84 protein-coding genes are annotated in these 89,738 nt (G+C 71.5%); 29 read left to right on the top strand and 55 right to left on the bottom strand.

What is annotated here, in order from left to right; all coding sequences use genetic code 11:
* Window positions 1–131 precede the first annotated feature (131 nt).
* On the bottom strand, window positions 132–983 hold the full coding sequence (locus ACHUEU_RS13360; RefSeq protein ID WP_394216622.1) for a hypothetical protein: 852 nt from the start codon (window positions 981–983) through the stop codon (window positions 132–134).
* 68 nt (window positions 984–1,051) lie between these two features.
* Between ACHUEU_RS13360 and ACHUEU_RS13355 the strand changes: the two genes are divergently transcribed.
* Window positions 1,052–1,729, top strand: a complete 678-nt coding sequence (locus ACHUEU_RS13355; protein WP_394216621.1) for a TetR/AcrR family transcriptional regulator — start codon at window positions 1,052–1,054, stop codon at window positions 1,727–1,729.
* A gap of 6 nt (window positions 1,730–1,735) precedes the next feature.
* Here ACHUEU_RS13355 and ACHUEU_RS13350 read toward each other — a convergent pair whose 3' ends face one another.
* Window positions 1,736–3,094 carry a M20/M25/M40 family metallo-hydrolase gene (locus ACHUEU_RS13350; protein ID WP_394216620.1) on the bottom strand — a complete coding sequence of 453 codons (1,359 nt, stop codon included), beginning with the start codon at window positions 3,092–3,094 and terminating at the stop codon, window positions 1,736–1,738.
* A gap of 112 nt (window positions 3,095–3,206) precedes the next feature.
* On the opposite strand from ACHUEU_RS13350, the gene ACHUEU_RS13345 reads away from it, so the two are divergent.
* Window positions 3,207–4,028, top strand: a complete 822-nt coding sequence (locus ACHUEU_RS13345) for a hypothetical protein (protein ID WP_394216619.1) — start codon at window positions 3,207–3,209, stop codon at window positions 4,026–4,028.
* 57 nt (window positions 4,029–4,085) lie between these two features.
* Here the strand turns inward: ACHUEU_RS13345 and ACHUEU_RS13340 are convergent, their stop codons facing one another.
* Together ACHUEU_RS13340 and ACHUEU_RS13335 are read right to left on the bottom strand one after the other, a co-directional pair.
* The gene (locus ACHUEU_RS13340) at window positions 4,086–4,553 is read right to left on the bottom strand and encodes a SufE family protein (RefSeq protein ID WP_394216618.1); all 468 of its coding nucleotides are present in this window, start codon (window positions 4,551–4,553) and stop codon (window positions 4,086–4,088) included.
* Entirely contained in the window at window positions 4,550–5,464 is a 915-nt protein-coding gene (locus ACHUEU_RS13335; RefSeq protein ID WP_394216617.1) for a sulfurtransferase, read from the bottom strand. The genes ACHUEU_RS13340 and ACHUEU_RS13335 overlap by 4 nt, the downstream gene beginning before the upstream one ends.
* Window positions 5,465–5,674: 210 nt before the next feature.
* Here ACHUEU_RS13335 and ACHUEU_RS13330 point away from each other — a divergent pair, with 210 nt between their 5' ends.
* Entirely contained in the window at window positions 5,675–6,097 is a 423-nt protein-coding gene (locus ACHUEU_RS13330; RefSeq protein WP_394216616.1) for a VOC family protein, read from the top strand.
* Between the two features lie 10 nt (window positions 6,098–6,107).
* Here the strand turns inward: ACHUEU_RS13330 and ACHUEU_RS13325 are convergent, their stop codons facing one another.
* The 3 genes from ACHUEU_RS13325 to rlmC all read right to left on the bottom strand — a co-directional run bounded on the left by ACHUEU_RS13325 (window position 6,108) and on the right by rlmC (window position 9,017).
* Entirely contained in the window at window positions 6,108–7,097 is a 990-nt protein-coding gene (locus tag ACHUEU_RS13325) for an asparaginase (RefSeq protein ID WP_394216615.1), read from the bottom strand.
* Entirely contained in the window at window positions 7,094–7,774 is a 681-nt protein-coding gene (locus ACHUEU_RS13320) for an SRPBCC domain-containing protein (protein ID WP_394216614.1), read from the bottom strand. The genes ACHUEU_RS13325 and ACHUEU_RS13320 overlap by 4 nt, the downstream gene beginning before the upstream one ends.
* 70 nt (window positions 7,775–7,844) lie before the next feature.
* Window positions 7,845–9,017, bottom strand: coding sequence for a 23S rRNA (uracil(747)-C(5))-methyltransferase RlmC (gene rlmC / locus ACHUEU_RS13315; protein ID WP_394216613.1), 1,173 nt, complete (start codon window positions 9,015–9,017; stop codon window positions 7,845–7,847).
* Between the two features lie 205 nt (window positions 9,018–9,222).
* On the opposite strand from rlmC, the gene ACHUEU_RS13310 reads away from it, so the two are divergent.
* Window positions 9,223–10,221 carry a hypothetical protein gene (locus ACHUEU_RS13310; RefSeq protein ID WP_394216612.1) on the top strand — a complete coding sequence of 333 codons (999 nt, stop codon included), beginning with the start codon at window positions 9,223–9,225 and terminating at the stop codon, window positions 10,219–10,221.
* 25 nt (window positions 10,222–10,246) lie between these two features.
* Here the strand turns inward: ACHUEU_RS13310 and ACHUEU_RS13305 are convergent, their stop codons facing one another.
* The 3 genes from ACHUEU_RS13305 to ACHUEU_RS13295 form a co-directional block, all read right to left on the bottom strand.
* The gene (locus tag ACHUEU_RS13305) at window positions 10,247–10,714 is read right to left on the bottom strand and encodes a DUF3817 domain-containing protein (protein WP_394216611.1); all 468 of its coding nucleotides are present in this window, start codon (window positions 10,712–10,714) and stop codon (window positions 10,247–10,249) included.
* Window positions 10,715–10,766: 52 nt separating this feature from the next.
* Window positions 10,767–13,400, bottom strand: coding sequence for an ATP-dependent helicase HrpB (gene hrpB / locus ACHUEU_RS13300; RefSeq protein ID WP_394216610.1), 2,634 nt, complete (start codon window positions 13,398–13,400; stop codon window positions 10,767–10,769).
* 71 nt (window positions 13,401–13,471) lie between these two features.
* Complete coding sequence (locus tag ACHUEU_RS13295; protein ID WP_394216609.1) at window positions 13,472–13,993, bottom strand: hypothetical protein; 522 nt, start codon at window positions 13,991–13,993, stop codon at window positions 13,472–13,474.
* 115 nt (window positions 13,994–14,108) lie between these two features.
* Between ACHUEU_RS13295 and ACHUEU_RS13290 the strand changes: the two genes are divergently transcribed.
* Window positions 14,109–14,930, top strand: a complete 822-nt coding sequence (locus tag ACHUEU_RS13290; RefSeq protein ID WP_394216608.1) for a hypothetical protein — start codon at window positions 14,109–14,111, stop codon at window positions 14,928–14,930.
* A 285-nt stretch (window positions 14,931–15,215) separates the two neighbouring features.
* Here the strand turns inward: ACHUEU_RS13290 and ACHUEU_RS13285 are convergent, their stop codons facing one another.
* A complete protein-coding gene (locus ACHUEU_RS13285; RefSeq protein WP_394216607.1) occupies window positions 15,216–15,881 on the bottom strand; it encodes a hypothetical protein in 666 nt (221 codons plus the stop codon).
* Between the two features lie 245 nt (window positions 15,882–16,126).
* On the opposite strand from ACHUEU_RS13285, the gene ACHUEU_RS13280 reads away from it, so the two are divergent.
* Window positions 16,127–17,920: a BCCT family transporter gene (locus ACHUEU_RS13280; protein WP_394216606.1), complete on the top strand. Its 1,794-nt coding sequence runs from the start codon at window positions 16,127–16,129 to the stop codon at window positions 17,918–17,920.
* Window positions 17,921–18,018: 98 nt separating this feature from the next.
* Here the strand turns inward: ACHUEU_RS13280 and ACHUEU_RS13275 are convergent, their stop codons facing one another.
* Window positions 18,019–19,035: a bile acid:sodium symporter family protein gene (locus ACHUEU_RS13275; protein WP_394216605.1), complete on the bottom strand. Its 1,017-nt coding sequence runs from the start codon at window positions 19,033–19,035 to the stop codon at window positions 18,019–18,021.
* 84 nt (window positions 19,036–19,119) lie between these two features.
* On the bottom strand, window positions 19,120–20,622 hold the full coding sequence (locus ACHUEU_RS13270) for a glutamate--cysteine ligase (RefSeq protein WP_394216604.1): 1,503 nt from the start codon (window positions 20,620–20,622) through the stop codon (window positions 19,120–19,122).
* 205 nt (window positions 20,623–20,827) lie between these two features.
* On the opposite strand from ACHUEU_RS13270, the gene ACHUEU_RS13265 reads away from it, so the two are divergent.
* From ACHUEU_RS13265 to ACHUEU_RS13255, 3 genes are all read left to right on the top strand, one after another.
* Window positions 20,828–22,036 (top strand): NAD(P)/FAD-dependent oxidoreductase, encoded by a 1,209-nt coding sequence (locus tag ACHUEU_RS13265; protein WP_394216603.1) that lies wholly within the window; start codon window positions 20,828–20,830, stop codon window positions 22,034–22,036.
* A 74-nt stretch (window positions 22,037–22,110) separates the two neighbouring features.
* Window positions 22,111–22,905 (top strand): hypothetical protein, encoded by a 795-nt coding sequence (locus tag ACHUEU_RS13260; protein WP_394216602.1) that lies wholly within the window; start codon window positions 22,111–22,113, stop codon window positions 22,903–22,905.
* Between the two features lie 222 nt (window positions 22,906–23,127).
* The gene (locus ACHUEU_RS13255; protein ID WP_394216601.1) at window positions 23,128–24,024 is read left to right on the top strand and encodes an aminotransferase class IV; all 897 of its coding nucleotides are present in this window, start codon (window positions 23,128–23,130) and stop codon (window positions 24,022–24,024) included.
* Window positions 24,025–24,042: 18 nt separating this feature from the next.
* Here the strand turns inward: ACHUEU_RS13255 and ACHUEU_RS13250 are convergent, their stop codons facing one another.
* Window positions 24,043–24,195 (bottom strand): hypothetical protein, encoded by a 153-nt coding sequence (locus ACHUEU_RS13250; RefSeq protein ID WP_394216600.1) that lies wholly within the window; start codon window positions 24,193–24,195, stop codon window positions 24,043–24,045.
* A gap of 337 nt (window positions 24,196–24,532) precedes the next feature.
* Here ACHUEU_RS13250 and ACHUEU_RS13245 point away from each other — a divergent pair, with 337 nt between their 5' ends.
* The 4 genes from ACHUEU_RS13245 (at window position 24,533) to ACHUEU_RS13230 (ending at window position 27,188) form a co-directional block, all read left to right on the top strand.
* Window positions 24,533–25,138 (top strand): PTS sugar transporter subunit IIA, encoded by a 606-nt coding sequence (locus tag ACHUEU_RS13245; RefSeq protein ID WP_394216599.1) that lies wholly within the window; start codon window positions 24,533–24,535, stop codon window positions 25,136–25,138.
* Entirely contained in the window at window positions 25,135–25,602 is a 468-nt protein-coding gene (locus ACHUEU_RS13240; RefSeq protein WP_394216598.1) for an NUDIX domain-containing protein, read from the top strand. The genes ACHUEU_RS13245 and ACHUEU_RS13240 overlap by 4 nt, the downstream gene beginning before the upstream one ends.
* Window positions 25,603–25,706: 104 nt before the next feature.
* Window positions 25,707–26,555, top strand: a complete 849-nt coding sequence (locus ACHUEU_RS13235) for an aldo/keto reductase (RefSeq protein WP_394216597.1) — start codon at window positions 25,707–25,709, stop codon at window positions 26,553–26,555.
* 147 nt (window positions 26,556–26,702) lie between these two features.
* Window positions 26,703–27,188 carry a PTS sugar transporter subunit IIA gene (locus tag ACHUEU_RS13230; RefSeq protein ID WP_394216596.1) on the top strand — a complete coding sequence of 162 codons (486 nt, stop codon included), beginning with the start codon at window positions 26,703–26,705 and terminating at the stop codon, window positions 27,186–27,188.
* A 154-nt stretch (window positions 27,189–27,342) separates the two neighbouring features.
* On the opposite strand, the gene ACHUEU_RS13225 is transcribed toward ACHUEU_RS13230, so the two are convergent.
* From ACHUEU_RS13225 to ACHUEU_RS13155, 15 genes are all read right to left on the bottom strand, one after another.
* Complete coding sequence (locus ACHUEU_RS13225; RefSeq protein ID WP_394216595.1) at window positions 27,343–28,479, bottom strand: Gfo/Idh/MocA family protein; 1,137 nt, start codon at window positions 28,477–28,479, stop codon at window positions 27,343–27,345.
* 69 nt (window positions 28,480–28,548) lie between these two features.
* On the bottom strand, window positions 28,549–29,283 hold the full coding sequence (locus ACHUEU_RS13220) for a sugar phosphate isomerase/epimerase family protein (RefSeq protein WP_394216594.1): 735 nt from the start codon (window positions 29,281–29,283) through the stop codon (window positions 28,549–28,551).
* A gap of 38 nt (window positions 29,284–29,321) precedes the next feature.
* Window positions 29,322–30,161, bottom strand: coding sequence for a carbohydrate ABC transporter permease (locus ACHUEU_RS13215; protein WP_394216593.1), 840 nt, complete (start codon window positions 30,159–30,161; stop codon window positions 29,322–29,324).
* Complete coding sequence (locus ACHUEU_RS13210) at window positions 30,154–31,128, bottom strand: carbohydrate ABC transporter permease (protein ID WP_394216592.1); 975 nt, start codon at window positions 31,126–31,128, stop codon at window positions 30,154–30,156. The genes ACHUEU_RS13215 and ACHUEU_RS13210 overlap by 8 nt, the downstream gene beginning before the upstream one ends.
* An 86-nt stretch (window positions 31,129–31,214) precedes the next feature.
* Window positions 31,215–32,525 (bottom strand): ABC transporter substrate-binding protein, encoded by a 1,311-nt coding sequence (locus tag ACHUEU_RS13205; RefSeq protein ID WP_394216591.1) that lies wholly within the window; start codon window positions 32,523–32,525, stop codon window positions 31,215–31,217.
* Between the two features lie 206 nt (window positions 32,526–32,731).
* Entirely contained in the window at window positions 32,732–33,760 is a 1,029-nt protein-coding gene (locus ACHUEU_RS13200) for a LacI family DNA-binding transcriptional regulator (protein WP_394216590.1), read from the bottom strand.
* Window positions 33,761–33,913: 153 nt separating this feature from the next.
* Entirely contained in the window at window positions 33,914–34,381 is a 468-nt protein-coding gene (locus ACHUEU_RS13195) for an SRPBCC family protein (protein WP_394216589.1), read from the bottom strand.
* A gap of 104 nt (window positions 34,382–34,485) precedes the next feature.
* Complete coding sequence (locus tag ACHUEU_RS13190) at window positions 34,486–35,625, bottom strand: ABC transporter ATP-binding protein (RefSeq protein WP_394216588.1); 1,140 nt, start codon at window positions 35,623–35,625, stop codon at window positions 34,486–34,488.
* 38 nt (window positions 35,626–35,663) lie between these two features.
* Complete coding sequence (locus tag ACHUEU_RS13185; protein ID WP_394216587.1) at window positions 35,664–36,968, bottom strand: ABC transporter substrate-binding protein; 1,305 nt, start codon at window positions 36,966–36,968, stop codon at window positions 35,664–35,666.
* A 115-nt stretch (window positions 36,969–37,083) separates the two neighbouring features.
* Entirely contained in the window at window positions 37,084–38,028 is a 945-nt protein-coding gene (locus tag ACHUEU_RS13180) for a carbohydrate ABC transporter permease (RefSeq protein ID WP_394216586.1), read from the bottom strand.
* Between the two features lie 25 nt (window positions 38,029–38,053).
* Entirely contained in the window at window positions 38,054–38,992 is a 939-nt protein-coding gene (locus tag ACHUEU_RS13175; protein WP_394216585.1) for a carbohydrate ABC transporter permease, read from the bottom strand.
* Between the two features lie 313 nt (window positions 38,993–39,305).
* On the bottom strand, window positions 39,306–41,174 hold the full coding sequence (locus tag ACHUEU_RS13170) for a glycoside hydrolase family 15 protein (protein WP_394216584.1): 1,869 nt from the start codon (window positions 41,172–41,174) through the stop codon (window positions 39,306–39,308).
* A gap of 110 nt (window positions 41,175–41,284) precedes the next feature.
* A complete protein-coding gene (locus ACHUEU_RS13165; protein ID WP_394216583.1) occupies window positions 41,285–42,811 on the bottom strand; it encodes a S10 family peptidase in 1,527 nt (508 codons plus the stop codon).
* A 155-nt stretch (window positions 42,812–42,966) separates the two neighbouring features.
* Complete coding sequence (locus ACHUEU_RS13160) at window positions 42,967–43,299, bottom strand: hypothetical protein (protein WP_394216582.1); 333 nt, start codon at window positions 43,297–43,299, stop codon at window positions 42,967–42,969.
* A gap of 10 nt (window positions 43,300–43,309) precedes the next feature.
* Window positions 43,310–45,007 carry a sodium:solute symporter family protein gene (locus tag ACHUEU_RS13155; protein WP_394216581.1) on the bottom strand — a complete coding sequence of 566 codons (1,698 nt, stop codon included), beginning with the start codon at window positions 45,005–45,007 and terminating at the stop codon, window positions 43,310–43,312.
* 364 nt (window positions 45,008–45,371) lie between these two features.
* Here ACHUEU_RS13155 and ACHUEU_RS13150 point away from each other — a divergent pair, with 364 nt between their 5' ends.
* The 5 genes from ACHUEU_RS13150 to ACHUEU_RS13130 all read left to right on the top strand — a co-directional run bounded on the left by ACHUEU_RS13150 (window position 45,372) and on the right by ACHUEU_RS13130 (window position 51,888).
* Window positions 45,372–46,706 (top strand): ABC transporter substrate-binding protein, encoded by a 1,335-nt coding sequence (locus ACHUEU_RS13150; RefSeq protein ID WP_394216580.1) that lies wholly within the window; start codon window positions 45,372–45,374, stop codon window positions 46,704–46,706.
* Window positions 46,703–47,587, top strand: a complete 885-nt coding sequence (locus tag ACHUEU_RS13145) for a carbohydrate ABC transporter permease (protein ID WP_394216579.1) — start codon at window positions 46,703–46,705, stop codon at window positions 47,585–47,587. Before ACHUEU_RS13150 ends, ACHUEU_RS13145 begins: the two co-directional genes overlap by 4 nt.
* Window positions 47,584–48,534 (top strand): carbohydrate ABC transporter permease, encoded by a 951-nt coding sequence (locus ACHUEU_RS13140; RefSeq protein WP_394216578.1) that lies wholly within the window; start codon window positions 47,584–47,586, stop codon window positions 48,532–48,534. Before ACHUEU_RS13145 ends, ACHUEU_RS13140 begins: the two co-directional genes overlap by 4 nt.
* Entirely contained in the window at window positions 48,531–49,886 is a 1,356-nt protein-coding gene (locus tag ACHUEU_RS13135; protein WP_394216577.1) for a serpin family protein, read from the top strand. The genes ACHUEU_RS13140 and ACHUEU_RS13135 overlap by 4 nt, the downstream gene beginning before the upstream one ends.
* A gap of 106 nt (window positions 49,887–49,992) precedes the next feature.
* Entirely contained in the window at window positions 49,993–51,888 is a 1,896-nt protein-coding gene (locus tag ACHUEU_RS13130; RefSeq protein WP_394216576.1) for a glycoside hydrolase family 35 protein, read from the top strand.
* Between the two features lie 81 nt (window positions 51,889–51,969).
* Here ACHUEU_RS13130 and ACHUEU_RS13125 read toward each other — a convergent pair whose 3' ends face one another.
* From ACHUEU_RS13125 to ACHUEU_RS13105, 5 genes are read right to left on the bottom strand one after another with little or no spacing between them, the layout of a single operon-like run.
* Window positions 51,970–53,631 (bottom strand): ABC transporter substrate-binding protein, encoded by a 1,662-nt coding sequence (locus ACHUEU_RS13125; RefSeq protein ID WP_394216575.1) that lies wholly within the window; start codon window positions 53,629–53,631, stop codon window positions 51,970–51,972.
* A gap of 1 nt (window position 53,632) precedes the next feature.
* Window positions 53,633–54,709, bottom strand: a complete 1,077-nt coding sequence (locus ACHUEU_RS13120; RefSeq protein WP_394216574.1) for an ABC transporter ATP-binding protein — start codon at window positions 54,707–54,709, stop codon at window positions 53,633–53,635.
* Complete coding sequence (locus ACHUEU_RS13115; protein ID WP_394216573.1) at window positions 54,706–55,767, bottom strand: ABC transporter ATP-binding protein; 1,062 nt, start codon at window positions 55,765–55,767, stop codon at window positions 54,706–54,708. The genes ACHUEU_RS13120 and ACHUEU_RS13115 overlap by 4 nt, the downstream gene beginning before the upstream one ends.
* Window positions 55,764–56,681: an ABC transporter permease gene (locus tag ACHUEU_RS13110; RefSeq protein WP_394216572.1), complete on the bottom strand. Its 918-nt coding sequence runs from the start codon at window positions 56,679–56,681 to the stop codon at window positions 55,764–55,766. The genes ACHUEU_RS13115 and ACHUEU_RS13110 overlap by 4 nt, the downstream gene beginning before the upstream one ends.
* A gap of 1 nt (window position 56,682) precedes the next feature.
* Window positions 56,683–57,759 carry an ABC transporter permease gene (locus ACHUEU_RS13105; protein ID WP_394216571.1) on the bottom strand — a complete coding sequence of 359 codons (1,077 nt, stop codon included), beginning with the start codon at window positions 57,757–57,759 and terminating at the stop codon, window positions 56,683–56,685.
* 301 nt (window positions 57,760–58,060) lie between these two features.
* On the opposite strand from ACHUEU_RS13105, the gene ACHUEU_RS13100 reads away from it, so the two are divergent.
* Together ACHUEU_RS13100 and ACHUEU_RS13095 are read left to right on the top strand one after the other, a co-directional pair.
* Window positions 58,061–59,233, top strand: coding sequence for a Gfo/Idh/MocA family protein (locus tag ACHUEU_RS13100; protein WP_394216570.1), 1,173 nt, complete (start codon window positions 58,061–58,063; stop codon window positions 59,231–59,233).
* Window positions 59,234–59,271: 38 nt separating this feature from the next.
* Window positions 59,272–60,783: an arylsulfatase gene (locus ACHUEU_RS13095; RefSeq protein ID WP_394216569.1), complete on the top strand. Its 1,512-nt coding sequence runs from the start codon at window positions 59,272–59,274 to the stop codon at window positions 60,781–60,783.
* A gap of 156 nt (window positions 60,784–60,939) precedes the next feature.
* Here ACHUEU_RS13095 and ACHUEU_RS13090 read toward each other — a convergent pair whose 3' ends face one another.
* From ACHUEU_RS13090 to ACHUEU_RS13070, 5 genes are all read right to left on the bottom strand, one after another.
* Window positions 60,940–61,212, bottom strand: a complete 273-nt coding sequence (locus tag ACHUEU_RS13090) for a type B 50S ribosomal protein L31 (RefSeq protein WP_394216568.1) — start codon at window positions 61,210–61,212, stop codon at window positions 60,940–60,942.
* 157 nt (window positions 61,213–61,369) lie between these two features.
* The gene (locus tag ACHUEU_RS13085) at window positions 61,370–62,920 is read right to left on the bottom strand and encodes an FAD-dependent monooxygenase (RefSeq protein ID WP_394216567.1); all 1,551 of its coding nucleotides are present in this window, start codon (window positions 62,918–62,920) and stop codon (window positions 61,370–61,372) included.
* A gap of 269 nt (window positions 62,921–63,189) precedes the next feature.
* Window positions 63,190–63,432, bottom strand: coding sequence for a hypothetical protein (locus ACHUEU_RS13080; protein WP_394216566.1), 243 nt, complete (start codon window positions 63,430–63,432; stop codon window positions 63,190–63,192).
* A gap of 477 nt (window positions 63,433–63,909) precedes the next feature.
* The gene (locus ACHUEU_RS13075) at window positions 63,910–64,731 is read right to left on the bottom strand and encodes a PrsW family intramembrane metalloprotease (RefSeq protein WP_394216565.1); all 822 of its coding nucleotides are present in this window, start codon (window positions 64,729–64,731) and stop codon (window positions 63,910–63,912) included.
* Between the two features lie 191 nt (window positions 64,732–64,922).
* Window positions 64,923–65,489 carry a helix-turn-helix domain-containing protein gene (locus ACHUEU_RS13070; RefSeq protein ID WP_394216564.1) on the bottom strand — a complete coding sequence of 189 codons (567 nt, stop codon included), beginning with the start codon at window positions 65,487–65,489 and terminating at the stop codon, window positions 64,923–64,925.
* 280 nt (window positions 65,490–65,769) lie between these two features.
* Between ACHUEU_RS13070 and ACHUEU_RS13065 the strand changes: the two genes are divergently transcribed.
* On the top strand, window positions 65,770–66,549 hold the full coding sequence (locus ACHUEU_RS13065) for an NAD-dependent epimerase/dehydratase family protein (RefSeq protein WP_394216563.1): 780 nt from the start codon (window positions 65,770–65,772) through the stop codon (window positions 66,547–66,549).
* A gap of 93 nt (window positions 66,550–66,642) precedes the next feature.
* Here ACHUEU_RS13065 and ACHUEU_RS13060 read toward each other — a convergent pair whose 3' ends face one another.
* From ACHUEU_RS13060 to sbnA, 3 genes are read right to left on the bottom strand one after another with little or no spacing between them, the layout of a single operon-like run.
* Window positions 66,643–68,106 (bottom strand): type III PLP-dependent enzyme domain-containing protein, encoded by a 1,464-nt coding sequence (locus ACHUEU_RS13060; protein WP_394216562.1) that lies wholly within the window; start codon window positions 68,104–68,106, stop codon window positions 66,643–66,645.
* Window positions 68,103–69,857 carry an FAD/NAD(P)-binding protein gene (locus ACHUEU_RS13055; protein WP_394216623.1) on the bottom strand — a complete coding sequence of 585 codons (1,755 nt, stop codon included), beginning with the start codon at window positions 69,855–69,857 and terminating at the stop codon, window positions 68,103–68,105. Before ACHUEU_RS13055 ends, ACHUEU_RS13060 begins: the two co-directional genes overlap by 4 nt.
* 28 nt (window positions 69,858–69,885) lie before the next feature.
* The gene (sbnA, locus tag ACHUEU_RS13050) at window positions 69,886–70,965 is read right to left on the bottom strand and encodes a 2,3-diaminopropionate biosynthesis protein SbnA (RefSeq protein WP_394216561.1); all 1,080 of its coding nucleotides are present in this window, start codon (window positions 70,963–70,965) and stop codon (window positions 69,886–69,888) included.
* A 223-nt stretch (window positions 70,966–71,188) separates the two neighbouring features.
* Here sbnA and ACHUEU_RS13045 point away from each other — a divergent pair, with 223 nt between their 5' ends.
* The 3 genes from ACHUEU_RS13045 to ACHUEU_RS13035 are packed head-to-tail and all read left to right on the top strand — an operon-like array spanning window position 71,189 to window position 72,949.
* Window positions 71,189–71,674 carry a pyridoxamine 5'-phosphate oxidase family protein gene (locus tag ACHUEU_RS13045; protein WP_394216560.1) on the top strand — a complete coding sequence of 162 codons (486 nt, stop codon included), beginning with the start codon at window positions 71,189–71,191 and terminating at the stop codon, window positions 71,672–71,674.
* A gap of 10 nt (window positions 71,675–71,684) precedes the next feature.
* Window positions 71,685–72,035 (top strand): biopolymer transporter Tol, encoded by a 351-nt coding sequence (locus ACHUEU_RS13040; protein WP_394216559.1) that lies wholly within the window; start codon window positions 71,685–71,687, stop codon window positions 72,033–72,035.
* 35 nt (window positions 72,036–72,070) lie between these two features.
* Window positions 72,071–72,949, top strand: coding sequence for a TolB family protein (locus tag ACHUEU_RS13035; protein WP_394216558.1), 879 nt, complete (start codon window positions 72,071–72,073; stop codon window positions 72,947–72,949).
* On the opposite strand, the gene ACHUEU_RS13030 is transcribed toward ACHUEU_RS13035, so the two are convergent.
* The 4 genes from ACHUEU_RS13030 to ACHUEU_RS13015 all read right to left on the bottom strand — a co-directional run bounded on the left by ACHUEU_RS13030 (window position 72,931) and on the right by ACHUEU_RS13015 (window position 76,521).
* Window positions 72,931–73,758, bottom strand: coding sequence for an ABC transporter ATP-binding protein (locus ACHUEU_RS13030; protein WP_394216557.1), 828 nt, complete (start codon window positions 73,756–73,758; stop codon window positions 72,931–72,933). The two genes, ACHUEU_RS13035 and ACHUEU_RS13030, sit on opposite strands and share 19 nt — an antisense overlap.
* Window positions 73,755–74,768, bottom strand: a complete 1,014-nt coding sequence (locus tag ACHUEU_RS13025; RefSeq protein WP_394216556.1) for an ABC transporter substrate-binding protein — start codon at window positions 74,766–74,768, stop codon at window positions 73,755–73,757. The genes ACHUEU_RS13030 and ACHUEU_RS13025 overlap by 4 nt, the downstream gene beginning before the upstream one ends.
* A 113-nt stretch (window positions 74,769–74,881) precedes the next feature.
* The gene (locus ACHUEU_RS13020; protein ID WP_394216555.1) at window positions 74,882–76,012 is read right to left on the bottom strand and encodes a FecCD family ABC transporter permease; all 1,131 of its coding nucleotides are present in this window, start codon (window positions 76,010–76,012) and stop codon (window positions 74,882–74,884) included.
* Window positions 76,013–76,098: 86 nt separating this feature from the next.
* Complete coding sequence (locus ACHUEU_RS13015; protein WP_394216554.1) at window positions 76,099–76,521, bottom strand: ArsR/SmtB family transcription factor; 423 nt, start codon at window positions 76,519–76,521, stop codon at window positions 76,099–76,101.
* 133 nt (window positions 76,522–76,654) lie between these two features.
* Between ACHUEU_RS13015 and ACHUEU_RS13010 the strand changes: the two genes are divergently transcribed.
* From ACHUEU_RS13010 to ACHUEU_RS13000, 3 genes are all read left to right on the top strand, one after another.
* Entirely contained in the window at window positions 76,655–78,019 is a 1,365-nt protein-coding gene (locus ACHUEU_RS13010) for a NupC/NupG family nucleoside CNT transporter (RefSeq protein WP_394216553.1), read from the top strand.
* Window positions 78,020–78,144: 125 nt separating this feature from the next.
* Window positions 78,145–78,936 (top strand): glycosyltransferase family 2 protein, encoded by a 792-nt coding sequence (locus ACHUEU_RS13005; RefSeq protein ID WP_394216552.1) that lies wholly within the window; start codon window positions 78,145–78,147, stop codon window positions 78,934–78,936.
* The gene (locus ACHUEU_RS13000) at window positions 78,933–79,481 is read left to right on the top strand and encodes a hypothetical protein (protein WP_394216551.1); all 549 of its coding nucleotides are present in this window, start codon (window positions 78,933–78,935) and stop codon (window positions 79,479–79,481) included. The genes ACHUEU_RS13005 and ACHUEU_RS13000 overlap by 4 nt, the downstream gene beginning before the upstream one ends.
* Before the next feature lie 22 nt (window positions 79,482–79,503).
* On the opposite strand, the gene ACHUEU_RS12995 is transcribed toward ACHUEU_RS13000, so the two are convergent.
* Genes ACHUEU_RS12995 through idi form a run of 9 tightly spaced genes read right to left on the bottom strand, consistent with a single transcriptional unit; the run spans window position 79,504 to window position 87,670 of the window.
* On the bottom strand, window positions 79,504–80,388 hold the full coding sequence (locus ACHUEU_RS12995; protein WP_394216550.1) for a prenyltransferase: 885 nt from the start codon (window positions 80,386–80,388) through the stop codon (window positions 79,504–79,506).
* Window positions 80,385–80,693, bottom strand: a complete 309-nt coding sequence (locus ACHUEU_RS12990) for a lycopene cyclase domain-containing protein (RefSeq protein WP_394216549.1) — start codon at window positions 80,691–80,693, stop codon at window positions 80,385–80,387. Before ACHUEU_RS12990 ends, ACHUEU_RS12995 begins: the two co-directional genes overlap by 4 nt.
* A complete protein-coding gene (locus ACHUEU_RS12985) occupies window positions 80,690–81,046 on the bottom strand; it encodes a lycopene cyclase domain-containing protein (RefSeq protein WP_394216548.1) in 357 nt (118 codons plus the stop codon). Before ACHUEU_RS12985 ends, ACHUEU_RS12990 begins: the two co-directional genes overlap by 4 nt.
* The gene (gene crtI, locus ACHUEU_RS12980) at window positions 81,043–82,710 is read right to left on the bottom strand and encodes a phytoene desaturase family protein (RefSeq protein WP_394216547.1); all 1,668 of its coding nucleotides are present in this window, start codon (window positions 82,708–82,710) and stop codon (window positions 81,043–81,045) included. The genes ACHUEU_RS12985 and crtI overlap by 4 nt, the downstream gene beginning before the upstream one ends.
* Complete coding sequence (locus tag ACHUEU_RS12975) at window positions 82,707–83,573, bottom strand: phytoene/squalene synthase family protein (protein WP_394216546.1); 867 nt, start codon at window positions 83,571–83,573, stop codon at window positions 82,707–82,709. Before ACHUEU_RS12975 ends, crtI begins: the two co-directional genes overlap by 4 nt.
* Window positions 83,570–84,376: a tryptophan-rich sensory protein gene (locus ACHUEU_RS12970; protein WP_394216545.1), complete on the bottom strand. Its 807-nt coding sequence runs from the start codon at window positions 84,374–84,376 to the stop codon at window positions 83,570–83,572. Before ACHUEU_RS12970 ends, ACHUEU_RS12975 begins: the two co-directional genes overlap by 4 nt.
* Window positions 84,373–85,965, bottom strand: a complete 1,593-nt coding sequence (locus tag ACHUEU_RS12965) for an SDR family oxidoreductase (protein WP_394216544.1) — start codon at window positions 85,963–85,965, stop codon at window positions 84,373–84,375. Before ACHUEU_RS12965 ends, ACHUEU_RS12970 begins: the two co-directional genes overlap by 4 nt.
* Window positions 85,962–87,101, bottom strand: coding sequence for a polyprenyl synthetase family protein (locus ACHUEU_RS12960; RefSeq protein ID WP_394216543.1), 1,140 nt, complete (start codon window positions 87,099–87,101; stop codon window positions 85,962–85,964). Before ACHUEU_RS12960 ends, ACHUEU_RS12965 begins: the two co-directional genes overlap by 4 nt.
* A complete protein-coding gene (gene idi, locus ACHUEU_RS12955) occupies window positions 87,098–87,670 on the bottom strand; it encodes an isopentenyl-diphosphate Delta-isomerase (protein ID WP_394216542.1) in 573 nt (190 codons plus the stop codon). Before idi ends, ACHUEU_RS12960 begins: the two co-directional genes overlap by 4 nt.
* Window positions 87,671–87,726: 56 nt before the next feature.
* On the opposite strand from idi, the gene ACHUEU_RS12950 reads away from it, so the two are divergent.
* Both ACHUEU_RS12950 and ACHUEU_RS12945 read left to right on the top strand, forming a co-directional pair.
* Window positions 87,727–88,257 (top strand): MarR family winged helix-turn-helix transcriptional regulator, encoded by a 531-nt coding sequence (locus tag ACHUEU_RS12950; RefSeq protein ID WP_394216541.1) that lies wholly within the window; start codon window positions 87,727–87,729, stop codon window positions 88,255–88,257.
* A 130-nt stretch (window positions 88,258–88,387) separates the two neighbouring features.
* On the top strand, window positions 88,388–89,515 hold the full coding sequence (locus ACHUEU_RS12945; protein ID WP_394216540.1) for a methyltransferase: 1,128 nt from the start codon (window positions 88,388–88,390) through the stop codon (window positions 89,513–89,515).
* The last annotated feature ends 223 nt before the right edge of the window (window positions 89,516–89,738 follow it).

Genomic DNA, 89,738 nt, shown 5'->3' with positions numbered 1-89,738 from the left:
GGGGCCGGGCCGTTCGCGGGCATTCTTAGCTGAGGCACGGCAAGGATTTCGCGGGCATCTTGACATGAGGCACTACGTCCGCTCACCGGCGACGGGCCCGGTGCCCGCCCACCGCCCCTGTCCGCGAGCCGTCAGCGGGAGCCGCCGACCACGCCGGGGGAGTCGTACCCGGACATCCCCGGCGCCGTGGCCCGGGCGCCGCGGGGCCCGACGGCCGCCCGGCCCGCCTCGGTCAGCTCGAACCAGGCGATCATGTCGGGACCCGGAGTGCGCCCACCGATCGCCGTCCAGGTGGTGCCGATGTGCTCGACGACCTCCGCCGGCGGCAGGTCCCAGGCCGTGAACCGCCCGGCGGTGACGAACCCGGCGCGGATCTCGCCGCGGGCGAGCAGCCGCGCCAGCAGCAGCGGTCCGCGTCGCTCGAACTCCGCGGCGTCGAGCGCTCCCGCATTCTCGAGCACGGTCACGACGTGCCCCGGATGCAGCCACTGTCGGCGCCCCAGCGCGAGCAGGCGCTCCTCGATGCCGCTGCGGGAGGAGGCGGCATGCTCGGTCAGCGCCTCGGGGGTCGCGTGCAGCGGTGGCCCGGGAGAGCGGTCGCTGATCTCCCCCGTCTCCTCGACCTGCAGCAGGGCGCGGCGTGGGCCCTCCAGCCGCCAGCGCGGGACGGTGGTGAGCCGGAGCGGTCCCTGTGCGCTGCGCAGGCTGACGGTGAGGAGTCCCGCGAGCATCTCGGCGCGGTGGATCGACGCGCCGACCACGCGCGGATCGCGCAGGCCGACGGCCCTCGCCCCGTCGTCCGCGATCGGCGGACCCTCCAGCTCCTGGATCCGGGAGCTCAGCACCCAGCCGCGCGCCGTCACGGTCCTGGTGCCGCGGGAGGCGACCCGGGTGTGGACGACGGTCTGCCCCCGCAGGGCATCGAGCAGCGGATGGCTCTGCGGCCGGCCACGGCCGGACGCCCCGGACAGGAAGGAGACCATGCCCCCATCGTGCCGCACCACGCGGTGGACGATGAGGCCCGCGGCGGCGGCGAGGCTAGAATGGGGAGATGCCCAGCACGAGTGAGCGCGCTCAGGATCCCCGACCTGCACGGACCAGGGCGGCGATCTTCGCTGCCGCCCGCGCTCTCACCGTCGCCGACGGCGAGGTGGCCGTCAACGCCCTGGCCCAGCGCGCCGGCGTGAGCCGTGCCGCGTTCTACAGCCATTTCTCGGGTCTCGATGACCTGATGGCGGCGATGCTGTCGCAGATGTTCGACAGCTCCCGGGAGCGCGGCCTCGCCTATGCGCAGGAGGGCCGGACCGTCCATGAAGCGGTGCGCTTCGGCTTCGGGATGCTGACGGCCTACGTCGAGCTCCATCACACCTTCCTGCGCGGCGCGCTGGACTGGAAGTTCTCCCATCGCACCTACACGATCCTGGTGGACACCATGACCGAGCTGCACGGGGAGGCGTTGCAGCGCCTCGGCGACGAGGTGCCCGTGCACCTGCGGACCGAGGACGCCTGCCGCACCATCGTCGGGGGCTGTCTCAGCCTGGTGGTGCACTGGCTGGTGGCGAGCGAACAGCGGGCGCGGGACGGCGACGCGCTGGACGCCACGGACCTGCTCGACTCGATCCTGACCACTGCTCCGGCCTGGTACACGGGACTGGAGCCCGGGGCGCCGACCGGTGCCGCGGGGCTGATGGAGATCTGCCGTCAGGTCAGGGCCGACGAGGAGAGCTGACCCGGCTCAGCAGTCGCCCACCAGGCGCAGCAGCACCCGGGCGCCGAAGCGCACGGCATCCACCGGCACCCGCTCGTCGACGCCGTGGAACAGCGGGGCGAAGTCGAGGTCGGCCGGCAGCTGCAGCGGTGCGAAGCCGTAGCCGGAGATGCCCAGTGCGCTCAGCGGCTTGTTGTCGGTCCCGGCGCTGAGGCAGTAGGGCAGCACCTTCGAGCCCGGATCCTCCGCCTGGACCGCCGAGGTCATCGCCTCGACCAGGGGCGACTCGCGCGGGGAGTCGACGGAGACGCCCACGTGATCGATGATCACCTCGACGTGCTCGCCGCTGAGCTCGTCCAGCAGCGCGAGCACCTCCTCCTGGTGGCCGGGGAGGAAGCGGCAGTCGAAGCCGGCCTCCGCGGTCTGCGGGATGACGTTGACCTTGTAGCCGCCGGAGAGCATGGTGAGATTCGCCGAATCGCGCAGCGTGCCGGAGACGAAGTGGCGCGCCCCGCCCGCGAGCGGCAGGAAGGACTCGATGTCCTGCTCGTCCCAGCCGGTGCCGGTGATCTCCGTGATCCCGTCGAACAGCGCGCGCACGCTGGCGATGAACTCGATCGGGAAGTCATGGGCATCGATCGCAGCGATCGCCCGGGCCAGGCGCACGATCGCGTTCTCGTCACTGGGCACCGAGCCGTGGCCGGCCCGGCCATGGGCGCGCAGCCGCCCCCAGGCCAGGCCCTTCTCGGCGGTCTGGACCAGGTAGGCGCGCACGTCCTCGCCGGTGTCCTTCTCCGGGAGGGTGATCGAATAGCCGCCCACCTCGCTGATCGCCTCGGTCATGCCCGCGAACACCTCGGGATGGTTCTCCACCAGCCACTGGGACCCCCAGACGCCGCCGTTCTCCTCATCGGCGAAGAAGACGAACATCAGGTCGCGCGGAGGGGCCTGGCCGGTGCGGGCGAGATGCCGGGCCACCGCCAGGAGCATCCCGACCATGTCCTTCATGTCCACGGCGCCGCGGCCGTGGATCATGCCGTCGATGATCTCGGCGCCGAAGGGATCGACCGACCAGTCCTCGGCGCGGGCGGGGACCACGTCCAGGTGGCCGTGGAGGATCAGGCCGCCGCGGGAGCGGTCCTCACCGGGGAGCGTCACCATCACGCTGGGACGGCCCGGATGCGACTCGATCACCGTCGGCTCGAGCCCCACCTCGCGCAGCAGTGCGACCACGTGCTCCGCCGCCTCCGTCTCGCCCCTGCCCCAGCTGGCGGGGTCGTTCCCGCCGAAGTTCGTGGTGTCGATGCGGATCAGCTCGCGGGTGAAGCGGACGGCCTCGTCCTGCAGCACGGCGAGCTCCTCGGCGGTGGGGGCGGCGATCGGCATGCCGGGGACCTCCTGATGGTTCGGGGGTCTCACCGTACTCGGCGCCGTGGCCACCCGCCGTCGGCGTCCGTACGATGGGGAGGATCAGCCCGCTCCCGCAGGAGGTGCACCCATGGTGCAGATCTTCACGCTCCGAGAGCGGCTCGCCGCGCTCCCGTCCACGGTGCGCCGGCGCGCCGAGACCTCGACCCTGCGCGCGTCGGTGATCGCCGATGCCCGGGCCGTGGCCCCCGAGATCCCGCGGGACGCGGACGCCGGTCACCTGGAGCGCGCCGCCCGCCGCCTGCTGCGGCGCGCCGCGCAGGACGAGTTCGCGCGCGAGGGCGTGGCCCGGGTGCCGCTGCCGCCCGAGGACACCGGCCGGGCCGAGCTGCGTCGCGCCGACGTCCCCGGTGAGGCGAGCTTCCATGCCTTCGTCGAGGACGTGCTCAGCGCGGTCGACATCGCCCCCAGCCCGCTCGAGCGCGACGACGCGGTGGCGCTGCGGGATGCGCGCGGCTCCTCCGACGCCTTCGGACTCTCGCCCGAGGTCGCCTCCGACCTCGCGTCCTATCTGCTGTGCAGGGCGTACGCGCTCGCCCAGGGGCGCGAGGAGCTCGAGAGCTACCTCGAGGGTCAGGCCGAGCGGATCCGGGAGGAGGTGCGGGCGGCGCTGGTGCGGCAGGTGCGGGTGCCGCTCGAGCTGAAGGTGGCCCGGGAGCGGCACGATCAGGTCGTGCAGGGGGCGGCCGACGAGGGCGTCGCCGCGCCCACCGGCGGCTCCGGGGGCGCGCACGCCACCGCCGAGGAGCGCGCCGATCTCGGGCGCCGGGCCCGGTCGGCCTTCGCCTTCGCGCAGTCCGAGGCCGGCCGTGCCGCCTTCGGCGCGCTGCGCAGCGGGGCGGAGAGGGCGTACGAGCGGTACGGCAGCACCCGCACCCCGCCGCGGACCTGAGTAGGGCGCCGGGGCAGCGCGGCGGAGCCCCCTCAGTGCCCGGGCGTCACCGCGACGTCAGGAAGCGGATTTCTCCGCGAGCTGCCGCTTGATCCGGGCCAGCATCCCGGCCATACCGTTCAGCCGCAGCGGGCTGACCACCTCGGCCAGCCCCAGCGCACCGGTGACCGACTCGGGGGTGTCCAGCACCTCGCCGACGGTGCGCCCGTCCAGGGCCTCGGCGAGGATCGAGGCGAAGCCGCGCGTGGTCGGAGCCTCCGGCGGGGCCGAGAAGAACAGCCGTGCTGTCGCCTCCCGACCCGTGCCCTGGACCTCCGTGATCAGGAAGATCGGGGACTGGCACTCGGGCACCGGCTCGAGCAGCTCAGGATGGTCGGCGTAGCGTGCAGGCAGGGCCGGCAGATCGTTCGAGAAATCCAGCAGCAGCTGCAGCCGGTCCTTTCCGGACAGGGCGTGGAAGTCGTCGGCGATCTCGGCGAAGGCCCCGGGCAGGGCGGCGCTGTCGCTCAGCGGGCGCTCGCTCATCGGGCGGGGACCTCACCCGGCGCGGTGCCCTGCGCGATCGGCAGGCGCACGCCGTTGCCCCATTCGGTCCAGGAGCCGTCGTAGTTGCGCACGTCCGAGAAGCCCAGCAGGTAGGTGAGCACGAACCAGGTGTGGGCCGAGCGCTCGCCGATGCGGCAGTACACGATCGTCGGCGTCGCGGTGTCGAAGCCGAGCTCGGACTGATAGATCTGCTCCAGCTCGGCGCGCGGCTTGAACCGGCCGTCCTCGGCGGCGGCGCGGGCCCACGGCACGGAGCGGGCGGTGGGGATGTGACCGCCGCGCACCGTTCCCTCCTGCGGGTAGTCCGGCATGTGGGTGCGCTCACCGGTGTACTCCTGCGGGGAGCGCACGTCGATCAGCGGCCCGCCGAGGAAGTCCAGCACGTCCTCGCGGAAGGCGCGGAGGGGGGCGTCCTGGCGCTCCACGACCGGGTAGCCGGTGGTGGGGGCGGGCTTGCCCTGCTCGGAGGTGGTGAGCTCGCGGCCCTCGGCCTGCCAGGCGGCGCGGCCGCCGTCGAGCAGGCGCACGTCCTGGTGGCCGAACAGCTCGAAGACCCACAGCGCGTAGGCGGCCCACCAGTTCGACTTGTCGCCGTAGATCACCACGGTGGTCTCGCGGGAGATGCCGGAGGCGTCCATGAGCGTCGCGAAGCCGGCGCCGTCGACGTAGTCGCGGGTGACCGGGTCGTTGAGGTCCAGGTGCCAGTCGATCTTCACCGCGCCGGGGATGTGGCCGGTCTCGTACAGCAGCACGTCCTCGTCGGACTCGACGACGACCAGACTCTCGGGACGGCCGGCGGCGAGCTGATCGGCGAGCCACTGCGTGCTCACCAGCTTCTCGGGGCGGGCGTACACCTGCAGGGCGGGGGTCGGATCAGCAGGAACGGTCATCAGTGCACCTTTCGACGGTCGATGGCAGACGACGTATGCCTCCAGTCTGTCACTGCAGGCCGTGCCGTGGCGTCCCGGAGGCTCCGCCGAGGGCGGACATCACCCCGGGCGCCCCTGGATCATCCTGCGCGGCCGCACCGGGACCCGCCGCCCGGACCGTGCCCGTCGCGCCTCTTCCGCCGGACGGCTGCCGGCTCCTACGGTGGGGTCATGGAGAACCTCGAGCAGGAACCCGCCCTCCCCATCCTCGATGTCACCGTCCTGGACTGCCCCGATGCGCTGCAGCTCGCGACCTTCTACGCCAAGCTCCTGGGCTGGCGCGTCCAGGAGGGCAGCGACTCGGACTGGGCCGAGCTGCTCCCGCCGCGCGGCCGGGTCTCGGCGGATGAGCCCGACGGGCAGGCGTCCCTCGCCTTCCAGCGGATCGACGACTACCAGCGCCCCACCTGGCCCGAGGGCGCCCATCCCCAGCAGTTCCATCTCGACTTCGCCGTCTCCGACATCGAGGCGGCCGAGCCGCGGGCACTGGCCCTCGGGGCGACGGTCCATGAGCACCAGCCCTCGGGCTCGGGCAGCTTCCGGGTCTACCTCGACCCCGCCGGCCACCCGTTCTGCCTCTGCCGCTCCGCCTGACCGGCCCGCGCTACGAGACGAAGGCCCCGAAGGCCTCGCGGATCCTCTCCGGGGCTGCACCGTCGGCGAGCAGCGTCTGCAGCAGCAGGCGTGCCTTCGCCGGCGGCAGCAGACCGGCCATGACGGCGCCGGCGTCCAGCAGGTCCACCTCGGAGCCCGGATAGGCGTAGTGGTGGGTGGAGGTGCCGCCGGACCAGGTGCGCGAGGCGACCACGACGGGGATGGCGCCCTCCAGCAGACGGCGCAGCCGGGGCATCGCGGCGGGGGAGACATGTCCCATCCCGACCCCGGCGATGACGAGCCCGGCCAGCTGTTCCGGCGGGACATGGTCCAGGAGCGCGAGGTCCTCGTCGAGCCCGGCGGCGAGCACGGGCACGGCCGGGAAGTGGTCCGGCGGTGAGCCCGGGAGCCGGACGGTGCGCGGCAGCGGGCGGTGCAGCAGGCGCAGATCGTCCGGCGCGATGATGGCCAGCGGGCCCGAGGGGGCCGAGGCGAAGGCGGAGACCGATCGGGAGGACGCCTTGGTGACCTGGTCCGGGAGATGGGCATGGCCGTCGAAGGCCACCAGCACCCCGAGCCCGCGGGCCGAGGACGCCGTCGCCGCACGCACCGCGTCGCGCAGGTTCGCCGGCCCATCGGCCCCGATGTCGCTGGCCGGGCGCATCGCGCCGGTGACCACCAGCGGGGCCTCCCGGTCCCAGTAGCGCTCCAGCAGGAACGCGGTTTCCTCGAGGGTGTCGGTGCCGTGGGTGAGCACCACCCCGGCGGCGCCCGCGTCGACCGCGGCGCGGGCGTGCTCGAGCACGTCGGCGAGGTGGTGGGGGCGGACGTCCGAGGAGGAGATGTTCGCGAGCGCCCGGGAGGTGATCTCCGCTCCGCCGCCGACGGTCGCCAGCAGGCGTTCGCCGGCGCTGTCATCGGGCCGGGCGTTCCCGCCGGAGGCGTCCTGGGACATGAAGATGGTGCCGCCGAGCGACAGCAGCGAGACCTTCGTGCTCACGACAGCTCCGGCTCCTCGCCGAGGTAGAACGCCGCGGTGCGCACCGACGCCTTGCGGGCCGGCTTCTTGTCCGCCCCGGTGGCCACGTGCGCCTCGAACCAGGCATCCGCGGTGGCACGGGTGAACTCGGCGCCCTCCGCGGAGGCGGCGAAGCGGCTCAGTCGCGGCAGTTGATCGGTCGAGGGATCCTCGAGGTGCAGGGCCAGCGCGTACAGCGCCGCGTCCCAGCCGCAGCCGGTGGCGGCGGGGCCGAAGGTCTGCCAGTGGGCGTCGGCCGGGACGGTGTGGCGCAGGGTGAAGCGGGTGGCGACCGACGGTGCGGCCGCACTCGCCTGCTCAGCAGCGTCCGGCTGCTCCTGCTCGAGGGGCTCCACGAGCAGCTCCAGCTCGCTGCCGCTCTTGCCGACCTCCCAGGTCAGCACCAGCCGACGGGGCTCCTCGGCGGCGAGCACCGTCCCGCGGGCCTCCATGTCGGGCAGCTCGTAGCGGCCGCCCTCGATCAGCTCACCGCTCGCCCGACCGAACCAGACCTCCAGATGGGAGCCGATGGTCAGCGCGGACCACAGCTCCTCGGGATGCACCGCGAAGGTCTGGGCGAGGGAGACGACATGACCCTCCTTCACCGCGGTGACGGTGCGGGCGACGTCGGTCAGCTGGCTGGTCGGGGTGGCAGTCATGGGGCTCCTTCGAAGGCGGGGGTCGGGACCCACTGTGTCAGGTCGGTGCGGGATCGGGCGCGGGGCGCACTCAGCGGCGTCGCAGGCGCACGATCACCTCGGCGTGCGCCGTGTGCGGGAACATGTCCACGTAGCGGCCCGCGACGACGCGCAGCGAGGGCATCGCGGCGAGATCGGTGGCGAGGGTGTCCGGATTGCAGCTGGAGTAGACCACGTCGGCCACCCCGGAGCGCTCGAGCCAGCCGGCCAGCTCGGTGCCCAGACCGCGCCGCGGCGGGTTGACCACGACCAGCTCGGGCGGGCCGTCGGGGCCGGTGGCCGTCTCCGCCGCCCAGTGGGTGGCGTCGGCGACGAGGAAGGTCGCCGTCTCGATCCCGGCAGCGCGAGCGGCCTCGCGGGCACCGTCGATCGCCTGCGCCGAGACCTCGACACCGGTGACGCGGGCGTCGGGGACCGCGAGCGCCGCGTGAAGGGCGAAGCCGCCGAGCCCGCAGTACAGGTCCCAGATCCGCGGCGCACCCCCGTATGGTGCAGACCGCCCCGCAGCGATCTCACCCACCCAGGTCGCGGCCTGGCGATAGAGCTGCCCGGCGACCTCGGTGTTCGTCTGCAGGAAGGACTGCGGCCGGGAGAACAGGGTGACGTCCCCGGTGCGGATCGCGAGCGAGGCGGCGCCGGCGAGGTGGATCTCCCTCTCGCCCTCGACCGCGGTGGTGTGGTCGGGGTGGAGGTTCGCGGTGACCGCGACGACGGACGGGTGCGCGTCCAGCAGCGCGGGCAGGTGCTCGCGGATCCGCTCCAGCGCGCGCTCGGTGCGCAGCACCAGCCGCAGCAGATGCTCCCCGTCGGGCGAGGCGGTGACCAGCACGTTCTTGATCTCCCCGCGACGTCTCGCGACGTCGTAGGGCGGCACCTGGGCACGTCGGATCAGGGCCTTCGTGCCGTCCAGCACCGCCTCGACGCCCGGCGGGTACAGCGGGCAGTCGCACAGGTCAGTGCCGGCGGACTGGCCGGGGAGGGTGAGCACGGGCTCCTGCGCCGTGCCGCCCACCGCCATCTTCCCCCGGGCGCGGAACCCCGCCTCGGGGCCCACGATCGGCGGATCCCACTGCGTGCCGGGGGCGAGGAACGGGGCCACCAGCTGCTCGACCCGGGCCAGTCCCTCGGCGAGCTGTCGCGGGCGCGGGAGATCCAGCAGCGTGCAGGACCTGCACGCGCCGGAGTCGAAATGGGGGCAGCGCACGGAAGGAGTCTACGGGCGGCGGGGTCGGCTGTCGGACCCCTCGGCTACCGTCGCAGACGGGTCACGAGACGCGGCCGGACTTCCTCGACAGAGGCCGCGCGGCAACCGGAACCGAACCCGGTGCCCGTCGAGGAAGACCCGGCCGGAGGGCGCCCGCCCGTCCGGTCAGCGGACCCGTGAGGGTCCATGTCGGAAGGTCACCGAGATGTCCCCGGACCCCATTCCCCACGACCCGAGCTGGCGCGACCAGCTGATCGAGCTCGACCTGCCGGGCGTCGGACCGATCACCGCCTGCACGGACCCGGAGCTGTTCGCAGACCCGCCCCCGATCGCCGTCGCGGTCGAGAATGAGCAGGAGATCGCCCACCGACGGCGCGAGCCCACCGCACCGCCTGCGGCGGAGACCATGCGTGCCACCCTGCGGGACCGGCGACCCCTCGTTCTCCAGCACAGCTGGCTGGTGGTGCCCGCGCTCGGACCGGTGCTGCCCACCCTCCGCCCCGAGGGGACGGTGATCGCCGATCTCAGCGCGATGGCGGCGCCTGCGCAGGGCGGGAGCTCACCGCGGCGCAGGGGCGGGCCGGTGCGCCCGCCGCAGCACAGCTGGTTCCGCCGGCCAGCCGTCGTCGGGGCGCTGCGTCGTCGCGGGGGACCGGTCGCGCTCGGCGCCCTCGTCGGCACCCGCCGCGACTGGTTCGAACCGGCCGCCGCGGCGCGGGAGGACCTGCTCGCCCCGCATCCGGACCAGGCGCTCGAGAGCGTCCTGACGGTCGCCGTGGACCAGGGTCAGTCCGCAGTGCTGCGCATCGGACCGGCAGGCCTCGACGTGATCCCCACCGGCTCCGACCCCCGGGTGCCCGCGCTGGCGGGGCTCGAGCTGCTGGTCACGGCGCGACCCGCGCAGTGCCCGCTGCAGGGGAGCGACGGGACCGATCCCTGCCGGCCGGTGGGCGGGCCGTGGATCCGGCGCGCGCATGCGGCGCAGGTGGACTGGGAGGCGCGGCGCTCGCAAGCGCTCGCCGTGCAGGCATGTGGAGTGTGCTTCGGGGAGGCGCTGCCTCCGGAGCCCGATCAGCCGCCGGTGCCCCGGCTGTCCCGCCGGGCGCCGGTACCCGCGATCGACCGGCTCCATCTGCGCAGCGGTGACGTGGTGCGGATCGATCCGATCGCCCCGCCCGGCCGAGACGCGCCGGCGGGGCACTGAGTCAGCGGGGCCCCGGTGGCTCACCTCAGGCGAACCACTCGGTGGGCGGGCCCAGCGAGAGCAGGATCGAGAACACGATCGCGACGCCGACGATCGCGATCAGGGCGGCCGGGAGCGGATGGCGCAGGGCGAGACCCACCACGCGCGCGGGGGCGGTGCGGCCCTTCTCCGTGCGCAGGCGCCAGGTCTCGCCGAGCAGGCCGCGACGCTCGGCGGAGCGTTCGAAGGGCACCGTGAGGTAGGGGATCACCGCGGAGCCGATCCCCAGCAGCAGGTCCTTCATCCGCCAGTGCTGATCGACCGCGACCAGCACGGTCACCACCACGTAGGAGAGGAACGTGAAGCCGTGCAGCCCGCCGCCGATCCGCACCAGCAGCTCGGTGGACTGCAGCACGTACTTCACGAACATGCCGCCCAGCAGGAGGGTCCAGGTGACCACCTCGGCGAGGGCCAGCACGCGATACAGACGGGAGGGAGTGGAGAGCAGAGGCATGCTCCGATGGTGCCAGGTGCAGCTCGATGGGCACTGGGAGCCGCGAGCAGAGTCACCCTCGCCCCGCGCTGCGCCGAGCTCCCCGCATGGTGCGGGCGGTGGCCGGTGCGGTCCACGGATCCTCCGGCCAGGGATGCCTCGGGTACCGGCCGCGCATCTCCTTGCGCACCTCCTGGTAGGGGCCGTTCCAGAAGGAGCGCAGGTCATCGGTGACGGCGAGCGGCCGACGAGCCGGCGAGAGCAGGTGGAACAGCACCGGCACCCGGCCGCGCACCAGGCGCGGGGTCTCGGCGAGCCCGAACAGCTCCTGCAGCTTCACCGAGACCACGGGCCGGCCGTCCTCCGCGTCGGGTGCCGGGTAGTCGATGCGGGCGGTGCTGCCCGAGGGCACCGCGAGCCGCTCCGGGGCCAGTGCCGCCAGCTCGGACGCCTCCGGCCAGGGCAGCAGGTGACGCAGACCGCTCACCAGGTCGATCGCGGAGAGCTTCGTGGTGCGGGCCGACAGCTGCGGGGCCAGCCAGGTCTCGAGGTCCGCGAGCAGCGAGTCCTCGTCCATGGCGGGCCAGGGGGTGCCGAGCTCGCGGTGGATCAGGGCGAGCCGGGCCCGCAGCGCCATGGCTCCGGGATCGGCGGGCAGCGCGGCGAGCCCGCGGGCGCGCACGGCGGCCAGCACTGCCGGCACGGTGTCGTGCGCGGTCGCGGCCACCGGCGTCGAGGACAGCTCGATCGCGCCGAGGGCCCGCCGCTCCCGAGCGCGCACCGCGTGGGACTCGAGGAGGGCGGTGCGCTCCTGCACCACCAGCCCGGCACCGAGGAGCAGGGCGTCCTGTGCGGTGAGCGGGGCGGCGGCGCGGATCACCGCCCCGGTGCCGTCGGCCGCACGCCCCGCGGCCCGCTGCACCTCCCACACCACCAGCCAGGGCGCGGACGCCAGAGCGCTGCCCTCGGGCAGCGCGGCGCGGGTGCCGGAGGCCAGCAGGTAGGAGCGGGACCCGACCTCGGTGCGGCGGGCGATCCGCTCGGGACGGGCGAGGGCGAGCACGATGCCCGCCTCGTGCGCGGCATCCGGTGCCTCCAGCGCTGCCGAGGGCCGCGATTGTGCGGGCCCCGGCTCGCCGGAGACGGGTGTGTTCCGGGCGATGCGGGTGAGCCGGTCCCGTTCGCGCCGCCACCGCTCGGTCCCCGGGGCGCGGCCCGCGCGGAGGTCCTGCAGCAGGCGGGGGAGGTCCGCCCCGGCCGGCCGATGGTCATCCGAGACCGCCGCGACCACCTCGGCGGCCGTGCGCGCCGCTTCTCGGCCCGGCAGCCGTCGTGCTCCGTCGAGCAGGGCGCGGGCCTCCCGGACCCCTACCGGCAGGCGGGCCACCCGGGTGCCGGCCGAGGTGGGCCGGCCCTCCTCGTCCACCAGGCCCAGGGCCTGCAGGGTCTGCTCGGCGGCGGTGATCTCGGCGCGCGGCGGTGCGGTGAGCAGCGGCAGCCCGTCCCCGCGCGGGGTGCCCCAGCAGGCCAGCCACAGGGCGGCGTCGGTGAGATCCGTGGCGGTGATCTCCGGCGGTGCCTGCGCGGGCATCCCTGCCAGCTCCGCCTCCGAGAACACCCGCACCGCCCGGCCCGGTCCCTGGCGGGCGGCGCGGCCGGCCCGCTGCTCGGCCGCTGCCCGGGAGGCGCTGACGGTGACCAGCCCGGACATGTCCCGGCCCCGGTCCCGGCGCACCTCCCGCGACAGCCCCGCGTCCACGACCAGGTGCACTCCGGGCACGGTGAGGGAGCTCTCCGCGAGCGCGGTGGAGATCACGATTCGGGGCTTCTCGCCGGGGCGCCGGCCGCCGGTGGCGCGGTCCTGCTGCGCGGCGGGCAGCCTGCCGTGCAGGGCGAGCACCTCCACCGCCTCGCCGACCAGCCCCTGCAGGCGCGAGACCACCTCGTCGACCTCACGGACGCCGGGCAGGAACACCAGCGCATCGCTGCCCTGTGCGCGCTGCGCCCGGGCGGCGGTGCGGGCCAGGTGGTCGAGATACTCGCGGGTGATGCCGCGGACGTCGAGGCGGGGGGCGGTGGAGGGTGCGTGGTCGATGCTCAGCGGGTGCAGGGCGCTGGGGACCTCCACGATCGCGGCGCCGTCCAGCACCGCCGCCACCGCCGCCGCATCGAGCGTTGCCGACATCGCCCCGACCAGCAGGTCCTCACGCAGCTGCCGGGCCTCGGCGAGCATCCCCAGCAGCAGGTCCGTCTCCAGGGACCGTTCGTGGACCTCGTCCAGCACCACCGCGGCGACCCCGGGCAGCGCCGGATCGGCGAGCAGGCGGCGCAGCAGCACGCCCGGGGTGAGCATCTCCAGCCGGGTCCCGGCGCCGACCTCCCGCTGCCCGCGCACGGTGAAGCCGACCGGTCCGCCGAGCGGGGTCCCGTCCAGCTGGGCGAGGCGACGCGCGGCGGCACGGACCGCGACCCGGCGCGGCTGGGTGACCAGGGTGAGGCCGTCTACGAGGTTCGCCACCAGCGGCGGCACCAGGGTGGTCTTGCCGGTGCCGGGCGGCGCCGTGACCACCAGCGCGCCGCGGCGGGCAGCAGCCTCCAGCTCGGTCCGGGCCGCGCCGACGGGCAGGCCCGCGCCGACGACATCGAGGTCGAAGCGGTGCGGGGCGGAGCGCGGGGAGGGCTGCGGGACGGAGTGCGGGGCGGGCATCCACCCATCATGCCGTGCTGCACCGGCGCGGCTCGCGGCGTCGATCCCGGGGACGTCCGGCTGTCCGGAGGTCAGTCGATGAGGTCGAACTCGACCTGCTGGGTGTCTTCACAGACGCTGGTGACGGAGAGGGTCCACAGATCGATGGTCACGGTCTCCCCGAGGGTGATGTCCTCGAGCGGGCGGGAGCTGCCGTCGCCGAGGGTGGCGGTCAGCTGCGCATCCGCGCCCTCGATGCTCTCGGCCGTGATCGTGAGGGTCTCGTCGGCCCGCTCGGGCAGCTCGGGGGTGGCCGTCCCGCCGACCTCCGCGAAGTAGGCACCCTCGCCGGAGCACGGCTCCGGCGGGGTGAAGCCCTCGGGCGCCGGGGTGACGGCGTACTTCTCCTGGGGCACCGCGGCGGCTGTCCGCCCGCCCCCGTCGGAGGCGGCGCTCGTCGCCGAGCCGCCGCCGTCGGACGCGGCAGAGTTCGCGGGCGTCTGCTCGGGGCCCGGCGTGCTCTCCCCGCAGCCTGCCGCGAGCAGCGACAGGGCGAACAGGGCCCCGGCGAGGCGGGCGAGGGACGGGCGGACGGGGGCGGTGCGAGCAGACACGGAGATCCTCACGGCAGGTGACGTCGACGGCGACACGCTAGCGGACCGTTCCGGCATGTCACCATCAGAGGGACAGAGCATCTCAGATGGCGCAGAGCGTGACGGGAGGCGGACCATGGCGCGTGCCGACGACGGCGCAGGCCGGCCGGGCCCGCCGCGGCCGACGCCCCGGGCACTGGACGGGAGCACCGATCCCGCGCGTCGGGTGCGACCCGTCGACTGGAGCGCAGGGGGAGCACCGCCGGCTGCGGCACCCGGCTCGCCGGCAGGGGCGGACCCCGGAGATGGGGCCGCCGGGGCCGCACTGCCGGCCCGGTCCCCGTCGGCCCGGCTGCCCCGGACGCGGGCCCGCACCGTCGAGCTGCCGCGCCCCGTGCCGGCCCCTCCGGCCGGCGCCGTGCACTCGCTGAGCGCTGCGGACCCGCGCCCGCTGCCGCGGCCGCTGCGGATCGACGACGAGGACATCCGCTCGGTCGGGGTCCACGGCCTGCCCGCCGAGCAGATCGTGCAGACGGTCGCCGATCCGGAGGATGCCTGGACCGCGGATGCCGGTGCCAGCGACCACTTCCTGCGGGCGGAGGCGGTGGTGCAGGTGCGTCGGGCGGACAACACCGTGATCGGCGTGTTCTCCACCCGCTACGCGCTGTCGGTGCGGCCCGCGGAGTACGAGCCGGCGCCGGACATCGCCGAGGAGGCCGCCGGACCCAGCGCGCGCGGCGGGCAGGGGACCCGCCACCCCACCTCCCGACGCGAGCTGCTGCGCCGCATGGAGGCGGAGGGATTCGTGGTCGCCCCTGGGACCACGCACGCCCGGGTCACTCATCCTGACCATCCGGGGCTGGTGCTGCCTTTCGCCTCGACGCCCTCTGACCGGCGCTTCACCCGGCACGCGGTGGCGCAGATCCGGCGGGTGTTCGGGATCGACCTGCGCCGCTGAGCGAAGATCGCGGGCGAGCCCGGCCGGGCGGTGGCGGGCCCTGCACAGGAAAGTGCCCCGGCTCGTCCCCACGAGCCGGGGCCATCCCTTTCCCCCGCGCCCCGGATCTGTGGAGCCCGCTTCCTCCTCAGTCGGCGGGTCCTCCGGTGACGCGTTGGCTCCAGTAGACGACACCTCCCGGAAAGACCCCTGTGGTGACGCTGGTCTTTCCCTGGACACCCGGCCGCTCGAGCGGCGGTCGTGCCGACGACCAGCGGATCCGGCACACCCGACCGGATGGTCGGATCAGCCCACAGGGATGGCGACCGACTCCCCACCGGGCCCGGACGCAGGGTTGTAGGTGACCGCTTCGAGCTCGGCACCCTCGGGGACGTCGGCGTACAGCTCGGCGCTCGCCTCCTCGCCCGGCTCGATCGGCCCGATGGTGGAGAAGACGCCGTGCATCAGCTGGTACTCGGTGCCGTCGACGTCGAGGAAGGTGAAGCGGTCCAAGTCCAGGGCGATCCCGCGTTCGCCGGTGTTCGTCAGGATCACCTGCACCCCGATGTACTTGCCGTTCTCCGAGGTCATGGTCTCGCTCCCGGTATCGAGCGTGGTGCCCTCCTGGGGGGCGGAGACCTCGGCCTCGAACTGGGCCGTGTTCGTCGAGTCGTCCGAGGGGGCCTCTGTGGGCTCGTCCGTCGAGTCGTCCGAGGGGGCCTCTGTGGGCTCGTCCGTCGGCTCGTCGGTGGGGTCCTTCGTCGAGGATTCGCTGGTGGCGGGGTCCGTGGAGGGGCCGTCCTCGCCGCCGTCGCGGGAGAGCACCCATAGGCCCGCCCCGGCCACGGCGATCACCACGGCGATCAGCAGCAGGCACCCGCAGGCGATCCCGACGTACAGGCCCGTGCGGCGCTTCTGAGGGGTCGCAGGAGGCTGGGGGGCCTCGGCGGGCATTCCGTAGGGGGTGCTCATGATCTCTTCCGCGTCGACGCCGATCTGTCGGGATCACGCTATCGGCCAGGTGTCCACAACGCGATGGGGAGGACTCCCCATCAGCGCGGAGCGGCCGTCCGGGGAGGGGATCTTCCGGACGAGGAAGCGGAGAACTTGTGAATTCCGGCCGGTGTCGGAATTATGCTCGGTCACAGGGACCAGTTCGGGCCCGCCCTGCGGACGACGACGTGCTTGCCCCGTGAGCACACGAGGAGTCGAGAAACTTGCTGAACAGACTGCACGACGCACTGCGATTGCGGACCTCACCGGTGATCTTCTTCGGCTCGGCGGCGATCATCATCGCCTTCGTGGTCGGGACGATCGCCTTCACCGAGCCCATGGGCAAGGCGACGAAGGTCGCCTCGGACTGGCTGCTGACGAACCTGGGATGGTTCTACATCCTCGGCGTCACCGTCTTCCTGGGCTTTCTGATCTTCATCGCGATGGGCCGTTTCGGCCGCGTGAAGCTGGGACCGGACGACGAGCCGCCGGAGCACTCCGGCGGTGCCTGGTTCGCGATGCTCTTCGCCGCCGGCATCGGCTCGATCCTGATGTTCTGGGGCGTCGCCGAGCCGGTCAGCCACTTCGGTGATCCGCCGCGCGCCGCCGAGCTCGGCATCGAGGGCGGCACCATGGACGCCGCGCGTGACGCCATGAACTTCACGTACTACCACTTCACGCTGCACACCTGGACGATCTTCACCCTGCCGGCGCTGTGCTTCGCGTACTTCATCCACAAGCGGAACCTGCCGCCGCGCGTCAGCTCGATCTTCCAGCCGCTGCTGGGCGAGGGCATTCACGGGCCGATCGGCAAGACGATCGACATCATCGCGATCATCGGCACCGTCTTCGGCGTCGCGGTCTCGGTGGGCCTGGGGACGCTGCAGATCAACGGCGGACTCAACCAGCTGTTCGGCATCCCCGAGAACGCCGGCTGGAATCTCATCATCATCGGTGTGGTCTGCGGGCTGGCCCTGATCTCGGTCTCGATGGGCCTGGACAAGGGCATCAAGGTGCTCTCGAACTTCAACATCGTCGTGGCGGTGCTGCTGCTGATCTTCGTGCTGCTCGCCAGTGGCGCCACCCTGTTCATCATCAAGGGGACGGTCGAGTCGTTCGGCAGCTACCTGGTGAACCTGCCCGAGCTCGCCCTGTGGAACGACACCTTCGCGAACACCGGCTGGCAGAACAGCTGGACCGTCTTCTACTGGGCCTGGACGATCACCTGGTCGCCCTTCGTGGGCATCTTCATCGCCCGCATCTCCAAGGGCCGCAGCATCCGTCAGTTCGTCACCGGAGTGCTCGCCGTCCCCTCGGCCTTCTCCGTGATCTGGTTCGGCATCTTCGGCTACTCGAGCTTCAACATCGAGCTCAACGGCGAGGGCGGACTCGTCGATCGGGTGGTCGGCGACGGCGATATCCCCGGGGCGCTGTTCGCCTTCCTCGACAACTATCCGGGGGCGTTCTTCATCTCGGTGGTCGCGATCATCCTGGTGGTCATCTTCTTCGTCACCTCGGTGGACTCGGCCGCCCTGGTCACGGACTCGATGGCCAACGGCCACGAGGACTACAACCCGCTCGGCCAGCGCATCTTCTGGGGCGTGGCGATCGCACTGGTCACCGCCGCACTGCTGGTCTTCTCCGGTGCCGACGGGCTGACCGCGCTGCAGTCCACGATCATCCTGGTGGGGCTGCCGTTCTTCGTCATGGGCTGGTTCCAGATGTACGCCCTGCTGCGGGCGCTGAAGGAGGACGCCGGGGAGCTGCCTCCGATCCGCACCCGAGAATGGGCCCAGGTGCTGCCGCCGGAGGAGTACGACCGGCGCGAGGAGGACGTGGACTACGACACCGACGACTATGTCGTCGAGCCGACCTTCACCTCCGAGGTGCCGGTGCTCACCGATCCCTATGAGGAGTACGGCGAAGGGGACGAGTCGCTGGTCGCGGAGACCGGGACGCTGCCCTCGCGCACGGGCAGCCGGAAGGCCGATCTGCCGGAGGACGGACGGAAGCGGTAGAACCGATCGGCCTGGCCGCGCAGGAGAGCGGCGGGGCAGGACCGGTGGTCCATGGCGCGGTCCGGGACAGCGCGGCCCTGGCGGAGCTCGACCTCGGCTCAGGAGGCGTCGCCCTGGTGCTTCTCCGCGCTGCGGCGGTAGTACGTCGCCAGCAGGGCCCCGGAGAGGTTGTGCCAGATCGAGAAGACCGCGGCGGGCAGGGCCGCAGCAGGGGCGAAGGCGCTGGCGGCGAGGGTCGCGGCCAGGCCCGAGTTCTGCATGCCGACCTCGATGGAGGTGGTGCGAGCGGCGCGCTCGCCCTGGCGGAGCAGGCGCGCGGCCCAGTAGCCGAGCAGGTAGCCCGCACCGTTGTGGAGCACCACGGCGAGCAGCACGATCGCTCCGGCGGAGACGATCGCCTCGGTGGAGCCGCTGACCACGGCGATGATCACCAGCGAGATGCCGGCGACGCTGACCCAGGGCAGGGCCGGCAGCACCGTGTCGACGAGCCTGCTCAGCAGCAGCCGCACCACGAGGCCGCCGAGGACGGGGACGAGCACCATCTTCACGATCGACATCGCCATCGCGCCCGCATCCACCGGCAGGTAGGAGCCGGCCAGCCACAGGGTCAGCAGCGGAGTGAGCAGCGGAGCGAGCAGGGTGGAGATCGAGGTCATCGTCACCGACAGGGCGGTGTCCGCCTTGGCCAGGTAGGCGATGACGTTGGAGCTGGTGCCGCCCGGGGCGCTGCCCACCAGGATGACCCCGACGGCGAGCTCCGGCGGGAGCTGCAGCAGCAGGGCGATGCCGAGGCCGATCAGCGGCATGATCAGGTACTGCGCCACGATGCCGATCAGCACGGGCAGCGGGCGCCGGGCCACCAGGGCGAAGTCCGGCACGGTGAGGGTCAGACCCATCGCGAACATGATGATGCCGAGGAAGATCGCCGTGAACGGGGCGAGGGCCTGGCCCGCGGAGGGGACGAAGAAGGCGAAGACGGCGGCGGCGAGGATCAGCACCGGGAAGACGGTCACCGCGATGCGGGCGGAGCGGTCCTCGGGGGACAGGGAGGAGGACGGCGTGCCGGGGGCGGCAGCGGTGTCCTTCGTCGTGGGGTGCGGGGATGAGGGAGTCATGCGCCGCATCGTACCGTCTCGTGAGACGTCGTCCCAAGATGTGGACCGCCAGGTGTCATGTGATCCGGGACTCCGGTGGGGCGCTCAGCCCCGCTGCCGGGCCGGGACCGGCCAGGCATGGACCGGATGCCCGGTGTCCACCGCGGCGCGGTAGAGCCGGGTCATCTGTGCCAGCGCCTCGGGGCGGCTCGCGCCGCGCACCTCCAGCGAGGTGACCGTGTCGATCTGCCAGCGGGCGCCGTTGCGGCCGGTCCGAGCGCGCTCGGAGAGGATCCCGCGGTAGTGCTCGACCGCATCGGGGTCCGCGCCGAGGTTTCGCAGCCCGTCCATGGCCTGCGGGATCAGCTGCTCCCGCAGCAGGTCCGCGATCCGCACCCGGCCCACCCTGGGCCAGCGCACCCGGGCCTCGAGACCCCAGCGGGCGCACTGCTGGAAGGCCTCGGCGGCCTGCTCGAAGCTCATCCGTGACCACAGCGGGCGCCGCTCATGGACCAGCGAGTGGAGGATCCCGTAGAAGAAGGCGGCGTTGGCGGCCATGTCCGCGGGCGTCGGCCCTGCCGGCAGCAGGCGATTCTCCAGCCGCAGGTGCGGGACGTCCACGCCGGGATCGTAGATCGGCCGGTTCCAGCGCCACACGGTGCCGTTGTGGAGCATCAGCTCGTGGAGGCGAGGGGAGGAGCCCTCGGTGAGCAGCGGCTCCTCGGCCATCTCCCGCAGCTCGGGGATCAGCGCCGGGAACAGGCGCACATTCTCCTCGAAGAGGTCGAACATCGAGGTGATCCAGCGCTCGCCGAACCACACCCGAGGGCGCACGCCCTGAGCCTCGTACTCCGGCGGCCGGGTGTCCAGTGCCTGCACGAAGGTGGGGATGCGGGTCTCGTGCCACAGCCGCTTGCCCAGCAGGAACGGGGAGTTCGCGGCCAGCGCCACCTGCGGGCCGGCGATCGCCTGGGCGGCGTTCCAGGCATCGGCGAACTGCTCGGGCGGGACCTGCAGGTGCAGCTGCATCGAGGTGCAGGCGGATTCCGGCGCGATGGAGTCGAAGCTGACGTCCAGCCCGCGACCCTTCCCCTCGCCCTCGATCCGCAGGGCGATCTCCTCGCCGCGCGCTTCCAGGACGGTCCGCTCGAGGGCCTCGTACCGGGCGCCGGGAGCGCGCCACTCCTCGGTGGCGAAGAGCTCCTCGGTGATCGTGGGCAGATGGCCGACGGGGATGACCCGGGCCCCCCGGGCGCGAGCGGCGGCATCGGCCCGGTCGATCTTCTCGGTCAGCTCCTGCTCGAGCTCCCGCAGGCCGGTGCCCTCGGGGTGGGTGACCGGCAGGTTCGCCTCGAGGTTGAAACGACCGATCTCGTGGACAAAGGCCTCGTCATCCAGGTCCTCGAGCAGCAGGTCGGAGATGAGCGCCGGCGCCATCGTGTCGGTCCGGGCGAGATTCATCTCGAGCTCGACCCCCACGGTCCCCTCGTCCACGAACTCGGCCGTGTCCAGGAAGGACTCGAAGAGGTCCAGGTTGCGCCGCAGCTCCCGGCGGTAGCGCGTGCGCTGAGAGCGGGTGTACTCGGTGCTGCCGATCTCGCGTCCCATGAGGACCTCCGGGGCTGACGGGGCGGGGAACGCTCATCCAAGCACGGCTGCGGCACCCGCGGGCACCGACGGCCGCGGACCGGACCCCGGCAGGCCCCGTGGCCACCCTGGAGCGGTCCCGGGCGCCGGGGATTCCGGGGCGTTGCTCTGATGAGCGCCCGGGGAATACTGTGGAGGGACCATCCGGTCGGTGAAGGAGCCTGCGATGACGAACCTCGAAGCCCGTTACGATCACGTGATCATCGGGGGCGGTGTCGCCGCCGACTCCGCTGCTCGGGCGATCCGCACCGCGGAGCCTGACGCCACCATCGCGATCCTCTCGGCCGATCCGCACAGCCCGGTCTATCGGCCCGCGCTGTCCAAGGACCTCTGGAGCGGCGAGAACCCGGACCCCGCCAGCCAGGAGCTCCACACCGCGGAGGAGACCGGCGCGACGCTGTTCACCTCCACCCTGGTCACCGAGCTGCTGCCCAATTCGCACAGCGTGGTCACCGCCCGCGGGCAGTTCACCCACTACGGGAAGGCGCTGTTGGCCACCGGGTCCTCCGCCCGCCACCTCCCGGACGTCCACGACGACCGGGTCCTCTGCCTGCGGAGCGTCGGCGACTACCGCCATCTGCGGGGGCTCGCCAAGGGCGGGGCCAGGATCGTCGTGGTCGGCGGCGGCTACATCGGGACCGAGATCGCCGCAGCGCTGACCCGCACCGGCGCCCAGGTGACGTTGGCCCATGCCGGGCGGCAGCTGCTCGAGCACGTGTTCCCCGCCTCGATCACCGGGCATCTCGAGCAGACCTTCTCCGCGCACGGCATCACCGTGGTGCCCGGGTTCCGGCTGCTGGGGATCGACACCGGGGAGGAGCTGGTTCTGCACTCCGGCGCGGCGGAGTCGCTGCACGCCGACGTCGCGGTGCTCGGCCTGGGCGCCGAGCTGAACACCAACCTGGCCGAGCACGGGGGGCTGGACCTCGAGCTCGGCGCCGTGGTCGTGGACCCCTACCTGCGCACCAGCGCCCCGGACGTCTACGCCGCCGGGGACGTCGCCCTGTTCGACGACCCCCTGCTGGGCCTGCGCCATGTCGAGCATGTCGACCACGCCCAGGCCTCCGGTGCCGCGGCCGGGAAGAACATGGCCGGCGCCGAGGAGGCGTACGAGTACACGCCGCTGTTCTTCTCCGATCTCTTCGATGACGGCTACGAGGCCGTCGGCCGGCTGCAGACCTCCATGGAGATGCGCGAGGTGTGGAACCAGGACCGCACCGCCGCCGTCGTCCACTACCTCGAGGCCGGCAGGGTCGAGGGCGTGCTGCTGTGGAACACCTGGGACTCCGCGGGCCGGGCCCGGGAGGTCATCGCCGCCTCCCAGAACGGTCAGCTCGCCCCCGAGGAGCTCGACGGGCAGATCACACCGGGCTGAGCGCGCGGGCCCGTCCCGGGCGTGCGGCGCCGACCCGGCCGGGGCGTCACCGCCGCCCGTGACAGACTGGGTGCGTGAGCACGCCGATGAACAACTCCCTGCCCTGGCCCACCGAGGCCGAGGTGCTGCCGCTGGCCTCCGTGCGACCGGTCCTGGACCGTCTCGCCTCGTTGGTGAACACCCATGAGGAGGACGCGGCACTGATCCCGGGCCTTGCCGTCACCGAGGAGGAGGTGGCGGCCGATCCACCGCCCGCCCTCGAGCAGATCGGCGATGAGCTCGGCGGCATCGAGGTGCGCGGGCTGACCATGCTGACCCTGCAGATCGAGGACCGCACCGATGTGGGCCCCTACACCCTGCTCGGCCCGGCGACCAGCTTCTATCCGCTGTACGAGACCCCGGAGGCGGCCGTGGTGCTGGCATTGGACGAGGACGGCACCCCCGGGGCCGTGTACGGCATCGGCGAGGACCTCGCGCTGCAGCTCGCCGCCGAGGATCTCGCCGCCTACCTCGAGCGCTTCGCCGACGCCCTGGAGACGACGCTGGACGCGCTCGCCGAGCGTGGCCCGGCCGATGACGAGTCCGAGGTGTCGCGCGCGGACGCCGCTGGACAGCTGATGGACGAGCACCTCTTCGCCGCGCTGCTGGGGATGGCCGAGCCCGACGAGAGCGCCGAGATCCCGCTGCAGGATCCCGCCGCCTCCGGTCTCGACGACCTGCCGGAGGGGACGCTCGCCGTCGCCGATCTGCGCAGCGCGCCCGTCGGCGCCCGCGTGGATCTGATGGAGGTCGAGGTGCCCGGCGACCCGCTCGAGATGCACGTCGCCTGGCGCGAGCGAGGCCGCGTGATCGTCCTCCTCGACAGCTGAGCTCCCGCGCGGTACCCGCTCGGCGGGGCCGCCGGAGCGTCGGTGGAGTACTGGCGGCTGGGCGATGACTATGCCGATATCGCCGTAGACGTCGCTGCGACGCCAGTACTCGACCAGGGTGCGCAGCGCTGCTCCTCTCACACCGTCGAGCTCTCCCCGCGACGGGACTACCCTGGTCACAACGCCCCGCAGCCCGCGAGGCCCCCGATCAGGAGCCGTGATATGCCCACGACCAGCCCCGCAGCCCCCGCTCCGGTCCTCGTCCTCGTCCCCGGTGCCACCGGCGCCCCGGCCGATGGCGGCGCCCCGTTCCACCTGGCCGACGCGACCGTCCCTCAGCTGTCGGTCACCGATCTCGTCGCCACCCGCGGCGACGGCATCTTCGAGACCATCGGCGCCTTCGACGGGGTGCCCGTCAACGTCGGCCCTCACCTGGCCCGGCTCGCCCGCAGCGCCGCCCAGATCGAGCTGCCCGAACCGGATCGGACGGTCCTCGCCGAGGCGGTCGACGCCGCGATCGCCGCCCACGAGCCGGTCGCCGAGCTCAGCGTCCGCGTCATGCTCACCCGCGGTATCGAGGGCGTCGGCGTCCCCACCTGCTGGATCCATGCCCGGGTCTCCGACGACTGGAGCCCGTACCGGACCGGCATGCGGGTGGCGGTGCTCGATCGCGGCCTGGCCACCACCGTCACCGGGACCAGCCCCTGGCTGCTGTCCGGGGCGAAGACCCTCAGCTACGCGGTGAACATGGCCGCCGTCCGCGAGGCCAAGCGGCGCGGGGCGGCCGACGTGCTGTTCCTGGCGAGCGATGGCTATGTGCTCGAAGGGCCGACGTCCACCCTGCTGGTGCGGCGCGGCGAGGAGTTCGTGACCACCCCGGTCAGCGCCGGGGTGCTGCCCGGGACCAGTGTGAAGAGCCTGTTCACGTGGCTGCAGCAGGACGGCGTCACGGTGCGGGACGAGCTGATGACGGTGGCGGACGTGGCCGGCTCCGACGGTGCCTGGCTGCTCTCCTCGACCCGGCTGGCCGCGCCGATCACCCACCTCGACGCCGCCGAGCTGCCGGTGGACCCCGAGCTCACCGCCCGTTTCCAGACGGTGCTCAAGGGCCAGGCCTGAGCTGCCCGGGCTGAGCAGTCAGGCCGGGGCCGTGGGGCCGGAGCTGCGAGGTCCGGCGCGTGCGAGGACCTCGCGGGCGAGGTCGACGTCGAGCACCGCGGTGTCGATCCCCTCGCTGCGCAGCACCCCCAGCACCCCGGGTGCCTTCTCCGGTCCCGCCGCGACCCCCACCACTTCCGGGACTCGCCAGAGTCGAGCTGGTCCAGCGCGCTGTGCCCGCCGACCAGCGGCAGCACTTCAGGGACCGGTCGGGGACGCAGGGTCCCGATCCGCTCGGTGAGCATCGCCGCCCCTTCGCGGGCCACCGACTCCCTCGCCGTGGTGCGCGGTGCGGAGACCACATGCGCCGCGCAGGGAGAAGCTGGTGCGCAGGGCGATCTCGAGCGCCTCGTCGCACTGCGGAGGCAGGTTCCTGCCGGTCGCGGGGCAGCGGGCCGGTCGAATGCGCCCAGCGAACGTAGACCGCCGAGAAGTGCCAGAATCAGGGGTGACCGACCCGGGAGGAACCATGAGCACAGCCCCGCGCCCCTCGGCGGAGGACCCCCGCCCGCCCCTCGGGCTCACGGTGGTCCTCGCGCAGCTGGACGTCTTCGACGACGAGGACGTGCTGCGCTCCCTCGCTGGACGCCTGCTCGACGCCGGTGCCGTGACCGTCGACTTCCCCGAGGCGCTGCGGAGGCGGGAGCGGACCTACCCCACCGGTCTGCCCACCCCGATCCCCACCGCGATCCCGCACGCGGATCCGGAGCACGTGGTGGTCCCGGGGCTGGCGCTCGCGACCCTCGCCCGCCCCGTCCCCTTCGGGGAGATGGGCGCGACGGGGAGCACGGCCGATGTGCGCCTGGTGGTGATGCCGCTGCTGACCGATGCCCGGGAGCACCTCGCCGCCCTGCAACGGCTGATGTGCCTGCTCCGGGACGAGGCCGCCGTCGCAGAGCTGCTCGAGATGCCGGACGACGAGGCGCTGCGGGCGCGTGCCGCGGCGCTCCTCGCCGGGGCACTGCCCGGCGTCGAGGGCGGGGATCCCGTCTGCGCGGACCCCGGCGGCGAGGCGTCCGACGGCGGCGGACCCGAGGGCGGCGGCCCCGACCGCGGCGAGGAGACCCAGGCATGAGGACCCCGCGCGTGGCCGTGAAGGCCCTCATCATCCGCGACCGGCAGGTGCTCATGAACCGGTACGTCCACCCCGCCGGCCACGAGATGTTCGAACTGCCCGGCGGCGGCCAGGAGCACGGCGAGGACCAGCCGGCTGCCCTGATCCGCGAATGCCGGGAGGAGACCGGCGCCCTGGTCGAGGTCCACCAGCTCGCCTGCCTGTTCGAGTTCATCACCGCGCGGAGCATCCGCGATGACTCCGCGATCGCGCCCTTCCACCAGGTCAACGTGGCCTATTGGTGCGGTCTGGCCGAGGGGGAGGAGCCGGGAGAGGGCACCGATCCCGACCGCAGGCAGGCCGGCACCGCGTGGCTGCCCCTGGAGAGCCTCGGCGAGTACGACGTCCAGCCTCCGGCGCTCGCCCGCTGGCTCGAGTCCGATCCCAGCGATCGGCCGCTCTCCCTGGGGGTGAGCAGGGGCTGAGGTGGCAGCGGGTCGGCGCCGCGCCGGAGCCGAGCAGCTGGGTCCGATAGATTGGCAGGACCGCCCCTCGCGGCGGCCCAGCGCGACCGAGAACCAGGAGCCTCATGTTCACCTCGCCCCGCATCCCCTTCCGTGACGGCCACTCGATCCCGCAGCTCGGCTACGGGGTCTGGCAGGTCGAGGACGAGGTCGCCGCCGACGTGGTCGGGCAGGCCTTCGAGGCCGGCTACCGCCACGTCGACACCGCCCGCGGCTACGGCAACGAGGCCGGTGTGGGCCAGGCGCTGCGCAGCGCCGACCTGCCCCGCGACGAGATCTTCGTGACCTCCAAGGTCCCCAACCAGGACCAGGGCTACGACGCGACCCTCGCCTCCTTCGACGCCACCATGGCCGACCTCGGCCTCGAGGAGCTCGACCTCTATCTGATCCACTGGCCCGCCCCGTCGGCGGGCATGTCCGTCGGCACCTGGAAGGCCCTCATCGAGCTGCAGGAGCAGGGCCGCATCCGCTCGATCGGCACCTCGAACTTCCGCATCGAGGACCTCATCAAGCTCGAGTCCGAGACCGGCGTGGTGCCGGTGCTCAACCAGGTCGAGCTGCATCCGTACTTCACCCAGCCCGAGCTGCGTCGCTTCCACTCCGCCAAGGGGATCGTCACCGAGTCCTGGTCGCCGCTGGGCCAGAGCGGCGGCGAGCTCGAGGACCCCGTCATCACGCAGATCGCCGACGCCCACGGCGCCACCCCGGCGCAGGTGATGATCGCCTGGAACCTCGCGCTGGGCAACGTGGTGATCCCCAAATCCGTCACGCCCGAACGGATCGTGGCGAACTTCGCCTCCCTCGAGCTGCGCCTCACCGAGGACGAGGTCGCGCAGATCAGCGACCTGCACAAGGGTGAGGACGGCCGCCGCGGCAAGCACCCGGCCGAGTTCGCCGGGCACCAGGGGGCCTGAGCCGGCGGGTTCCCTCGCAGGGTCCCGGATGCGGGGACCGCCTTGCGGTCGGGGGTCTCACCGCACAGGATCGGCCGATCATCGCGCCCTCACCGGGAAGTGCGCGGGAGCAGTCGACGGCGCCGCGGCGCGTGAAAGAGCTGGAGCATGAGTGAGGACAGCGCCGAGTCGCCCGGCACGGGAATCCTGCCCGGGGCGGCGATGGTCGGACTGGAGGTGGAGGACGCCCCGGCTGTGCTGCGGGCGCTCTCGGCCCGATTGCAGGAGATCGGCGCGGTCACCGAGTCCTTCGAGGATGCCGTGCTGCGGCGCGAGGAGAAGCAGCCCACCGGCTTGCCCACGCTCGTGCCGGCAGCGATCCCGCACACCGATCCGGAGCACGTGATCACCCCCGGCATCGCGATCGCCGTCCCGAAGGATCCGGTGGCCTTCGGGGCGATCGGCTCCTCAGGGGAGCGCACCATCTGGGCGGAGCTGGTGGTCATGCTGGTGCTCGATGACGCCCGGAGCCAGCAGATCGCGCTGCAGTCCCTGGTGGCCCGGTTGCAGGAGCCCGAGTCCGTGCGCGGGATGCTCGCGGCGACGGACGAGGCGGATCTCGAGCGCTGCGCCCGGGAGTGGCTCAGCGGGTGAGCATGCGCGGCGGGGCTGTCTGTGCCATGGTCCTGCTGCGCTCTGCCCGGATGAGCCGTGAGCTCCGTGCGTTCTGGGAACTCTTGTGGCATGGAACTCACGACTCGATGCTGCTGGACGCTGCTCGCCGCCGATCAGCGCAGATCAGCGCAGATCAGGCCTCGGCAGGTACCGGCGCCAGCGTCGCGGTGAAGGGGTCGAAGTCGGCCGGCATCGGCTCGACGTCCGTGAAGCGCGAGTCGATCTGCACGACCGTGTCCTCGGCGATCGCCGTCTCGATGCCCACCATGATGTCCAGGACGTGGGCGGCGATCTCGCCCTGGGCCCGGTGGGGCACCCCGGCGCGGAGCGCCCGGGCCATCTCCAGCACGCCCAGGCCGCGGCCGGTGGTGGCGCCTGTCGCGGGCACCGCCGTCGCGTCCTCGCCCCGGTAGGCGGTCAGGGCCGAGTCCCCGTCGAAGACGTTGGGATCGGGGAAGGCGAGCGTCGCCTCCGTGCCGTACACCTCGACGAAGCCGGTGCGCGTGTGCGGGGAGTCGAAGCTCAGCAGCACGGTCGCGTTCTGGCCCGAGGAGAAGCGCAGCAGCGCCGCGACCTGCGTGGGCACGGTGACGTCGAAGACCTTCCCGGCCTTGGGGCCCGAGCCGATGGTGCGCTGCTCGCGCGCTGTCGAGCCGACGGCGCTGACCGAGACCACGGGGCCGAGCGCGAGCACCAGGGTGGTCGCGTAGTACGGGGCGATGTCGTACAGCGGGCCGGCACCTTCCTGGAAGAGGAAGGCGGGATTGGGGTGCCAGGACTCGGGGCCCGGGGACTGGAACAGCGTCAGGGCGCTGACCGGCGTCCCGATCGCGCCGTCGCGCAGGGTGCGCAGCGCGGTCTGGATGCCGGCGCCGAGCACGGTGTCGGGCGCGCCGCCCACTCGCACCCCGGCCTTCTCGGCCGCGGCGAGCAGTGCCTTCGCCTCGGCCGGGTCGGTGGTGATCGGCTTCTCGGTCCACACGTGCTTGCCGGCCGCGACGATCGCGCGGGAGATCTCGGCATGGGCGGTGGGGATGGTCAGGTTGACCACGATCTCCACCTCGGGGTGGTCCAGCACGTCCTGGGCGGTGCCGGAGGCGGGGATCTCGAACTCCTCCGCGCGGGCCACGGCGGCCTCGGGGAGCAGGTCGCCGATGATGTGCACGGCGAGATCCGGGAAGGAGGTGAGGTGGGTGAGGTACTCGGCGGAGATGGTGCCGGCGCCGATGAGGCCGACGCCGACGGGACCGGTCGGGGTCTGAGAGGTCATGGGGTGTCCTTCGAGGGTGGGGTGCGAAGTGCAGGATGCGTGCTCGGGAGGGTGGGTGAGCCCGTGGGGTCAGAGGACCGAGCGCAGGTGCGCGATCGACGCCGCGATGCCCTCGAACATGTCGCCCGCGTAGTCGTCGAACTCGATCACGCCGTAAGCGGCGCCGGAAGCGGCCCGCAGCGTCTCGGCCAGGGGCATCGCCCCGGTGCCGAGCGGGAGCTGGGCGGCGGGATCCGTGGAGAGGTCGCCGTCCTTGAGATGGACCAGCTGCACCCGCTCGCCGAGGCGGCCCAGCAGCGCGGGCACATCGGCTCCGCCGACCGCCGCCCAGTAGGTGTCGACCTCGAGGATCACCTGCGGGTCCAGCGTCTCGGCGAAGACTTCGAGCGCGGTGCGCCCGTCCAGCTGCGAGGCGAGCTCGAAGTGGTGGTTGTGGTAGCCGACGCGGATCCCCGCCTCGGCGGCCGCGGCGGCCCGCTGGTTCAGCGTGTCGGCCAGCGCGCGGACCTTCTCGGCGTCGGTCCAGTCCTCCGGGTTCCAGAACGGATCCACGAGGTACTGCACCCCCACCGCCTGGGCGGCCTCGAGCACGGCGGGGAAGTCCACCTCGCCGAGGAACGACTGGTGCGCGCTGGGGAAGTCGATCGGGAACTGCTCGCGGGCACGGACCAGCTCGTCGCGGTATTCCAGCAGATGGTACGGCTCGGCATGGGTGAGCCCGAGCTCGACCAGGCGCTGCACGGTGGCCTGGACGCCGGTCGCGAGCGACTCGCGCACGCTGTACATCTGGACGGAGATCTCCATCGGGGTCCTTTCGCGGTGGGTGGGGAGAAGCGGTGGGATCATTTCACGGCACCGGCGGTAAGGCCGGCGACGAAGTTCTTCTGCATCATCAGGAAGCCGACCACCACCGGGATCGACACCGCGATCGAGGCGGCGAGGACCTGGTTCCAGTAGACGTTGGTCTGGGTGGCGTACTGGCGCAGGCCCACGGCCAGGGTGCGGGTTTCCTCCGTGGTGAGCACGGAGGCGAACAGCACCTCGCCCCAGGCCGTCATGAAGGCGTAGATCGCGACCGCCACGATGCCGGGGCGGGCGGCGGGCAGGATGATGCGCAGCAGGATGGTGAGGTTGCCGGCGCCGTCGACCTTGCCCGCTTGGTCCAGCTCCCGGGGGATGCCGTCGAAATAGCCGGCGAGCATCCAGATGGAGAACGGCAGGGAGAAGGTCAGGTAGGTGATGATCAGGCCGATGCGGGTGCCCACCAGCGGGATGCCGAAGGTGGTGTCGATGTTGACGAAGATCAGGTACAGCGGCAGCAGGAACAGCACGCCGGGGAACATCTGGGTGGACAGCACGGTGGTCATGAACGGGGTGCGGCCGCGGAACCGCCAGCGGGAGACGGCATAGGCGGCGAAGATCGCCACCACCACGCTGCACAGCGTCGCCACCGAGGTGACCACGAGGGAGTTCATGAAGTACCGCGCCAGCGGCACGGTGGACCACATCTCGACGAAGGGCCCGAAGGTGATTCGGCTGGGCAGCCAGGAGAACCCGGCCTGGACGTCCCCGAGCGGTTTGAGGCTGGTGGTGATCATGACGTAAAGCGGCAGCACCACGAACAGGCCGAGGCCGACGAGCACCACGAGGCGGAAGATCTTCTCGCCGAGGGTCTCACGCATGGGAGGACTCCTTCCTCCACTGGGTGAAGTACAGGTAGAGCAGGGACACCACCAGCAGGAACAGCAGCAGCAGGACGCTCATCGCGCTGCCCACGCCGAAGTCCCAGGACAGGAACGAGGCGTTGTAGATGTGGAAGCTGATGAGGTCGCCGGCCGGGGGTTGGGCGGTGCCGAACAGGATGTACGGGGTGTTGAAGTCGTTGAACACCCACAGGAACATCACCAGCAGCATCGTCTGGTTGACCGGGGCGAGCATCGGCAGGGTGACCGCGCGCCACTGCCGCAGCGGAGTGGCACCATCCATGGCGCTGGCCTCGTAGAGCTCGCCGGGGATGGACTGCAGGCCGGCCATGAACATCAGGAACGCGAAGGGCCACATGCGCCAGACCGCCACCACCACGACGGAGAGGAAGGCGTTGTCGCCGATCAGCCAGAACGGCGCATCCTCGAACAGTCCCAGCTGTTCCACCAGGATGTGGTTGATGACGCCGGTGTCGCGCTGGAGCATGAAGTTCCAGGTGATCACGGCGGCGTACAGCGGCAGGGCGTAGGGGATCAGGAACAGGGTGCGGAACACCCCGCGCCCGCGGAAGGGACGCTGCAGAGCGACGGCCGCCGCCATGCCCAGCCCCCAGCTCAGCCCCACCACCAGCACGGTAAAGCCGACGGTGACCAGGAAGGAGTTCAGCAGCTCCTGGCCGACCGGGGTGTTGAGGTCGACGGCGATCCGGTAGTTCTCCAGCCCCGCGAAGGGGGCCTCCGTCCAGCGACGGATGAAGAACTTGGTGAGCTCGACGAAGCTCATCCAGAAGCCGGTCACCATCGGGATGATGTGGATCAGCACTTCCAGGATCACCGCGGGCAGCAGGATCAGGTACGGGAACCAGGTGCGGCGGGGGCGGCGCGGCGCCGGGGGATCGGGGCGCGCCGCGGGCGCCGAGGTCCGGGGGCGGGTGGAGAGGGTCATGGGGGTCCTTCTGGGCAGGGGAGGCGCGAAGCGGAGCGGCCGACGGGACGGGAGCGGGCTGCTCCCGCCCGTCGGCCGTCATGCGCTCAGGCCCGGATCGAGTCCTGGGCCGTCTGCATGGCGGTCATGACGTCCTCACGGGTGACCGTGCCGCCGGTGGCGATGGTCGCGAACATCCCGTTCATGGCCTGGCCGACGGTGGTCTCGAACTGGTCCTCCCACGGCACCAGCGGCAGCGGCGCGGAGCGCTCGGAGTAGATCTCCATGAACATGTCCGCCTGCTCGGTGTTCTCGGTGAAGGTGGGCTCGCCGTCCACCAGCACGGGCAGGGAGGCGAAGGGCGCGCCGAGCTCGGCCTGCGTCTCCGGGGAGGTCATGAACTTCATGAAGGCCAGGGCGCCGTCGCGGTTGTCGGTGTCCACCATCGCGGCGAGGTTGATGCCGGCCAGGTGGGAGGCGCAGTCGTCCACCGCATCGGCCGGGGCCGGGAAGGGGACCGCCTTGAACTCCTCGGGCGTCATGCCCTGGGACTCGATGGTGGCGTGGGCGTTGTTCTGGTTGATGATCATCGCCGCCTTCTTGTTCGCGAAGGCGGTGACGGACTTGGTGCCGTTGTCGAACTGCGCGTTGGAGGGGTTGACCACCTTGTGCTCCTGCATCAGATCCAGGTAACGCAGGATGCCGTCGACCACGCCGTCCTCGGTGAAGGTGGGCTTCCCGTCCGGGCTGTTGAGGGAAGCGCCGTTCTGGGTGGCGTTGATGAAGGCGAAGTGGTTGTTCTCGGTGTACGAGCCCGCCGCGAGCGACATGCCGTACACGTCCTCGTCGGGGTTCGTCAGCGCCTTCGCGGCCTCGACCATCTCCTCCCAGGTGGTGGGCGGCTCGATGCCGGCGTCCTCGAACATCTGCACGTTGTAGTACATGCCGTAGGCCAGGCCGTACAGCGGGATCGAGGTGGGATCGGTGCCCTCCGCGCCACCGGTGGCCAGGGCGGCCGGGACGTAGCGGTCGCGCCCGCCGAGCGCCTCGAACTCGGCATCGCCCAGCTCCAGCAGACCGCCGGTGGCCTGCAGGCTCACGCCCCAGGTGTTGCCGATGTTCAGCACGTCCGGGCCCTGCCCGGAGGTGATCGCGGTCTGGATGCGGGTCTGCAGGTCGGACCAGCCGATGACCTCGAGGGAGACCTCGATGCCGGTCTCCTCGGTGAACCTCTCCAGGACGGGCGTGAGCACCTCCTTGTCGTTCTCGAGGCTGGTGCCCTGGTTCGAGGCCCAGTAGGTGAGCGAGTCGGGCGAGTCATTGGACCCGCCGCCGGCGGAGCCGGAGCCGCAGGCGGCGAGACCGGCCGCGGTCACGGCGGCGAGAGGGGCGGCGGACAGAAGTGTGCGGCGTCGCATCGGGGGACTCCTAGGTGCACCGTCATCAGTGAGCGGTCGCAGAGGGGACAGTGAGGGGAACTGCCGCTCCGGCCGTCGGGGACGGCCGAGCTTAATCGATTCGAACTTAATCGATTCGGCAAGTATGGCGCGAGTCCGACGTCAATGTCAATGGGGGAGAGGTCAGCAGTCGCCTCTCGACGGACGCTGACGCGCCCGGGCGGGGCTCAGCCGCGGGCGGTCGAGCCTCTCGGGATCAGCGCTGCGGGGGCGTTCTCGAGGACCGTGCCGCCGGGGATCCGCCCGTCGATCTTCTGCACCAGCAGGTCGCCGGCGGAGCGGCCCATGTCGAAGGGGCGGCGGCTGAGGGCGGTGATGCTCGGGGAGGTGGCCTCAGTGATCAGCGAGTCGTCCCAGCTCATCAGGCCGAGGTCGCGCGGGACGTCGATCCCCCGCACAGCGGCGGCGCGCAGGGCCCCCACGGCGATCAGGTCGCTCGAGGCGACCACCGCGGGGCGGGTGCTGAGCGACAGGTCCGCGGCCTGGAAGGCGCGGTACCCGGAGTCGACCGTGTAGGTGCCGGGGACGTGCATATGCGCGATGCCGCGCTCCGCGCACAGCTGCGCGAGCAGCTCGCGGCGCCGCCCCTCGTGCGCGTACTCGAACGGACCCGTGAACTGGAGGCATCCGTCGTAGCCGCGCTCGAGGAGGTGGTCGATCACGGTGACGGCGTCGTCCGCCTCCGCGGTCGTCACCTTCACGAAGTCCTCGGGGCCCGAGTAGTGGCCGAGCACCGCGAAGTCTAGCGACAGCGCCTCGAGCACCGGCGGGCGGTGGTCGTCCTCGGCGAGGTCCAGCAGCACCACCCCGTCGACGCGCCGCTGATGTGACCACGCACGGAAGACGTCGACCTCGTCATCAGGCCCGCCGTGCACGAAGCGGATCAGCAGCTCGAAGCCATGGGCGCTGGTCGCCGCCTCGATGCCTGCGGTGACCGCCGAGTAGAAGGGTTCGCGGGAGAGCTCCTCCGGATCGCGCACCACCACCAGTCCGATGTTCCCGCTGCGGCCGCGGCGCAGGGCCTGTGCCCCGGAGTGCGGGGTCCAGCCCACGGCGGAGGCATGGTCGAGCACCCGCTCGCGCATCGCCGCACTCACCCCGGGCTTGTCGTTCAGGGCGTAGCTCACCGTCGCTGGGGAGATGCCGAGGTCGCGCGCGATGGTCGCGACGGTCGGGCGGGAGGACTTCCGCGGCATGCGACGACTCCAGATCGGGGGCGATGGCCGGGACAGTGCGCTCGGCGCTGCGGACCGTGCACAGCGCGAGGGCCGCGGCGCCGGATGCGGTCATGATAGTTCCCGGCCCCGCAGCGGGGACCTGCGCATGCTCGCGGTGATGACCGCGGGGGGTCAGCCCCGGGCGCGCGCGGCGGCGGCGATGTCGAGCAGGTCCTGTTCCATGGACTTCTGCGCCGCTCGCAGTCCCAATGGCGCGAGCAGCGAGGCGGCCAGCGCTCGCACCCCGGTCTGCGGCGGCTGGTCGGCCCCGAAGGTCATCCTCAGCTCGGTCCCGCCGGAGGGGCGGGGCCGCAGCGTGAACTCGGTGCGGTAGAGCAGATCGCCGACGGGGGAGAGGACCACGGTGCGATGGTGGGGCTCGGACTCCGCGACCTCCAGCGTCATGGTGTCCTTCATCCCGAACATGGTGCGGGTCTCCCGCCAGCGGGTGCCCACACCGTACGGACCGTCGGTGAGCAGCTCGATCGCGTCGATCTCGGAGAGCGTGTCGGCAGCGGCGCCGATGTCGGAGATCACGGCCCAGACGGCCTGCGGTGAGGCGTCGATGTACTGGGTCAGGCCGATCCGCGGAGTGCTCATGGGAACCAGCGTAGACCGGGCGGCCCGATGACACGCTGCCATTGGGCCATCCGGCACGCTCCCCGCACCACCGCGGTTCAGGGCCGGCGAGCCGTGGGCGGGACTCAGAGGTATTCGAGGTTGATCTCGTTCTCGGGGTGGAAGAACACGCAGGAGCCGGGCTTGGGACGCACGTGGATGGTGGAGTCCGGTGCGATGTCCTTGAAGCCGTGGTCCAGGCGCAGCACCAGCTGGTGACCGCGCACGGCGGCGGTCATCGACTCGGTCTCCCGGGCGTGGCAGTGCAGGAATGCCTCCCCGCCGAGCTTCTCGACCAGTCGCACCGTCAGCGGCAGGCTCTCCTGCCCGTCGGACGCACCGTCGGCGCCGCCGACGATCTCCCAGCTCTCGGGCCGCACGCCGACGATCACCTGGTCGGTGGTCTTCGCGACGTACTCCCGGGGCAGGCCGAGGTCCATGCCGTGGCCTGGACCCAGCTGCGCCCGGCCGTCGGAGGTGACGGTGGCGCCGTCGATCAGGGTCATCGCCGGCGAGCCGATGAACCCGGCGACGAAGGTGTTGCCGGGGTGCTCGTACAGGTGGGTCGGCTCATCGGCCTGCTGCAGGACCCCGTCCTTGAGCACCGCGACCCGGTCGCCCATGGTCATGGCCTCGGTCTGGTCGTGGGTGACGTAGACCGTGGTCACGCCGAGCTCGCGCTGCAGGGAGCCGATCTGGGCACGGGTGGAGACCCGCAGCTTCGCATCCAGGTTCGACAGCGGCTCGTCCATGCAGAACACCTTGGGATTGCGCACGATGGAGCGGCCCATCGCCACCCGCTGGCGCTGCCCGCCGGACATCTGCGAGGGCTTCTTGTCCAGCAGCGGCTCGAGCTCGAGCATCGCCGCGGCGCGTTGGACCTGCTGAACGATCTCGGCCTTCGGCAGCCGGAGGTTCTGCAGGGCGAAGGCCATGTTCTGCCGCGCCGTCATGTTCGGGTAGAGGGCATAGGACTGGAACACCATGGCCACGTCGCGGTCCCGGGCGCGCAGCTCGCTGACATCGACGTCGTCGATGAGGACGGAGCCCTCGTCGATCGGCTCGAGACCGGCGAGCATCCGCATCGCCGTGGACTTCCCGCTGCCCGAGGGCCCCACCAGCACCAGGAACTCGCCATCGGTGACGGTGAGCGAGACCCGGTTGACCGCCGGCGGGCGGGAGGGGTCGTAGATGCGGGAGGCCTGCTGGTACTCGACGGTGGCCATGGTGTTCCTCGTGCTCCTTCAGGGGGTCGGTCGGACGCTCACAGGTTGGGCGTGATGTCCCGGTCGATGACCTCCTGCGTCTCGGTCTGCAGGTCCTCCATCACCGCGGCGACGTCCTCCCCGGCGATCGCGATCCGGTCCAGGCCGGCGCCGATGCGCTGACCGCCGCCGGAGACGAACACGCGGGCGTAGTCCTGCGGTGCCGTGTTCTCGTTCAGCTGGCGGATCGCGGTCATCGCGTTCGGGTTCTCCTCGAGGTACTGCGCCTCCTCGGGATCCTCCATCGCGGACTTCCGCACCGGCATGTAGCCGGTGGCCTGGCTGAAGGTGATGGTGTTCGTGGTGTTGGTGAGGAAGTCGGCGAACTTCACCGCCGTCAGCTTGCGCTCGTCGCTGATGCCGTCGGGGATCGCGACTCCCGCGCCACCGGTGCAGGCGCCGGGGGTGGGGCCGGGCAGGTAGGTGGTGTGGAAGGGGAACTCCGCGGAGTCGTTGAGCCCGCCGAGCGAGCCGGTGGACTGCAGCAGGCCCGAGGCGTTGCCGATGGCGAAGGTGTTGTTGGCGTCGGCCTCGATCTGGATGTGACCGGCCGCGACCTGCTCCTGCAGGAACGTCGCCGCGTCCAGCGACCCCTGCTCGGTGAAGGCCGGGGTCCACTCGTTCGAGTACGCGCCCCCGAAGGTCCAGATCATGCCCTGGAAGTACCAGTCGAGGTAGTTGGAGCCGTCGGGCACGACGAGCGCCGGCTTGCCGCCGTTGGCGTCCATGATCTTCGGAGCCCACTGGGCGAACTCCTCCCAGGTCTCCGGCCCGCGATCGGTGGGCAGCCCGGCGCTCTCGAGCGTCCCGGTGTCGAAGTACATCAGGGTCGTGGAGCGGGAGTACGGCATGCCGTAGTGCTTGCCGTCGAAGGCGTAGTCCTCGCGCAGGGTGTCCACGAGGTCGTCGGAGTCGATCTCTGCCTCGGTCCACAGCTCGTCCAGCGGCGTGGTCGCGCCGGTGAAGGCGAAGTTGAACCAGGTGACGTCCGAGGCGACGATCAGGTCCGGCAGCCCGCCGCCGGCCAGGGCCGCGTTGAACTTCTGCCCCAGCTCCTCGTAGTTGGCACCGCCGTCGATGAGCGTCGCCGGGGTGTCGGGGTACTCCTCGTTCCACAGGTCGATGATCGCCTGCTCGACATCCTTCGAGCTGCCGGGATGGTTGGACCAGAACTGGAGGGTGCCGTCACCCTCCTCGCCCCCGCCGCCACCGCCGGAGGTGGAACCACCGGCGCAGGCTCCGAGCGCCAGCGCTGCCGAGCCGGCACCGGCCATGCCGAGAAGTGAGCGTCGCGAGAATGCCATGTCGATCTCCAATTCGTGAGGTCCTGCGGGGAGGGGAGGCGGCCGACGGGGTCGGTGCGGGGTTGACGGGGCTGGGGAGGGAGGCGAGCGGGGGCAGCGGGGTGGGATCGGGCGCTCAGCCCTTGACCGCCCCGGCGGTGAGGCCCTTGATCATCTGCTTCTGCAGGATCAGGAACACGATGAGCATGGGGACGGCGGTCAGGACGGTCCCGGCCATCACCGGACCCCAGTTGGTCAGCCCCTCGTTGTCCTGCAGCTGGGTCAGACCGATGGGCAGCGGCGCGACCTTGTCGGTGTCCGACATCAGGAACGGCCACAGGTACTGGTTCCACTCGTTGACCACCGTGATCAGCGTGAAGGCGATCAGGGTGGGCCAGGACATCGGCAGCACCACCCGGAACAGGGTCCGGAAGAAGCCGGTGCCGTCGAGCTCGGCGGCCTCCATGACCTCCTTCGGCAACGAGAGGAAGTGGTTGCGCATCAGGAAGGTGCCGAAGGCGACCGCGGCCAGCGGCACGATGATGCCCTGGAAGGTGTTGCGCCACCCCCAGCTCGCCACCAGCGCGTAGTTCGAGATCACGGTGACCTGGTTGGGCACCATCAGTGAGGCGATCACCAGCAGGAACAGCAGGTTCCGGCCGGGGAAGCGCAGGAACGAGAAGCCGTAGGCGCACATCACGCCCAGGCTCACCTCGATCACGGTGAGGATCGAGGTGATGATGATGGAGTTGCGCAGGTAGCGGTCGAAGCGCACCTCGGAGAGCACGTAGGAGTAGTTCTCCGGCACGAACGGGTTCGGGAGCCACGTGATGGGGTCCGAGTAGATGTCACCGTGGTTCTTCAGCGAGGTGATCGCGATGAAGTACAGCGGCACGAAGAACAGCAGCACGGCGGCCACCATCCCGGCATAGCCGAGGAGCTTCCCACCCGTCCCTCCCTCGAAGGCCCGGTGCCGGGAACCGGCCCGTTTCCTCTGCGCTGCGGTGAGCTCGGGCGCGCCCTCGGGGCTCGCCCCCGGCACCGGCGGGAGGACGGTCTTGGCATCGTCGGTCATGGTCATGGGTTCTCCCTCCCTCCTGGCCTGGTCAATCCTGCTTGTCCTGCAGCTTCACCTGGGCGAGCGTGATGACCAGGATGACGAGGAACATGATGGTGGCGACCGCGGCGCCGTAGCCGGCGCGATTGTTCACGAAGGTCTCCTGGTAGACCTGGTAGATCAGCGTCGAGGTGCCGGTGCCGAAGGGGCCGCCCTGGGTCATCACCTGGATGATGTCGAACACCGTGAACGAGTTCAGCAGCACCGTGACGGACAGGAAGAACGTGGTGCCCTTGAGCTGAGGCAGGGTGACCCGCCAGAACTTCCGCCAGGCCGGGGTGCCGTCGATCTCCGCCGCCTCGTCGAGGTCCTTGCGCCGCCCCTGCAGGGCCGCCAGGTAGATCACGAAGGTGTAGCCGAGGTTCTTCCACACGTAGGTGGTGGTGATCATGAACAGCGCCCAGCCGGAATGCTGGTAGAAGTGCGGCGAGTCCAGACCGACCCAGTCCAGCACCGCCTGGATCAGACCGTAGCCGGGATCGAAGACGAACTGGAAGGCGACACCGATCGCCGCGCCGGCGATGACGTAGGGCGCGAACACGATGGTCCGCACCAGGCCACGGCCCCGCAGATGCTGATCCAGCAGCATCGCCAGCGCCAGTCCGATAGCCATCGAGCCGACCACCGCCACGACGGTGAAGATCGCCGTGTTGCGGGCGATCTGCCAGCTCGTGTCATCGGTGAACCACTCGATGTAGTTGTCGAAGCCGATGAACCGCATCGTCGGGGACGAGATGTTCCAGTTGAAGAACGAGATGCGGAAGTTGTCGAGCAGCGGGCGGTAGGTGAACACGCCCAGCAGGATCATGTTCGGCAGGATCAGGGCCGTGGCCAAGCCGATATGCCGCCAATTGAGCGAGCGGGACCGCTTGACCGGCTCCTCGTCGGAGGCCGACCTCTCGAGACCGGGGATGGCGGGGGACGTCACGATGGTCACAGTACGCGTGGCGGTCCCGGCGGGAGCGTGGTCCGGAGAATCGCGTCGATTCCGTGACCATCTCGAGACCGGGCCCGCGTCGGCACCCGACGCCCGGCCATCGCCCCTGGTCATGGCGGCGAGCAGGGAGGGGGCGGCAGCGGTGCGGGCGGCAGCGGATCACCGCGCCGTCCCCGGACGGACATCGGTGCGACCTCTGGTGTTCACCCACCTGCCCGGAGGGTGTCACCGGCCCGCGACCTCGCCGTGACCTGCGACGTGACCGGCGTCTCCGCCGGTCTCCGCAGCCGGTCGGGCAGCGGGCTCAACCGGTGGTGAGGGCGTCGACCGCGCGGATCAGGCCCAGGTGACTGAAGGCCTGCGGGAAGTTGCCGGCCATCCTGCCCGCGCCCCCGTCGAACTCCTCCGCGAACAGGTCCAGATCATTGCCGCAGGCGAGCAGCTGTTCCATCAGCGCCCCGGCATCCTCCCGGCGCCCCGAGGCGGCGTACTGCTCGACCAGCCAGAAGCAGCACACCAGGAAGGGGTGCTCGTCACCGGGCAGACCGTCCTGACCCAGCGTGCGGTAGCGCAGGATCAGGCCGTCGTCGGTGCGCAGGTCCTGCTCGATGCGGGCGACGGTGGCGAGCATCTGCGGGTGGTCGGCCGGCAGGAATCCGGTGTGCGGGATCTGCAGCAGGGAGGCGTCGACCTCCGGGGAGCCGTAGGACTGGGTGAAGGCTCCGTCGGCCCCGACACCGCGGGCCATGATCTCCTCGCGCATCTGGTCGCGGCACCGCATCCAGCGGGAGAGCTCCTCCTCGGAGGCGGGCAGGCCGTGCTCGCGAACCGCTCGCACGGCACGATCGAAACTCGCCCACACCATCACCCGGCCGTGCGTGAAGTACGCCGGTTCGCCGCGCATCTCCCAGATCCCGTGGTCGGGTTCGTCGATGCGGTCCTCGGTGTAGCGGATCAGCGCCTTCTGCAGCGGCCAGGACCATTGCGACTCCTCGAGGCCGGCGTCGCGCATCTCCGCCAGGGCGATCATCACCTCACCCACCACATCGGCCTGGTACTGACCGGCCGCGCCGTTGCCGATCCGCACCGGCACCGATTCCGCGTAGCCGGGCAGGTGCTCCGCCTCCCGCTCGGGCAGGTTCCGGTCTCCGGTGATGGAGTACATGATCTGCAGCCGTTCCGGGTCCCCGGCGATCGCGCGCAGCAGCCATTCGCGCCAGGTCCGAGCGGCGTCGGCGTGACCGTGGGCGAGCAGGGCGACGATCGAGAGCGCCGCGTCCCGCAGCCAGCAGAATCGATAGTCCCAGTTGCGCACCCCGCCGAAATCCTCGGGCAGGCTGGTGGTCGGGGCGGCGACGATGCCGCCGGTGCGGCGGTGGGTGAGCGCTCGCAGCACCAGCAGCGAGCGGGTCACGGGCTCGGCGTACTCCTGCTCGACCCGCACCTGCCCCAGCCAGGTGGACCACTCGGCCACGGTGGCGGCGAGCGCGACCTCGACATCCGGCGTCGCCGGGACCGGCTGCCAGGACGGGAACCAGGTCAGCACCCACGAGGTGGTCTCCCCGGCGGTGAGCTGGTGGCGACCGTGGTGGGAGCGGCCGTTCGCGCTCAGCGCGGGGCCGTGCAGGGCGACGCCGTCGCCGCCGGCGACCGCGATCAGCACGGGCTCGCCGGCCTCGTCCTCGCCGCGGCGCACCCACGGCACCGCCTGTCCGTACTCGAAGCGGATCTTCAGCTCCTGGACCACCTCGACCTCGCCCTCGACGCATTCGACGCTGCGCACCAGCTCGGCGAGGTCATCGACGTCCCCGGACAGGCAGGACGCGATCCGGGAGCTCGTCGCCGTGCGGTCGATCGCCGCACCGCTCGCCTCCGAGCGTCCGTCGTCCCCGCTGACCGGCATGAACTCGGTGACCGTGGCGGTGCCGGTGGGGGAGCGCCACACCGTCTCGAGCACCATCGTGCCCGGCAGGTAGCGACGGGAGAGCACCTCGCCGTCGGCGATCCGCAGCGACCAGTGCCCATGCTCCTCGGTGCCCAGCAGGGAGCAGAACAGGGCGTCGGAGTCGAAGCGGGGCAGACACAGCCAGTCGATGTCTCCCTCCCGGGTCACGAGCGCGGAGGCGCGCTGGTCGGACAGCAGCGCATGGTCTTCGATGAGCGGGCTCGTCATGGGGACAGTCCATCACGGACCGCGCCCGCCGGGGAGGACGACAAGGATCCGATGGCACGCTTCCCCACGGTTCCGGTGGGCCCGGAGAACTCGACCCGACCGCCGGCTGGTCACTGTGCGGCGGCTCCCTCACCGTCCTGCGGAACTGCGTCGGGCTCCGTCCCGGTGACGAACTCGCTCAGGTGCTGCGAGAGTGCGAGCCGGCTGGGCTCGTGGCAGTACATCATGTGTCCGGCCTCGTAGTACTCGATGCGGATCCGCTCGCTGTAGTCCTGGCGCGGGATCGCGAGCTGGGCGAGCACGTGCTCGCTGGCGTGGAACGGGGTGGCCGCGTCGTGATAGCCGTGGGAGACCAGCAGCTTGGTGTGCGGGGACTTCCGCAGCAGTCGGGACAGGTCCGAGGCGACCTCGACCGAGCGGTTCTCGAAGTCCTTGTAGCTCCACGGATGCACCCGGCCGGACATGATCTCGTAGACCACGTCGCTGGTGAACTCCAGCTCCCCGCGCAGGTACTGGTTGATCGTGGCCGTGTAGGCGGGGGCGAGCTGGTCGATCGAGGGGTCGGTCTCCATCCGCGGGGCATTGCCGTCCCCGGCCGGGGCGGTGAAGCGGCCGTCTATGCGCCCGGTGACCAGCCCCTGTTCGCGCAGCAGCTCGGCGAGGTAGGCCATGTGCTCGATCCGCAGGTCGGCGCGCTCCACCCAGTGCGGATCCACCCCGATCAGGGCGCCGATGCGGGCGGCGGCCTCCTGCTTCTGCTCCGGTGCGAGCCGCAGTCCGGCGGCCAGCAGCGCCGGGTACTCCTGCTCGGCGAAGGCCTCGGCCTCATCGACCACGTCCTGCAGCATCCGGCCGGAATGCTTGCCGTGCGCGTGGGCGATCGCGGCATAGGTGGGCAGGTAATGGAGGTAGGGGCGGTCGTTGCCGGCATGGAAGCGGATGGTGCCGAAATCGAGCACCGGGGAGATCAGCGCGATCCCGGCCACGGCCACGTAGAAGCGGTCCATGAGGTGCGCGGCCACGGCGGAAGCCCGCGTGGTGCCGTAGGACTCCCCGGCCAGGTAGAGCGGCGAGGTCCAGCGCTGGTGGCGGGTCAGCCAGTCGATGACGAAGGCGGTGATCAGATCGCGATCCTCCGCCAGCCCGTGATGCCGGCCGGGCTTCTGACCGGGGGCGGGACGGGAGTAGCCCGTGGTCATCGCGTCGACGACCACCAGGTCCGCGTCCTTGAGGATGGTCTCAGGGTTGTCCAGCAGCCGGTGCGGCGGAGCGGCCGGCGCTCCCGCATCACCCGAGTCCACCCGGCGCGGACCCAGCAGCCCCAGGTGCAGCCACACCGTCGAGGCGCCCGGCCCGCCGTTGAAGGCGAACACCACCGGACGCTCGCCCGCGTCGGTGCCCTGGGCGACGTAGGAGACGGAGAACAGCTCCGCATATGCCGCACCCCGTCCGTACTCCTCGCCCTCGGGCTCCTCCGTCAGCACCACGGTGCCGGTGGTGGCCGTGTAATCGAGCGCCCCGTCGGGCAGGGCCAGCGAGTGCAGCGTGGTGACCAGGTGGTCCTCGGGCTTCTCGGCGGCCGGGTCGGCAGCGCTCGTCGTGGTCTCGGGGGAGGGGGCGGTGGGCTCGGCGTTCACTCGTGCTCCTTCGTCGGATCCGGCGTCGACCTCGATGCTATGCGAGGCCCCCGGCCGGAGGATGCCGCACGAGGGCACCCCTGGGAGCGCTGAATCCCCCGCTCCGCACCGTTGCCGGTGCAGAGCGGGGGATTCGCGGAGGGGTCGCCGGCGGATCAGTCCAGAGGAGAGATGTCGCGCGGCTCGTCCGCGCCCTCCTCGTTCTCGCGGACGACCATGCGGATCGGGTCCACCCTGGTCCAGACCAGGAACGCGATGGCCACGATCGCCATGCCCGCTCCCGCCCAGAGATTGGCGTTGAGCCCGTCGGTCTTGGCGGCGGCGCCGTCGTCGAAGGCGAACAGGCCCATGGCGAGCAGGATGAGGCCGAACAGACCCAGCAGGGTGCCGATGAAATTGCGGATGTCGAAGGCGCCGGCGGTCTCGATGTGCGCCGACTCGGGCACCGCGCTCGCGCCCTCGGGGGATTCCTTGGAGGTGGGGGTCATGGCGAGCTCCTTAGACGAAGAGGAAGTTCAGGGCGATGACGAGGACCAGCGCGATGCCGGCCATCGGGACGGGCCGGCGCCAGAACGGCATGCCCGCCTCCTCGGGATCGATCAGATCGGCCTTCGGGGTCTCCGAGTAGACCAGGCCCTTCAGCTCGTGGACGGGCTTCGGGGCGGTGAACTGGGTGACCACGACGGAGACGACGATGTCGACGACGAACGCTGTCGCGGCGGCCATGAAGGCGAGCCCCTGGCCGGGCAGCTCGAAGAGATGGAGGAACGTCGATGATCCCCACAGCGCCATCGCGGACAGGGTGCCCGCCACCAGGCCGGTCCAGCCGGCGGTCGGGGTCATCCGCTTCCAGAACATGCCCAGGATGAAGGTGGCGAACAACGGGGCGTTGAAGAAGCCGAAAAGAGTCTGGAGGTAGTCCATCAGGTTGGAGAACTGTCCGGCGATCAGTGCCGTGAAGATCGCGATCACGCAGGCCGCGGCCGTCGCGATGCGCCCCACCTTCGTGTAATGGGCGTCCGGGGCGTCCTTCTTCACGTACTGCTGGTAGAGGTCGTAGCTGATCACGGTGTTGAAGGCCGAGATGTTCGCGGCCATGCCGGCCATGAACGCCGCCAGCAGGCCCGCGATCGCGACGCCCAGCAGACCGTTCGGCAGCACGTCCCGCATCAGCAGCAGCAGGGCATCGTTGTAGGTGACGCCGGTGGCGGCCGCCGCAGCGTCCTCGCCCGCGAAGGAGAGCTGCTTGAACTCGGCCAGCTGACCGACCAGCACAGCGGCGATCATGCCGGGGACGATCACGATGAAGGGGATGAACATCTTCGGGAAGGCACCGATGATCGGTGTCATCCGGGAGGCGGTGATGGACTTGCTGGCCATCGCGCGCTGGACCTCGACGAAGTTTGTGGTCCAGTAGCCGAAGGAGAGCACGAAGCCGAGGCCGAACACGATGCCGACCACGGACAGCACGGGACTCTCGAATCCGGACAGCCCCGTGCCGGGCCAGGTGTGCAGCTGGTCCGCACCGAGCATCCCGTCATTGGTGATGCGCTCCGTCAAACCGCTCCAGCCGCCCACGCGGTGCAGCCCGATGAGGGTCAGGGGCAGCAGCGCCGCGACGATCACGAAGAACTGCAGCACCTCGTTGTAGATCGCGGCGGAGAGGCCGCCGACCGTGATGTAGAACAGCACGAACGCGGAGGCCACGACGAGACCCACCCACTGCGGCCACCCCAGCAGGCGATGGACGATCAGGGCGAGCAGGTACAGGTTCACCCCGGCGATCAGCAGCTGGGCGACGGCGAAGCTGATGGCGTTGACCAGGTGCGCGCTGGCACCGAAGCGCATGCGCATGAACTCCGGGACGGAGCGCACCTTGGAGCCGTAGTAGAAGGGCATCATCACCACGCCCAGGAACAGCATCGCCGGGACGGCGCCGATCCAGAAGTAGTGCATGGTCGGCATGCCGAGCTCGGCGCCGGTGGCGGACATGCCCATGATCTCGACAGCGCCGAGATTGGCCGAGATGAAGGCGAGGCCGGTGACCCAGGCGGGCAGCGAACGGCCGGAGAGGAAGAACTCGATGGAGGTGGAGATGCCGCGCTTGGCGTACCAGCCCACACCGAGGACGAAGAGGAAGTACAACGCGATGATCGCGTAGTCGACCCATTGGGCGTCGAGGCGGATGTCGACCATAGGAGACGTTCTCCTGGGGATGAGAAGGGAGCCTCGCAGGGCGCGCAGCACCCATGACGAGGCGTGCGGCAACTGTACCGACGGGCGGTCACGCTATCACCGGAGGGCCGCTCCGGGGCGGAGCCGGAGGGCCGAGCCGATCGAGCGATCCCCGTGTGGTAGAGCGTGCTCGGCGCCGGAGACGCCGGAGTCCTCGCACCGCCCGGGACCACGAGAGCGGCGTGGCGAGAGGATCAGGTCTGGGCACAGAGCGGTTCGTCGCATATCATCACCCCGTGAACGTTCACGACCGGGTGCCGTGCCACCGCGCCGCACCGGTGTCGGCACGCAGTACTCGACGATGAGGAAGGGCGATGAACCAGCGATGAAGCCACGTCTCACCCGACGCACCGCGTTGGCAGGCACCGGAGCGGGGGTGCTCGCCGGCCTGACCGCCTGCGCCCCGCCGAATCCGGGCGATGTCAATGCCGAAGCGGTCATCCCACCCAGCGACGGTCCCGTGACCCTGAGCTACTGGGCCTGGTTGAAGGACCTGCAGAAGGTCGCCGACATCTTCAATCAGAAGCAGGACCGGATCCGGGTCGAGGCCACCTGGATCCCGGGCGGGAACACCGGCGGCTATGCCAAGATCCTCTCCGCGGTCGCTGCAGGCGGCGGGCCCGACATCGCGCAGATCGAGCTGCGCCAGGTCCCCGAGTTCGCCCTGGCGGGTGCGCTGACGGAGCTGACCCGCTACGACTTCGCCGAGCAGGCCGCGGCCTTCGATCCCGGCGCCCTCAGCCAGGTCAGGGTCGGCGACTCGTACTGGGCGGTCCCGCAGGACACCGGTCCGGTGGCCACCTTCTACAACCGTGAGGTCCTCGAGGAGGAGCTCGGGCTGAGCGTCCCCGCCACCTGGGCGGACTTCCGGAAGACCGCCGGAGCCGTCTCGGAGGCCGGCAAGAACCTCATCACCCTGGATCCCTCGGACGGCTCCTATCTCATCTCCTGGATGATGCAGTCCGGTGCCGTGTGGTTCCGACCCGAAGGGGACGGCTGGATCGTCGACATGACCGGCGACGCCTCCATGCGGGTCGCCGAGTTCTGGGACGAGATCCTGGCCGCGAGGATCATCGGCACCGGCTACGGCGCCTTCTCCACCCCGTGGATGGCGGCGGCCGGTGAGGGGAACGTGTTGGCGACCATCAGCGGCTCCTGGTCCGATGCGCTGATCAGATCGGTTCCGAACGCCGAGGGCAAGTGGTCCGTGGCCCCGATGCCGACCTGGCCCGACGGGTACGCCTCCGGCGGCCACGGCGGATCGGCCGCGGCGGTCCTGTCCAACAGCGAGCACCCCGTCGAGGCGCTCGAGTTCATCACCTGGATGTGCACGGACCCCGAAGGGATCGACGCCATGATCGAGTACTCCGGCATCGGCTGGTCGCCGGCCGAGGACTACATCGGCACGGCGCGCAGGGAGCCCTCGGAGTTCTTCTCCGGACAGGACTACAACGAGGAGGTCATCCTGCCCATGGCGGAGGGTCAGAACCTCGAGTGGACCTGGGCGCCGATGATGCAGCGCGCGGCGGCCATCGTCGGCGACGGCATGACCACCGCCGTCACCGGGGAGGTCCCGCTGGTGGACATGCTCCCGCAGACGCAGACGAAGATCGTCGAGATCATGCGGGACATGGGACTGAACGCGGAGGAGGCACGATGAGGTCCAAGACAGCTCCCTGGCTGCTGCTGGCCCCGTTCCTGATCGTCTTCCTCGGCACCATGATCGTGCCGATCATCATGGCGATCGGGTACTCGTTCACCTCCGTCGAGCGCTCCGGGCTGCTCGGCGAAGGCGGCCTCACCAACAGCTTCGCCGGCGTCGAGAACTACCTCAAGGCCCTGTCGAACGCGAACTTCGTCGAGTCGATCGGGCGCATGGTCCTGTTCGGCGTCGTGCAGGTGACCGTGATGATCGTGGCCGCGGTGATCCTCGCACTGCTGCTGGAGAGCGCGAACGCCAAGTGGCCGGGGTTCTTCCGTGCCACCTACTTCCTGCCGTACGGGATCCCCGGCGTGATCGCCACGATCCTGTGGTCGTTCCTGTACATCCCCGGGCTGAGCCCGATCGTGGACGTGCTGGAGCTGGTGGGTCTGCCGATCGACTTCCTGGGCCCGAACATGGTGCTGTGGTCGATCGCGAACATCGTGACCTGGACCTACACCGGTTACAACATGCTCATCATCATCGCCCAGCTCAAGGCGATCCCGGGTGAGCTGTACGAGGCCGCGAAGATCGACGGGGCCGGCTCGATCCGGGTGGCCACTGCGATCCAGCTGCCGCTGATCCGCCCGGCCGTGATGCTCACGGTGATCTTCTCGATCATCGGCACCCTGCAGCTGTTCGCCGAGCCACGACTGATGCAGACCATGAGCGCGGGCATCACCTCGGAGTACACCCCCAACATGTCCGCCTATGCCTTCGCGTTCCAGTACAACGACATCGGCATGGCGGCAGCCCAGGCCGTGATCATCGCGGCCTCCGCCTTCCTCCTCTCAGCGGTCGCGCTGGGAGTCTCCTCCTGGACGGAGAAGCGTCGATGAGCACCTCGAACCCCACCTCCACCACCGGGCGTCGCAAGGCTGCGAAGCCTGCGAGGGCCAGGAAGAGGGCCGCGCACGAGAACCGCACCGGCGCACGCGACGCAGGGCGGAAGCCGACGACCACCATCCTGATCACCGCGATCCTGGTGATCGTCGCGCTGTACTTCCTGGTCCCCGTCTACTGGGTGCTCATCAACTCCACCAAGTCCACCGAGGACCTCTTCGGCACCAACGGCTTCTGGTTCGGCCAGGACTTCCAGCTGTGGGAGAACCTCAAGGCCGTGCTCCGCGCCAATGACGGGATCTTCCCGCGCTGGGGGCTGAACTCCCTCCTGTACGCGGGACTGGGCTCCGTGCTCGCCACCTACTTCGCGACCGCTGCGGGGTACGCCCTGGCCAAGTACCGCTTCCCCGGCCGGCGCTTCGTCTACGTGCTGGTCCTGGGCGGAGTGCTGGTGCCCGGCACCGCCATCGCGCTGCCACTGTTCTTCCTGTTCAGCTCGATCGGGATCACCAACACCTACTGGTCCGTGCTGATCCCCTCACTGGTGAGCCCCTTCGGCCTGTTCCTGGCCTCGATCTACGCGAGCGCCGCGGTGCCCGATGAGCTGCTCGAGGCCGGTCGGATCGACGGGGTGGGGGAGCTGGGACTGTTCCATCGCCTCGCGCTGCCGCAGCTGATCCCGGCGATCGTGACCATCCTGCTGTTCCAGTTCGTCGCGATCTGGAACAACTACATGCTCCCGCTGGTCATGCTGGCCGACGAGACGCTGTACCCGATCACGCTGGGCCTGGACAACTGGCGGGCCCAGACGGACCGGCTGCCCGAGTTCTACCAGCTCACCACGGGCGGCGCGCTGCTGTCGGTGATCCCGCTGGCGATCCTCATCCTGGTCCTGCAGCGCTTCTGGCGCGGTGGGCTGACGGAGGGGTCGGTCAAGGGGTGAGACCAGCGTCTTCCCGTGCGCGCGGGGTCGACGATCATCGCGTCCGGCTCCGCCGTCGCACGGTGCTCGCGGTCGCGGCGACCCTGCCGCTGGCCGGTGCCGGGCTCACCTCCTGCGGGGCGGAGGGCGAGGGCGGTGCCGCACCGGATCTCTCGGCAGAGCTGCCGCGCTCCGAGCCGGGGCCCGTACAGGATGCCGGTGAGCTCGTCACCCCTTTCACCGCGCGGATGCTCGGCGCGATCGATCGCGAGGAGGTCAACGCCGTCTGCGCGCCGCTGTCCGCCCAGATAGCACTCACCATGATCGGCATGGGGGCGGGCGGCGCGACCCGCACCCAGATGGAGGAGGTGCTCGGCGGCCAGATGGAGCACCTCGCCGCGACGGCGAACACACTCTCCCAGCTGTTGGTCGCCGTCGGTGACGAGGAGCGGGAGCAGGGTGATGAGGAATCGCCCGAGCCGGCCCGTGCCTCACTGGTGAACGGGACCTGGCTGCAGGAGGGATTCGAGGTCCAGCAGTCCTTCCTCGAGGACCTCGCCACCTGGTTCGGCAGCGGAGTCTTCGAGGCGGACTTCACCGACGACGCCGAGCGGGAGGCGGCCCGCGAGGAGATCAACGGCTGGGTCGCCGGCTCCACGGATGACCTCATCGAGGAGCTGATCCCCGAAGACACCCTGACGGCGGGCACTCGCCTGGTGCTGGTCAATGCCCTGCATCTGCAGGCCGCCTGGCAGCAGCCGCTGACCGTGGAGGGCGGGCGCTTCACCACTGCTGACGGCGAGGAGCGCAGCTGCGAGATGCTCCACGGCTCCACCGGCTCCTGGTACGAGGACGAGATGTGTCGGGCGACCTCCCTGGACACCTATGGTGGCGATCTCGCCCTCGCCCTCGTGCAGCCCACGGGCGGCCTCGCCGAGGTGCTCTCGACCTGGGCGGAGATGTCCGCCGGGGGCGGTTCCGGTCTCGCCGCCCTGCTGGGCGCGCTCGAGGCCTCCGAGGTCACCACCCAGCTGAGCGTCCCCGCCTTCGGCATCGACTGGGAGGCCTCGCTGAAGGACCTCCTGGAGGGCCTCGGCATGACCGATGCGTTCTCCGGTGCGGCCGATTTCTCCGGGGTCACCGGGACGACGGACCTGGTGATCGACGAGGTGCTGCAGAAGGCGGTGATCACCGTCGACGAGAACGGGATGGAGGCCGCCGCCGCGACCGCCGTGATGGTCGCCGAGACTTCTGTCCAGGTGGCCGAGCAGGAGCTGGTGCTGGACTCGCCGTTCCTGGTCCTCGCCTATGAGCGGACCACGCTCGCTCCGCTCGTCGTCGGCTGGATCGGCGACCCCACGCAGACCCGCTGACCGACCGGGGCGCGGGTCCGCATTCGGCGCGGCCGCACGGGTGCGCCGGGCGGACGAACACCTGAAACACTGACGTAAGACGTTTTACATGAAAGGACATCCGACGATGACCGCCCTGCTCCGACCCACCCCCGACGGCTTCCTCCGTGCGGGGGATCCGCACCTGGTGATCTCCGGTGCGCTCCACTACTTCCGGGTCCATCCCCAGCAGTGGCGCGACCGCCTGCGCCGCCTGGTCGCGATGGGCTGCAACACCGTGGAGACCTACGTGGCCTGGAACGTGCACCAGCCCGCGCGGGACGTCACCACCTTCGAGGGCATCGCGGACCTCGGCCGCTTCCTCGACATCGCTGCCGAGGAGGGGCTCGATGCGATCGTGCGCCCCGGCCCCTACATCTGCGCCGAATGGGAGAACGGCGGCTTCCCCGGCTGGATCCTCGCCGACCGCAACCTGCGCCTGCGCAACCGCAACGCCCCGTACCTGCAGCTGGTCGACGCCTGGTTCGATGAGCTGATCCCGGTGATCGCCGAGCGGCAGGCAGCCCGCGGCGGCAACGTCGTGATGGTGCAGGTCGAGAACGAGTACGGCAGCTTCGGCGACGACAAGGTCTACCTCGCGCACCTGCGCGACGGTCTCCTCGCCCGCGGCATCGAGGAGCTGCTGGTGACCTCCGACGGCCCGGCACGGATGTGGCTGACCGGCGGCACCGTCGAGGGGACGCTGGGCACCGTGAACTTCGGCTCCCGCACCCTTCAGGTGCTCGAGATGGCCGAGCGGGAGCTGCCCGCCCAGCCGCAGATGTGCATGGAGTTCTGGAACGGCTGGTTCGACCACTGGGGTGAGCAGCACCACGAGCGCACCGGCGGGGATGCGGCCGGAGAGCTCTCCGACATGCTGAACCACGGCATGAGCGTGAACTTCTACATGGCCCACGGCGGCACCAACTTCGGCATGCAGGCCGGCGCCAACCACGACGGCACGCTGCAGCCCACCACCACCAGCTACGACTACGACGCCCCGATCGCCGAGAACGGTGCGCTCACCGAGAAGTTCCGCGCTTTCCGCGAAGTCGTCGCGGCGCATCGTGACCTGCCGCCGTACGAGGAGCATCTCGGGCAGCTGGGCCTCTCCGAACTGCCGGCGACCCTCCCGGCGGGCGAGGTTTCGATCGAGAAGGTCGCCTCGCTGCGCGACACCGAGCGCTTCACCCGCCCCGCCGCGGTGCACCCGACCCCGCCCGCCTTCGAGGACATCGGGCTGGAGCGCGGGCTGCTGCGGCTGTCGCGCGAGATCGAGATCGCCCGGAGTGACCGTGAGGGCCGACCCGCGATCTCCCCGCTGGAGCTCTACGACCTGCACGACCGTGCCTGGGTGTACGTCGACGGGGTGTACGTCGGGGCCACCGGGCTGGACCCGGCGCAGGCCGACGTCCCGCATGCGCAGCGCACCGACGCCACCGACCCGGCCGTCGTCGAGCTCACGCCCTTCGCCGAGCGGCTGCTGCCGGAGGGCGGTCACCGCACCGTGCGCGTGGAGATCCTGGTCGAGAACCTGGGACGGGTGAACTTCGGCCCCCGGCTCGGAGAGCGCAAGGGCATCCTCGGCGGGGTCTGGCAGACCATCCGCTACCTCAACGACTGGGAGGCCGACGCCTGGCCCCTCGAGGAGATGGGCGAGGAGCTGGCCGCACTGCTGGAGGGAGCGACCGCGCTCGACGCGGACACCGACGATGACGCACTGCCGCTGCTCGTGGGGGCGTCCTTCGACGCGGAGGCGCCCACGGACACTTTCCTCGACGTCTCCGGAGCCGGGCACGGCGTCGCCTACGTCAACGGCTTCTGCGTGGGCCGGTACTGGAACATCGGGCCCCAGCAGAGCCTGTACGTGCCGGCGCCGCTGGTGCGGGCGGGACGCAACGAGGTGCTGCTGCTGGACCTCGAGAAGCGGCCCGCGCGGCTCGGCCTGGTCACCGAGCACGTGTTCGCGACGCCGGGGGTCTGAGGCCCCACCGATCCCCTGCAGACGCCGACGGGCGGCCCCGGGACCGGAGTCCAGGGCCGCCCGTCAGCGCGTGCGGTGCGGTCAGCTCGTCGGTTCGAGGTTCATGACCGTCAGGATGCCGTCGGCAGGGACGGTCGCATTGGGGCCGTAGTCGAAGCCGGCCTCCACGCTCGGGAACCCGGTCCAGTGCTGCTCATTGGCCACGAGCTTCCAGCCGGCGGTCGCGGTCGCGATGAACGGCGCCTCATCGGTGAGGATCTCCTGGATGCGGATGATCAGCTCGCGACTGCGCCCGGCATCTTCGCCCGCCGGGATGGAGCCCAGCTCGTGGACGAGCTCGTCGAACTCCTCGTTCTGGAATCGACCGTAGTTCCAGATCGCCTGCTCGCCGAGAGGCGTGAACTGGAGATCGCTCAAGGTGGCGAACATGTCGTAGGGCATGTTCCCGCCGAAGGGCGAGGAGGACAGCATCCCGAAATCCCCGATGGAACTGGCCTCCGTGAACGGCGCGTCGGCCATCTGGTTCACGGCCACCGTCAGCCCGAGGGTCTCGCTCCACTGGTCGGCCAGGACCTGGCCGGTGGTCACCCACTCGGCGTAGGGCTGATAGACGTCGTAGCGCAGCTCGTAGGTCTCGCCGTCCTTCTCCAGCGCGCCGGCGTCCGTGACCGTCCAGCCCCCCTCCTCGAGCTGGGCCTTCGCGTACTCGACATCCTGGCTCTGCTCCTGGTTCTCGGCGAGCATGTCGGAGAAGACGGTCGCATCCAGGCCGGCGTAGGTCGGGACGCCGTACCCGACCGCAGCGACCTCGGCCGCGACGGCCAGATCCACTGCGGCGCGCAGCGCACGACGCACGTGGACGTCGTCGTAGGGCGCCTGGGTCGTGTTGAAGATCAGGCCATCGGCGGTGCCGACCGGGAAGAAGGTGTAGACGTTGTGCTCAGGGTCCAGCGCCACGAATTCCTCCTGGGCGTTCTCCCAGCCCATCCCGCCCACATCGAGGGTGCCCTCGATGATCTGCTGCTTGGCGGCATCGCCGGTGACGGCGTGCATGAGCAGCTTCTTCGGGCCGCTCGGTGCGCCTCCCCAGTAGTCCTCGCGCAGGTCGAAGGCGATCTGCTGCGGCGAGAAGCTGGCGAGGACGCAGGGCCCGGTGCCGATGGGCTCCGGGTTCGTCCAGGTGCGGACATCCTGCTCGGCCCACACGTGCTCCGGGACGATCTGGCGGGTGGCGAAGCCCGCGAGGTCCGCGAAGCTGGGCTCGTCGTAGGTGACCACGACGGTCTGGTCATCGGGTGCCTCGACGGCGGCGAAGGGGTAGGAGCTCGGGGTCTCCCCGGCCAGGACCAGGTCCCAGGTGAACTTCACGTCGTCCGCGGTGAACGCCTCACCGTCCGACCAGGTGACGTCGCTGGCCAGGGTGAAGGTCAGCTCGGTGCCCTCATCGTTGAACTCCCAGGACTCCGCCAGATGGGGGAGCAGCGCACCCGCGGTGGAACGGTCCACGCGCACCAGCGGCTCGTACACGAAGGAGGTGCCGGGGGTGACGTTCACTCCCGTGGGGGAGAACAGGTTGAAGTTCTGGTTCCAGGTGGTGCCGCCCCACCCCAGCCAGTGGATCTCGCGAGGAGCGTCCTCGCCCTCACCGCTGCCGGCGCCGCGGTCGAAGCTGCAGGCGGCGAGCGCGGCGGTCAGTGTCGCGGCGCTACCCGCCGCGAACGTACGTCGGGTGAATCGGGTCATGTCAGCTCTCCTTCGAGGGGTGGGCCCCGGTGGCCCGGGTGGTCTCTGCGGCGGCGTCGGCGAACAGCCAGCAGCGTGCGTGCTGGTCGTCGGTGGTCAGCAGGGGTGGGGCCTCCTGGCGGCAGCGCTCCATCACGAACGGGCAGCGTGCCTGGAATCGGCAGCCGGTGATCTCCTGCGCAGGGTTCGCCGGCTCGCCCAGGGAGGTCTCCGCGAACTCGGTCGGCCCGCCCTCCCGGCGCCGGGAGGGATCTGGTGCCGACTCGATGAGGAGCCGGGTGTAGGGGTGCTTGGGGTGGGCGACGACGTCCTCCGTCGGCCCGGTCTCGACCAGCTCGCCGGAGTACATCACCGCCATGCGGTCGGAGATGTAGCGGGCGCTGGCGATGTCGTGGGTGATGTACAGGATCGCCACGCCGCGCTCGCGACGGATCTCGTCGAGCAGGTTCAGCACGTCCAGACGGATCGACACGTCCAGCATCGACGTCGGCTCGTCGGCGAGCAGCACGTCGGGATCCACCGCGAGGGCTCTGGCGATCGAGACGCGCTGGCGCTGCCCTCCGGACAGGGAGCTGGGGAAGCGGTCGATGTAGTCCTCCGCCGGGGTCAGGCTGACCAGCTCGAGGAGCTCGAGGGTGCGTGCTTCGACTGTCTTCCGTGACAGGCCGGGGGCGTGGATCTTCACCACCCGACCCAGGATGTGCCGGATCGACTTCAGGGAGTTCAGCGAGGCGAAGGGGTCCTGGTAGATCAGCTGGACCCGCTTGTAGAAGGGGCGTCGACGGGTGCGGCTGCCGAGCGGCTCGCCGTCCAGCAGGATCTGGCCGGCCGTCGGCGGGTGCACGAGCGAGAACGCTCGCGCGAGGGTCGACTTGCCGGAGCCGGACTCGCCGACCAGGGCGACGATCTCACCACGGCGCAGGTCCACGTCCACCTCTCGGCAGGCGTGGATCTCCACCTTGCGGCCGGAGTTGTCCTTGCCGTCGAAGACCACCGAGACGTTCTCGGCGCGCAGCACGCTGGGGCCGGCAGCGTCCAGCCGGTCGGGAGCTGCGGGATCGGCCTGGTCCACGCTCATCGGACCTCCTCGAGGATGGTGTGTGCGGCGATGTCGTCGGTCTCCATACGTCGTACGTGGCAGGCGGCGACCGAATCGGGCAGCACGGTCAGTTCCGGTCGCACCTGCGAGCACAGCTCGATGGCCTCGGTGCACCGAGGGCTGAAGGCGCAGCCGCTGGGCAGGCGGCGCAGATCGGGCGGGGAGCCGGGGATGCCATGACGCCTGCCACGTTCGGAGACGAGGGACGGGAAGGCGTCCCGCAGCCCTCGGGTGTAGGGGTGCTGGGGGTTCTCGGAGATGGTGGAGCCGTCGGCGACCTCCACGATCCGGCCGCCGTACATGATGGCGATCCGGTCGGCCATCTCCAGCAGCAGCGAGAGGTCGTGGGTGACGAAGACGACCGCGAAGCCGAGCTCCTGCTGCAGGTGCAGGATCTGGTTGAGGATCTGGCGCTGCATGACCACGTCGACGGCGGTGGTGGGTTCGTCCATCACGATCAGATCCGGATCGCAGGCCAGAGAGAGCGCGATCAGCGCTCGCTGGCGCATGCCGCCGGACAGCTCGTGCGGATACTTGTTCAGCGCATCCGGCATGATGCCGACCATCTGCAGCAGTTCGGCGGCCCGGGCCTGCAGCCCGGCCCGGCCCGGGCCCCGGTCGTGGGCGCGCAGCACGTCGAAGAACTGGTCCCGCAGGCGGATGACCGGGTTCAGGCAGGCCATCGCGGACTGCATCACGATGGAGATGTCCGACCAGCGGAAGCGCTGCATCGCCCGGTCGTCGCAGTCGACCAGGTCGACCCCGGTCGCGCCGGGATGCTCATGGAAGATCACGCTGCCCCGCGAGGTGACCGCGGGCGCCTGCTGGAGACGGGTCATGGCATTGAGCAGGGTGGACTTGCCCGAAGCGCTCTCGCCGGCGATGCCGAGGATCTCTCCGCGGCGCACGGACAGGTTGATGTCCGAGCACGCCGTGACGTTGGCGGAGTCCTCGGTCCCGAGGTACAGCACGTCCAGGTCGCGGATCTCCAGCAGTGCGTCCTCTGCCGTGCCGGGCGGGGTGGGGGTGATGCTCACGCGGGGCCTCCTGCCTCGGCCAGTGCGCGGCGGCGTCGCTGCTCGCGGTTGAACTGGCGGGTGCGTGCGTTCAGGCGGGCGTTCAGCTGCGGGTTGGTGATCTCGTCCAGGCCGAAGTTGATCATCGCGGTGGCGAAGCCGATCAGGGCGATGGCCAGGCCGGGCGGGAGGAAGAACCACCAGTGGCCGCGCAGGATCGCGCCGCCGGTCTGCGCCTGGCTGACCATCGTTCCCCAGGTGATCTCGCTGGTGGAGCCCAGGCCCAGGAAGGCCAGGGACGCTTCCATGAAAATGCCGGCGACCACGGCCTTGAGGAACATGGAGGAGATGACGCCGCCCAGGTGCGGCACCACTTCGACCGCGATGATGCGGGGAGTGGACTCGCCGACGGTGCGCAGCGCGCTGGTGAAATCGCGATTGCGCAGGCTCATGGTCTGGGCGCGGATGGAACGGGCGCCGCCAGGCCATTCGAGCAGGCCGATCACCACGGCGATCAGCAGGATCCCGGCCTCCTGCACGTAGCCCGCGATGATGAACAGCAGCGCGAAGCCGGGCAGGGTCATCAGCACATTGACCACGGCGTTGATCGCCCTGTCGGGGACGCCGCCCAGGTAGCCGGCGGTGGTGCCCACCAGCACGGCGATGACCGTGGCGATGATCCCGGACAGCAGCCCGACGGTCACCGAACCGCGGGCGCCGATGATCAGCTGGGCCAGCACGTCCTGGCCCACGTGGTTGGTGCCGAGCAGATGCTGGGCCGACGGCGGCGCGGAGATCGCGTCGTAGTCGATGCCGCGCGGATCGACCTGCATGATGTGCGCGACGACCCAGGGGCCGATCAGCGCGACCACCAGGAAGAAGATCGAGATGAGCATCCCGACGGTGAACTTGCGGTTGTTCAGGAGTCGTCTCATGTCAGCTCTCCCTGGTGCGCGGGTCGAGGAGGACGTACAGGGAGTCCGCGATGAAGTTCGCGATCAGCACGGCGAGCACGATCATCAAGAAGATGGCCTGCATCAGCGGGTAGTCCTTGGTGGTGATCGCGTTGAGGAGCAGGTAGCCCATGCCGGGGTAGGTGAACACGATCTCGGTGAGCACCACGCCGCCCAGGATCGCGCCGATCGACGCGGCCAGGCCGGTGATGTTGGGCAGCATCGCGTTGCGTGCGGCGTAGCGGAAGGTCACGCGGCGGTTGCTGAGTCCCTCGGCGCGGGCCAGGGTCACGTAGTCCTCGCTGACGGTGGTGACCATCATGTTGCGCATCGCGAACAGCCACCCGGCGAAACCGACGAAGATCGAGGTCAGGATCGGCAGCGTGCCGTACTGGAGGACGGAGACGAGGAACCAGAAGTTGGTGATCTCGAAGGGCACGCTGGGGTCGTAGCCGCCCGAGGAGGGGAAGAGTCCCAGCATCAGCGCGAAGATCCACAGACAGACCAGGGCGACCCAGAACGAGGGCATCGACGAGAAGAACTGGGAGATCGGCGTGAGCCAGTTGTCCAGCTTCCCGCCGGGACGGTAGCCGACGATGATGCCCAGCCCGGTGCCGACCACCCAGGCCACGATCGTGCTCACACCGACCAGGAACAGCGTCCAGGGCAGGGCGGCGAGGATCAGGTCGATCACCGGTGTCGGATAGCGCGAGACAGCGATGCCGAAATCACCGGTGACGATGCTTCCGAGGTAGGAGAGGTACTGCCCGAGCAGATTGACGTTCGGGTCTCCGTACAGGGTCCGGATCGAGTCGAGCATCTCCGGGGTGAGCTGCGCGCCGGTCTGCCGGGTGATCTGCAGCGCGAGGGCCTGGGCGGGGTCGCCCGGCATGAAGCGGGGGATCAGGAAGTTCAGCGTGAGGGCCACCCAGGCGGTCACGACGTAGAAGCCGGCCCGCTGCAGCAGGAAGGAACCGCCCCGGCCTCGCGCCCGTTTCGGTACTGGTGCGGGGGAGATCGTCGCCGGGGTGCTCGGCGCGACCTTCTGGGTATCGCTCACGGTGCCTCCGTCGGCGTCTCGATGTGCGTCGTCTCCCGTCCCGGCAGAGCATTCGTGTGCGTCACGACACTTCTGCTAAACGGTTTGCGCACTGTAGCACTTCGCCGTGAAACGCTTTACATGCGTTCTCATCGTGGACGCCGAAGCCTGCGGCGGCCTCGGGGTGGTGCCGCATGATGCGCTACACTCTCGTGAAACGCTTTACACACCGGGCGGGTGCGGCAGATCGCGTCAGCTCGGGAGCCGCCGTCATCGCTGATCGGCGAATGGGGCGGCGAATCGGATCTCCGGAAGGAACCCCATGGAAGACCTCAGGATCGGCGTCATCGGTGTCGGTGCCCGTCACTACCTCGCGACCCACGCCCACCAGCCCGGGGAGGGCTCCGCAGTCACGGTCGTGGCCGACCCCGGTGAGCGCGGGAAGGTGAATGCCCGGGAGGCGTTCGGTGAAGACGTCTCGACCGTCGACACCGTCGAGGAGCTGCTGAGCGATCACGAGGTCGACGCGATCATGATCCTGACGCCGGACTTCGCGCACGCGTCGGTCGCGCTGCAGACCCTCGAGGCCGGGATTCCCACGTTCTGTGAGAAGCCGATGGCGATCAGCGTCGAGGACACGGACGCGATGCTGGCGCTGGCGAAGGAGAAGCGGGCGCGGTTGTACATCGGGCACAACATGCGGCATATGCCGGTGGTGCGGCAGATGAAGGAGATCGTGGATTCGGGTCGGATCGGCCGGGTGCGGGCGATCTGGTGCCGGCACTTCGTGGGGGCCGGCGGTGACTTCTACTTCAAGGACTGGCACGCGGAGCGGGCGAAGTCGATGAGTCTGCTGCTGCAGAAGGGCGCCCACGACATCGACGTGATCCACTGGCTGGCCGGCGGCTATACCCGCCGCGTCTCCGGCATCGGCGACCTCGCCGTCTATGGCGACGTCACCGACCGGCGCGACAATTCCGATCGGCTGATGCGGGACTGGTATGACGAGGACATCTGGCCGCCGACGGCCCAGAAGGAGCTGAACCCCGTCATCGACGTCGAGGACATCTCGATGATCAATATGACGCTGGACAACGGGGTGCTGGCCTCCTACCAGCAGTGCCACTTCACGCCCGACTATTTCCGCAACTACACGGTGATCGGGGACGCCGGCCGGATCGAGAACATGGGAGACGGCAGCGGGGATCAGATCCATATCTGGGAGTCGCGCCGTTCCGGTCCCGGCCGGCCCGACGCCGTGGAGGTGATCGCCCGCGCCGACGGCGGCCACGGCGGCGCCGATCCCAGCCTGGTCGCCGAGTTCCTGGCCTTCGTGCGCCACGGCGGCGTCACCGATGTCTCCGCCGTCGCCGCCCGTGAGGCCGTGGCCACCGGGGTGTACGGCGCGACATCGATCCGCGACGGCGGGATGCCGTACGACGTGCCGGCCGTGCCCGATGCGGTGCGCCGCTACTTCGACGAGGGACAGCCGTGAACCGGATGCCCCGTGACAGCCGGTCGTAAGGTGGCGCGATGAGCCCCGCGACCACCGACTCCTCCCCACAGCCCGGGCGGCGCCCTAACCTCGTGCTGGTCTGTGTGGACCAGATGCGGTTCGACGCCATGGGCTGCGCGGGCAACGAGCACATCGACACCCCGTATCTCGATTCCCTGGCCCGGCGCGGCAACCGCTTCACCCGCGCCTACTCCTCGACGCCGACCTGCATCCCCGCGCGGGTGGGCATGTTCACCGGCACCGGCCCCGAGATCCACGGCCGCTACGGCTATCGGGAGGGGATCACCTTCCCCGCCGCGTATCCGACCACGCTACCGGGCACCCTGCGTGAGCACGGGTATCAGACCTACGGCGTCGGCAAGATGCACGTGTTTCCCGAGCGGGCGCGCTGCGGCTTCGACGACGTCCAGCTGCACGACGGCTACCTGCACGTCAGTCGGGCAGAGCATCGCGGCGCCTCGGCCCGCGCCGATGACTACCTGCCTTGGCTGCGGGCGCAGACCGGCGATCCTGCGGCCGACTACCAGGACACGGGACTGGGCTGCAACTCGATGGTGGCCCGTCCCTGGGAGCGGGAGGAGCGGCTGCATCCCACCCGGTGGGTGGCCGATACCTCCTTCGAGTTCCTCAGCCGCCGGGACCCCACCCGTCCCTTCTTCCTCTACATGTCCTTCCACCGCCCGCACGCGCCCTTCGACCCGCCTGCCTGGCTGTGGGACAAGTACTCCCACCGCGAGATGCCGGAACGACCGATGGGGGACTGGGTCCAGCAGTTCGAGCAGTTCCGCCGCGACGGCGATGACGAGGCCGAGTTCGCGCATCGGTCCCGGTCACGGCACGACGCCGTGAAGGCCGGGTACTACGGCAGTATCGAGTTCATCGACTTCCAGATCAACCGCCTGCTGGAGGCCCTGCACGACCAGGGTGTCGCAGGCGACACCGCGATCCTGTTCGTCTCCGATCACGGCGAGATGCTCGGCGACCACGACCTCTACCGCAAGTCCGTGGCCTACGAGGGCTCCAGCCACATCCCCTTCCTGCTGCACCTGCCGCCGCGGCTGCGAGAGGAATGGGGCCCGGCCGGGGACGTCGAGGCGATCGTGGAGCTGCGCGATGTGATGCCCACGCTGCTGGACCTCGCCGGGGTGCCGATCCCCGCGCCGGTCACCGGCACCAGCGTGCGCGAGGCGGTGGCGGAAGGCACCGCGATACGCCACCACCTGCAGGGCGAGCACCTGATCCACCAGCTCGGCCGGCACTCCATGCAGTGGATCCTCACCGGGCGCCACAAGTACGTGTGGTTCTCCGGCGACGGGCGCGAACAGCTGTTCGACCTGGCCGAGGACCCCTACGAGTGCGTCGACCTGGTCGCCGCGGGCGGGCACACCGCCGAGCTCGCCCGTCACCGTGAGCTGCTGATCGCTCATCTCGAAGGCCGCGAGGAGGGCTTCGTGCAGAACGGCGCGCTGAAGCCCGGCAGGCCGCTGCGCAGCGAAGCCGAATGGGTCAGGGAGTTCGCGGCGGTCTGAGCGGCAGGCGTCCCGGAGAGGCCGCGGCCGCCTGCGCGAGCTCCCCGACCTCTCGATGCCGTGCACCTCCGCGCACTGCGTGGAGAGCGCCTCGCCCCGCGGCTCGCCGCCGTGGTCGGCTGAGCGCGCCGCGAGGCCAGCCGGAGCGCCGCGGTCTCAGGCCGTGGCGCGGTGGGCCGTGACGATCTTGTCCGCGTAGCGGCGACGGAAGCGCTCCACGCGACCGGCGGTGTCGACCACGCCGGCACGACCGGTCCAGAACGGATGCGAGGCCGCCGAGACCTCCATGTCGATCACGGGGTACTCGCGGCCGTCCTCCCAGGCCACGGTCCGCTCGGACGAGCGGGTCGAGTTGGTGAGGAAGGCGGTGCCGGCGCTGCGGTCACGGAAGACGACGGGCCGGTAGTCGGGGTGGATGTTCTTCTGCATGAGGATCTCCTCGGTTGATTACTGAAATCTCAACTACGGAGGGGCCTCAAGTATTCCCACGGCCGACGTGCCGTGGGGATCGACCGGTCGGGGCGGTCACCGCCCGCCGATGACGCCATGGCGGCGTCTCGGCGGGCGGAGCAGGACCCGGGCCGGCTCAGCCGGTGACCGCGTACGCCGCCAGCGCTTCCCGCACGTCCTCCCTCGCCGCCGCACCGGCGTGCAGCACCCACGACGCAGCCACGAAACCGTCGGGCCGGACCAGGTACAGGTGATCCGTGCGCAGGCGGCCCCGCGGATCGGGGGAGAAGGCGAGCGGCCCCTCGATCCAGTGCGGCACCCCGGCCGGCCGCGCGGCGTCGGCGCCGTAGCTGTGCAGCTGCCAGGTCATCGCCCGCAGCGCCTCGGCGTTCTCATCGGTCGGTGGCAGACGCAGGCCGACGGCGCGATCCTGCGCCCACCGCGGCGACGGCTCACCGTCGGCCACCGCGTGGTAGCGGATCCGGTACTGGCCGAGCAGCCCGCCGACGTACGGCCCGAGCGCCGTGGCGAGCAGTCGCGGGGCCAGCACGGACAGGACGTCGCGGGCGCGCCGGCGGAGGAATGCCGTGCCGCGGCCCGGCCGGGCGATGATGCCGAAGGCCCGGTCGGTGGCGTTGATCAGCGTCATCGCCACCGGTCGACGCTCGCCCTCGAAGCGGTCCAGAGCCGTCTCGGCCTGGCGGCCTGCGGTGACGTCGGCCAGCAGATGCGCCAGATGGTGCCCGTCCTGCAGGCCGGTGTTCATGCCCTGGCCGCCCACGGGGGAGTGCACGTGGGCGGCGTCCCCGGCGAGGAACACCGGGCCGCGGCGGAAGTGCGCGGCCACCCGGTGGTGGACGCGGTAGGCGGAGTACCAGTCCACCCGGGCGTAGGTGATCCCGAGGTCCTCCCGCATCCCGGCGAGAGCCTCCTGGCGCACGGGGTCCTTCTCGCCGTGCAGCCATACCACCCGCACGTGGCCGTCCGGGCCCATCGGGAAGGTGAGCGCGAAGCGCTGCTGCCCGAGGCGGGCCGTGAGGGAGGTCGCCGGGGATCCCTCCACCCCGCGCAGGTCCGCCACGCAGAACGTCGCGTCATCGGTGACGCCCTCGAAGGGCAGGTCCAGGGCGTGGCGCACCGGTGAGCCCGCCCCGTCGGCCCCGATCACCCAGCGGGCACGGATCCGCAGCGGACCCTCCGGCCCCTCTGCCCGCACCTCGACGCGGGCATCCGGACCGGTGCCCGCCCCGAGCTCGGTCCCCTCCGCAAGATCTGTGAAGCGGTGGCCCCAGCGCACGGGAGCCCCCTCGGCGGCAAGAGTCCGGGAGAGCAGCTCCTCGTTCCGGGACTGCTCGAAGACCTGTGCACCGGGGAACGAGGTCCAGCCCTCCTGCGCGCTCGCGAAGTCGATCCCGGCCGCGGTGCTGCCCGGTCCGAACTGGATGCGCTGGGCCGGATTGGCGCCGGAGAGCACCTGCGCGGCGAGGCCCAGCTGGTCGTAGATCTCCATGCTGCGGGCCTGGACCACGAGCGCCCGGGATTCCCGGGTGGGCCCTCTCTTCCCGTCGATCACGAGCGTGTCGATGCCGCGGCGGTGCAGGACCAGGCCGGCCATCAGGCCGGTGGGCCCGGCGCCGACCACCAGCACCTCGGTCTCCAGCAGTGCAGGGGTGGTGGCGGCGGGCATAGCGGGCCTCTTCTCGACGCGACGGCGGGTCGGTCCTGTGGCCACGATAGCCCCGCGCCGCACCGAGCGGAATCCCGGGCAGCGGGTGCGGCGCATCGAGCCGCGGGCAGTCTCCGACGCGCCTCGGGAATGCGGAACGAGCCGTAGGTTCTGCTGCGCATACGGGGCTATGGGCAGCAGAACCTACGACTCGGTCGGGAGATGTGCTCCGGGAGCGGTGCTCGGGGGCTGCGGCACCGGGGAGCGGTGCCACGGCCCCACCGCCGGTGTCAGGCCGAGGCGCCGGCCAGCTCTCGTCGACCGCCACGGCCGTCCACTCGCGCGAAGTGCGCCGCGGAGGACAGATCCACCTCGACCACGGGGTAGACGTTGCCGTCCTCCCAGGTGGTGGTGTGCTCCGAGGTCCGCTCGGAGCGGGTGAGGTAGCGCAGGCCCGCGCTCTGGTCGCGGAAGACGACGAGAGGGGCCTGAGAGGTCTGCGGACCGGAGGTTCGATGATCGGTGTACTGCATGGTGCTTCTCCTTCAGGGTCGGCGCGGGGCCGACCGGATGTCTGGTGCCGGCAGGGTGCCGGGATGCGCCGTCTGCGCGGGAGGCGACCTGTCCGCTGGGGCGGACGATCGCCGGGCCGGACCCGCTGGGGCGGAAGGGCCTTCGGCGCGCACCAACCGCTGCTGCTCCACGGGAGGTCGCCTGGTCGGCGAGATGGAGGCGGCGCGGGGGCGCAGGCCGTGCGATCCGGACTCTGATGCGCTGCCGTCGTGGCAGCGCGCAGAACCGCGGGGTTCGCTGTGGTCGAGTGGGCGGTGTCGTCGCCCTGGTGGCGGGTCTCTCCGCCGGGGTGGCGACGAGGTCGCCTGTCCGAGTCGCGGGCTTCGACCACCCGGGACCGCGTCAGACGCTATCAGCATGAACCGCAAACCCCAAGGGTTTATTCCCGTGGCGCCGACGGGGTCACCTCGACGGTCGTCTCCAGCGGCTCATCGCCCTCAGGCCGTCGCGGGGACGGCGGGCAGGTGGGACCGCACGAAAGCGCGATGCGCGAGGAGTGTCAGCGTCAGCAGCGCGGCGACGCTCACCAGCCCGATCAGCAGGTGGAGGCTCCCGCTGGCGGTCGCGTCCCAGGCGGTGTGCAGCACGATCGCGCCGACGTAGGAGACGAGCAGCGCCAGCACTCCGCGCCCCTTGCGCGAGGTCTCCACCAGATACCACAGCGCGGCGCAGATCGCGCCGGTCCAGGCCACATGCCCGGCCGGCACCAGGATGCCGCGGACGACGAGGGTCGCATCCAGGGCGCCCAGCCCGCCGTTCTTCGCCAGCAGGGCGTTGAATCCGTAGCCCATCGTCTCCAGCACCGCGAAGCCCATGCCCGCGGCGATGCCGATCACGATGCCGCCGCCACGGGTGCTGCGATGGGCGAGCGCCAGCACGATCAGCGGGACCACCAGTTTTGCGGTCTCCTCGATCACGCCCACCAGCAGGATCGACTCGTTGCCCAGCAGCAGGGCGGCGATGGTCTCCTCGAGACCGGCGGCGCAGATTCCGAACAGGCCTCCCAGCCCGACGGTCAGCAGCAGCGTCCCGGAGGGCACCAGTGGGCCGACGCGGCTGGACTGGGCGAACAGCAGTACCGTCAGCGGGATGGTCACGGCGCCGACGAGCAACACTGAGGGCACCATGGTGGGGTTCCTGGTCAACAGCATGATCACGAAGGTGGCCACATAGGCGATGATCCCGATGGCCAGGGCGAGGGTCCACGAGAAACGCAGGTACCAGGGGTAGTGGACGGTGGCTGCGGGCTGCTGGTTCATCGGACGATCCTTCCAAGGGCGGGATCGCTCGAACCCGTCCACCCGAGGCGGGGCGTCGTCGGTGCGGCGGTGTCCATCTCAGTATGCGCCGGAATGCCCGGATACCGGCTGGAGAACAACTGCAGGGCAGCTGTTAGGCGGCCGGGGAGCGGCTGGCCGAGGCCTGGGGAACCGCTGAGGAGGAGCCGTTGTCAGTCCGCCCCGTCCTGTGCATGGCCGCGCCGCGCCTCGGGATCCACGATCAGCAGCACGTCGGCCGGGCCGCCCTCGGCGCCGAAGGCGTGGGGCAGCATCGTGTCGAACTCAGCGCACTGGTTCTCCGTGACCCGGTAGCGGCGCTCGCCGAGGAGCAGGGTGAGGGCGCCGGAGAGGACCACCAGCCACTCGTGGCCGGGATGGGCGCGCATCCGCTCGGGCGCCGGGGGCGGCCCGGTGACCCGGCGACGGAGGATCACGGTGTTCGGAGTATGGCGGATCCGCCAGCGCAGTGCGTCCATGCCGTGCTCGGTGGTCGCGTTCGAGACCACCTCCTCGGCCTGGGTCTCCACGAGCTCGTCCAGGCCCGTGTCCAGAGCGCGGGCGAGCACCACCAGCTGATCCAGGGCGAGGCGGCGCTGTCCGTTCTCGATCCGGGAGAGGGTGGAGGGGCTGAGATGGGCGCGGGCGGCGAGATCCCCCAGGGAGAGGCCCTGGGCGAGACGCAGTGCACGCAGCCGTTGCCGGACCAGGCCGTCAACACCCTCAGAAATTTGCGTCATGCGCAAGATGCTATGCCTCGACAGCAAGCCGTGTCCACGGTCGGACCGTACCTCCTGCCGGAGGCCCCTGACCGGCCTGCGCCCACCGGCCTCCACCACCAGATTTCTGTCGTTCTTCGGGGCCACAGCGCATATTTGGGGTTCAGGCCTCACCAGAGGCAGATATCTGGTGGCGGGCAGCGCGCGGTCGCCAGAGCCCTGGCGGGAAACGGCGGGCGCGGGGTTCGGGTGGTGCACCCCGCCTCTCGCGCCGTCGGCCCGGCTCTGCGAGGATCTGCCCATGCGCATCGCACTGATCGGCGGCAAGGGCGGGGTCGGCAGCTCCCTCGTCGAGGCCTGGCGGGCCGAGCACGAGCTGACGGTCCTGGACCGCAGCACCGCGCCGCTGCCCGGCGTGCGGGATGTGGTGGGGGAGGCGGATGACCCCGTAGCGCTGACCGCCGCTCTCGAGGGCGCCGAGGCCGTGGTGCACCTGGCCGCGCATCTCCCGGACGGCAGCGAGGCGGAGCAGCTGCCGGGCACCGCCACTGCGATCGCGGTGAACGTCGGCTCGGTACTGCTGGCCATGCGGCTCGCCCGAGGCCTCGGCGCGGGCTCCTTCGTGCACATCAGCTCGCTCGACGTCTTCGCCCGGTACGGCGAGGTGCCGATCCCGGCCGGGGCCGCCCCGGATGCGACGGCTCTGTACGGCCTCTCCAAGCGGCTGGCCGAGCAAGCGCTGCGCCTGTCCCTCGACGGTCCTGCGCCCACGGCGGCGGAGGGGCCGCTGACCGTCACCTCGCTGCGCCTGGCCTTCCCGACCACCGCGGAGGCCTGGCCCCGCTGGGTCACCCCGCTGCGCGAGGAGCAGGTCGAGCCGATGCTGCACACCCTGGAGGACGGCACCCCGATCAGCTCCCTGCATCCGGAGGACCTGGCCGCGGCGGTGATGGCCGCTCTGCGGCGCGAGCGCGGCGGGGCCTATGAGGCGATCGCCGTCACCGCCGCCGCGCACTCGATCGCCGACGACTCCGCGGCGCGGCTGCTGGACTGGCATCCCCGGCACCTGCTGCCCGAGTGAGGGCGCCGGACGTCCGTGGGGTCGTCTGCCGCCCGGCTATCCAGCGGCGCTCGTATGCTGCTCTGCGGGGAGACGCTGCGCGCCGCGAGCTCGTCAGCGCCCCGGCGGACCCCAGGGGCGCTGCGGGGCGACCGCGTCGATCCCGTCCCGGTCGAAGCCGTGCTCGCCATGGACCACGTTCGAGGCCAGCGGCAGCTGGTGCGAGGCGCTCTCGAGGATGTGCATGAGGTAGCCGGCCGTGTTCGGCAGTGCGAGCAGATCCCCGATCGCGACCCCCTGGGGGAAGTGCAGCCGACGGCGCAGGATCAGCTCCTCCTCGATGCAGTACGCCCCCACCAGGAAGCCGTCGAACGGCTCGGAGGGATCCCCGCCGGAGCGCACCAGCAGTGGATCGACAAGGAAGTCATCGGAGGTGGAGCGGCACTGGGTGCGGTTCATCTCCAGGCCCACCAGAGGGATCCCGTCGCTGGTCGTCGTGCGCTGGATGACGCGCGCCAGGGTCATCCCGCAGCCGTCCAGTAACGATCGGCCGGGCTCGCAGCGCAGCTCGAGCTCGCGCGAGCGCAGCTCCTCGGCCACGGTCGTGCCGGGTCGTGTGCCGAGCTCCAGGAGCAGTCGCAGCCACTGCCCGCGAACGGGCTGCTGGTGATAGGGATAGACCTGGCGCAGCGGCCCTGCGCGCCAGGTCAGTGATCGCGTCGGATCCGGATCCTGCCCGTCGTGCGCGGTGTGGAAGGCGGCCCATTCCTCCCCGTCGTCGAGGTAGGACATCGGGATACCGCCGCCGATGTCCAGGAACCGGGGGCGGTGGCCGAGCTCACGCAGCGCATCGATCAGCTCGACCGCCTCGCCGACGGCCGCGGCGCGGCTCGCCGGATCATAGCCGTGCAGGTGGAAGTGGACTCCCTGGATCCGCAGCGGCGCATGGTCGCGCGCCTGGGCCGCGGCCCACTCCCGCCACGTCCTCGCCGACTCCCCGAAACGGGTGGGGGCGATGACATCGTTCGGGCCGGGCGCCAGTCGCAGCGCGATGGCCGGCGCGGCGGGGCCTCCTGCGGCGGAGAGCAGCTCCGCCGCTGCCGCGGCCTCGTCGAGGTTGTCGAGCACGAGCGTCGTGCCCGCCTCGAGCGCCAGACGGAGCAGGGGGAGCGGTTTGATCGCGGCGGTGACCACGATGTCGGAGGGCGGTATCCCGAGCTCGAGCGCCTGCTCGAGCTCGCGGTGGCTCCCCACGTCCAGACCCAGTCCGGAGCGACGGACCGCCTCGACCAGACCCAGTGTCTTGTTCGCCTTGCGTGCGACGAAGATTCCCAGGCGCACGCCGGCCTCGCGCGCGGCGGCGTCGAGCTCCGCCGCGTTCTCCGGCAGCGCGGAGAAATCGTGGACGTTCAGCGGGCTGCCTTGCCCCTCCACCAGCGCGGCGCAGGCGTCCGGGTCCTCGAGCAGGTGCCGCATCCAGGGGCTGAGGCGGGCGGTGAGGGGCGGCAGCCCCCGGCATCCGGCGCGCAGCGTCGAGGAAGCGCTGGGGTCTGCGGCGCCGTCGGGTCGGGGACTCATCGGGTTCCTCCTGAGGCTCGTTCTCCGGGGCGGGTCGCAGTGCGGGGGATGAGCCGCGCGGCGAGCCGCGCGGCCCACTGCTCTCCTTCATCGTGCAGGTGGCGATCCAGCGTGTCATGTCCGATCACGTGATCCTCGGTGGGCCGTCCGAGGAGCGCGAGGCCTTCCCGGCGGCGGCCGGCGGCGGTGAGCGCGGTGCCGTCGAGGTCGACGGCCGCGCCGCGCCGGCTCGGGGGCACGCTGACGATACTGCCGCGCAGCTGCCGTGCCAGCGGGTCCGTGAGGTGGAGGAGACCGGGCGGGGCGAGGACGGCATCGATCACGAGGTCGGGGCCGGCCGCTCCCCGGGGGATGCCCCGCGGGCCGGCGGCGGTGATGGCGGTCCCGGCATCCACCCAGGAGAGGTCCACGGCGCCGGAGCCGACCATCGCGACCAGCTTCTCGGCGGTCTCCACCGGCGGGCCGAAGGCGAAGCGCTCGAGCATCCGCGCTGCCGCACGCAGCTCGGACCAGCGTGCGACATCGAGAGCGCTGCCCCGCAGCAGAGTGGTGATCTGCGGGTAGAGGCGTGCCCAGGCCCGGCCCAGTGCCCAGGCAGGCCCCGGGGCACGGGCGCCCCTCGCGACAGCCACGCTCCGTCGCAGTGCCTCCTCGGCGCGGCCGGGACCCTCCGGCAGATCGGGTTCGGCGCCGCGGGAGAGTGTCTGCTCCACGAGGGGGAGCCAGGGCCGGTCCTCCCCGGTGGCGTCCTCGAGCAGCGAGGCGGCGGCCCGCGCGAGCACGTGGAGCATGTCCCGCACCACCTGAGGGGACTCCGGGGCGAACGCCCTGAGGCGTCGAGCAGCCGCGTCCAGGGCGCCCGTGCGCGGCGCGGCGAAGGGGGTCCCGGGCTCGGGCTTCGCGTCGAGCAGCAGCCCCTGGCGGGTGGTGGGCAGCAGCGTCGCGGGCTCGTGCGGGCTGCGGTGGTGCAGCAGGGTGCCGGGGCGCTCCGGCGAGCTGAGGAACTGCGCGCCGCGCCCCTCGGTGAGCGCGAGCGCGGCATCGAGGAAGGTGAGCGCCCCGCCTCGCAGGGCGACCCGGGACCCCGGCGGCACCCGGGAGATCGACAGCATCCCTCCGACCGGCAGCACGGCGGGCACCAGCGGGAGCGGGGAGCTCCATCTGCCGGCGAGCGCGTCGTCGTGGTCGACGCCGTGGCCCGATGCCAGCAGGACCTCCTCGGCTCTCAGGCGGTCATCGGTCGCGGATGCCATGCCCTGCTCCGAGCGATCGTCGTCGTCGTACGGGGCGGTCTCCTGGGGCGCGACCCGGACCGTGATCGTCCAGCCGCCGGTGCGCTCCGGCTCCACCGCGAGGGCACGCGCGCGCAGGTGCCGGCAGCGGCCATGCCGGTCGAGGCGCGAGAGCATCCGCTGCCAGCGCTGCGCGAGGTACTCCCCGACCACAGCGCGCGGCGGGTACGTGCTCGATGCGAGGTGCGGGTGAGCGTGGTTCACCCACTGCGGGAAGGACGGGAAGGCATCCCCGGCGGCGCCGTCCAGGAGGGCAGCGGAGACGTTCAGGCGCAGCACGTGGGGCTGCTCGGGTGCGTAGGCCGCGCCCGTCCCGGGAAGGGCTGTGGGGTCCACCACGGTCAACTCTAGCGTGTGCGGAGCGGAGCCGTCCGCGTGAGCGGGGGCCCGGTCTGCTCTGTCCAGCCGAGCAGCGAGTGCTTCGAGCGCGAACAGCGATTTCGGTCCGGCTCCGACCACCACTAGGCGCAACGGCGCGGCGGACGCCTCAGCCACGCCGACCGGAGCGCTGCAGATCCGCCATGATCGCGGCCAGGGCGTCGGCGTCGGTGCCGAGGACGCGCCGGACCCAGTCGTCGTCGTAGACGGTGTCGAGGTACGGGATCCCGCCGTCGTGCACGATGAAGGCCAGTCGGCTGCCGGGCTCGAGCTCGCCGACGAGCCGTCCCAGGGCATGGACGATGGCGCCGGTCGAGGCGCCGGCGAGAATGCCTTCCCGGCGAGCCAGCAGACGCGCCCCGGCGACCGCCTCCGGGCCGTCCACCCGCACCACCTGGTCCGGCACGACAGTGCGGGAAATCTCGGTGATCACCCCGGCCCCGAACCCCGGCAGCGGCCGCGGTGCGCCGTGGCCGCCGAACAGCACGCTGCCCACCGAGTCGACCGCCACCGTGCGGGTACCCATGCCCGTCTCGCGCAGGTAGGCCGTGCAGCCGGCCAGCGTCCCGGTGGTGCTGACGGCCGCCATCAGGACGTCCAACCGGTGATCGAGAGCCCGGGCGATCTCGGGCATCGTCCCGGCGCTATGAGCGCCGGGGTTGGCCGGGTTGCCGTACTGATGGAGATTCACGGCCCCAGGGTTCTCCTCCAGCAGCTGCCGGACCCGGTGGAGCCGGGCGGTGAGAAGGTCACCGGTGGCCGGGTCGGGCTCGCTGACCATCTCGATCTCGCCGCCCAGAGCACGGATCGTCGCGACCGTGGTGGGATTGGTGCGCGCATCGACGACGCACACGAAACGGACCTCGTGGGCCGTGCACACCCGCGCCAGCGCGACCCCGAGGTTGCCGGAGCTGGACTCCACCACCATGCCGCCGGCGGCGAGCCGCCCGGAGGCCAGTCCGGCGCGAACCATGGCCAGCGCGGGCCGGTCCTTGGTGCTCCCGCCCGGGTTCACGGACTCCAGCTTGGCGAAGATCTCGATCCCCGAGTCGGGGAAGAGGTGCGCGAGCCGCACCAGGGGCGTGCCGCCGACCACCTCCGAGATCCCGTCCGCGATGGCGGGGCGGTGGGGAGCAGTCCGGGGCTCCGGCGCGGCTGCCGTGAGCGGCGAGGGGGTGGGCGTGGTCACGGGGCGACGATACGGGAGCAGATCCCCTGCGGGCAGAGCGGGGACCGAGCGGTCGAGGAGCGATGCCTCGACGCCGATCACGCACGCGGTCGGCCGCCGCGCGGCGTCGGGAGGTCCTCGTCGACCGCACCGTGCGGTCGGGATCCTGGGGTTCGGCAGGGACGACGAGTAGCGTCGAGTACCCGACGACCTGTCCGATGGCTCGACCCCCGACGGAGGAACCATGACGACGAACGACACCCTCACCCAACAGGACGTGGTGGAGAAGCTCCGCGACGCCGACCTGGTCATGCTCACCACGGCGCTCCCGGACGGGAAGCTCCTCTCGCATCCGATAACCATCCAGGGCGTCAGCGAGGACGCGGACATCTGGTTCTTCGTGAGCCTGCGGGGAGGCCAGGCCGAGGCGCTGCGCAGCGGACCGCACGTGAACCTCGCGATCGCCGAGACGGGCTCCTGGCTCTCCGTGGCCGGGGACGCCGAGTTCATCGACGACCGGGCGCTGGTCGACGAGCTCTGGAACGAGAGCGCGAAGGCGTACTTCCCCGGCGGCAAGGACGACCCAAACCTCGGCCTGCTGCGGGTCAGCGGCGACTCCGCCCAGTTCTGGGGACTGCCCGGCGGCAAGGTGGCGGGCCTCGCGCAGATCGTCAAGGCCAAGGCGACCGGTGACCGTGCCCCGGGCGGGACCGACACCACCGAGCTGTGAGCCCCGGCTCATGAGCGGGGCGGCGACGCCGCGGGAGGGACCCGAGCGGACGGAGGACGGCCGATACATCATCGTCCGGGGCCGGAGGTGGCGCGCGACCGATCCGCTCCTGGCCGAGGACGTGGCGGCGGCGCTGCGCTCGGAGCTCGGCCGCGCACGCACGGCGCTCCGCACCACTCAGGAGGCGGACCGGGTCGCCGCCTGGCGCGAGCGCGTCCAGCTCGCGAAGGAGGGACTCGGTGAACGCGGCCGGGCATGGTGGGAGATGGCCGAGCAAGACCGTCGTGACCGGGCGGATCGGCTGCTCCTCGAGCTCAGGAATCGTGAGGGGCAGAGGAGCTCGTCCGAGCGCGCGACATGATGGACGCACCTGCCCTCCGACGACAAGGACGCCCCGTGCCCCGCCCCCTCGCCCCCGGCCAGCGCTGCCGAATCCATGTGCTCGACGTCGACACCGGAGAGGAGCGGATCCTCCACGAGTCCTCGACCGTGCTGTACGAGGCGCCGAACTGGACGCTCGACGGGAGGAAGCTGATCCTCAGCGGGGACGGGCACCTGTTCGAGCTCGCCGTCGACGGCGGCCGGCCGCAGCGCCTCGATCTCGGCGCCATGGTCCCGCTGAACAATGACCATGTGCTCGATCCCGGGGGCGAGCACGTGTACGTCTCGGCGGATGACGGCCAGGTCCATCGCGCCCCGCTCTCCGGCGGCGCCGCCACCCGGGTCACCGAGGATGACGGATACCTGCACTTCCTGCACGGCGTCAGCCCCGACGGCACGACCCTCGCCTGCACCGGGGTGCGGCGTCGCCCTGACGGGTCCTGGCTCGCGCCGGACATCGTCACGGTCCCTGCCACCGGGGGTGAGGCGACGGCGCTGACCGACGACGAGTTCCCCGACGACGGTCCGGAGTACTCCCCGGACGGCAGCTGGCTGTACATGAACTCCGAGCGGGGCGGGACCGCGGCCGGTCATGCGCGGCTCTTCCGGATGCGCTCCGACGGCACCGGCAGGGAGCAGCTCACCCACGACGAGCGGGTCAACTGGTTCCCGCACCCATCCCCGGACGGCGGGCGGCTCGCCTACGTCAGCTTCCCGCCCGGGACCCGCGGGCACCCCGCCGACCGCGAGGTGCTCCTGCGCCTGTGCGCGGCGGACGGCTCCGAGGGCCGTGACCTCGTGCAGCTGCGCGGCGGGCAGGGCACGATGAACGTGAACAGCTGGGCCCCGGACTCGCGCCGCCTCGCCTACGTGGACTACCCCTCGACGGGGTGAGAGCCTGCTTCCTCGGCACGGTGCGCTCGCGGTGAGGTCTCTCGGCCCCGGAACAGCAGCTGCGCCGTCCCGTCGGCGGCGATGCGGCGGTCCGCCGCCACCGCGTACATCTCCCCGACCAGCTCCTCCTCCAGCACCTCGGCCGGCGGCCCGTCGGCCCGGATCCGTCCATCCGCCAGCACCACCACCCGGTCGCAGTAGCGGGCGGCGAGGTTCAGATCGTGCAGCACCACGATCGTGGTCAGGCGCTGCGCACGCACCAGCTGGAGGGTGTGGTGCTGGGCACCGATGTCGAGGTGGTTGGTCGGTTCGTCCAGCAGCAGCAGGCGCGGCTGCTGGGCGAGGGCCCGGGCGATCAGCACCCGTTGCCGCTCACCGCCGGAGAGGGTGGTGAGGTCCTGGCGGGCCAGGTGCAGGGCGCCGGCCTGCTCGAGGGCTTCTGCGGCGATGCGCTCGTCCTGGGCGGTGGTGGCACCGAAGAGGCCCCGGTGGGGCAGGCGCCCCAGCATCACCGCATCGGCCGCGGTGATCGGCAGCTCGGAGGGGCTGTCCTGCGCCATCACCGCGAGGTGACGTGCCCGTTCACGCCCGGACAGTGCTGCCAGATCCCGGCCCTCGAGCCGTACCTGCCCGGCATCGGGCACCAGGTCCCGGTGCAGGATCCGCAGTGCGGTGGTCTTCCCGCTGCCGTTGGGGCCCACCAGCCCCACCACCTCGCCGCGGTGGGCGGTCAGGTCCACCTCGTGCAGCACCTCGAGGTTTCCGAAGCGGTGGGTGAGGCCGCGTGCCTCGAGCGCCACCTCGCTCATCCCGCCTGCTCCTGCGCGCTCAGCCAGTCACCGATCCGTTCGAGACCGTCGACGATCAGCGGAGAGGCGGGCTCGGTGAAGTTGAACAGCAGCGGCAGCACCGCGCTGTCCTGCACGGCGCGGAGCGGGTCTAGGCGGCTGTCGCCGAGCAGCTCGGCGAGCAGCTCCTCCTCGGGGACGGTGCCCTCGTGCAGCACGATGAGCACGTCGGGATCGGCCGCCAGCAGCGGTTCGGCCCCGCTCTCGAACACCCGTTGCGGGGTGTCGGCGAAGACGTTCTCGATCCCGAGCGCGTCCAGCTGTGCGGTCGCCATCGAGGGCGCGCCGTAGGCGTACACCGGTCCGCCACCGGCGCTCGCGTACAGCACCGCCGCGGTGCGCGCCCCGTGCGGGAGGGCAGCGGCGGCGTCGATCCGCTCCTGCAGCACGGAGACCAGCGTCTCGGCCTCGGCCGTGCGGTCGAACACCGCCCCGTAGGTGCTGATCTCCTCGAAGAGCATCTCCATGCTCGCCCGCTCCTCGAGGCCACCGCAGTACGAGCGCGGGATCAGCACCTCGGCGCCCGCCGCCCGCATCCCCTCGCGGGTGACGCCGTCGGGCAGGCCCAGCACCAGATCCGGCCGCTGCGCGATCACCACCTCCTGACTGATCTGCAGGTGACCGGTGGTGTCGATGTCCTCGGAGAGCATCGGGATCGCGGCGAGGCGGCCGGTGAGCTCCGCGTCGTAGTAGCCGTCGGGGAAGGAGCCGGCGCGGGCCACGACGCGGTCCAGCACCCCGAGCCCGTCGAGCGTGGTCACGGGCGCGCTGTCCAGGAGCACCACCCGTTCGGGCGCCCCTGGGAGGACCACCTCGGCGTCGCAGTCGGTGAGGGTCAGGGGGAAGCCCGCGTCGGCACCCGCGCCGCCCTCCTGCGCGCCGTCGCCGGCGGCGGTGCACGCGGTCGCTCCGAGACCGAGGGCCCCGAGGAGGGAGACCACCACGGTGCGGCGGGTGGGGGAGGAGGTCATGGTCGGGCCCTTCGGGAGACGGCGGACGGGGAGCGAGGCAGCGGGGCGGGAGACGAGGACGCCGGGTCCGGGAGCGCGGAGCCCGGACGATGAGCCGGGAGGATGCACCGGCCTCACCCCTCCCGCGCCTGCATCCGGCGGATCAGGATCAGCAGGAAAGGTGCGCCCACGGCCGCGGTGATCACCCCGATGGGCAGCTCCCGCGGCGCCATCACCAGGCGCGCGACGACGTCGGCCCACACCAGGAACCCGGCCCCCAGCAGCGCGCTCGCCGGGATCGCGACCCGATGGCGGGATCCCACCAGGCGCCGGGCCAGGTGCGGGATCACCAGGCCCACGAAGCCGATCGCCCCGGCCCCGGCGACGGCCGCCGCGGTGCACAGCGAGACCACCACCAGCAGACCGATGCGCGCCCGGTCCGGGGAGATGCCCAGGCCGTGGGCGATGCCGTCCCCGGCGGCGAGAGCATCCAGCAGCGGGGCGCGGGCGGTGAGCACCACGGTGCCGAGCAGGCCGGCCGCCAGCGCGATCACCAGGAAGGCGTTCCACTGGCCCAGCGAGAGCGAGCCCAGCATCCAGAACATCACCGAGCGCGAGCCCTCCGCGGAGTCGGAGGAGAAGATCAGCAAGCTGGTGGCCGCCGAGAGCGCGTAGCCGACCGCCACCCCGGACAGCAGCAGCCGCAGCGAGGTGACGCGCCCGTTGCTGCGCGCGATGACGAACACCAGCAGCGCCGCCGCCAGCGCCCCGACGAAGGCCAGCACCGACTGCGCGTACTCGCCCAGCGCCGCCCCCACGCCGAACAGGATCGCCGCCGCCGCACCGGTGGAGGCGCCGCCGGAGACGCCGAGGATGTACGGATCGGCCAGCAGGTTGCGCACCATCGCCTGCAGCGCCGCGCCGCTGACCGCGAGGCAGGCCCCGACCGCCGTCCCCATCAGCACCCGTGGCACCCGGACGGACCAGATGATCGCGTCAGCCGCCGGATCGGCCGGCGCGGCGACCGGGAGCCCGAGGTGATGGGTGATGACCTCCAGCGTGAGCCCGGGGGAGAGCGGCACCGGGCCGATGCCCACGCACAGCAGGAGGCTGAGGGCGACGAGGCCCGCGAGCAGGGTGAGGAGCAGTCCGCTGCGGTGGGCGCGGGAGCGCAGCCCGAGGGGATCACGAGATGCCGACGATGCCGCGGCCGACGCGGCCGACGCGGCCGTCGGCGGTGCGGCGGTGCGATGCGTGGTGGCCATGGCCCTCCTTCCCGATCACTTGCACAACCGTACAAGTATCCGGGCCGGTGGGTGACCCCCGTGACTGCGCGTGGTCGACCGGTGGGTCAGTCGTGGCCGTGCGGCGGCTCCCCGGCGTGTTCGCCCGGGTGGTGGACTCCGGGCAGGTGCGGGGAGCCGAGGTCGTGCAGCAGCTCGTGGACGGATCGCTCGGCCAGCTCGTATCGCACTTCGCGGCCCACCCGCCGGGCCCGCACCCAACCGGCCTCCCGCAGCACCGCCAGGGCGTGCGAGGTGGTCGACTCGTGCGCACCGAGCACGCTGGCGAGGTCCGAGCTGCGCACCCCGGGGTGGGCGTGCAGGCAGAACAGGATCTGCAGGCGCCGTGGATCCGAGAGCAGCGCCAACCGCCCGGCCAGCTCCTCCACCCCGTCGGCCTGTGCGAGCAGCTCCCGCAGTTCGGCGACCAGCGCCTCGTCCGGCACCTCCTCGGCGGAGGCGCGCACGTGCAAGGGCCGGGCTCGATCCATGGGGACACCGTAGCCGGGTGTCCGCGGCCCGCCGGCCCCGCGCCGTCCCTCTGCTCGCCACCTCCATCCGCCTCGCCCCTAGACTGGCCCGGATGACATCGCAGTCTTCCCGATCCGCAATGAGGTGAGCGTGATGATCGACCTGCTCTGGGGCATCGGCGGGATGGCCGGCCTGCTCCTCATCGCGGTCGCGCTGTCCAGTGATCGCGGGGCGATCCGGCTGCGCACCGTGATCGGCGCCTTCGCGATCCAGCTCGGTCTGGGGGTGATCGTCCTGTACTGGGGACCGGGCCAGTGGGCACTGGAGACGGTCTCTGCCGGTTTCCAGGCCGTCATCGACACCTCGGGCGCGGGCATCTCCTTCCTGTTCGGGTCGCTGCTGCCGGCGGAGGGCGGGGGCAGCATCTTCGCTCTCCAGGTGCTGCCGGTGATCGTCTTCTTCGCCTCGCTGACCGCGGTGCTCTACCACTGGAAGATCCTGCCGAAGGTGGTCCAGTGGCTCGGCGGGGCGCTGGGGAAGGCCCTCGGCACCAGCTACGGCGAGTCGGTCAACGCCGCGGCGAACATCTTCGTGGGCCAGACCGAGGCGCCGCTGGTGATCCGTCCCTACGTCAAGGGCCTGTCCCGCTCCGGCCTGTTCGCGGTGATGGTGGGCGGTCTCTCCACCGTCGCCGGCTCCGTGCTGGTGGGCTACTCGCTGCTGGGCGCGCCGCTGGAGTACCTCATCGCCGCGAGCTTCATGGCGGCGCCGGGGGCGCTGCTGATGGCCAAGATCCTGGTGCCGGAGAACGACCCGGACGCCGTGGCGCGGGAGGCCGCGCTCGTGGCGGCCGACAGCCGCAGGCGCCCCGCGCGGTCGGCCGCCGGGACCGGGGCCGGCGCCGCGACCGCCACCACCACGGCCGATGGGGAGAGCGCGCCGGAGAACCCCGCCCCGGACCGTGACGACCCGGACCACGACGAGGAGGAGACGGACACCGGCTACGCGAACGTCATCGACGCCGCCGCCGGCGGTGCGGCCGACGGTCTCAGGCTGGCCCTGAACGTCGGCGCCATGCTGCTCGCCTTCATCTCCCTGATCGCCCTGATCAACCTGCTGATCGGTCTCGTCGGCGGCTGGTTCGGCGCCGGCGACCTCACCTTCGAGCAGATCCTGGGCTGGCTGTTCGCACCCATCATGGCGATGATCGGGGTGCCCTGGGACGAGGCCGTCGCCGCCGGCAGCTTCGTGGGCCAGAAGGTGGTCGTCAACGAGTTCGTGGCCTTCTCCGACTTCGCCCCGCAGATCGACAGCTTCAGCCCGAAGACCGCCGCCATCACGAGCTTCGCGCTGACCGGCTTCGCGAACCTCAGCTCCCTGGGGATCCTGCTGGGCGGGCTCGGCGGCATCGCCCCCGAGCGGCGCTCCGAGATCGCGCAGCTGGGGCTGAAGGCGATCCTCGCCGGCACCCTCGCCAACCTCATGAGCGCCACCATCGCCGGCATCATGATCGGCTGACCACCGATGCCTGACCCGTCACGCAGGAAGGACCGCGGCCGCTGACGCAGGAATCGCAGACCTGGGCGCGACCGCTCGAGCGCGTCGGCCGCGGCAGGCAGGGAGCACGCGTACCGTCATCCCCCATGGGAGCCGTCCCGCCGTCGACCCTGCCGAGCTGCTCCGTCGTCGTCCCGGTGCGGGACGATGCGCGCGAGCTCGAGGGCCTGCTGGCGGCCCTCAGGAGGCAGACGCGGACTCCGCTGGAGATCATCGTGGTCGACAACGGCTCCCTCGACGACAGTGCGGAGGTGGCGCGGGCGGGAGGCTGCCGGGTCGTCGTGGAGACCGAGCCCGGGATCCCGGCGGCCGCCGCAGCGGGATATGACGCCGCTCGGGGCGAGCTGATCCTGAGATGCGATGCGGACAGCCGCCCTGGGCCCGGCTGGATCGCCGCCCACCAGGACGCGCACGCCCGGCACGGCCCCTCTCGCGTGATCGTCACGGGACCAGCCCATTTCCGCCTGCTCCCGCCGTTCGGGACGGCGCTGGCGGTGCTCTATCTGGGCACCTACATGCTGACTATGGGGGCCGCTCTCGGGCATCTGCCGGCCTTCGGCACCACCATGTCCATGCGGAGGGCCTGGTGGGCCCGGGTGAGCGGGGGCGTCTCCCGCCGCTGCGACGTGCACGACGACATGGATCTGTCCTTCCAGGTCGGCCCGGGCGAGCAGGTGCGCCTGGCCTGCGGGGCGCGGGTGGGGATGTCTCCGCGCGCGCTGCGGCTCCGCCGGGACGGCCGGTTGCGCTGGCAGCGGGCGCTCAGCACCCTGCGACGCAACTGGCGCCGACAGCGGCCCTGGGAGCGCTGGGCGGCGCGGCTCGGGCCGCCGATCGCGGCGCGACGTGAGCGGCGGGCGGACAGGGACGGGTCGTGAACGTTCCGGCACTGCAGCGAGCATTCCGGCTGCTCGCGCTGCTCCTGATGCGATGGTCGGGGCTGGGGCTCGCCCTCGGCTTCGCAGCGTGCCAGCAGTGGGTGGAGGTCGCGGTGGCGATGCTGGTCGCCCTCGCCCAGGTGGTGGCCTGGCGCCACCGCCTGCCGCTCCCCTGGGAGGCCGCGGTCTCCGCGGCCTGCCTGACCGCCGCCGTGAGCTCGTTCCTCCTGCTGTACGAGCGGTTCCCCTGGTGGGACGTCCCGGTGCACGTCACCGTGACCGGGGTGCTGGCCGTCCTGGTCGCGCACGTGGTCCGCCGTGGGTCGCCCTCGGCCCGGGCCATCATGGCGACCGGCGCGGTGCTGGCGGTGCTGTGGGAGCTGATGGAGCTCGCGGGGGCGCGCTGGGTGGACCCCTCCATCTATGTCGCACCGGCGGATACCGCGCTGGACATCGCTGCGGGAGTCATCGGCGCCGCGGCGGCGGCGCTGCTGTGGCATCGACCCGGGCGTGCCGAGCGGCGAGGCGCACGGCCCGCCCGGTGAGCGGCTCCGCACCCGCGCGAGATCAGCGCGTCAGCGCGATCACGATCAGCAGCTGGGTGAGCAGGAACCCGGTCACCAGGTTCAGCCAGAGGAAGCGTCGCCAGCCGCGGTTGGCCTGCTCCGCCCGGTCGTCGCTGAGCGCGCGGAATGGCCAGATGCTCACGAGGTAGGGCAGCGTGAGCAGCCCGGCGAGGGCCGCCGGCCACCCGGTCAGCAGCATCACCACCCCGGCGGCGGCGTAGAGGAGCAGTGACAGCCGCACCGTGCGCGCCGCCCCGATCACCGTGGCGATCGATCCGATGCCCGCGGCCCGGTCGGGCTGGACGTCCTGGACCGCGCCGAAGGCGTGCGAGGCCATCCCCCACAGGAAGAACGCCACCAGCGACGCCGCCGCGGTCAGCCCCAGCGGCGCCCCGGTCAGCGCCAGCCCGAACGCGGCCGGGCCCACGAAATGGGTGGAGGAGGTCACCGAGTCCAGCAGCGGACGCTCCTTGAGCCGCAGCCCGGGGGCGGAGTACCCGACCACGGCCGCGAGCACCACCAGCAGCACCAGCGCGGAGACCGCGCTGCCCATCGCCAGCAGCGCCACCGCGAAGGGCAGCGTCGAAAGCGCGGCGGACCACAGCGTGAGCCGGTGCACGCGCCGGTCCAGCACGATGCCCTCGACCCCGCCCTTGCGAGGGTTGCGCAGATCGGACTCGTGGTCGAAGACGTCGTTCACCCCGTACATCAGCAGGTTGTAGGGGACCAGGAAGAACAGCGTGCCCACCGCCAGGGCGGCATCGACACCGCCCCCGGCCAGCAGGTAGGCGGCGGCGAAGGGGTAGGCGGTGTTGACCCAGCTCAGCGGGCGCGAGGTGCCCAGCAGCTGAGCCGCCGCACGGGGAGCAGCGCTCACAGCGGTCATGCTTCCTCCTGCGGGGTCAGCAGCAGCCACAGCGAGGGCAGCAACAGCCCGGCGGCCAGCGGCCAGGCCAGGTCCTCCAGCGGGGCCAGGCCGATCCTGATCCCCAGCAGGTCGCTCTCGGTGAAGCGGAACAGGTCCGCGGCGATCATCGCCGTGTCGAACCCGATGGTGAGCACCAGCAGCCCCGCGGCCGTCACCGCGGTGGTCAGCCACCAGCGGCGCCCGGGACGGCGCCGCACCACGGCGAGGACGAACACGGCCACCGGTGCCAGCAGGAACAGCCCGGCCAGGGCGGCGTAGCTCATCGTGCCCCCTCCCGGATGACGGAGCTCGTCCGGCGGCGGAGTCGCCCCAGCAGCAGGTCCACCAGCCCCCACAGCACCAGGGTGTGGTAGCTGAGGAAGGTGATGAACACCAGCTCCTCGAGGGGGAGCTCGCGGCCCAGCAGGATCCCGGTCATCCACGGGCTCGCGCCCATCCGATAGTGGCCGGCGGCGATCGCGGCGAGATCCCAGAGCAGGAACAGCCCGATCCCCGCCGCCAGCACGATCACCGCGCGCCGGGGCGCATGCCACAGCACCAGGCGGAAGCGCCGGTCCAGCAGGCCCATGCACACCAGCGGGATCAGCAGCGCGAGCAGGTACACCAGCGAGGTCATGCGATCGCCTCGCCCGGGGCGGCGGGCGCCGGCCGCGACGTGGCCTCGGCCTCGGGCTCGGTCGCAGGCTCCGGCAGCGGGGAGGCGGAGTGGTCGCCGCGCAGCCGCTTGGCGACCAGCTCGGCGCTGATCAGGCACATCGGCAGGCCGATCCCCGGGATCGTGCTGGCTCCCGCGTAGAGCAGGGAGTCGACCTTCCGCGAGGCGTTCCCGGCGCGCAGGAACGCGCTCTGGCGCAGGGTGTGCGCGGGGCCGAGCATGCCGCCCTTCCAGGTGCGCAGATCGGTGGCGAACTCCTCCGGGCCGACGGTGCGGCGCACCACCACCCGCTCGGCGAGGTCGGGGATCCCCGCCCAGGCGGCGATCTGCGCGACGGCCTCGTCGGCGATGGCCTCGACCGCGCTCGATCCGGCCCCGTCGATCCCGCCGCGCCCCAGGCCGGGCTCGGCCGGCATCGGGACCAGCACGAACAGGTTCTCCTGCCCGGGCGGGGCGACCGAGTGATCGGTCGCCGAGGGCCGGCACACGTAGAGCGAGGCCGGGGAGGGGACGCGCCCCTGGCGGATCGCACCGAAGTTCTCGCCCCAGTCCCGGGTGAAGAACAGGCTGTGATGGGCCAGCTGGGGCAGCGATCCCTCCACCCCGAGCATGAGCAGCACCGCGCCCGGGCCGGAGGTGGCCTTCTCCCACCAGCGCTGCGGGTAGGTCTGCAGCGCCGGTGGCAGCATGGTGGTCTCCACGTGGTGCAGATCGGCGGTCGCGACGACCACGTCGGCGGGCAGCTCGCGCACCGTCCCGTCGGCCTCCTGGATCTCGACGCCGACCGCCCGGGGGCGGCGCCGACCCGGCTGCGGCGCGGTGAGGATCCGGCTGGCGCGGGTGCCGGTGCGCAGGTGCACGCCCTCGCGCTCGGCGAGCTCGGCGATCACCTCGATCAGCCGGGCGAACCCGCCCTGGGGGTAGAGCACCCCGCCGGTGAGGTCCATGGCGCTCATCAGGTGGTACATGCTCGGGGTGCGGTCCGGGGAGGAGCCCAGGAACACGGCCGGGTAGCCGAGGATCTGGCGCAGCCGCGGGTCCTGGAACCGTCGCCCCACGAAGCGCTCGAGCGGCTCGAGGAGCAGCTGCAGCAGCCGCGGTGCCCGGGCGAGCAGCGGAGCGGTCAGCAGCTCCCGGCGGCGGGTGAACGAGGAGTAGAGGAAGTGTCCCAGCGCCATCTCGTAGGTGTGCTGGGCGGAGTCGAGGTACTGGTCCAGGGCTCGCCCGGCGCCGGGTTCGATCGCCTCGAAGGCGGTCGCGTTCTTGGCCACGGAGGCGTGGACGTCCACCGGCTCCGCGTGGTCCTCGAAGAACACCCGGTAGCCGGGATCCAGCCTCTGCAGGTCCAGCTGTTCGGCGGCGGAGGTGCCGAGCAGGTGGAAGAAGTGGTCGAACACCTCGGGCATCAGGTACCAGGAGGGGCCGGTGTCGAAGCGGAACCCGTCCTGCTCCCAGCTGCCGGCCCGGCCGCCGAGCTGCTCGCGCGCCTCCACCAGCTCCGCCCGGTAGCCGTCCCGGGCCAGCAGAGCTGCCGTGGCGAGCCCGGAGATGCCGCCTCCGATCACCACGGCGGTCCGGTCCGGGGCGGTCGAATCCTCCCCGGCGGGGGTGGGGCGGGCGCTCATCGGCGGGCCCCGAGCACGGCACGAGCCATGATCACTGCTTTCTCGTGGTCGGGGACCCGCACCCGGGCGCGCCGGATCTGCTGGGCCGGGGTGGCCCGCAGCCGGCGCGAGAGCGCGCCGTAGAAGCCGTGGGCGGCGGCCACCGCGCGGCGGCTGGAGACGGGCAGGTGCGGTATCGCCGTCGCCGCCAGGGCCAGGTCGGCATCGATGTCGTCCAGCAGACGGTCGCGCTCGGCGTCACCGAAATCGTCCACGTCCAGGCCCGGGAAATAGGTGCGCCCCAGCTCGTCGTGATCCTCGGCGAGGTCCCGCAGGAAGTTCACCTTCTGGAAGGCGGCGCCGAGGGCGCTCGCCGCCGGGGCGAGCCGCGCATAGGCGGCATCGTCCCCGTCCAGGAACACCCGCAGGCACATCAGTCCGACCACCTCGGCGGAGCCGTGCACGTACTCCGCCAGGCTCGTCTCGTCGTGCGCGGAGACGGCGAGGTCCGCGCGCATGGACGCGAAGAAGGGGTCGATGAGCGCGGGCCCGATGCCGCAGCGTCGCGCCGTGAGGGCGAAGGCCTGCACCACGAGGTTGGTGGACCGGGCGCCGGCGACGGCGCGCGCCGTCTCGGCGGCGAGATCCTCCAGCAGCCGGGACCGCTCGGCGGCGGGGAACGTCGGGTCCGGGTCGTCGACCGTCTCGTCGGCGATGCGGACCAGGGCGTAGATGCTGCGCACATGGGTGCGCACCGGCTCGTCGAGCATCCTGGTCGCCCAGCCGAAGGACGTGGAGTAGCCGGCGATCACGCAGCCGGCGCTGCGCTGGGCGACCCGGTCGTAGCGGCTGGTCGCGACGTGCGGCGTGCTGCGGGCCGTCATCGGTCCCTCCTCGCAGTCGCAGTCGCAGTGCCGGTCGCCCCCGCGGGCCCGCGGGGGCGGAGCCACTGCGCAGCGGCGGCGAGGGCGATCACGGCGGCGGCGACCACGGCCGCGATCGCGACGGCAGGGGCGTGGGGCTCGTCCGTCGCGCGGCCGACGGCGATCCAGGCCAGCCCCCAGATCATCGCCAGCGGCGCGGCGACCGGGCGACGACCGGCGACGCTCAGTCCCGCCCCGATCACCGCCACCACCGCGAGCACGAGGACGGCCAGCAGCGCGGGAGCCCCGAAGCCCGAGAACCCGGCACCCGTGAGCGCGGCGGCGATGTTCGCACAGGTCGCGACGCTGACCCAGCCCAGGTACAGGCCGAAGGTGCCGTCCACGACGATCCGCTCGACCGCGCCGCCGGGCGGGACGGCCGTGAGGCGGCGGAAGAGATCCGCGAGGACCACCAGCAGCACCGCGATCACCACCACGCTGAGCGCCACCCAGCCGGCCTGGATGGTGAGGATCCATGCGGCGTTCAGCAGCAGCGAGGCGATCGCATGCGCGGCGATGCGGCGTGCATCGCGCCGGTCCCACCACTGCCACAGCGTGTACGCGCCGAGCCCGATGTAGATGACCGTCCAGATCGTGAAGGCGGAGCCGGCGGGTGCGAGGTGGGTGGCGTCGGCGGCGAGCAGACCGCCGGCGGCCTCATCGATCGGATCACCGCCGAAGGCACCGACCCCGATCGCGGTGCCGAGCATCGCCAGCAGGAAGCTCGCGGTCACGGCGAGCCGACGGACGAGCGGGCGGGTCATGCGATCCCTCCGGGAGCATCGGGGTCGTCGAGTGCGCGGGAAGCGCCGAACGTCGTGGCGGTGCCAGGGGGCCGGCGCCGGTCCCGGGCGCGGCCGGGACCGGCGGACTCCGCGGCGCGGGCGATGTTGCGCTGCATCCCGCCGAACACGATCCCGTGGAAGGGCCAGACGGCCCACCAGTAGAGGTCCCCGAGCAGCCCGCGCGGATGGTAGATCGCGCGCTGGTGGAGGATCGCGCGCCCGCCGTCGGTGGGTTCCACGGCCAGCTCGAGCCAGGCCTGTCCGGGCAGCCGCATCTCGGCGCGCAGCCGCAAGAGGCGACCGTCCTCGATGCGCTCGACCCGCCACCAGTCCAGGGCGTCGCCGACGACGAGCCGGTCGGGGTGGCGACGGCCTCGGCGCAGTCCCGGCCCGCCGACGAGGCGATCCATCAGCCCCCGCGCGATCCAGCCCAGGCGCCAGGAGTACCAGCCGTTCCGGCCGCCGATGCCCTCGATCACGTCCCACAGGGTCTCGGGGGAGGCATCGACGCGGCGCTCGCGCTGGTCGCCGCGCACGATCCCGCCGGACCAGTCGGGGTCCTCGGGCAGCGGGGAGGAGGGTGCTCCGGCGGGGGTCGCGGAGTGCCAGGCGGTGGCGACGTCGAGCTCGCGGATACGGGTCAGGGCCAGCTCGATCGCGCTGTCCACCCCGGTCAGGCCCCCCTCGGGATCGGGCACGAGGTCGCGCAGATCGTGCTCGGCGGCGACGGATTCATGGATGAGCGACTCGACCAGCGGTCGGGCGATCCCGGTGGGCACCGGGGTGACCAGGCCTATCCAATGGCTGGCCAGGCGCGGGGTGAGCACCGGCACCGTCCGGATGGGCCGCCGGGGGAGGCCCGCGGCGCGGGCGTAGGCGTGCAGCAGCTCGGCGAAGGTCAGCACGTCCGGGCCGCCCACGTCGAAGGTGCGGTTCGGGGCCCCGTCGAGGAGGGCCGCGGCGACGAGGTAGTGGAGCACGTCGCGCACGGCGGTCGGCTGGATCCGGTTGCGCACCCACTGCGGGGCGATCATCACCGGCAGCCGCTCCGCGAGGTGGCGCATGATCTCGAAGGAGGCGCTGCCCGAGCCCAGGATCACCGCCGCGCGCAGCACCACCGCGGGGACCGGACCGGCCAGCAGGATCTCCCCGACCTCCTTGCGGGAGGCCATGTGCGCCGAGAGCTCCACGCCCTCGGGGTGGATGCCGCCGAGATAGACGATCCGCCGCACGTCGGCGCGCGCCGCGGCGTCCGCGAAGGACTGCGCGCCCTGCCGGTCGCGGTCGGCGAAGCGGCGACCGCCGCCCATCGCGTGGATCAGGTAGTAGGCGACGTCGATCCCCTCGAGCGCGGCGTCGAGGCTCGCGGGGTCCTCGACGTCGGCCTCCACCACCTCGACCTGGTCGCGCCAGGGACGGTCCTGGAGCCGGTCGGCGTGGCGCGCCATGGCGCGCACCCGCAGCCCGGCCCCCAGCAGGGCGGGGACCAGACGGCCGCCGATGTAGCCGCTGGCGCCGGTGACCAGGACCAGCGGTGCGTCATCGGGGTGGGAAGCGGGACTGCTCATGCGGGGAGTCCTTGTTCTGCGGGGCGTTCTGCGCGGCGCCGGACCGGTGCCGCGTCGGTGGGAGCGGTCGTGGGCAGGGTGAGGTCCGCGGCGCGGAGGATCTCCGCGGTCGCGAGGTCGAGCGCGACGGCGAGGCCCGGTGGCAGCTCGTGGCGCTCGGCCGTCTCGGCCGCACTGGTCACGTGCCAGCGGGCGAGGTCCTCGACCCAGGCGCGGGAGCCGCCGGAGGTCAGCAGGTCCCGGGCGCGACGGGCCTCCGCCTCGCCGAGGTCCGCCCGCCCCAGCAGCGGCTGCAGCGCGTCCCAGGAGTCGGTGGTCGAGGCGTGGGCGATGAGGGCGGTGCGCTTGCCCTCGCGCAGGTCGCCGAGTGCGCTCTTGCCGGTGAGTCGCTCGTCGCCGAACACGCCCAGCAGATCGTCGAACAGCTGGAAGCCGATGCCGAGCAGGCTGCCGATCTCGTCGAGGGCGGCGAGCACCTCGGGGGAGGCATCGGCCAGCAGGGCACCGGCCCGCAGCGGCAGCTGGAAGGAGTAGAGGGCAGTCTTCAGTTCAGCGACAGCGAGTGCTTCCCGCAGCACCACCGCACCGTGCGCCGGGCCCAGCTGGAGGCGCACGTCAGCGAGCTCCCCGGCCGCGGTGGCGTGCAGGGTGCTCTCGAACAGGTCCAGCAGGCGCTCGATCACCGGGGCGGGCGCCTCGCAGCGGGCGATCGCCCGCATCGCCGCGATCAGGCCCAGATCACCGGCCAGGATGCCGGCAGCGTCCCCGAGCCGTTGCGCGTCGGCGGGTGCGGTGCCACGGCCTCGGGCATCGGCGGCGATGCCTCCGGGCAGGCTCGGCACCCCGCGCCTCACCTGGTCGCCGTCGATCACGTCGTCCTGCACGACCAGGGCGGTGTGCAGCAGCTCCAGTGCCGCCGCCACCTGGACCGCGGCGGGCTCACGAGCGCCTCCGAGCGCCTGGTGGGTGGACAGCAGCAGGCTCGGGCGGAATCGCTTCCCGCCGCCACTGGCCCGGGCGAAGGCGTCCCACAGATCGTGGTGATCGGGCAGCGGCAGGGCGCCGGGCCGGCTCGCACCGAGTCTCAGCAGGCGCTGGATCTCGCGCTCGACAGCATGCTGATGCGCGGTGGTCATGGGGTCCTCGCGGGGACCTGCTCGAGGACCCCGGTCAGCTGCGGAACCTGGGAAGCCGTCCATGGGCTCAGTATCCACGGTGAGAGCTGCACCAGCGAGGCGAGCTCGGTGGGGGAGACCCAGCGCAGGTCCATGACCTCGTCAGGATTCGGCTCGGGATCGCTCTCGGCAGTCGTGACGAAGACCGGGCAGATCTCGTTCTCGACGATGCCGGAGGCGTCGACGGCGCGGTAGCGGAAGTCGGGGATCGCCTCCTGCGGGGCGCCCACCGCCATGCCCAGCTCGTGTCGCGCGTGGCGGGCGATCGCCTCGGCGGAGGTCTCCCCCTGACGAGGGTGGCCGCAGAAGGAGTTCGTCCACACCCCGGGCCAGGTGCGCTTGGACAGCGCCCGTCGCGTGAGCAGCACGCGGCCGTCCTCGCGCACTGCGTAGCAGGAGAAGGCCAGGTGGAGGGGCGTGTGCGGTGAGTGGACGGTGGCGCGAGGAGCCAGTCCGAGGGGGGACCCGTCGGCGTCCATGAGGATGACGTGGTCCTCCACGGCAGGCTGGGAAGGACGGGTGTCGGTCATGGGCACTCCTGGGTGATCGTTAGCCTGTCTACACAAATGGACTGTAGCATCCGAGCATGACCGAGGCCCCAGAGCGCGATGAGGCGAGCGACGCGCACTCGTACTGGTACGGCGACGCCGATCCCGCCGTCGAGCTGCTCGCCGCGACCCGCCGGTTCCGCAGCGCGGACCATGAGATGCGCCGTCGCATGAGCGCCGGCATGGACATGAACACGACGGATCTCGCGGCGCTGCGCTGCGTCATCGCCCATGAGCTGGCCGGCGACCCCGTCACCCCGCTGCGGCTCGCCCAGCAGCTGGAGATCTCCGGGGCCTCGACCTCGAAGCTGCTGGATCGGCTCGCGGTCTCCGGGCACCTCGAGCGGGCACCCCATCCCCGTGACGGGCGCTCCCGGATCGTGGTGGCCACCGACCACGCCCATCTACAGCTCAGGGAGCGGCTGAGCGGAATGCATGAGCAGATGCTCGAGATCGCCCGGGCGGTTCCGGAATCGGCCCGACGGGCGACGATCGACTTCCTGCTCGCGATGGCCGACCACCTCGAGACCGAGGCGCCGCCCCAGGAGCTCACCCCGTCAAAGGAGTGAGGAGCCGGCCACGGGAGCTGGGATACTGGAGTCACCCGACGAGAGCGCCTCGTCGCGAGCGAGGACCCCGGCGACCGACCTCATCGCGATCCGAAGTGAGCGTCGCGGAGAGACCCTGGAGGAGAACTCGATGGCGTTGATCCGCTGGGACGAGCACGGCACCGAGCGCACCGCACACTGGCACTCGGAGAACGGCGCCCCACCGCCGACGCGGCTCGAGATCGCCGATGACTCCCTCACCGCGGATGCGGCCCTGCGCCGACTGCGCACCGGGACCGGGCTGCTGTGGCGAGGCGACTTCCCCGGTGCCCGCCAGCTGCTGGCCGCCATCGGACGCCGGATCGACCGCCGCAGCCCGCCGCGGAGCGAGGACATCGCGCAGCTCTTCCGGGACCATCGAGCGCAGCGAGCACATCGCGCCCAGGTCCTGGGCGGCGTCGTGGTGCTCCTCGACCCCGGTCACAGACTCGACCTGCGGCGTGCACCGGACGTTTCCGAGGCCTGCCATGTGGCCTACGGGAGCAGCGACGAGCCGATGCTCGTCTCGCTCCCGGAGCTGCTCGGCGTGCTCAGCGCCTACCAGTGGCAACTGAAGGGCGTGCCGATCCCGGCGCTCGGTGAGCGCATCCATGCCCGGTACGGGGTCTTCTCCCCGGTGCGCTCGGAGTACGTGGACCTCGTCGCCGAGGTTCCGCTGCCTCAGGTCGACGGGGGAGTCACGGCCTTCGACCTCGGCACCGGCACCGGTGTGCTGGCCGCGGTGCTCGCCCGACGAGGGGTCGCGCACGTGGTCGCCAGCGATATCAACCCCCGGGCCGTGGCCTGCGCGAGCGAGAACGTCCGGCGCCTGGGCCTGGAGGGGCGGATCCGCGTGGTCGAGACCGATCTCTTCCCACCCGGACGCGCCGATCTCGTGGTCTGCAATCCGCCCTGGCTGCCGGGGGCGGCCACCTCGGCCCTGGAACTGGGCGTCTATGACGAGTCCTCGAGCATGCTCCGGGGCTTCCTCGACGGGCTCACCGACCACCTGCGTCCCGGTGGGGAGGGCTGGCTGATCCTCTCCGACCTGGCCGAGCTTCTGCAGCTGCGCAGCCGGGAGGAGCTGCTGGGGATGATCGAGGGCGCCGGCCTCACGGTCGCCGGGACCCTGGAGACCGCCCCGCGGCATCCGCGGGCGAAGGATCCCCGCGACGCGCTCCACGCCGCGCGCTCCCAGGAGGCCACGGTCCTGTGGCGCCTGCGCCCGGAGAGCGACTAGGCAGGGCCTGACGGCCCGGGAGCGAGCAGCGCCGGATCGGCGGTCTCGGCCAGGGCCGCGGGAGGTGTCTGGCTACGTCCGCGTAGCCAATTCCTGACCTCGACAGACGTCCATCACCGAGGTGTGGTCGAGGCCACGTCGGAAACGGGCGTTCTGGCTTGACGGGGGTGTCGGGGGTGCGTAATGTTCTTCCTCGTGCCCCGGACAACGGGAATCAGGAACG

The sequence above is a fragment of the Brachybacterium vulturis genome (assembly GCF_043641765.1).
In the GTDB taxonomy this organism is placed as follows: domain Bacteria; phylum Actinomycetota; class Actinomycetes; order Actinomycetales; family Dermabacteraceae; genus Brachybacterium; species Brachybacterium vulturis_A.
Note: the sequence above shows the minus strand (reverse complement) of the source record. Positions and strands in the feature narration are given on the sequence as shown.

What these genes read in the sequence shown, in the direction of transcription:
- ACHUEU_RS13270 (WP_394216604.1), bottom strand. Translation starts at nt 20,622, where the DNA reads ATGGGACGCGAGATCGGCAGCACCGAGTACACCCGCTCTCAGCGCACG.
- ACHUEU_RS13215 (WP_394216593.1), bottom strand. Translation starts at nt 30,161, where the DNA reads ATGCGTGAGACCCTCGGCGAGAAGATCTTCCGCCTCGTGGTGCTCGTC.
- ACHUEU_RS13200 (WP_394216590.1), bottom strand. Translation starts at nt 33,760, where the DNA reads ATGCCGCGGAAGTCCTCCCGCCCGACCGTCGCGACCATCGCGCGCGAC.
- ACHUEU_RS12950 (WP_394216541.1), top strand. Translation starts at nt 87,727, where the DNA reads ATGACCGAGGCCCCAGAGCGCGATGAGGCGAGCGACGCGCACTCGTAC.
- idi (WP_394216542.1), bottom strand. Translation starts at nt 87,670, where the DNA reads ATGACCGACACCCGTCCTTCCCAGCCTGCCGTGGAGGACCACGTCATC.
- ACHUEU_RS13170 (WP_394216584.1), bottom strand. Translation starts at nt 41,174, where the DNA reads ATGACGAGCCCGCTCATCGAAGACCATGCGCTGCTGTCCGACCAGCGC.
- ACHUEU_RS13060 (WP_394216562.1), bottom strand. Translation starts at nt 68,106, where the DNA reads ATGAGTCCCCGACCCGACGGCGCCGCAGACCCCAGCGCTTCCTCGACG.
- ACHUEU_RS13095 (WP_394216569.1), top strand. Translation starts at nt 59,272, where the DNA reads ATGAGCCCCGCGACCACCGACTCCTCCCCACAGCCCGGGCGGCGCCCT.
- ACHUEU_RS13160 (WP_394216582.1), bottom strand. Translation starts at nt 43,299, where the DNA reads ATGACCCCCACCTCCAAGGAATCCCCCGAGGGCGCGAGCGCGGTGCCC.
- ACHUEU_RS13230 (WP_394216596.1), top strand. Translation starts at nt 26,703, where the DNA reads ATGAGTGAGGACAGCGCCGAGTCGCCCGGCACGGGAATCCTGCCCGGG.
- ACHUEU_RS12970 (WP_394216545.1), bottom strand. Translation starts at nt 84,376, where the DNA reads ATGACCCGCCCGCTCGTCCGTCGGCTCGCCGTGACCGCGAGCTTCCTG.
- ACHUEU_RS13285 (WP_394216607.1), bottom strand. Translation starts at nt 15,881, where the DNA reads ATGAGCACCCCCTACGGAATGCCCGCCGAGGCCCCCCAGCCTCCTGCG.
- ACHUEU_RS13100 (WP_394216570.1), top strand. Translation starts at nt 58,061, where the DNA reads ATGGAAGACCTCAGGATCGGCGTCATCGGTGTCGGTGCCCGTCACTAC.
- ACHUEU_RS13015 (WP_394216554.1), bottom strand. Translation starts at nt 76,521, where the DNA reads ATGGATCGAGCCCGGCCCTTGCACGTGCGCGCCTCCGCCGAGGAGGTG.
- ACHUEU_RS13155 (WP_394216581.1), bottom strand. Translation starts at nt 45,007, where the DNA reads ATGGTCGACATCCGCCTCGACGCCCAATGGGTCGACTACGCGATCATC.
- ACHUEU_RS13345 (WP_394216619.1), top strand. Translation starts at nt 3,207, where the DNA reads ATGGTGCAGATCTTCACGCTCCGAGAGCGGCTCGCCGCGCTCCCGTCC.
- ACHUEU_RS12990 (WP_394216549.1), bottom strand. Translation starts at nt 80,693, where the DNA reads ATGAGCTACGCCGCCCTGGCCGGGCTGTTCCTGCTGGCACCGGTGGCC.
- ACHUEU_RS13120 (WP_394216574.1), bottom strand. Translation starts at nt 54,709, where the DNA reads ATGAGCGTGGACCAGGCCGATCCCGCAGCTCCCGACCGGCTGGACGCT.
- hrpB (WP_394216610.1), bottom strand. Translation starts at nt 13,400, where the DNA reads ATGCCCGCCCCGCACTCCGTCCCGCAGCCCTCCCCGCGCTCCGCCCCG.
- ACHUEU_RS13110 (WP_394216572.1), bottom strand. Translation starts at nt 56,681, where the DNA reads ATGAGACGACTCCTGAACAACCGCAAGTTCACCGTCGGGATGCTCATC.
- ACHUEU_RS13235 (WP_394216597.1), top strand. Translation starts at nt 25,707, where the DNA reads ATGTTCACCTCGCCCCGCATCCCCTTCCGTGACGGCCACTCGATCCCG.
- ACHUEU_RS12960 (WP_394216543.1), bottom strand. Translation starts at nt 87,101, where the DNA reads ATGACCACCGCGCATCAGCATGCTGTCGAGCGCGAGATCCAGCGCCTG.
- ACHUEU_RS13265 (WP_394216603.1), top strand. Translation starts at nt 20,828, where the DNA reads ATGACGAACCTCGAAGCCCGTTACGATCACGTGATCATCGGGGGCGGT.
- ACHUEU_RS13065 (WP_394216563.1), top strand. Translation starts at nt 65,770, where the DNA reads ATGCGCATCGCACTGATCGGCGGCAAGGGCGGGGTCGGCAGCTCCCTC.
- ACHUEU_RS12985 (WP_394216548.1), bottom strand. Translation starts at nt 81,046, where the DNA reads ATGACCTCGCTGGTGTACCTGCTCGCGCTGCTGATCCCGCTGGTGTGC.
- ACHUEU_RS13240 (WP_394216598.1), top strand. Translation starts at nt 25,135, where the DNA reads ATGAGGACCCCGCGCGTGGCCGTGAAGGCCCTCATCATCCGCGACCGG.
- ACHUEU_RS13245 (WP_394216599.1), top strand. Translation starts at nt 24,533, where the DNA reads ATGAGCACAGCCCCGCGCCCCTCGGCGGAGGACCCCCGCCCGCCCCTC.
- ACHUEU_RS13305 (WP_394216611.1), bottom strand. Translation starts at nt 10,714, where the DNA reads ATGCCTCTGCTCTCCACTCCCTCCCGTCTGTATCGCGTGCTGGCCCTC.
- ACHUEU_RS13045 (WP_394216560.1), top strand. Translation starts at nt 71,189, where the DNA reads ATGACGACGAACGACACCCTCACCCAACAGGACGTGGTGGAGAAGCTC.
- ACHUEU_RS13005 (WP_394216552.1), top strand. Translation starts at nt 78,145, where the DNA reads ATGGGAGCCGTCCCGCCGTCGACCCTGCCGAGCTGCTCCGTCGTCGTC.
- ACHUEU_RS13030 (WP_394216557.1), bottom strand. Translation starts at nt 73,758, where the DNA reads ATGAGCGAGGTGGCGCTCGAGGCACGCGGCCTCACCCACCGCTTCGGA.
- ACHUEU_RS13150 (WP_394216580.1), top strand. Translation starts at nt 45,372, where the DNA reads ATGAAGCCACGTCTCACCCGACGCACCGCGTTGGCAGGCACCGGAGCG.
- ACHUEU_RS13350 (WP_394216620.1), bottom strand. Translation starts at nt 3,094, where the DNA reads ATGCCGATCGCCGCCCCCACCGCCGAGGAGCTCGCCGTGCTGCAGGAC.
- ACHUEU_RS13275 (WP_394216605.1), bottom strand. Translation starts at nt 19,035, where the DNA reads ATGACTCCCTCATCCCCGCACCCCACGACGAAGGACACCGCTGCCGCC.
- ACHUEU_RS13195 (WP_394216589.1), bottom strand. Translation starts at nt 34,381, where the DNA reads ATGAGCACTCCGCGGATCGGCCTGACCCAGTACATCGACGCCTCACCG.
- ACHUEU_RS13090 (WP_394216568.1), bottom strand. Translation starts at nt 61,212, where the DNA reads ATGCAGAAGAACATCCACCCCGACTACCGGCCCGTCGTCTTCCGTGAC.
- ACHUEU_RS13320 (WP_394216614.1), bottom strand. Translation starts at nt 7,774, where the DNA reads ATGACTGCCACCCCGACCAGCCAGCTGACCGACGTCGCCCGCACCGTC.
- ACHUEU_RS13330 (WP_394216616.1), top strand. Translation starts at nt 5,675, where the DNA reads ATGGAGAACCTCGAGCAGGAACCCGCCCTCCCCATCCTCGATGTCACC.
- ACHUEU_RS13290 (WP_394216608.1), top strand. Translation starts at nt 14,109, where the DNA reads ATGGCGCGTGCCGACGACGGCGCAGGCCGGCCGGGCCCGCCGCGGCCG.
- ACHUEU_RS13220 (WP_394216594.1), bottom strand. Translation starts at nt 29,283, where the DNA reads ATGGAGATCTCCGTCCAGATGTACAGCGTGCGCGAGTCGCTCGCGACC.
- ACHUEU_RS13070 (WP_394216564.1), bottom strand. Translation starts at nt 65,489, where the DNA reads ATGACGCAAATTTCTGAGGGTGTTGACGGCCTGGTCCGGCAACGGCTG.
- ACHUEU_RS13255 (WP_394216601.1), top strand. Translation starts at nt 23,128, where the DNA reads ATGCCCACGACCAGCCCCGCAGCCCCCGCTCCGGTCCTCGTCCTCGTC.
- ACHUEU_RS13130 (WP_394216576.1), top strand. Translation starts at nt 49,993, where the DNA reads ATGACCGCCCTGCTCCGACCCACCCCCGACGGCTTCCTCCGTGCGGGG.
- ACHUEU_RS13225 (WP_394216595.1), bottom strand. Translation starts at nt 28,479, where the DNA reads ATGACCTCTCAGACCCCGACCGGTCCCGTCGGCGTCGGCCTCATCGGC.
- ACHUEU_RS13355 (WP_394216621.1), top strand. Translation starts at nt 1,052, where the DNA reads ATGCCCAGCACGAGTGAGCGCGCTCAGGATCCCCGACCTGCACGGACC.
- ACHUEU_RS13140 (WP_394216578.1), top strand. Translation starts at nt 47,584, where the DNA reads ATGAGCACCTCGAACCCCACCTCCACCACCGGGCGTCGCAAGGCTGCG.
- ACHUEU_RS12995 (WP_394216550.1), bottom strand. Translation starts at nt 80,388, where the DNA reads ATGACCGCTGTGAGCGCTGCTCCCCGTGCGGCGGCTCAGCTGCTGGGC.
- ACHUEU_RS13020 (WP_394216555.1), bottom strand. Translation starts at nt 76,012, where the DNA reads ATGGCCACCACGCATCGCACCGCCGCACCGCCGACGGCCGCGTCGGCC.
- ACHUEU_RS13310 (WP_394216612.1), top strand. Translation starts at nt 9,223, where the DNA reads ATGTCCCCGGACCCCATTCCCCACGACCCGAGCTGGCGCGACCAGCTG.
- ACHUEU_RS13205 (WP_394216591.1), bottom strand. Translation starts at nt 32,525, where the DNA reads ATGCGACGCCGCACACTTCTGTCCGCCGCCCCTCTCGCCGCCGTGACC.
- ACHUEU_RS13180 (WP_394216586.1), bottom strand. Translation starts at nt 38,028, where the DNA reads ATGACCATGACCGACGATGCCAAGACCGTCCTCCCGCCGGTGCCGGGG.
- ACHUEU_RS13335 (WP_394216617.1), bottom strand. Translation starts at nt 5,464, where the DNA reads ATGACCGTTCCTGCTGATCCGACCCCCGCCCTGCAGGTGTACGCCCGC.
- ACHUEU_RS13125 (WP_394216575.1), bottom strand. Translation starts at nt 53,631, where the DNA reads ATGACCCGATTCACCCGACGTACGTTCGCGGCGGGTAGCGCCGCGACA.
- ACHUEU_RS12965 (WP_394216544.1), bottom strand. Translation starts at nt 85,965, where the DNA reads ATGAGCAGTCCCGCTTCCCACCCCGATGACGCACCGCTGGTCCTGGTC.
- ACHUEU_RS13360 (WP_394216622.1), bottom strand. Translation starts at nt 983, where the DNA reads ATGGTCTCCTTCCTGTCCGGGGCGTCCGGCCGTGGCCGGCCGCAGAGC.
- ACHUEU_RS12975 (WP_394216546.1), bottom strand. Translation starts at nt 83,573, where the DNA reads ATGACGGCCCGCAGCACGCCGCACGTCGCGACCAGCCGCTACGACCGG.
- ACHUEU_RS13185 (WP_394216587.1), bottom strand. Translation starts at nt 36,968, where the DNA reads ATGGCATTCTCGCGACGCTCACTTCTCGGCATGGCCGGTGCCGGCTCG.
- ACHUEU_RS13075 (WP_394216565.1), bottom strand. Translation starts at nt 64,731, where the DNA reads ATGAACCAGCAGCCCGCAGCCACCGTCCACTACCCCTGGTACCTGCGT.
- ACHUEU_RS13025 (WP_394216556.1), bottom strand. Translation starts at nt 74,768, where the DNA reads ATGACCTCCTCCCCCACCCGCCGCACCGTGGTGGTCTCCCTCCTCGGG.
- ACHUEU_RS13190 (WP_394216588.1), bottom strand. Translation starts at nt 35,625, where the DNA reads ATGGCCACCGTCGAGTACCAGCAGGCCTCCCGCATCTACGACCCCTCC.
- ACHUEU_RS13145 (WP_394216579.1), top strand. Translation starts at nt 46,703, where the DNA reads ATGAGGTCCAAGACAGCTCCCTGGCTGCTGCTGGCCCCGTTCCTGATC.
- ACHUEU_RS13340 (WP_394216618.1), bottom strand. Translation starts at nt 4,553, where the DNA reads ATGAGCGAGCGCCCGCTGAGCGACAGCGCCGCCCTGCCCGGGGCCTTC.
- ACHUEU_RS13210 (WP_394216592.1), bottom strand. Translation starts at nt 31,128, where the DNA reads ATGACCCTCTCCACCCGCCCCCGGACCTCGGCGCCCGCGGCGCGCCCC.
- crtI (WP_394216547.1), bottom strand. Translation starts at nt 82,710, where the DNA reads ATGAGCGCCCGCCCCACCCCCGCCGGGGAGGATTCGACCGCCCCGGAC.
- ACHUEU_RS13040 (WP_394216559.1), top strand. Translation starts at nt 71,685, where the DNA reads ATGAGCGGGGCGGCGACGCCGCGGGAGGGACCCGAGCGGACGGAGGAC.
- ACHUEU_RS13085 (WP_394216567.1), bottom strand. Translation starts at nt 62,920, where the DNA reads ATGCCCGCCGCCACCACCCCTGCACTGCTGGAGACCGAGGTGCTGGTG.
- ACHUEU_RS12945 (WP_394216540.1), top strand. Translation starts at nt 88,388, where the DNA reads ATGGCGTTGATCCGCTGGGACGAGCACGGCACCGAGCGCACCGCACAC.
- ACHUEU_RS13010 (WP_394216553.1), top strand. Translation starts at nt 76,655, where the DNA reads ATGATCGACCTGCTCTGGGGCATCGGCGGGATGGCCGGCCTGCTCCTC.
- ACHUEU_RS13080 (WP_394216566.1), bottom strand. Translation starts at nt 63,432, where the DNA reads ATGCAGTACACCGATCATCGAACCTCCGGTCCGCAGACCTCTCAGGCC.